Annotated in this window: 84 protein-coding genes (1 of these 84 running past the window's edge); 47 read left to right on the top strand and 37 right to left on the bottom strand. The window is 45.3% G+C overall.

Features of this window, described 5'->3' with window-relative positions:
• From VPNCDNU1_RS09240 to VPNCDNU1_RS09260, 5 genes are all read right to left on the bottom strand, one after another.
• Nucleotides 1-902 (bottom strand): IS4 family transposase (locus tag VPNCDNU1_RS09240; protein ID WP_104400164.1); only part of this gene is annotated, 902 nt, incomplete at its 3' end.
• Between the two features lie 135 nt (nucleotides 903-1,037).
• Complete coding sequence (locus tag VPNCDNU1_RS09245; protein ID WP_104400078.1) at nucleotides 1,038-2,192, bottom strand: murein hydrolase activator EnvC family protein; 1,155 nt, start codon at nucleotides 2,190-2,192, stop codon at nucleotides 1,038-1,040.
• A gap of 65 nt (nucleotides 2,193-2,257) precedes the next feature.
• Entirely contained in the window at nucleotides 2,258-3,796 is a 1,539-nt protein-coding gene (gene gpmM, locus VPNCDNU1_RS09250; RefSeq protein WP_104400079.1) for a 2,3-bisphosphoglycerate-independent phosphoglycerate mutase, read from the bottom strand.
• Between the two features lie 290 nt (nucleotides 3,797-4,086).
• A complete protein-coding gene (pbpC, locus tag VPNCDNU1_RS09255) occupies nucleotides 4,087-6,282 on the bottom strand; it encodes a penicillin-binding protein 1C (protein ID WP_104400080.1) in 2,196 nt (731 codons plus the stop codon).
• An 11-nt stretch (nucleotides 6,283-6,293) separates the two neighbouring features.
• Nucleotides 6,294-11,099: an alpha-2-macroglobulin family protein gene (locus VPNCDNU1_RS09260; protein ID WP_104400081.1), complete on the bottom strand. Its 4,806-nt coding sequence runs from the start codon at nucleotides 11,097-11,099 to the stop codon at nucleotides 6,294-6,296.
• 361 nt (nucleotides 11,100-11,460) lie between these two features.
• On the opposite strand from VPNCDNU1_RS09260, the gene VPNCDNU1_RS09265 reads away from it, so the two are divergent.
• The 5 genes from VPNCDNU1_RS09265 to VPNCDNU1_RS09285 all read left to right on the top strand — a co-directional run bounded on the left by VPNCDNU1_RS09265 (nucleotide 11,461) and on the right by VPNCDNU1_RS09285 (nucleotide 15,462).
• Entirely contained in the window at nucleotides 11,461-11,895 is a 435-nt protein-coding gene (locus VPNCDNU1_RS09265; protein WP_101113999.1) for a rhodanese-like domain-containing protein, read from the top strand.
• A gap of 75 nt (nucleotides 11,896-11,970) precedes the next feature.
• Complete coding sequence (gene secB, locus VPNCDNU1_RS09270; protein WP_104400082.1) at nucleotides 11,971-12,441, top strand: protein-export chaperone SecB; 471 nt, start codon at nucleotides 11,971-11,973, stop codon at nucleotides 12,439-12,441.
• A 311-nt stretch (nucleotides 12,442-12,752) separates the two neighbouring features.
• Nucleotides 12,753-13,802, top strand: a complete 1,050-nt coding sequence (gpsA, locus tag VPNCDNU1_RS09275) for an NAD(P)H-dependent glycerol-3-phosphate dehydrogenase (protein ID WP_104400083.1) — start codon at nucleotides 12,753-12,755, stop codon at nucleotides 13,800-13,802.
• A gap of 123 nt (nucleotides 13,803-13,925) precedes the next feature.
• Nucleotides 13,926-14,747, top strand: coding sequence for a serine O-acetyltransferase (gene cysE, locus VPNCDNU1_RS09280; protein ID WP_101114002.1), 822 nt, complete (start codon nucleotides 13,926-13,928; stop codon nucleotides 14,745-14,747).
• 121 nt (nucleotides 14,748-14,868) lie between these two features.
• Nucleotides 14,869-15,462 (top strand): DUF2913 family protein, encoded by a 594-nt coding sequence (locus tag VPNCDNU1_RS09285; RefSeq protein ID WP_104400084.1) that lies wholly within the window; start codon nucleotides 14,869-14,871, stop codon nucleotides 15,460-15,462.
• Nucleotides 15,463-15,488: 26 nt separating this feature from the next.
• Here the strand turns inward: VPNCDNU1_RS09285 and VPNCDNU1_RS09290 are convergent, their stop codons facing one another.
• Nucleotides 15,489-17,096 (bottom strand): GMC family oxidoreductase, encoded by a 1,608-nt coding sequence (locus VPNCDNU1_RS09290; protein ID WP_104400085.1) that lies wholly within the window; start codon nucleotides 17,094-17,096, stop codon nucleotides 15,489-15,491.
• A 345-nt stretch (nucleotides 17,097-17,441) separates the two neighbouring features.
• Here VPNCDNU1_RS09290 and VPNCDNU1_RS09295 point away from each other — a divergent pair, with 345 nt between their 5' ends.
• From VPNCDNU1_RS09295 to VPNCDNU1_RS09310, 4 genes are all read left to right on the top strand, one after another.
• On the top strand, nucleotides 17,442-18,662 hold the full coding sequence (locus VPNCDNU1_RS09295) for a TRAP transporter substrate-binding protein (RefSeq protein WP_174715134.1): 1,221 nt from the start codon (nucleotides 17,442-17,444) through the stop codon (nucleotides 18,660-18,662).
• A 102-nt stretch (nucleotides 18,663-18,764) separates the two neighbouring features.
• Nucleotides 18,765-19,292 (top strand): TRAP transporter small permease, encoded by a 528-nt coding sequence (locus VPNCDNU1_RS09300; protein WP_101114005.1) that lies wholly within the window; start codon nucleotides 18,765-18,767, stop codon nucleotides 19,290-19,292.
• A 10-nt stretch (nucleotides 19,293-19,302) separates the two neighbouring features.
• The gene (locus tag VPNCDNU1_RS09305; protein ID WP_101114006.1) at nucleotides 19,303-20,592 is read left to right on the top strand and encodes a TRAP transporter large permease; all 1,290 of its coding nucleotides are present in this window, start codon (nucleotides 19,303-19,305) and stop codon (nucleotides 20,590-20,592) included.
• Nucleotides 20,593-20,637: 45 nt separating this feature from the next.
• Entirely contained in the window at nucleotides 20,638-21,402 is a 765-nt protein-coding gene (locus VPNCDNU1_RS09310) for an IclR family transcriptional regulator (RefSeq protein WP_104400086.1), read from the top strand.
• Between the two features lie 79 nt (nucleotides 21,403-21,481).
• Here the strand turns inward: VPNCDNU1_RS09310 and tpiA are convergent, their stop codons facing one another.
• Entirely contained in the window at nucleotides 21,482-22,252 is a 771-nt protein-coding gene (gene tpiA / locus VPNCDNU1_RS09315; protein ID WP_104400087.1) for a triose-phosphate isomerase, read from the bottom strand.
• A gap of 246 nt (nucleotides 22,253-22,498) precedes the next feature.
• Here tpiA and VPNCDNU1_RS09320 point away from each other — a divergent pair, with 246 nt between their 5' ends.
• Complete coding sequence (locus VPNCDNU1_RS09320; RefSeq protein ID WP_104400088.1) at nucleotides 22,499-22,846, top strand: 5-carboxymethyl-2-hydroxymuconate Delta-isomerase; 348 nt, start codon at nucleotides 22,499-22,501, stop codon at nucleotides 22,844-22,846.
• Between the two features lie 17 nt (nucleotides 22,847-22,863).
• Entirely contained in the window at nucleotides 22,864-23,292 is a 429-nt protein-coding gene (locus tag VPNCDNU1_RS09325) for a DUF805 domain-containing protein (RefSeq protein ID WP_104400089.1), read from the top strand.
• Between the two features lie 144 nt (nucleotides 23,293-23,436).
• Here VPNCDNU1_RS09325 and VPNCDNU1_RS09330 read toward each other — a convergent pair whose 3' ends face one another.
• From VPNCDNU1_RS09330 to glpX, 3 genes are all read right to left on the bottom strand, one after another.
• Nucleotides 23,437-23,766 (bottom strand): DUF3135 domain-containing protein, encoded by a 330-nt coding sequence (locus VPNCDNU1_RS09330; protein WP_101114012.1) that lies wholly within the window; start codon nucleotides 23,764-23,766, stop codon nucleotides 23,437-23,439.
• A gap of 179 nt (nucleotides 23,767-23,945) precedes the next feature.
• Complete coding sequence (locus VPNCDNU1_RS09335) at nucleotides 23,946-24,563, bottom strand: helix-turn-helix transcriptional regulator (protein ID WP_104400090.1); 618 nt, start codon at nucleotides 24,561-24,563, stop codon at nucleotides 23,946-23,948.
• 147 nt (nucleotides 24,564-24,710) lie between these two features.
• A complete protein-coding gene (gene glpX, locus VPNCDNU1_RS09340) occupies nucleotides 24,711-25,718 on the bottom strand; it encodes a class II fructose-bisphosphatase (RefSeq protein WP_104400091.1) in 1,008 nt (335 codons plus the stop codon).
• A 305-nt stretch (nucleotides 25,719-26,023) separates the two neighbouring features.
• Here glpX and zapB point away from each other — a divergent pair, with 305 nt between their 5' ends.
• On the top strand, nucleotides 26,024-26,266 hold the full coding sequence (zapB, locus tag VPNCDNU1_RS09345; protein ID WP_101114015.1) for a cell division protein ZapB: 243 nt from the start codon (nucleotides 26,024-26,026) through the stop codon (nucleotides 26,264-26,266).
• Between the two features lie 245 nt (nucleotides 26,267-26,511).
• On the opposite strand, the gene rraA is transcribed toward zapB, so the two are convergent.
• The 8 genes from rraA to VPNCDNU1_RS28800 form a co-directional block, all read right to left on the bottom strand.
• Nucleotides 26,512-27,042, bottom strand: a complete 531-nt coding sequence (rraA, locus tag VPNCDNU1_RS09350; protein WP_104400092.1) for a ribonuclease E activity regulator RraA — start codon at nucleotides 27,040-27,042, stop codon at nucleotides 26,512-26,514.
• A gap of 77 nt (nucleotides 27,043-27,119) precedes the next feature.
• Nucleotides 27,120-28,037 carry a 1,4-dihydroxy-2-naphthoate polyprenyltransferase gene (locus VPNCDNU1_RS09355; protein ID WP_104400093.1) on the bottom strand — a complete coding sequence of 306 codons (918 nt, stop codon included), beginning with the start codon at nucleotides 28,035-28,037 and terminating at the stop codon, nucleotides 27,120-27,122.
• Nucleotides 28,038-28,149: 112 nt separating this feature from the next.
• A complete protein-coding gene (gene hslU, locus VPNCDNU1_RS09360) occupies nucleotides 28,150-29,481 on the bottom strand; it encodes an HslU--HslV peptidase ATPase subunit (RefSeq protein ID WP_104400094.1) in 1,332 nt (443 codons plus the stop codon).
• Between the two features lie 13 nt (nucleotides 29,482-29,494).
• On the bottom strand, nucleotides 29,495-30,031 hold the full coding sequence (gene hslV, locus VPNCDNU1_RS09365) for an ATP-dependent protease subunit HslV (protein ID WP_101114019.1): 537 nt from the start codon (nucleotides 30,029-30,031) through the stop codon (nucleotides 29,495-29,497).
• 110 nt (nucleotides 30,032-30,141) lie between these two features.
• Nucleotides 30,142-30,678 carry an SPOR domain-containing protein gene (locus VPNCDNU1_RS09370; RefSeq protein ID WP_101114020.1) on the bottom strand — a complete coding sequence of 179 codons (537 nt, stop codon included), beginning with the start codon at nucleotides 30,676-30,678 and terminating at the stop codon, nucleotides 30,142-30,144.
• Nucleotides 30,679-30,788: 110 nt separating this feature from the next.
• Nucleotides 30,789-31,793: a DNA-binding transcriptional regulator CytR gene (gene cytR, locus VPNCDNU1_RS09375; RefSeq protein ID WP_101114022.1), complete on the bottom strand. Its 1,005-nt coding sequence runs from the start codon at nucleotides 31,791-31,793 to the stop codon at nucleotides 30,789-30,791.
• 250 nt (nucleotides 31,794-32,043) lie between these two features.
• On the bottom strand, nucleotides 32,044-34,245 hold the full coding sequence (priA, locus tag VPNCDNU1_RS09380) for a primosomal protein N' (protein ID WP_104400095.1): 2,202 nt from the start codon (nucleotides 34,243-34,245) through the stop codon (nucleotides 32,044-32,046).
• Nucleotides 34,246-34,292: 47 nt separating this feature from the next.
• Nucleotides 34,293-34,439, bottom strand: coding sequence for a hypothetical protein (locus tag VPNCDNU1_RS28800; RefSeq protein WP_167404757.1), 147 nt, complete (start codon nucleotides 34,437-34,439; stop codon nucleotides 34,293-34,295).
• A 373-nt stretch (nucleotides 34,440-34,812) separates the two neighbouring features.
• Between VPNCDNU1_RS28800 and rpmE the strand changes: the two genes are divergently transcribed.
• Both rpmE and VPNCDNU1_RS09390 read left to right on the top strand, forming a co-directional pair.
• A complete protein-coding gene (gene rpmE, locus VPNCDNU1_RS09385) occupies nucleotides 34,813-35,028 on the top strand; it encodes a 50S ribosomal protein L31 (RefSeq protein ID WP_104400096.1) in 216 nt (71 codons plus the stop codon).
• Nucleotides 35,029-35,296: 268 nt separating this feature from the next.
• Nucleotides 35,297-36,559: a malic enzyme-like NAD(P)-binding protein gene (locus tag VPNCDNU1_RS09390; protein WP_104400097.1), complete on the top strand. Its 1,263-nt coding sequence runs from the start codon at nucleotides 35,297-35,299 to the stop codon at nucleotides 36,557-36,559.
• 101 nt (nucleotides 36,560-36,660) lie between these two features.
• Here the strand turns inward: VPNCDNU1_RS09390 and metJ are convergent, their stop codons facing one another.
• Nucleotides 36,661-36,981 (bottom strand): met regulon transcriptional regulator MetJ, encoded by a 321-nt coding sequence (gene metJ, locus VPNCDNU1_RS09395; protein WP_101114045.1) that lies wholly within the window; start codon nucleotides 36,979-36,981, stop codon nucleotides 36,661-36,663.
• A gap of 297 nt (nucleotides 36,982-37,278) precedes the next feature.
• Here metJ and VPNCDNU1_RS09400 point away from each other — a divergent pair, with 297 nt between their 5' ends.
• The 3 genes from VPNCDNU1_RS09400 to metF all read left to right on the top strand — a co-directional run bounded on the left by VPNCDNU1_RS09400 (nucleotide 37,279) and on the right by metF (nucleotide 42,002).
• The gene (locus VPNCDNU1_RS09400) at nucleotides 37,279-38,445 is read left to right on the top strand and encodes an O-succinylhomoserine (thiol)-lyase (RefSeq protein ID WP_104400098.1); all 1,167 of its coding nucleotides are present in this window, start codon (nucleotides 37,279-37,281) and stop codon (nucleotides 38,443-38,445) included.
• Nucleotides 38,445-40,856, top strand: a complete 2,412-nt coding sequence (locus tag VPNCDNU1_RS09405) for a bifunctional aspartate kinase/homoserine dehydrogenase II (RefSeq protein ID WP_104400099.1) — start codon at nucleotides 38,445-38,447, stop codon at nucleotides 40,854-40,856. The genes VPNCDNU1_RS09400 and VPNCDNU1_RS09405 overlap by 1 nt, the downstream gene beginning before the upstream one ends.
• A 255-nt stretch (nucleotides 40,857-41,111) precedes the next feature.
• A complete protein-coding gene (gene metF / locus VPNCDNU1_RS09410; protein WP_104400100.1) occupies nucleotides 41,112-42,002 on the top strand; it encodes a methylenetetrahydrofolate reductase in 891 nt (296 codons plus the stop codon).
• Between the two features lie 82 nt (nucleotides 42,003-42,084).
• Here metF and VPNCDNU1_RS09415 read toward each other — a convergent pair whose 3' ends face one another.
• The 3 genes from VPNCDNU1_RS09415 to argE form a co-directional block, all read right to left on the bottom strand.
• Nucleotides 42,085-42,624 carry a PadR family transcriptional regulator gene (locus VPNCDNU1_RS09415; RefSeq protein WP_101114053.1) on the bottom strand — a complete coding sequence of 180 codons (540 nt, stop codon included), beginning with the start codon at nucleotides 42,622-42,624 and terminating at the stop codon, nucleotides 42,085-42,087.
• A 392-nt stretch (nucleotides 42,625-43,016) separates the two neighbouring features.
• Nucleotides 43,017-45,650: a phosphoenolpyruvate carboxylase gene (gene ppc / locus VPNCDNU1_RS09420; protein WP_104400101.1), complete on the bottom strand. Its 2,634-nt coding sequence runs from the start codon at nucleotides 45,648-45,650 to the stop codon at nucleotides 43,017-43,019.
• 263 nt (nucleotides 45,651-45,913) lie between these two features.
• The gene (argE, locus tag VPNCDNU1_RS09425) at nucleotides 45,914-47,050 is read right to left on the bottom strand and encodes an acetylornithine deacetylase (protein ID WP_104400102.1); all 1,137 of its coding nucleotides are present in this window, start codon (nucleotides 47,048-47,050) and stop codon (nucleotides 45,914-45,916) included.
• A gap of 157 nt (nucleotides 47,051-47,207) precedes the next feature.
• On the opposite strand from argE, the gene argC reads away from it, so the two are divergent.
• From argC to VPNCDNU1_RS09450, 5 genes are all read left to right on the top strand, one after another.
• Nucleotides 47,208-48,212, top strand: coding sequence for an N-acetyl-gamma-glutamyl-phosphate reductase (argC, locus tag VPNCDNU1_RS09430; protein ID WP_104400103.1), 1,005 nt, complete (start codon nucleotides 47,208-47,210; stop codon nucleotides 48,210-48,212).
• Nucleotides 48,213-48,219: 7 nt separating this feature from the next.
• Nucleotides 48,220-49,008: an acetylglutamate kinase gene (gene argB / locus VPNCDNU1_RS09435; RefSeq protein ID WP_371410783.1), complete on the top strand. Its 789-nt coding sequence runs from the start codon at nucleotides 48,220-48,222 to the stop codon at nucleotides 49,006-49,008.
• Between the two features lie 66 nt (nucleotides 49,009-49,074).
• Nucleotides 49,075-50,289: an argininosuccinate synthase gene (locus VPNCDNU1_RS09440; protein ID WP_104400105.1), complete on the top strand. Its 1,215-nt coding sequence runs from the start codon at nucleotides 49,075-49,077 to the stop codon at nucleotides 50,287-50,289.
• A gap of 99 nt (nucleotides 50,290-50,388) precedes the next feature.
• Nucleotides 50,389-52,263 (top strand): argininosuccinate lyase, encoded by a 1,875-nt coding sequence (gene argH / locus VPNCDNU1_RS09445; RefSeq protein WP_104400106.1) that lies wholly within the window; start codon nucleotides 50,389-50,391, stop codon nucleotides 52,261-52,263.
• A 334-nt stretch (nucleotides 52,264-52,597) separates the two neighbouring features.
• Entirely contained in the window at nucleotides 52,598-54,064 is a 1,467-nt protein-coding gene (locus VPNCDNU1_RS09450) for an alkaline phosphatase (protein WP_104400107.1), read from the top strand.
• Between the two features lie 42 nt (nucleotides 54,065-54,106).
• Here the strand turns inward: VPNCDNU1_RS09450 and VPNCDNU1_RS09455 are convergent, their stop codons facing one another.
• From VPNCDNU1_RS09455 to VPNCDNU1_RS09465, 3 genes are all read right to left on the bottom strand, one after another.
• The gene (locus VPNCDNU1_RS09455; protein WP_104400108.1) at nucleotides 54,107-54,361 is read right to left on the bottom strand and encodes a DUF3624 domain-containing protein; all 255 of its coding nucleotides are present in this window, start codon (nucleotides 54,359-54,361) and stop codon (nucleotides 54,107-54,109) included.
• A 188-nt stretch (nucleotides 54,362-54,549) separates the two neighbouring features.
• Nucleotides 54,550-56,001, bottom strand: a complete 1,452-nt coding sequence (locus tag VPNCDNU1_RS09460; protein WP_104400109.1) for a dihydrolipoyl dehydrogenase — start codon at nucleotides 55,999-56,001, stop codon at nucleotides 54,550-54,552.
• An 82-nt stretch (nucleotides 56,002-56,083) separates the two neighbouring features.
• Nucleotides 56,084-56,815, bottom strand: a complete 732-nt coding sequence (locus VPNCDNU1_RS09465; RefSeq protein WP_104400110.1) for a glutathione peroxidase — start codon at nucleotides 56,813-56,815, stop codon at nucleotides 56,084-56,086.
• A gap of 179 nt (nucleotides 56,816-56,994) precedes the next feature.
• Between VPNCDNU1_RS09465 and oxyR the strand changes: the two genes are divergently transcribed.
• A complete protein-coding gene (gene oxyR, locus VPNCDNU1_RS09470) occupies nucleotides 56,995-57,876 on the top strand; it encodes a DNA-binding transcriptional regulator OxyR (protein WP_101114073.1) in 882 nt (293 codons plus the stop codon).
• A 95-nt stretch (nucleotides 57,877-57,971) separates the two neighbouring features.
• Here oxyR and VPNCDNU1_RS09475 read toward each other — a convergent pair whose 3' ends face one another.
• The gene (locus VPNCDNU1_RS09475) at nucleotides 57,972-60,467 is read right to left on the bottom strand and encodes a penicillin-binding protein 1A (protein WP_104400111.1); all 2,496 of its coding nucleotides are present in this window, start codon (nucleotides 60,465-60,467) and stop codon (nucleotides 57,972-57,974) included.
• Between the two features lie 144 nt (nucleotides 60,468-60,611).
• Here VPNCDNU1_RS09475 and pilM point away from each other — a divergent pair, with 144 nt between their 5' ends.
• From pilM to VPNCDNU1_RS09540, 13 genes are all read left to right on the top strand, one after another.
• The gene (pilM, locus tag VPNCDNU1_RS09480) at nucleotides 60,612-61,628 is read left to right on the top strand and encodes a type IV pilus assembly protein PilM (protein ID WP_104400112.1); all 1,017 of its coding nucleotides are present in this window, start codon (nucleotides 60,612-60,614) and stop codon (nucleotides 61,626-61,628) included.
• Entirely contained in the window at nucleotides 61,621-62,181 is a 561-nt protein-coding gene (locus tag VPNCDNU1_RS09485; protein ID WP_104400113.1) for a PilN domain-containing protein, read from the top strand. Before pilM ends, VPNCDNU1_RS09485 begins: the two co-directional genes overlap by 8 nt.
• Nucleotides 62,178-62,765: a type 4a pilus biogenesis protein PilO gene (locus VPNCDNU1_RS09490; RefSeq protein WP_101114080.1), complete on the top strand. Its 588-nt coding sequence runs from the start codon at nucleotides 62,178-62,180 to the stop codon at nucleotides 62,763-62,765. Before VPNCDNU1_RS09485 ends, VPNCDNU1_RS09490 begins: the two co-directional genes overlap by 4 nt.
• Nucleotides 62,758-63,270 (top strand): pilus assembly protein PilP, encoded by a 513-nt coding sequence (locus VPNCDNU1_RS09495; protein WP_104400114.1) that lies wholly within the window; start codon nucleotides 62,758-62,760, stop codon nucleotides 63,268-63,270. The genes VPNCDNU1_RS09490 and VPNCDNU1_RS09495 overlap by 8 nt, the downstream gene beginning before the upstream one ends.
• 45 nt (nucleotides 63,271-63,315) lie before the next feature.
• Nucleotides 63,316-65,034 (top strand): type IV pilus secretin PilQ, encoded by a 1,719-nt coding sequence (locus VPNCDNU1_RS09500; RefSeq protein WP_371410784.1) that lies wholly within the window; start codon nucleotides 63,316-63,318, stop codon nucleotides 65,032-65,034.
• A 188-nt stretch (nucleotides 65,035-65,222) separates the two neighbouring features.
• On the top strand, nucleotides 65,223-65,741 hold the full coding sequence (gene aroK, locus VPNCDNU1_RS09505) for a shikimate kinase AroK (protein ID WP_101114086.1): 519 nt from the start codon (nucleotides 65,223-65,225) through the stop codon (nucleotides 65,739-65,741).
• A gap of 22 nt (nucleotides 65,742-65,763) precedes the next feature.
• Nucleotides 65,764-66,852 carry a 3-dehydroquinate synthase gene (gene aroB / locus VPNCDNU1_RS09510; protein ID WP_104400116.1) on the top strand — a complete coding sequence of 363 codons (1,089 nt, stop codon included), beginning with the start codon at nucleotides 65,764-65,766 and terminating at the stop codon, nucleotides 66,850-66,852.
• 30 nt (nucleotides 66,853-66,882) lie between these two features.
• Complete coding sequence (locus tag VPNCDNU1_RS09515; RefSeq protein ID WP_104400117.1) at nucleotides 66,883-68,397, top strand: AAA family ATPase; 1,515 nt, start codon at nucleotides 66,883-66,885, stop codon at nucleotides 68,395-68,397.
• Between the two features lie 69 nt (nucleotides 68,398-68,466).
• A complete protein-coding gene (locus VPNCDNU1_RS09520) occupies nucleotides 68,467-69,300 on the top strand; it encodes a Dam family site-specific DNA-(adenine-N6)-methyltransferase (protein WP_104400118.1) in 834 nt (277 codons plus the stop codon).
• A gap of 75 nt (nucleotides 69,301-69,375) precedes the next feature.
• Nucleotides 69,376-70,050, top strand: a complete 675-nt coding sequence (rpe, locus tag VPNCDNU1_RS09525; protein WP_104400119.1) for a ribulose-phosphate 3-epimerase — start codon at nucleotides 69,376-69,378, stop codon at nucleotides 70,048-70,050.
• Between the two features lie 67 nt (nucleotides 70,051-70,117).
• A complete protein-coding gene (locus VPNCDNU1_RS09530; protein WP_104400120.1) occupies nucleotides 70,118-70,810 on the top strand; it encodes a phosphoglycolate phosphatase in 693 nt (230 codons plus the stop codon).
• A 127-nt stretch (nucleotides 70,811-70,937) separates the two neighbouring features.
• Complete coding sequence (gene trpS, locus VPNCDNU1_RS09535; RefSeq protein ID WP_104400121.1) at nucleotides 70,938-71,954, top strand: tryptophan--tRNA ligase; 1,017 nt, start codon at nucleotides 70,938-70,940, stop codon at nucleotides 71,952-71,954.
• A gap of 398 nt (nucleotides 71,955-72,352) precedes the next feature.
• A complete protein-coding gene (locus VPNCDNU1_RS09540) occupies nucleotides 72,353-74,956 on the top strand; it encodes an ExeM/NucH family extracellular endonuclease (RefSeq protein WP_104400122.1) in 2,604 nt (867 codons plus the stop codon).
• 58 nt (nucleotides 74,957-75,014) lie between these two features.
• Here VPNCDNU1_RS09540 and VPNCDNU1_RS09545 read toward each other — a convergent pair whose 3' ends face one another.
• Nucleotides 75,015-75,905 carry a LysR family transcriptional regulator gene (locus tag VPNCDNU1_RS09545; protein ID WP_104400123.1) on the bottom strand — a complete coding sequence of 297 codons (891 nt, stop codon included), beginning with the start codon at nucleotides 75,903-75,905 and terminating at the stop codon, nucleotides 75,015-75,017.
• 338 nt (nucleotides 75,906-76,243) lie between these two features.
• Here VPNCDNU1_RS09545 and VPNCDNU1_RS09550 point away from each other — a divergent pair, with 338 nt between their 5' ends.
• The 5 genes from VPNCDNU1_RS09550 (at nucleotide 76,244) to VPNCDNU1_RS09570 (ending at nucleotide 81,743) form a co-directional block, all read left to right on the top strand.
• The gene (locus tag VPNCDNU1_RS09550; RefSeq protein ID WP_104400124.1) at nucleotides 76,244-77,080 is read left to right on the top strand and encodes a TauD/TfdA dioxygenase family protein; all 837 of its coding nucleotides are present in this window, start codon (nucleotides 76,244-76,246) and stop codon (nucleotides 77,078-77,080) included.
• The gene (locus tag VPNCDNU1_RS09555) at nucleotides 77,077-78,534 is read left to right on the top strand and encodes an FAD-binding protein (RefSeq protein ID WP_104400125.1); all 1,458 of its coding nucleotides are present in this window, start codon (nucleotides 77,077-77,079) and stop codon (nucleotides 78,532-78,534) included. Before VPNCDNU1_RS09550 ends, VPNCDNU1_RS09555 begins: the two co-directional genes overlap by 4 nt.
• A gap of 228 nt (nucleotides 78,535-78,762) precedes the next feature.
• On the top strand, nucleotides 78,763-80,610 hold the full coding sequence (locus VPNCDNU1_RS09560) for an L-tyrosine/L-tryptophan isonitrile synthase family protein (RefSeq protein ID WP_104400126.1): 1,848 nt from the start codon (nucleotides 78,763-78,765) through the stop codon (nucleotides 80,608-80,610).
• 472 nt (nucleotides 80,611-81,082) lie between these two features.
• Nucleotides 81,083-81,421 (top strand): hypothetical protein, encoded by a 339-nt coding sequence (locus VPNCDNU1_RS09565; protein WP_104400127.1) that lies wholly within the window; start codon nucleotides 81,083-81,085, stop codon nucleotides 81,419-81,421.
• A gap of 10 nt (nucleotides 81,422-81,431) precedes the next feature.
• On the top strand, nucleotides 81,432-81,743 hold the full coding sequence (locus VPNCDNU1_RS09570) for a hypothetical protein (protein ID WP_104400128.1): 312 nt from the start codon (nucleotides 81,432-81,434) through the stop codon (nucleotides 81,741-81,743).
• A 1-nt stretch (nucleotide 81,744) separates the two neighbouring features.
• Here the strand turns inward: VPNCDNU1_RS09570 and VPNCDNU1_RS28805 are convergent, their stop codons facing one another.
• A complete protein-coding gene (locus VPNCDNU1_RS28805) occupies nucleotides 81,745-81,915 on the bottom strand; it encodes a hypothetical protein (protein ID WP_167404758.1) in 171 nt (56 codons plus the stop codon).
• On the opposite strand from VPNCDNU1_RS28805, the gene VPNCDNU1_RS09580 reads away from it, so the two are divergent.
• From VPNCDNU1_RS09580 to VPNCDNU1_RS09595, 4 genes are all read left to right on the top strand, one after another.
• Entirely contained in the window at nucleotides 81,890-83,458 is a 1,569-nt protein-coding gene (locus tag VPNCDNU1_RS09580; protein ID WP_145959452.1) for a hypothetical protein, read from the top strand. The genes VPNCDNU1_RS28805 and VPNCDNU1_RS09580 overlap by 26 nt on opposite strands.
• 73 nt (nucleotides 83,459-83,531) lie before the next feature.
• Nucleotides 83,532-84,665 (top strand): hypothetical protein, encoded by a 1,134-nt coding sequence (locus VPNCDNU1_RS09585; protein WP_104400131.1) that lies wholly within the window; start codon nucleotides 83,532-83,534, stop codon nucleotides 84,663-84,665.
• 8 nt (nucleotides 84,666-84,673) lie between these two features.
• A complete protein-coding gene (locus VPNCDNU1_RS09590) occupies nucleotides 84,674-87,058 on the top strand; it encodes a hypothetical protein (RefSeq protein ID WP_145959453.1) in 2,385 nt (794 codons plus the stop codon).
• A 21-nt stretch (nucleotides 87,059-87,079) separates the two neighbouring features.
• Nucleotides 87,080-88,876: a HEAT repeat domain-containing protein gene (locus VPNCDNU1_RS09595; RefSeq protein ID WP_104400133.1), complete on the top strand. Its 1,797-nt coding sequence runs from the start codon at nucleotides 87,080-87,082 to the stop codon at nucleotides 88,874-88,876.
• 86 nt (nucleotides 88,877-88,962) lie between these two features.
• Here the strand turns inward: VPNCDNU1_RS09595 and VPNCDNU1_RS09600 are convergent, their stop codons facing one another.
• From VPNCDNU1_RS09600 to VPNCDNU1_RS09640, 9 genes are all read right to left on the bottom strand, one after another.
• Nucleotides 88,963-92,484 carry a non-ribosomal peptide synthetase gene (locus tag VPNCDNU1_RS09600; RefSeq protein ID WP_167404759.1) on the bottom strand — a complete coding sequence of 1,174 codons (3,522 nt, stop codon included), beginning with the start codon at nucleotides 92,482-92,484 and terminating at the stop codon, nucleotides 88,963-88,965.
• 13 nt (nucleotides 92,485-92,497) lie between these two features.
• Nucleotides 92,498-92,827, bottom strand: a complete 330-nt coding sequence (locus VPNCDNU1_RS09605; RefSeq protein WP_104400135.1) for an isochorismate lyase — start codon at nucleotides 92,825-92,827, stop codon at nucleotides 92,498-92,500.
• 2 nt (nucleotides 92,828-92,829) lie between these two features.
• Nucleotides 92,830-94,455, bottom strand: a complete 1,626-nt coding sequence (locus tag VPNCDNU1_RS09610; protein WP_104400136.1) for a (2,3-dihydroxybenzoyl)adenylate synthase — start codon at nucleotides 94,453-94,455, stop codon at nucleotides 92,830-92,832.
• Nucleotides 94,456-94,554: 99 nt separating this feature from the next.
• A complete protein-coding gene (locus tag VPNCDNU1_RS09615) occupies nucleotides 94,555-97,845 on the bottom strand; it encodes a non-ribosomal peptide synthetase (protein ID WP_104400137.1) in 3,291 nt (1,096 codons plus the stop codon).
• The gene (locus tag VPNCDNU1_RS09620) at nucleotides 97,842-101,837 is read right to left on the bottom strand and encodes a non-ribosomal peptide synthetase (RefSeq protein WP_104400138.1); all 3,996 of its coding nucleotides are present in this window, start codon (nucleotides 101,835-101,837) and stop codon (nucleotides 97,842-97,844) included. The genes VPNCDNU1_RS09615 and VPNCDNU1_RS09620 overlap by 4 nt, the downstream gene beginning before the upstream one ends.
• A gap of 15 nt (nucleotides 101,838-101,852) precedes the next feature.
• Nucleotides 101,853-106,049, bottom strand: a complete 4,197-nt coding sequence (locus VPNCDNU1_RS09625; RefSeq protein ID WP_104400139.1) for a type I polyketide synthase — start codon at nucleotides 106,047-106,049, stop codon at nucleotides 101,853-101,855.
• Between the two features lie 307 nt (nucleotides 106,050-106,356).
• Nucleotides 106,357-108,087 (bottom strand): ABC transporter ATP-binding protein, encoded by a 1,731-nt coding sequence (locus VPNCDNU1_RS09630; protein WP_104400140.1) that lies wholly within the window; start codon nucleotides 108,085-108,087, stop codon nucleotides 106,357-106,359.
• On the bottom strand, nucleotides 108,087-109,865 hold the full coding sequence (locus VPNCDNU1_RS09635) for an ABC transporter ATP-binding protein (protein ID WP_167404760.1): 1,779 nt from the start codon (nucleotides 109,863-109,865) through the stop codon (nucleotides 108,087-108,089). Before VPNCDNU1_RS09635 ends, VPNCDNU1_RS09630 begins: the two co-directional genes overlap by 1 nt.
• A 225-nt stretch (nucleotides 109,866-110,090) precedes the next feature.
• A complete protein-coding gene (locus tag VPNCDNU1_RS09640) occupies nucleotides 110,091-112,226 on the bottom strand; it encodes a TonB-dependent receptor (protein ID WP_104400142.1) in 2,136 nt (711 codons plus the stop codon).
• A 1,127-nt stretch (nucleotides 112,227-113,353) separates the two neighbouring features.
• Between VPNCDNU1_RS09640 and VPNCDNU1_RS09645 the strand changes: the two genes are divergently transcribed.
• Together VPNCDNU1_RS09645 and VPNCDNU1_RS09650 are read left to right on the top strand one after the other, a co-directional pair.
• Nucleotides 113,354-114,292, top strand: coding sequence for a helix-turn-helix domain-containing protein (locus tag VPNCDNU1_RS09645; RefSeq protein WP_167404761.1), 939 nt, complete (start codon nucleotides 113,354-113,356; stop codon nucleotides 114,290-114,292).
• 31 nt (nucleotides 114,293-114,323) lie between these two features.
• Nucleotides 114,324-115,343 carry the 5' portion of a PfaD family polyunsaturated fatty acid/polyketide biosynthesis protein gene (locus VPNCDNU1_RS09650; RefSeq protein WP_104400144.1) on the top strand. 864 nt of this gene lie beyond the right edge of the window, so the window shows 1,020 of its 1,884 coding nt (coding positions 1-1,020); it begins with the start codon at nucleotides 114,324-114,326; its stop codon lies off the right edge, out of view.

Here is a 115,343-nt window from a genome sequence, read left to right on the forward strand (position 1 = left end):
TCTGATGGGAAGCGCATGGCATCGGTCATTGAGGTCAGGATATTGACCTCTTTTCCCTTAATCGTTTTCGTGAGTAATCTCACTTCAACCGTTTCTGATAGGTCCGGGAACTTCCGCCTTGCTTGAGGACTCGCTCTCAAGGCAATCACTCTGTCATTACGACCTAACTTCTTAATTACTGTGTATTGGGTATCTTTCCTCATTGGCATCAACCAATGGCGCTCTTCACCTGTCTGTTGCCAACGATTGAGTAATCCCAGAGAGTAAAACCCTCTGTCAAACAGAGTCAGGCTATTATCGGGAGTCGTTTCGATGAGGCGCTCAGCCAGCACCATCTCATTCGTTTTATAGCTATCGAAAGCGCTCGCTATCATCATGTGGCTGGTTAATTCCATCTGACAAACCATGCGAACTTGTGGGAAAGCACCATGACCATTTTGATTCGAGGCGGATTGATATCGCTCTCTGTTCTCAGGAGTGTCTGGCGTCCGCCAGACGACTCCATCTACACCAAGGAGCTTGAGTCCAGACCAAGTCGGATGCTCGGCTTGCTGATGCCACATTTTCTGACTTTGATGAAAGACTTCTTTTACTGCATCGACACCTAGCCGCTGGCGAGCTTGAACAACAGCACTAGGAGCCACTAAAGGTTTCTTTCCTGGCAACATCAAATTCGCTTTACTCACAATACTCCAAACAGGTTCCTGTCGATAAAGAGACATGGCGATAACGGTCCAAACAGCCATATCTAAAGGGATACGGCGTTTTCTCATGGTAGACACACCCGAAGTTTCAAGACATTGATTGATAAAGTCTGGGCAAAGAATATCAGAGAGTTTCCCGAGTTCTTCAGTGTTTGGTGCATAGCCATTAGCCATGGCGAGAGCGGTTGTGAGTTGCAAAACAAAAGGTCCTAACCATAGAAAGTTAGGACCTTTATAACGCTTCTAGAGGATCGTTCAACCGATCATTTTGACCTTAACTGATCGGCATTAGCACTTAGTGCTCCTTTTTTATTTGTGTTTTATTAAGTGTTTTTATCTGGTTAACCAAGATTTCGGGTTTTGAGCTTTACTGTTCCGACGAATCTCAAAGTATAGGGAGGTTCTGTCTTGACCTCCCGTATCCCCTGCGAGTGCAATGGTTTCACCGGCTTGTACTTTGTCGCCTTCTTTTTTCATCAGAGTCTGATTAAAGCCGTACAACGTCATGTCGCCCTTTCCATGGTCGACTAACACAAGCAAGCCATAGCCTCGTAAGTATTCTGCGAAAACCACGGTTCCCGAATACACGGCTTTTACAGGTTGTTGGTGTTTAGCGCTGATCACCATACCTTTCCAGTTTACCTGCCCAGTCTGTTTTGTGCCGTAATTGTGCAACACTCTACCTCGCAGTGGCCACGGAAGCCGTCCTTTTTGCTTGCTTAAACCGTTCATTGGAATAGCGGCGCGTTTTGCGGCTTTGGCGATTTCGGCTTTCAACCGGTTTTCGTTGCGTTGCAATTCGGACAAATACGTTTTGTCGTTCTTAACGGTGCTTTTAATTTTAGAGACGGTTTTCTTACGGTTTGATTGTGAACTGGTCAGTGCTTTCTTCTTGGATTTTTGAGTTGCCAGCAAATCGGATATTTCTTGTTGTTTTTGCCTCAACGCACGGTGGGTGGTTTCCAATTCGGTTTCAGTTGCCATGAGTTCTTCAATGGCTTTAGTGCGCTCTTTGGCTAAGTGTTGGAAATAGTGCCCAATGCGATCCAATTCGGCTTTGTTATCACTTTGCAGAAGGGATGCTGCATCGTATTTGCGTCGAGTTATGTAATAGGTTTTGACCAGCTCTTTTAAAGTATCACTTTGTGATTTTTGCTGCTTCTCTAATGAGGACTTCTGTTTCTGGTATTGGCTTAGGTTGGTGTTGGCTTTCTTTAGGTTGGCTTCAGTCTGCTTGATCGTCTTCTCTATCGCATTGATTGAAAGCTCTTGTTTTTTGAGTTCGCCTTGCAGTTTGTTGAGCTGCTTCTGTGCTTTATTGAGCTGCTGCTGTTGGCGAGAAATTTCTGTCTTTACCCCTTTAAGTTCAGTTTGAGAAGCCGCAAGTGTACTGCCACTGAATGTCGAGATAACTATAAGAAGACATGAGAAAACGCCAGCGCGAAATGCACTGGCGTTTAAGGAATACTGTAAATTAAACAGGTTCATCCGTATGAATCGTTCCGCCATAAGACGAGGCTGAAGCAGTTCCAGCCTCTTGATTATGAGGATGATTATTTCAGATTAACGATCACCTGACCAGTCATCTCAGCAGGGATTTCCAGATCTGATAGCTGAAGCATTGTCGGAGCAAGGTCAGACAGCTTACCGCCTTCAACAAACTCAAGCTCACGGCTACCCACGTATACCAATGGAACTGGAAGGTTAGTGTGCGCAGTGTGCGTACCGCCTGTTTCAGGGTCGACCATCATTTCCGCGTTACCGTGGTCAGCCGTAATAAGAACCTGGCCGTCTACTTCACGAATGGCTTCAACCACTTTACCTACGCATGCATCTACAGCTTCGATAGCTTGGACTGCTGCTTCGTAAACGCCTGTGTGACCAACCATATCTGGGTTAGGGTAGTTACAAATGATAGAGTCGTATTTGCCTGATTTGATAGCAGCGACGAATTTCTCAGTCAGTTCAGCAGAGCTCATTTCTGGCTGTAGGTCGTACGTTGCCACTTTAGGAGAAGCAACTAAGCTACGCTCTTCACCTTCAAATTCAGCTTCTACGCCACCATTGAAGAAGAAAGTAACGTGTGCGTATTTTTCTGTTTCAGACATACGAAGCTGAGTTTTGCCACACTTAGATAACCACTCACCTAGTGTGTTGTCTAGAGAAGCTGGTGGGAATGCCGTTGCCAGAGGAATATCTGCCGCATATTGCGTCAGCATAACGAACTCTGCTGATGGGAATACGTTGCGCTCGAAACCAGCGAAATCGGTAACGAAAGTACGCGTAATTTGACGAGCACGGTCCGCACGGTAGTTCATGAAGATAACGGCATCGCCATCTTGAATGCTTGCGTCTTCTTGACCTTCTGTTTGAAGTACTGTCGCTTTAACGAATTCATCGTTTTCATCACGAGCGTATGCCGCTTCTAAACCTTCAACAGCGCTGTTGTATGTGAATTCTGCTTTTGCTTCAGTCAGCAATTCGTAAGCGACTTGAACGCGATCCCAGTTGTTATCACGATCCATTGCAAAGTAACGGCCCACCAACGAAGCCACTCGACCTTTACCTAGCTCGGCAAACAAGTCATCAAAACGTTTTAGAGAGTTTTCGGCGCTACGTGGTGGAGTGTCACGTCCGTCAAGGAAGCAGTGAAGGTAAATCTTTTCTGCACCACGTGCTGCTGCCATTTTTACTGCAGCGTAAATGTGGTCTTCGTGGCTGTGAACGCCACCTGGAGACATTAGACCCATCAAGTGAACGGCTTTACCTGCGTTAACGGCTTTGTCGATAGCAGCAACCAATGCTTCATTCTGTTCGAACTCACCATCAGCAATCGACTTAGTAATACGAGTTAAGTCTTGGTATACCACACGGCCTGCCCCAATGTTGGTGTGACCCACTTCTGAGTTACCCATTTGACCGTCAGGCAGACCTACATCAAAACCAGATGCAGAAATAAGTGTGTTTGGCTGGGTTGCTAACAGCTCATCCATAACCGGTGTTTTAGCGTTAGCAATAGAGTTGCTTGCTGAGTCTTCGCGGTGTCCCCACCCATCCAAAATAACTAGAGCCATTGGCTTCTTAGCTGACATAGTTCTAACCTCGTCAAATTCAAAGTAACTGATAAATCAAATTAGCGTAATTTTACTACACTTTATAGGTGAAACTGTAGCCTTAGATCAAATAATGATCGCGACTGACTGTTACAAGTTTTCAAAAGTGCGTTGCAGTTGGAACAGATTATTGCGAATTACAGGAAGGAAAGACAATCATTTTCAGTGGCGGACGGTATTGAGAGTGTCTATTCCTAGGCTAAGTTTGAGGGAAGTTAAATCTCGCTGAACCAAGCATCTTGAGGTCACTTGGGTATATTGAGTGCCAATTACTTAAAAACTTGGATAACGACATTATCGCAATGGATAAGGCAGGCGGTTAATTGATAGCGACCATCGCTTAACTGATCAAATTCAATCTCTGGCTTTGAAAGTGGCTGATCATTCAAATACCAACCAGCATTCTCAACGCTCGCTTTTAGGTTTAAAACTTGCCCAGGGTAGGGGAAAAACTGCATTTCGTTCTGAGGTGTTAAAATCGTGACGCGTTCTTGGCGAATAGGTGTGGATTGATTCAAAGAGACCCCTTTTGATAGCGACCACTGCTGCAACGGCTCTGGCCACTGATGCAAAGTGTTGAAAGGTTCTTGGTATCTCAACGTTGGTGGTGCTTGCTCGTCAATTAGCCATGCTGGTTGAGTGCTCAAACAATCTTCTTGTTTAATCTGCGCCTGTAATAACCCACTTGGCCAACACACAATGCTAGAAGACACATTGATAGGTTTGATGAGTGGCTTAGATTCTGGTGGAAGTAAATCAAACACATCAAACATGATGGGAGCGGCTTGCTTGGCTCCAGTTTGCCCTACGTTGGGCGAGCCATCCGGTCTTCCTACCCAAACCCCAACTGTGTATTTAGGGCTCACGCCAATGGACCAAGCATCGCGGAATCCGTAACTGGTGCCTGTTTTCCACGCGACTTTTCTGCCGTGCGCAGGGGCAAAGCGCTTAGGTGGTGGAATTTGAGACAATATATCAAACAGAATCCAACTCGCTTCTGGGGTCAGTAATTTATTCTGCGCCGTTGTTTCACCTTCAAGGTACCTCGGTTTTATGGCAATCCCTTCTTTTGCTAATGAAGAGTAGAGAGAAACAAGACCTTCTAAGTTAGTACCTACTCCGCCTAAAGCAAAAGATAAGTTTGCTTCATCTGCCTTTAGGGGGATTTGGCTAGTATTTAAAAAACGTAGGAACTCTTCAGGGCCAAGCAAGCTAAGAACTTGTACGACAGTAGAGTTCTTAGAGAGTTGCAGCGCTTTGTCCATGCGGATCGGACCGCTGAAATAACGGTTAAAGTTCTGTGGCTGGTAGTTCCCATGTGCAATAGGAATGTCCATCATTAAACTGCCACTGTGGATAAGCTGTTTTTCCAGTGCCATTCCGTAAATAAAGGGCTTCAAAGTTGAGCCGGGGGAGCGAATTGCCTGCACCATGTCGACATGCCCATAACGACGCAAGTTCGCGAAGTCGGCGGAACCTTTGTAAGCAATCACTTCTCCGGTAGCGTTCTCCATCACAAGCACGGCGCTGGAGAGTGTGGATGACCAATCTGTCGAGCGCTTTGATATCAGTTCTTCGATTGAAGATTGCAATGTGTGATTGATGAAGGTGTCAAACTCTGCAAGGCTTGGCTGGTTTGAGCGCAGCCTTCTCGCAAGTAGTGGGCTCATCACTGGCGAAAGGAACCTTGACGCACCAAGTGGGGAGCTTGCTAATAGACGAGTGGTGGAGTCCGTCAGTGCCAACGCTCCGCTAACCCTGTGCAGAACTTTGTTCCTTGCCGTTAATGCACGTTTAGGATGGCGATCGGGGCGAGTACTGCTCGGGCGCTGAGGCAGTACTACTAAAGTGAGCGATTCGGTTAAATTGAGGTTCTGAGCCGACTTACCGAAGTAACGTTGTGCTCCGGCTTCGACCCCTTCAATGTTTCCCCCCATTGGCGTGTGGGTCAGGTACAAATCTAAGATCTCTTCCTTGTTGTAAGCCAGCTCGATTTGTATCGCTCTAAATATTTGCTCAACTTTACCTGCGTATGAACGCTCATAAGGATAAAACATGCGCGCGACCTGCATCGTTATGGTGGAGCCACCTGAAATCACACGCCCATGTGAGACTTGTTGAATCAATGCTCTAGCAAGGGAAAATGGGTTAAAGCCGGGGTGAACGTAAAAGTACTTATCTTCATATTCCAGCAAAGCCGTTAAGTACACATCCGAGACTGGGCGTACAACCTTTCCATTTTGCACTTGGTGTTTTATTGAGGTTCGAAAAATACCTTTTGAGTTGGAAAATTGGCGTAGCACCTCGCCATTTTTACTGTAGACCGTGGTGCTGTGATCCAATTTCTGTGCAAGGTTAAGAGGTGAGCGGGCATTCGCGATAAAAAAAGCTCCGACGATAAGCAGTATTAGAATCAAAATACTGCTTAACGCCCCAATGCATAGTCGCTTGGATAAAGGCTTCATCGCGCAATCGCTTATGGGCGAATGGTGATGGATTCGATGGAGCGATAGGGTTTGTAAATCAGTTTTTCAGGCTGATACATCTTTTCCATAAAGAGCGCCGGCAGTGTCGAAACCCCCGGTGTTTCAGCACGTAAAACATAATTGATTCGGTAACGCTGCCCTTTTTTCATATTGGTTGAAGCAATCAATCGGTCGTTTCGGTATTCCAACATGTCCCACTTACTGCTCTCAATCACCTTAGAGGACTTTATAATGTCCGCGCTATTGGTAAATTGTGGATTTTCCAATACGAAGCCAGTAGGAAGGTACTCAACAATCAGCGCGTTATTGGCTTTCTCTTTTAGGTTGTAATCGACCGAAACAATTAACTTGTCTCCTACTTTGAGAGGTTGCCCTTTGTAGATACTGCCATCTTCTAAGCGATAAGAGCGAAGTGCTTTATTGAAATTGATAGTGGAGTTCAAATAACTTGAATTGGCGAGCCCTTTTGTTGCCAGTTGAAGGAAGACGGATTGATCACCCGCTAGAGATACCGTGCTTCCTACCGCCAGCAGTTCTTGCCCTGAACCTTGGCTGGATGCTTTTCTTTCGACATCATTTTCGCGAATGAGCAACTCTACCGTTTCGTTGGTGTCGTCTTTTAAGGCGATACCCGCTCTCACGAGTGCAATGCGTTCTTGCGTGCTTAGGTAGGATTTACTCGCCGACAGTTCCATGACTCGAATAGCAAGACGGTTCCTTAATTCAATCATGTCTGGGCTTAGCTTCATGACTTTCTGTACATCTTCGAGAATAGAAATCGTTAATGCTAGATCACGAACATCGCTTCCATACTCGTAATACGATACGCGGCTTCGCATCGCGTCGGATTCCGCCCATGACAGATACTCTTCGCCCTGTTTGGTTTGTCCATTGAGAAGGAATGCCCCACCTAAATGTGCCGCAGACAGTCTTGAAATCCCGTGCCTTGGGCTATCTTTTAACGTGGACTGTGTACTGTAGAGCTGTGCGTTATTCACTAAACCTGCTTTCGCACCTAGCCAAAGTGCGTAGAAATGGCTGGCATCGGTGGATTTACTTGCGCCGATATAACGCGTTAGGTTTTCCAAGGCTTTAGCGAGCATTTGTTCAGGAACAGCATCACTAAAGCGCGCGTTGGCTTCGAGTAAGTATTCAGTCACGTACATGCTCAGCCAAGGATCAGCAGAGCCATGTTTGCTCCAGAGTGAGAAACTGCCGTTGGCTTTTTGCATGGTCGACAATCGATTCATCGAATCTTCAATAATTTGACGAACAGGTTTGCCGTCTGCTGCCTTGGCTTTTACCTGATTGAGATCGCTGTCTTCAAACAACCATGGCATCGCCTTACTAGTAGTTTGCTCAGCGCATCCGTAAGGATAACGGAATAAATCTGATGCATGTTCAGCGACATTCAGTTGTGGCGAGCGAGAGAAGGTCACTACTGCAAATTGCTCGGTGAAATCTTGGTAGTTCTTCCATAAATCCGGCGTTAATTCAAAAGACTCGTTTCCTACGCTTTCTGTATTTTCGGTACTTCCGGCTTTTTCTGCGCTTTCCTTGCTTTTGGGCGTCAACGTAATCAGAGTGCGCTGGCTCACCATTGGCTGACCAATGCGAACAGGAAGGGTCCAGTCTCGCTGTTGGCGATATTGGCTGTTGTCTTCGCCTTTTGCATCAATGGTTAGCTTGAGCGAAATCGTCTCTGAACTTGAGTGAATCTGACCCACCTCAAATGGGATAGGCACGCCTGTACGTTCTCCATCTTTAAGCGTGAACTCAAACTCTGAATCCCCAGGTAACGACAAAATGTCATCTGCTGTAATGGAGGCCTTAATCGTCTGGCTTACACCCGAAGTGTTAAAGAGTTCCATATAGGTTTGGCTAGAGTCGCCCGGTGCTAAAAATCTCGGTACGGCAAGTTCAGCCACAATCGGTGCAGAAATGGTAATGTTCGATTCCGATTGTCCGAATTGATTGTCGGTAAATGCCATCGCAACGACTTGTGCCTGACCGTTGTAATCTGGGATATCTACCGTGACATTGGCTTCACCATTTTGGTCAAACTGAATCAATTCCGACATGATGGTGATGGTTTTGCTTTCGACTAAATCATCTTTACTGACATTTAAATCGATTTCCTGATCACCACCATATCGATGGTGCGTGACAAAGGAGTCCGGTCTTGTCTGATACAAACGTGAGTACAAATCAATCACGTCACCTTGGTAGCGCCTGTGCGAGAAGAACCAATCCGCCATTTTAGGAGGGTGGTACTTGGCAAGGTTTACGATGCCTCTATCCATAAGCGAAAGCGTAACCCAAGCGCGCGTTTCTACCGCTTTATCGAGTTTTACTTTGATGGTGGCAGGCTCTAGAGGCAGTAGTTTCTCTGCATGCTCAATAGAGATGGGGAGTCGACGAGCTTCGCGATCCAGCATCACTGGGGCAACGGCAAAGTAGCGCCTCGGTAATGCATTTCCTGATGGATCTTGATCGGTTGCACTGCTGACCAAGGTCGCGGTTAAGTAAAGATCGTGGCGATTGGTGTTTGGAGCCAGTGCTATTTCAAATTGGTGCTGACCTGCAGCAATGGTGTGGCGTTGCTGCAAAAGAGACTGCCCGCCATCCAAGCTGAGCATTAACTCACCCGCTTGTTTACTAAACAGAGACACTTGAACCGTGTCACCAGCGTTATAGCGTTTCTTGTCTAACGTAAGGGAAAGCTGATCCGGTTTAACTGGTTGTTGAGCATTCCCTTCATTCCAACCTGCCCAAAATGGATAGCGTGTAATGGTGCCATCTTCGGTGCGAAGTGTAAGTCGGTAACGTCCCCAGTCAAGCTTAAGTTGAAGTGGTACAGATTGGTCGGCGATGGTGTCAATTTGGTTCACCTCAACAGGTCGCCATTTGTCGTCGCTGCGAATATCCCAGCCACTGCTTTCACTGTATACCCAGTAATAGCCGCCTGCATTGCGCTCTAAATGGTAATCGACTTTGCCAGCTTCCAATTGTTTCCCATCGCCGCTCAGCAAAGCTACATGAAATTCTACAGAGCTGTACGAATCAATATCGCCTTGAGGGGCTTTAAGACCAGCCAATTTCTTCCCAGACCAAAGCTGACGCTGCTGGCTGCGAGAGACACTCGCGCCTCCGGTTTCGAATAGCTCGAAGGTGAAGCGAGCGTTAACCGGCGATTTCATCAATGAGGATTTATATAATGGGAAGGTGAGTGAGTACTTGCCTTGGTCATCGAGTTTTATGTCGTCAATACTCTCTACATCACGCCAATGTGAAATAGAGAAAGCTTGCCCAACAAAGTAATCGCTAAACTTCGTGTCGAAATGGTTCGATGATTGGTAATCCGTGCGAATAGACACTCTGTTTTGTGCCGCAGGGGAGCCAAATAAGTATCGACCATCAAGGTCAGCGGTGACGCTCCTTGCACCAAGGTCAATGTCTTTGGGTAAATCGACGGTGAGATCCATTCTCTCAGGAACAAACTCGCTGACATTAAAGGTAAAGGTACTGATAGGCGTTTTGGCTTTCTTATGGAGCTTTATCTGAGCGACCCATTTACCTAGTGGCGCGCTGGTTGGAATGGCGTAGTTGTCACTGTAGAAACCACTTGCAGCACTTGGGCTCAACCAACGACCCGCCGCAATACTTTGATCTGGTTTTACGTATTCTACATACAAGCGATGGATATCGGGCGCGATCTCACCGTCTTGGTCTCTGGCAATAATATTCAAAGGAAGGATGTCGCCAGGGCGGAATAAATCGCGGTTTGAATACACAAACGCTTCATGATCTTGGTACTGACGACCAGCAACTTTGTAGTCGGACAAATCCAGTGGCATCTCACGCAGTGGCAGTACGCTAACTTCTGTATCTTTCTTAACGAATAAGATGTCGCCTTGTTTTACTTGATAGTCAAACTGTGCAAAGCCTTCTGTGGATGTACCCAAATCGGTTTTCGAACCATCTGAGTGATAAACCGAAATTTGGGCGTCTGTGACAGGCTCTGAGTTTGATAGTGACGACAGCTGAACCGCCAGATGTTGTGGAAACACTTTGGTCTGAATACCAATGTCGGTCAGTGCTACTTGAATGGCTTTTTCGCTATCGTAACTGAAACTTCCTGTTGGCTTTACGATTAACAAATACCAGCCGCTGTCGAGTTCAGGCGGTAATAAGAGTTCTGAGTATTGGGTTTGGTTGGTTTTTGCTTTCTCAATATCAAAGCTCAATTCGGTAATCGGTTGAGTCGATTTAGTGAGTCTATTCAGTGCCCAGCGATCTGGCGACGCGGAATAATGGGAAGCGTTGAGAAAACGGGACGGATCGCTGACTTTAAGAATTTCGACGGAGACCTGCTCAACGTTGGTTGTCGATATTGGAACACTGCGCTTTCCTTTTGAAGGCACTATTGGACCGCGCCCAATCACTTCTAATGTTGGGTCTTTTTTGTGAATGGTCACATTTTTGGTGGAAGAATCGTTGTATTTCAGGCCGTGGTTGAGCACCACAAGATAACCTTGCCCCACATCGATGTCGGTATAAATCAGTGCATTCTTCGCTTTACTGAGCTGCCAAGTGTCTGGAAGGTGAGCCTCTTCCCCTTTTTTCTGAATGGTGACCGCATCTTGAAACGGTACGACATCATCAAACTGCACTATGATTGCTGGCGCACCATTGTGGTTATAGCCACCAATATAGGAAATTGTTGTACTTCCCCAGCTGAGAAGCGACCAAAAGGTCAATGTCATAGCGAGTGTAAATTGGGCAAATCGTCTCATGGTGGTTCCTTTACCGTGATAGGGCACTAAAGAGAAAAGTCACTGAAAGATTGTTCGGTTATTTTGATCCCAAGAAGTGTTTGGACTCTTGAGGTAATTTTGTGCGCTGACTATACAGTATCACAATCGGCTTGTATAAATTTCAATGCATATGTCTTTGATATATCCATCAATTGTTAGTTTGGTTTATCGTTTTGGAAGCATTGTCAAAGTTGGGTCAGAAGCCCACAAATTGAGACCTGAAAGGTGAGCGCTGCCTCTTATTTCACTTCTTTCGCGCCCCCTTGTCGAATTTCCCCATCTTCAACGGTATACTCAGCCCTTTACAGACATCCGCGTAAGCGTTGCAAGAGCGTAGGACATGCAAGAATATTTAGATTTTATTTCCAATAATCCAATTTTAGCTATGGTGTGGGCAGGTATTGTTGTTGCACTCATCGCGAACATTGTGAAAAGTAAAACAGCCGGTTACCAAGAAGTATCGGCATCTGAAGTCACCAATATGCTGAACCGTGAAGACGGCGTTGTGGTTGATATCCGTTCAAAGGATGAGTTCAAGAAAGGTCATATTACAGGCGCAGTTCACATTTTGCCTTCAGATATCAAAAATGGTTCTACAGCGAGCCTTGAAAAGCATAAATCGAACCCAATCATTGTGGTATGCAAAACAGGTCAAACTGCGCAAGCAAGTGCGAATGAACTGAAAAAAGCAGGCTTTGAAAAGGTATACCTTCTGAAAAGCGGCTTGATTGCGTGGAATGAAGCTAATTTGCCACTGATTCGTGGTAAGAAGTAATTCACAGATACACAAACAGTTTTAATGCTCTGACTGGGTCAGTCGGAGCAGTCAAATAGATTAAAGGATTTAGACATGGCTGAAGCAGCACCTCAAGAAGCTCAACAAAACTTTGCAATTCAACGTATTTTCCTAAAAGACGTTTCTTTCGAAGCGCCTAACTCTCCGGACATGTTCCAAAAAGAGTGGAACCCAGACGTGAACTTGGATCTGGATACTCAAAGCCGTGAATTAGGTGAAGGCGTATACGAAGTGGTTCTTCGCTTAACAGTAACAGTGAAAAACGCAGAAGACACGGCTTTCCTGTGTGAAGTTCAGCAAGGTGGTATTTTTACTGCTGAGCAAATGGAAGCTGGCCAATTGGCGCATTGCCTAGGTGCATTCTGCCCGAACATTCTATTCCCATACGCTCGTGAAACGATTTCAAGCCTAGTAGTTAAGGGTACATTCCCTCAACTGAACCTAGCACCAGTGAACTTCGACGCGTTGTTCATGAACTACCTTCAACAGCAAGCGGCTGAAGGTGAAGGCGAAGCGCAAGCTTAATCGCTTTAAGTTGGCGATCCAGAAAACTAGAGCGCCATCTATAAAATCCAATTCTTATGCACATCTGATCTCACGATACGATGTGCATTTTTATTGTATACCTGCTTTGTTTTTAGCGAATCGGTACTTTGTTTTTTGTAAACCGGATGCTGGAAGCGAAGGTGGGGTTAGCAACATTTTCAGAGCAAGCCTTACATACTTTAGAGATCCACAAACTTTAGATGTCTGCAAACTCTAGTTGTCTGCAAATCAAGAGCGACATGCTAAAGTGACTTAGGTATGGGCATTCACGATACGTAACAGGTGAAACGATGACACACTCTTCAGCCAACCCAAACAGTACAAATAATAGCTACGGCAAAGAAATAGCCATGACTGTCATTGGGGCAGGATCTTACGGAACCTCGCTGGCGATTTCTTTGGCACGTAATGGAGCGAATGTCATTCTTTGGGGGCACGAGCCAGAGCATATGGCGCGCCTTGAATCTGACCGAGCCAATCATGTGTTTTTACCTGATGTGGACTTTCCGCCTTCTCTGATTATTGAAGACAACCTAGAAAAAGCCGTCCAAGCCAGCCGAGATTTGCTGGTGGTTGTGCCTAGCCACGTATTTGGCATCGTTTTACAAAGTATGAAGCCTTTCTTAAGAAAAGATTCACGTATTTGCTGGGCAACCAAAGGGTTGGAGCCAGAAACAGGGCGCTTACTGAAAGATGTTGCCCAAGAGCAGTTAGGTGAAGGGTACGCTTTGGCAGTGTTATCCGGTCCTACGTTTGCCAAAGAATTAGCGAAAGGAATGCCAACCGCTATCTCTGTTGCCTCTCCAGACAATGAATTTGTGAAGGATTTACAGGAGAAAATCCACTGTAGTAAAACATTCCGCGTCTACGCTAACAGCGATTTTACGGGGATGCAGCTTGGTGGAGCCGTCAAGAATGTTATTGCGATAGGGGCTGGTATGTCTGATGGTATTGGGTTTGGTGCTAATGCTCGTACCGCACTTATTACTCGTGGTTTGGCGGAAATGACACGCCTAGGTGCATCGCTAGGTGCGCAGCCGGAAACGTTTATGGGTATGGCTGGGTTAGGCGATTTGGTTCTAACGTGTACCGACAACCAGTCGCGAAATCGTCGATTTGGTCTTGCTTTAGGGCAAGGGAAAGATGTCGACACGGCTCAAGAAGAAATTGGGCAAGTGGTTGAAGGTTATCGCAACACCAAAGAAGTCTGGCTACTGTCAGAGCGAATGGGGGTTGAAATGCCAATAGTTGAACAAATCTATCAAGTATTGTATCAAGGAAAGGACGCTCGCATGGCAGCGCAAGATTTGCTGGCACGTGACAAGAAATCAGAAGCATAAAGCGGCAGAAGTTTAAAACGCTAAAAGCTTAAAACGATAAAAGCACAAAACGGCGCTGTACTTTAAATAATTTGGACTTTGCTTAGATAAAACATCTATTTCAAGGATGATTGGAATACCACAATGAAGCTATGTGAAAAACAAAAGGTTTGGAAGGCGATAGTTCGTGAAGCACGAGAACTGTCAGAGCAAGAGCCGATGCTGGCGAGTTTTTACCACGCCACTATCATTAACCACGACAGTTTGGGAGCAGCGCTGAGCTACATCCTTGCCAACAAACTAAAAACCGCCTCTATGCCTGCCATGGGAGTGCGCGAAGTGGTGGAGCAAGCGTTTAACTCCGATCCAGAACTTACCGCTTCAGCTGCTTGTGATATTTGTGCAACCGTCAACCGTGACCCTGCCGTTGCTATGTATTCCATGCCACTTCTCTATCTAAAAGGTTTTCACGCCCTGCAAGGTTACCGTGTGGCTAACTGGCTTTGGAAACAGGGCAGGGTGGCACTAGCCACTTATTTGCAAAACCAAATTTCCGTTGCATGTCAGGTAGATATCCACCCAGCCGCTCAAATTGGAAGAGGCATCATGCTCGACCATGCAACCGGTATTGTTATCGGTGAAACAGCAGTAGTGGAGAATGATGTTTCCATACTTCAAGACGTTACATTGGGTGGTACTGGTAAGGAAAGCGGCGATCGTCACCCGAAAATCCGTGAAGGCGTTATGATTGGCGCAGGGTCAAAAATTTTGGGCAATATCGAAGTTGGAGAAGGCGCCAAAATTGGTTCAGGCTCGGTGGTTCTTCAACCAGTACCGGAACACACGACTGTGGCAGGTGTGCCAGCAAAAATTGTCGGTAGACCTAAAAGCGACAAACCTTCTCTCGATATGGACCAGCAGTTTAACGGGAAGTCTCAAACATTCATTGGCGGAGATGGCATTTAGCCAACGCAATGAAAAAGACCACTTGAGTATTCTTCGCTCAAGTGGTTTGATACGTTCAAGCGGCTTAGGTTTTGCTCTTAAGCTCCAGAATTCTAATTATAAAATCAATAACGTCGGTTAAATGGAACACTCCCAATTATTTAAAACTCTTGCTCTGCATGCACTGCTGCATCTTCAATTTCAAATCCAGTTAAAGCCGCGTGTTGTCACGGGCACTCTGGCAAAAAACGACGTCCTCATTCGCTGGTTTAAACCCAAGTTAAAACTGAATAAGTACAAATCTATTCGTAAGCAAATCAAGTTGTTTGTTAACTTAAGTAAGCATTCCAACTCTAATTTGGAACGTTTTTTAGAAGGCTTAGTGATCGGTGAAGATGGGAAGCCAGGCTACCCACACCTTGATGGTTACTTATTGCTAATGAATGAGATCGAGAAAAAGCTGGGTACGACAGTCGTGTTATCAACACCCGAAGCGCTGGATTTGGATTTCAATAAAAACGGCAACTTGGTCGCCGTGTTATCTCAGGATCTTAACGCGCATTTTAACGATGCCAATCAATTGCAAACGCCCGTACCGATGCTGTTTCGCGGAAACTTAACCCATCGACATACTTTCCTTGGCAGCATTTACGCCAATAGCCAGTTTGACTACGACGTTGAGTACGAAGACGACAGTTTTATCCGTATTCTTCTCTCTGCCAAAGCGGAAAGCTAAACTTCAATACACCCCAGTTTCTCAGTTTAGTGACCGTTATCCTCTAAAATCATGTCGGCTGCTTTCTCGGCAATCATGATGGTAGGGGCGTTGGTATTGCCCGATACAATGTCGGGCATCACAGACGCATCGGCAACGCGGAGCCCTTCAATCCCAAACACTTTCAAACGATGATCTACGACGGCCATGTCGTCTTTCCCCATCTTACATGTACTGGTTGGGTGGTAAATGGTTTGGCTATATTGACGGGCTGCTTCCAGCAATTCTTCATCCGATTGATATTGGCTTCCCGGAACATATTCTTCAATAATATGCTCAGATAGGGCTGGTTGTGAGGAGATGTGTCTCGCCATCTTAATGGCATCCACCACGACTTGTTGATCGCGCTCGTCCGACAAATAATTAGGCTGAATGATCGGGTGCTGGGCTGGATCGCGAGACTGAATTTCAACGTAGCCTCGGCTGTGTGGGCGAAGCTGACATACGGAAGAGGTAAAAGCGGAAAAGGGGTGTGCTCCTTCTCCGGGCTTATCCGCGCTGAGTGGTTGCATGTGAAATTGGATATCTGGTCGCTCAACTTGCGGATTGGATCGCGTAAATACCGTGACTTGGCTGGCTGCTAATGTAAGAGGCCCTGTGCGATTAAAGGCGTATTGCATCCCTACCCATATTCGCTTCAGAGGGTTATTGACCTCATCATTAAGCGTGCGCTGGCTGGTTTTAAAGACCAAGCGAATTTGTAAGTGATCTTGCAGATTTTGCCCAACACCAGGCAACGGGTGGATCAACGGAATGTCGAAGCGATCCAGTAGATCGCGATCCCCAATGCCTGAAAGCTGGAGTATTTGTGGCGACCCAATAGCACCGGATGACAGTATCACTTCTTTGCCAACCTTAGCGGTTATCTTTGTTTGGTGTTGCTGGTATTCGACCCCAACGGCTTTCTTATCTTCAAATACGATGCGGTGTACTTGCGCATGTAAAGCGACAGTAAGGTTCGGCCGTGAGAGTACAGGTTTCAAGAACCCTTTCGCCGTGCTCCAACGAAACCCTTTGTACGCGGTTTGCTGAAAATACCCAACCCCTTCTTGGTGCTCGCCGTTGTAGTCATTATTTTCAGGAATGCCTGCTTGAATGGCCGCCTGGATAAAGTAGTCGGCAATAGGGCGCCGAAGCCGAAGATCCGACACCTTTAAAGGACCGCCTACACCGTGGTATTGGCTTTCACCGCGTTCTTGATCTTCCGACTTTTTAAAATAGGGGAGCACTTCGTCGTAAGACCATCCAGTATTCCCGAGAGCCGACCACCGATCATAATCCTCAGCCTGCCCTCGTACATACAGCAAACCATTTAATGCACTGGATCCCCCGATAACTTTGCCTCTGGGCCACTGAAGTTGGCGTTGATTGATGCCTTTATCAGGTGAAGTCAAATAGCACCAATCCGTTTTTGGGTTGTGCATCGTTTTAAAGTACCCGACTGGAATATGCAGCCATGGATTGTTGTCGTTACCGCCTGCTTCAATGAGTAAAACCGTGTTTTTCGGATTGGCAGAAAGCCGGTTTGCTAGCACGCACCCTGCCGATCCTGCCCCCACCACGATGTAATCGTATTGTGTTTCCGATGTGCTCATCTCTTCACATTCCCTGTGTCTGTGTGACAGCGATTCCGCGTTTCTACGCAGAATACTCAATATATCTTAAATTTCATTTATTGAGACTAAATGGCTCAATTTTTTAAGTCAAGGGTTGTTTTTTTATTTTTTTGTGTAATAAATGAGCAATATTGAATCGTAAAATTTAACATTTGCATGGAAGAAATATTGGGAATGTAAACAGATTCAATAGCTACAACAGCGTGTTACCCAAACGAATAACCGCACGGTTATCAAATCAAGGTAACCCTTTCTGTTTGTCGAAGAGTGGTAGTCAAAGAGCTGAGGTTTCGCTGTTCATCATTAGTCAATGGAGTGATAACCATGAAAGACGAAAAATTAACGCGACGTGGATTTATGAAAGTCTCTGCCCGTTATGGTGTGACATCAACGTTTATTGCTGCTGGCACATTAGGGGCGGGAGCGACTCTGTCGCAGCTCGCTCAAGCCGCAGAACAAACAACGAAAAAGCGCTATGCCGTTAAACCCAAATTCCAGCTTAAGTTTGGTGCATCTGGATTTAACGAGAAGAATCTGGATATTCAAAAGTCGGGGCAACTGTTCTTTGCCAAGGATCTTGAAGCGCGCACAAATGGCGCGATTCGGGTTGAGTTTATTGGTAGCAATCAAATTTGTGGGCAAACCAACTGTGTGAAAAAAACTCAGCAAGGCATTGTTGATATCTACTCTGCCTCCACGCAAAACTCGGCCGGTGGTGCGCCTTATCTCAACGTTCTCGATTACGCCTACATGTTTCCTTCGCGAGCAGCGCAGTATCACTTCTTCTACAGCAAAAAGAGTGAAGCGTTACTGCGAGAGCCGATGAGGAAAAGGCACAACGTCCAGTTTTTGTTTACGCACTGCGAACTCAGGGGGATTCAACTTGGGCTCAAATGGCAGGACAAACCAACGGTAACCTCTGTCGATCAACTTGCCGGAACCAAGAACCGAGTCACGGGCACGCAACTTGGCCGGATTGCTATGGAGTTGATGAATTTAAACCCTGTTCCTATCGCATGGGAAGAGACCTTGGATGGTCTAAAGCAAGGGTTGATTGATGGTGCAGAAACGTGGATGGGGGCGGTGGCATACGCGGGAATGGCCCCTGTGGTTTCGCAGTGTGTAGACCTTAAATTCTTTTGTGGTACAGAGCATACGGCAATGAATCTTTCCGTGTTCGATAAGTTGGGTTCAGATTTGCAAGATGCGGTGATGGAGTCTGCGTATTTAGCGCAAATATACACACAAGGTATGAATGAAGCGGGCTTGTTCGACATTGTTGGCGCAACCAATCCACAGAAACCCGACACCATTTTTGCGAAAAATAACGTTCGAGTTGCGACGTTGTCCGATGCTGAACTGAGAAAAGCGGAAGAAATGTGCTCCCCTGAGTTTAATCCAAAACCTTGGGAGGCATGGCGCGACCGTTTAAACAAGTGGTCTGGTGGTCATGATACCTATCAAGAAATTTACGATATTGCTCGTGAGATCCCCAAAGACATGGCCGCAGTGAATGTTGAGCCACAGCGTTGGTGGCAGAGCTAATAAGAATAGGGTGGTGCAGCGGTTATTGCGGCACCTTTCCTACCCTAAACCTTGAGGTCACTTGGGTATATCAAGCATAAATTCAGATAACAGGATAGGGATATGACGTATCTTCGAACGCTTTTGGGTTGGCTGGACAAAAACACGGAAAAAGTGATTATTCTGATTACTTACATCTCGATGGCGGGGATTATTTTTGTCGAGGTGATTCGGCGTTTCTTGTTCAATCAGCAGGTTCCGTGGAGTACCACCGTTCCTGTCTTGCTCTTTTTGTGGGTCACGTGGTTTGGCGCCTCTTACAACATCAAGAAACGCACTCACTTGGCGCTGACTGAAGTTCGGTCTCGGTTGCCATATCGAATGCAGTTTTATTGTTTTGTTTTGGATGCCGTCTTATGGATTGCGTTCGCTGTGATAGTCATTTACTACACCTACCAACAGACTTGGCTGGCGTATGACAACTTCGCCATTGTGGGGGGCACCGATAACGTAATGGAATGGTGGTTTTATTTGGCGACGCCATTGGCTTGGGGGCTAATAGTGGTTCGGGTGCTTCAGAATTTGAAGCAAGACATTGTTCGCTATCGCAATAACGAACCGTTTGTGCTGCAAGCATCATTATTGGATTAAGGGAGGAATCATGGATAACGCAACACTTATTACCCTTATTTCAATCGGTGTAACGATTTTGTTTTTGCTGGGTATTCCGATTTTCTTGGTGATTGGTTTCTGGGTCGTTGGATGCAGTCTCGTCATCGATTTCACTCTTGCAAACGTGGGTGTAACCCTATTTGAAGGATTGAGCTTTTTCGGTTTACTGGCGCTGCCTTTGTTTATTCTAACAGGCGACCTGATCAATGCGGCTGGTATCGCCAAGCGCATGTCGGACTTTGCTTATTCAATTCTGGGCTGGGTTCGTGGTGGGCTAGGAATGGCCACCATTGGTGCATGCGGAATGTTCGCCGCCATTTCGGGATCGAATGCGGGGACCACGGCAACAATCGGTTCGATCATGCAGCCTGAAATGGCAAAAAACAAATACGATGAACGCTTTGCGGCAGCCACCGTCGCTGCGGGAGGCACGGTGGGAATCATTATTCCGCCGAGCATTATCTTTATCGTTTATGGTTTTCTGCTTGACTTATCCATCAGTGATTTGTTTATAGGCGGTATGCTACCAGGCATTCTAATGGTGATCGCCATGCAGGTGACCTGTTACTTGGTTAGCCGACGCAATAATTGGGGAGACATGATTCGATTCGAACCAAAGCGAATTGTTCGTGCTGGCCTCAGAGCGTATTTAGGCATACTGGCGATCGGGATTGTGATTTACGGCATATATTCTGGAACGTTTTCACCAACAGAAGCCGCAGGGGTAACAGTTGGGTTTTGTTTGATTGCCGGTGTCTTGGTGACTCGCCAAATAAAGCTTTCTAAGTTGCCGGAAATCTTGCTTCGCTCTGGGCAGATTACAGGCATGTTAGCACCGTTGATCGCGGTTTCGGTTGTCATGCAGCAAATTCTCTCACTATTGGGAGCAGGAGAAGTCGTGAATGGCTGGATGTCGAACATTGGTGACCCAGTCTTTATTCTGTTGGCGTGTATGTTCCTCGTTCTTATGGCGGGCACTGTGCTAGAAAGTTTGCCTAACACCATCATATTGGCACCGATTTTGGCACCAATAGCCTACAGTGCAGGCGTGGATCCCATTCACTTTGCGGTGGTTTTCCTTGTCGGCGATGCAATCGGATTTATTACTCCCCCATATGGGCTTAACTTGTATGTCGCCAGTGGTATGACGGGTATACCGTACTTCACGATTGTGCGTCATGTTCTGCCATATTTATTCGCATTGATGATTGCTTGGCTTATCATTGCTTTCTGGCCACCGCTGTCGACATTCTTATTGCAATTTGGTGGTGCTGGTTAGGTCAATAAATCTAGGCAAACTCAGGCTTTAAAGAGGGGAAAATACATGGATGAGGAACGGCATTCTTACCCTACCATCATGCGCGGATTTGTGGTGTTGGAGAGAGTGGTGCAAGCACACAAGCCAATATCGACAGCAGACTTGATGGATGAACTCGGTTTAGCCAAGCCGACACTGAACCGAATACTTCAGCAGTTAGAGGAAGAAGGTTTAGTGGAGCGTGAGCCCGTGAGTCGGCGTTATATACCCAGCTTACGTGCGCGTGCTTTTTCGAGGAGCATTATGTCGAATCATGCATTAAGCGCGCCTCGACATGCGATCTTAAAAGTATTGTCTCAAGAAGTTGATGAAACGTGTAATTGCACCATGTTAGATGGCGATCACACCGTTTACTTTGATCGCGTTGAAGCTAATTGGCCGTATCGAATTCAGCTTCCTGTTGGGTCTCAGCTTCCCCTTCATTGCACGGCAAGCGGGAAAATGCTGCTTGCTCATATGAAGCCTAAAGTTCGAGATAAGCTAATCAATGCAACACCATTGAAATCTTATACGTCATTCACGCTTACTGATCCCAGTGCTTTGTTGGAAGAGCTGGAGAAGATTCGTCATGAGGGGATTGCATTTGATCGGGAAGAATTTATGGAAGGTATGGTGGCAATTGCTGTACCCGTCCGGGATCAAAGCGGTAGCGTGTGCTTCACGGTCTCTGTTCATGCCCCTAAAATTCGTAAGACGTTGGAAGATTTACGAATGTATCTCCCCTTTCTGAATAAAGCCGCTACTGCTTTGGCGAAAGTTCAGTTTGAATAACTCTTTCGATATAGCAAAAAAATGCAATAAAAAAGACCAGCCGAAGCTGGTCTTTTTAATGTGTTCTGGAAAATCAGAATTACGCTTTTGCTTCTGCCGCTGCTTTAGCGATAGCTGCGAAACCTTTAGGGTCTAGAGATGCACCACCTACTAGCGCACCATCGATGTCTGGTTGTGCGAAGTAAGATGCTGCATTTTCTGGCTTAACAGAACCACCGTATTGGATGATTACTTGCTCTGCTACTGCTGCATCTTTTTCAGCGATAAGTGCACGGATAGAAGCGTGAATACGCTGTGCATCATCAGCTGTTGCTGCTTTACCAGTACCGATAGCCCAGATTGGTTCGTATGCGATGATTGCGCCATTTAGAGCTTCAACGCCGTAAGCGTCGATCACTGCATTGATTTGACGTGCACATACAGCTTCAGTTTCGCCTGCTTCGTTTTGAGCTTCAGACTCACCGATACAGAATACTGGCTTCAGACCGTTTTCTTTAAGGAACGCGAACTTCTTAGCAACAAACTCGTCAGACTCAGCGTGGTATTCACGACGCTCAGAGTGACCGATGATGATGTGTGTTGCACCGAAATCTTTCAGCATTTCAGGAGAAGTATCACCAGTGAATGCACCGCTGTTATTTACATCAGTGTTTTGCGCGCCCAAGATGATTTTGTTGCCACCTTCTTTAATTAGACGCTCAGCTAGGTCGATGTAAAGTGCTGGTGGAGCAACTGCAACGTCTACACCAGTTACGCCTTCAAGTTCAGCATTTAGGCCATTTAATAGTTCAGTGACCATTGATTTGCTGCCATTAAGTTTCCAGTTACCCATCACTACAGGACGACGCATAGGAATATCTCCATTAATTAATGTAAAAAATAAACGTGATTGCGAAAGAATATAACAGATTAATACGGCTAAATCATGACTGGTGTCATGTCTTTCCGTGATCTGACTGTAAGGCCAGATCTGATGGTGTTACCAAAGAGATAAAAACCAGTGATCAAGTGGGCAGTTTCATGCCCAGAGTGCACCAAGGCGCTTAATTTCCTGTATCTTACCCCCAATCACGGAAGAGAATAATAAGGACGAGCAATGCCTAACTTAGTGATGGAGTATTCGAACTCGGTCGATGAACGAGTGAATGTGCAATTGTTGCTGGAAGATTTACATCAAGCAGCGATAAACAGTGGTTTGTTTGAAGTGTCCTCGGTAAAGTCTCGAGCTTTGCGTTGCCATCATTGGTTGGTGGGGGATCAAGAAGACTCGGTGGATTTTATTCACATTACATTTGATTTGTTAGACGGCAGAACCGAAGAACAAAAACGCACGTTGTCGAGTCAGTTGATGGTGATATTGCAACAGCAAGCCAGTGAAGTTCATAGCTTGACCATTAATGTCCGTGATATGGACACCAAATGTTTTCAAAAAGTGCTCAATTGAGCAAAGGTAAGTAAAAGATGTCGATGAAGCAGTACTTGTTTTCTTTTCGCGGACGTATCGGGCGTCAGGTTTTCTGGATCTGGAATGCGTTCTATTATCTGATTGTGATTGGTTTTAGTTTTGGTGCAGGGACATTATTCCCAGACTTAGGAAATATCATTGCCATCGCCTTCCTAGCGTTTATGCTTTTCCCTGATCTTGCTATTACCGCAAAACGTTGGCACGACAGGGGAAAATCGGTGTACTGGCTTGCATTGCATATTCCGGTTATCGCTGGGCGTGTTTTGGTGCCTGTTGCAGCGCCAGGCGTTGAAATTCAAACTTCACCCCTTGAAATGATTGCTTCTATCTTGGCGCTGGCGGCGGGGGTGTGGATTTTTGTAGAATGTGGTCTGCTGAAAGGCGACGACAAAGAAAACCAATATGGCGCTCCTCCGCTTAAATAAGCCAATCCTCGTGCGATATTGAAAGCGGCAAAAGCGCAACGAATGCAATAGCCCAATGAAAAACGGACCGAAGGAGGTCCGTTTTTGTATTTGTACTCAAACTATGTGTAGAGTTCAGCGAGTTTCGTTTGAGTGTACTTCGAGCTATTGTTTTCGTTCTAAGTCGAACGGAACAATGTCGGCGGATTCCTTAATGATATCGCCATGCAAAGCATCTTGGAATTTACCAATTTGAGCGGTGAGCTCGTTCATTAATGCTACGTTGGCATGAGTTGGGTTTTTACATCGGTCAATGACTCGTTCGATGTGAGTTTGCTGCGCCCGCAAGCGGGGCTGCATTTCAGATGATGCGTATGTAATCATCTCATCGCACATCTTCTGGCGAAATTGATTAAATGCTTCTGGGTCATCCTGAGCCAGAGCGACAAGCTCCTCAAATGGAGGTAAAGTTTGATCATATTGAGCGCGTCCCATCTGCACCCTCCTACTTCTTCGTTACAGCACATGATCAGAGCATACGATAAAATTAGCTCAAAAAATGCACTGTAATTGCTCTATTATTGTTCTGTCTCATTATTGATATATGCAACTTTAATCTTAGGGTAATGCGACAAATTGAGCTTTCAACGTAAGCTTATGATGCGATTGGGAAATTAGTGAGGGCTAATTTGATAGCTGCAGCGACGCTTTCCTTGAATGATATGTTCGGTTCGCGTAACGGAATAATCTTTTCCTAAAAGCTTACGAAAGACATTCAGTTCAGATAAGCAGAGATTGGGGCACCGTTTTGCTGCTCGGCAAATAGGGCAATGATTTTCTATGAGTTCAAATCCTTGCTCGTTTTTTAACAGTTCAACCATGTAACCTTCGCTATCACGGAGCTCAGTAAGCACGTTTAGCTTTTCTTCTAGTGTCTTACAATCTTCCATTGCTGCTTGGTATTGTCTAAGAGTGGTTGCTTCACGTTCAGCGGTGACTTTTTCCATGCCTTCTCGACCAAACACAGACTCCACGGCGTCAATCATATTAATCATCAGGTCGCTATGACCATCAAAGAATTGTGCGTGACCTTTATCGGTAAGTGACCAATGGCGGGTCGGGCGTCCGACTTTCGCTTTTATATCATCAAAATCTAAGAACCCTTCGTCTTCTAGGCTCTGAAGGTGTTGGCGTGCGCCCATCGTTGTCATGGATAAATCTTGTGAAAGTTTTTTGGCAGTAATAGCACCTTCACGTTTGATTTTATTCAGAATCCGATCAGTGGTTTTCATGTTGTCCTTACCTCTAGCTTGATAACTATTATGAGGTATGAGGTTAATAAAGCAAACTCTTGATTAACTGTTTGGCGCTTTGTTAATGGAGGAGTCTAAAAACAAAAAGCGCAGCCTAGGCTGCGCTAATGACAATACTATTATCGCTTACAGGATGAAGTCGCGAACTTCGTCATCTTTACGATCAAGGTAGTGAGTAGACTGAATACGGCGAATCGTACGACAACGACCTCGAATTAACAGTGTTTCGGTAGTGGCGATATTCCCTTGGCGAGAAATCCCCTCAAGCAGATCGCCTTTGGTAATACCGGTCGCAGAAAAGACCACATTGTCGCTGCGCGCCATATCTTCCATACGCAAAACAATGCCAGCGGTAACGCCCATTTCTTTACAGCGCTCTAGCTCTTTTTCGCCATGTACTCGGTTTTCTGGCGTATCGCCTTTGACTTCGTGACGTGGTAGTAAGCGACCGTGCATATCACCATCTAATGCGCGAATAACCGCTGCTGATACCACGCCTTCCGGTGCGCCACCAATGCAGTACATAACATCCACTTCGCTATTTGGCATACAAGTTAGAATGGATGCGGCAACATCACCATCCGGCACAGCAAATACACGAATACCCATCTGCTGCATTTCAGCAATCACGGCATCGTGGCGAGGCTTGGCTAGTGTGGTTACGGTTAATGTATCCAGTGTTTTCCCTAGAGCGGTAGCGATGTTCGTTAGGTTTTCGGCCAGTGGCTTACTCAGATCAATCGCCCCTTTAGCACCCGGACCCACAACCAATTTTTCCATGTACATGTCAGGTGCTTTCAAAAAGCTGCCTTTTTCACCAGCAGCTAGTACCGCTAGCGCATTTGATTGCCCCATTGCGGTCATGCGAGTGCCTTCGATTGGGTCAACCGCGATATCCACGGCATCACCGCCAACGCCAACACTTTCACCAATGTAAAGCATAGGAGCATCATCAATCTCGCCTTCTCCGATAACAATCTCACCAGAGATGTCGGTTTTATTGAGAAGGGCACGCATAACTTCAACAGCGGCACCATCAGCGGCGTTTTTGTCGCCTCGACCAAGCCATTTATAGCCAGCCAGTGCTGCGCCTTCCGTTACTCGGGAAAATGCCATCGCCAAATCGCGTTTCATATGGACTCCAGATACCAAACAAAATTAGAGAAATAATTGGCGGCGATTCTATCACAGCCCCATTCAAACGTTTGCGATTTTGCCTTTGAAATCCAGTGTCGATTGCCCAGCATCAATTTTTGACGGTAAATTTGTAGATATTAATAATGAACGTCAAGATTTGGTTAAATATCGACTTTTTTTTAACCAACCGAGCATAGATCACCAATTTTGAACGTGTGTCTATCAAAGATGCTGAGTAGAATGTGAGGTAATTTGTGAACTTTCATTCACGCAGACTGAATCAAAATAAACAGGTGGCTAACATGTCTTTAGAAGTCCTAGAGCAGCTAGAAGTAAAAATCCAAACCGCAGTTGATACTATCGCACTTCTACAAATGGAAGTGGAAGAATTGAAAGAGCAAAACGCTCAACTTAATTCCGAAGCAAACGAGTTGAAAAGCAACCGTGAAGAGTTAGAGTCACAAAACATTAAGATGCGTGAAGAGCACACTGCGTGGCAGGAGCGTATTCGTAATCTTCTTGGGAAGATGGACGACGTAGAATAACTCAAGCCTAAGTTTGCCCTATTATTTTATAGCGTCGTCAGAAGTGCTCATTTACATTCGTAAACTCCGCGCTTCTTCCTAGCTCTAAAAAAATAGGGGCGGCACTTAGACATTGATTTATAATTGCTAGGCTGAAGAATCAACTTGTGTAGATTCCTAAAACCTAACAAAACAAAAAAGCAGCCGATGGCTGCTTTTTTGGTATGGATACTACGGTGAAGATACTTGCTTATTCTTCTTCGTCTTTATTCTTCTTCGTCTGAGAAGTCGTCGTCTTCATCTTCACTTTCTAAGTCGGAGTCGAGAGGCTCTTGGGAGATGATGATACCCGTGTTATCAGCGTAGAGGTAATCTTCTGGTAGGAAGGTTACGCCACCAAAGTTGACGGCTACATCGATTTCACCAACGCTTTGCTGCGCTGCGCCGACTGGAATTGAAGCGAGGGCTTGGATACCGATGTTCATGTCTTCGAGTTCGTCGACTTCACGCACACACCCGTAAACTACAATGCCTTCCCATTCATTTTCTTCTGCTAAAGACGCCAGATCTGCATCGATTAAAGCTCGGCGTAATGAACCGCCTCCGTCGATGAGTAATACTCGACCTACACCATCTTGTTCCAATACCTTTCTGATTAAGCCATTATCTTCAAAGCATTTCACGGTTGTAAGCTGACCCGCGAACGAGGCACTACCACCAAAATTACTGAACATCGGTTCCACTACATCTACTTGATCCAGGTAGATATCGCATAGTGCTGAGGTGTTGTATTCCATAAGCAAGTCGTCTTCTGTTACGCAGTTCTGTATTCGAGTATATATGCCTAGTAAGTCATTGCAATGACAAGGCTCAATTAAGTCATCAGAGTTTGACCCGTGATCACGATTGAGAATAAGAGGTTAGTTATCAAGGCACATTTAACAATGACAGGCATCATGGGTGCCAGCTCGGTTGGGGTAGAGGCAGCGAGTACCGCTCTGCCATGATTGACCACAAATAGTATGGCCAGCAACATGCTCAAACCCCAAGCTAATGCAGTGTTTTGTAAAGCTAAGAAAGCAATGAACGGGACCATTCCACCAGTTAACAGCAACATGTGGTAACGTTTTGCACGTTGAGCACCAAGGCGAACCGCCATCGTTTGTTTGCCACAAGCGGCGTCATTATCGATGTCCCTCATGTTGTTGATGTTAAGGACGGCAACGGCCAAAAGCCCACAACCAATCGAAGGAAGGAAAATGGTGGCATCAATAAAACCAGTATGAAGAAAAAAGGTGCCAGCAACGCCAAGTAGCCCAAAGAAGATGAACACCGAAAGATCCCCTAAACCGATATAACCATAAGGCTTGTTACCAACCGTATAGGCGATGGCGGCCACAATCGCGAGTAACCCAAGTGCCAGAAACGCGGCAATGCTGGTGGGGGATTGCAGAGCATAAAAAATGAGAGCGAGACCAGACAGTATCGTGAGAGCAATATTGATGATAATGGCATTTCTCATGGTTTTTGCAGTGACTGCACCCGATTGGATCGCACGCACAGGACCGATTCTATCTTGGTTGTCGGTGCCTTTTAGAGCGTCACCATAATCATTAGCTAAGTTGGATAGTATCTGTAACAGAATCGCAGTCAGTAAGGCCAACAGCATTACTGGAAGAGAAAAATGACCATTGAATAAAGCTAGGCTACTGCCGGTTGCGATAGAGGCAAAGGCCAAAGGCAGTGTTTTTGGGCGAGCGGCGCCCAGCCATACACTTAAAGATTGTCTCATGCTTCGTACGTCGTTGCTCGATTTGCATCCAGTATAACAACGACTTTGAAGAGGTGAATACAAAAAGCCCGCCTAAGTGCGGCGGGCTTGTTTTATATCAAATATGGGGTGTTTATAGAATAAAACGGCTTAAGTCTTCGTCTTCTACAAATTCACCTAACTTGGATTGCACGTAGTCGGAATCGATCGTCACCGAACTTCCACCTTTTTCAGTGGCTTCAAATGAGATTTCTTCCATCAAGCGCTCCATCACAGTGTGCAAACGTCGGGCACCGATATTTTCCGTGGTTTCGTTGACTTGCCATGCTGCATCTGCGATTTGTGCAATGCCTTCTTCTGTGAAACTAACGTCAACAGATTCTGTCGCCATTAGGGCAGAGTATTGCTCAGTCAGAGAAGCTTTAGGTTCGGTCAGGATACGTTTGAAATCTTCGCTTGTTAGGGCTTCCAGCTCTACACGAATCGGTAGACGACCTTGCAGCTCTGGGATCAGATCGGATGGCTTCGCTACTTGGAATGCGCCGGATGCGACAAACAGAATATGGTCTGTTTTTACCATGCCGTGCTTGGTCGACACCGTACTGCCTTCAATCAAAGGAAGTAGATCGCGCTGGACACCTTCACGAGATACATCTGGACCAGAGCTCTCACCACGCTTACAGATTTTGTCGATTTCATCGATGAATACAATGCCATTATTTTCCACGTTATAGATGGCTTGCTCTTTCAGTTCTTCTTGGTTGACGAGCTTCGCGGCTTCTTCTTCGGCTAGCGCTTTAAACGCGTCTTTGATCTTCATCTTGCGGCTTTTCTTGGTATCGCCTGCAAGGTTTTGGAACATGCCTTGAAGTTGGTTGGTCATCTCTTCCATACCAGGAGGAGCCATGATTTCCACGCCCATTTGAGGCGCAGCCACTTCAATATCGATCTCTTTGTCGTCTAGCTTGCCTTCTCGTAGCTTCTTGCGGAAAACTTGACGGGTGTTGGATTTATCTTCTGTGTTATCACTTGATCCCCAACCTTCACGTGGCGGAGGAAGCAATGCATCCAGAATGCGTTCTTCGGCTTGTTCTTCAGCGCGGAATTTTACTTTTTCCATCGCTTGCTGATGCGTCATTTTGATCGCAACGTCAGTCAAATCTCGAATAATGGTCTCGACTTCTTTGCCGACATAGCCCACTTCGGTGAATTTAGTTGCTTCCACTTTCATGAACGGGGCATTGGCTAACTTAGCTAAGCGGCGAGCGATTTCAGTTTTACCCACACCCGTTGGACCGATCATTAAGATGTTCTTTGGGGTGACTTCAGCTCGCAAGCTTTCTTCGAGTTGCATTCGACGCCAGCGGTTACGAAGCGCAATGGCTACAGCGCGTTTGGCTTTGTCTTGACCGATGATATGACGATTTAATTCGTGAACAATTTCTCTAGGTGTCATTTCAGACATAGGGTAATCCTTATTATTCTTGCGCCGCGGTGTCGAGTTCTTCAACGGTATGATGGTGGTTGGTGAAAACACAAATATCACCAGCAATTTTCAGCGATTTTTCAGCGATTTCACGGGCGTCTAACTCTGTATTTTCGAGCAGAGCAGTGGCTGCGGCTTGCGCAAAGTTACCACCAGAGCCAATGGCGATGAGATCGTTTTCTGGCTGAACCACGTCACCATTACCAGTGATGATAAGCGAGGCTGTTTCATCCGCTACGGCGAGTAGAGCTTCAAGTTTTCTTAATGCGCGGTCACTGCGCCAGTCTTTTGCCAATTCAACGGCCGCTTTTGTTAGGTGACCTTGATGCATTTGCAGTTTGCTTTCAAATCTCTCGAAAAGAGTGAATGCGTCTGCCGTACCGCCGGCAAATCCAGCTAGTACTTTATTATTGTAGAGGCGACGCACTTTCTTTGCGTTGCCTTTCATTACGGTGTTACCCAACGATACTTGACCGTCTCCAGCGATGACGACTTTATTATTTCGGCGTACAGATACGATAGTAGTCACTTTTATTAACCTTTTAATTCGCTCGCGATATAACTCGGATATGAGGGCTGGAGATAAAAAAACAAGGGAGCCAGCGGCTCCCTTGTGAATTTAGTCATGAACGCAGTGCTCTATTGCGACTCTTTCCAGATGGCACAAGGCTCTATCTTGGCGCGCTGAAGTTTGTGACGATCGCGCTCTGCATCGCGTTTTTTAACATACGGTCCAAGCACGACACGATACCAGCTACTGCCTTCCTTTTTACGGATCTTACTGCTGATGCCTTGAAAGGCTATATCTACTTTGCGTGCTTCTGCTTGCGCGAGCGTTTTATACGCTCCACATTGCATTATATATGGAATCTCAGACACCACTTGCTCTTTGGCTTCGACTTGCACTTCTCGCTTTGGAAGTGAATCGACGTATTCCCACTTTTCTTCAGGTGGTGGTGGCAATGGTTTAGGTTTGCTCACCGGTTTCTTCGGTTTCTGAGCAACCTGAGGTTTGGGTGGTTCAGGATCTTGGCTGAGCATATAAAGCCCATAACCAAACCCGCCAGCAAGTAAAATGGCGATAAGACCTGCTTTCCACGGCTTCTTATTGGATGTTTGTTTTCTGGTAGGCTTCTTTTGCCCACGCCCTCTTCTTACGTAATCTTTATTTGCCACGGTTTAACAGCTTGCAGTCAATAAAAAACGGGTAACATGGTAATCCAGAATTGCTCTGGAAAACCAGTGTTACCAGTGAAAAGCTTGCAGGTGAGTCCACTTTCGACGTGTTAAGTTCTTGGTGGAGCCGCGCTTTCTCGGATTTTCAAGTGTGTTTCCAACAGGCGTGAACCTGCGTGAACATCGCGACCTTTCAAGATCTCAAGCAACATTAGCATTGCTTGTCGACCAATTTCATAGCGTGGCTGTGTGATGGTCGTCAGTGGTGGATCGCAGAATTCAGCAAACTGAATATCGTCGAAACCTACTACGGATAAATCCTGAGGTACTTTTAATCCTGCGGCTTTTGCCCCTTTGATTGCTCCAATTGCCATGGCGTCGTTATGACAGAATACGGCGGTTGGCGGCTCTGGTAGTGAAAGCAATTTGGTGACGGCTTTGTGACCAGATTCAAAGGTGAAATCTCCCATCTCTTTATAAGTGGGGTTCATTGTAATGCCAGCTCTTCTCAGCGCTTGCTGATACCCTTGGTTTCTAAATTGGCAAAGCGCTGCATCGTCTGGTCCGGAAATCTGAGCAATCTTGGAATGACCCATTTGTGTCAGATAGTTCACCGCCTCGAAAGACGACGTTAGGTTATCAATATGAACCGTCGGCAATTCCAGTTCCGGCGCAAACTCACAAGCCATCACGAGTGGTGGCAGGTTTTTTTGTTCCGGCTTGCTGACGTCGAATGGCAAGTGCGTACCCAAGAGCAACATGCCATCGGCTTGTTTAGTGAAAACCAAGTTGACCAACGAGCTCTCTCGTTTCTTTTGCTGACCGCTGTCCCCCAATAGTACGAGATACCCATTTTCCACAGCCACATCTTCAATGCCACGAATGATCTCTGTGAAATAGGAGTCACAGATGTCAGGTACAATTGCAACGATGGTTTTGGATTCATTACGTCGTAAGTTTCTTGCTAGTGAATTCGGTGAATAACCAGCTTCCAAAACGGCGCTCTCTACACGTTTACGCGTAGTAGATGAAACCTTCTCAGGGTTCATCAGAGCTCGTGATACGGTTGCAGTAGAAACTCCTGCTAGCTGGGCAACATCCTTCATTGTCGCCATAGTAAGTTGTCCTCTTTATTTTTCATGGCTGTAATAGCATCTATAAGATTTATATCTAGCGCTGACGTGAGCAACTTTTTTATTGGATATTTTATGCTCTAAATTAAGATTAATTTACGGGCAGATTAACAAATTTTGCATAAGTAGCGTGACATCAATCACATAGGATCATATTCATTTTCTCAAACTAGCTACAAAATACCGTTGAGTAACAGAACTGACATCACATCAATTTACAGAGATTTTACTTCTAACTAAGATCTTGGGGCTCAATGTCGGTTGTCCATCGCACTTTTTTTGCCAATGGCAGTGCATCTATGACGACTTTTGAACTGTACAACAATTTTTGCATTAAAGATCGTGACGGTGCTTGCAATATTAGCTGCCAACGCGACTTGCCAGCACGCCGTGCTAGCGGTGCGGGCATTGGTCCTAATACCATACATTCACCATTAAAAATTGGATTTGATTCAATGGTTTGTCTAACTTGTCTTAGGAATTGCTCGCCCGTTTCCTCATGATTTGCTTCGGCGCGAAATAAGGTAAGAAAAGCGTAAGGTGGCAGTAAGGCAAGCTTTCTTTCTTCAAGTGCTGTTTGAGCAAAATGTCCATACCCTTTATGAAGAAGAGCTTGCAGTAGCTGATGTTCAGGATGATGTGTTTGTAAGACGACTTCCCCTGCTTTACTGGCTCGACCTGCACGCCCTGCCACTTGAATAAAGAGCTGTGCTAGCCTTTCGGAAGCTCTAAAGTCACTGCTGTACAGCGAGCTATCAACATCAATCAGTGCAACGAGCGTGACGTCTGGAAAGTGGTGACCTTTCGCCAACATTTGCGTACCAATCAAGATTTGATATTCGTTGTTCCGAATGGACTCCAAGGCACTTTCCAGGCTGCCTTTACGTCGGGTGCTGTCCCTGTCTATACGAATGGCCTTGAATTCGGGAAACAAGCTGGCAAGTTGTTCTTCCAACTGCTCTGTGCCAACACCGACGGATACCAATTGTGTCGAGCCGCAGCCTTGGCACTGATGCAATACAGGGTGTTGAGCCCCGCAGTGGTGGCACCGCATTTCTCGGCTATTTTGGTGAAATGTGTAGTAGGCATCGCAGCGATGACATTCGGCAATCCACCCACATTCATGGCACATGAGGGCAGGTGAGTAGCCTCTGCGATTGAGGAACAGCATGACTTGGTTGCCAGCCGTTAAGTGTTTACGCATCTCTGCAATCAGTGGGGCGGATAAGCCGCTCTCAAGGTATAGCCCTTTTACGTCCAGCACTTTATTGGTTGTTGGCATTGCAGCACCAGCTCGGTTTGCCAACGTTAAGTGATGATATTTACCATTCAATGCATTATGGAGTGTTTCGAGTGCAGGGGTCGCGCTGCCTAATATGACGGGAATCTTCTCTTTAGCCGCTCGCATCACCGCAACATCTCTAGCGTGATAGCGCAAACTGTCTTGTTGTTTGTATGAAGCGTCGTGTTCTTCGTCGACAATGATGATGCCAAGATCGGCAAACGGCGTCAGTAACGCAGAGCGAGTCCCTATGACAATACCTGCGTGTTTATCACGTGCCGCTAACCAAGCATTCAAACGCTCGGTATCGTTTAAACCGGAATGAATGACTTCTACTGGGACACTAAAGCGACGTTTGAAGCGATTGATGGTTTGCGGTGTTAAGCCAATTTCTGGCACCAAAACGAGTGCCTGCTTCCCTTTGTCTAGAACCGGCTTAATCATATTCAAATAGACTTCGGTTTTACCCGAACCAGTAACCCCTTCTAACAGAAAACAACCAAAGTCCTGATGGCTATTTACAGCGGCAATCGCAACAGACTGCTCTTCGTTGAGCTTGGGCTTTTCCTCAGTGCTTTCTACTTGTTTTGTCCAATCTAAGGCAACAGGCTTACTTTCTATTTGTTCTACCCAACCTTTCTCTTGCAAGGTTTTTAATACCTGGCTGGATATTTCGTTGTCGAGCATCATTTGATGGGGGACAGCGCCATTGGCGACCAGATGCATCGCTTTGGCTTGCTGAACGGCTCGACCAAACCCGCTCATGATTTGATCTTTACCAGAGGACGTTATAACCCACTCTTTTAAAGTACTAAAGTCGGCAGGTTTTCCTTTCCTTAGTAAAGCAGGCATAGCATTCGCTAATGTGTCACCTAACGGATAGAGATAAAATTGGCTGCACCACTGCAATAATGCGTACAGAGAACCCTGCCAAACAGGTGACTCATCCAGTACTTCTTTAATTCCCTTTAGTTGATGAGCGGGAAACTCAGACTGACTGACGAGCTCCGTTACAATACCAACCAAAGTTTGCCTTCCAAAAGGTACACTAACGCGACCGCCAATCACTGGAAATTGATGGGGGGCAATAAGGTAATCAAATTGCTTGTCCAATGGTACGGGCAAAGCGACTCTGGCAATAGAAGGGCGCATAAATCTTTTATAAAGAACCTGATAGGAATCGCTTGAGTATACTCAAGTTACCTCAAGATGCTAGGTTCAGCGAGATTTGCTTGGTTTTCAGGCAAGGCACCGATTTGAAGATCTAGTGGTTCTAAATCAAGAATCGGTAACGCAGCATGAGAGACAAGCAATTCTCGCCCTTGGGAGCTTATCTTCTGTCCCATTTCATCGTCAAAGAACTTGGAAAGGACTCGTCATTCCACTGCGTCCTTTTCCTTGAATTGAAACAGAAGATAGAGCTCTGAATCCTGCACCTTGAGGTAAATTGAGTATATAACCGAGTAAGATTCGCTAAGTAACCTATCCATCAAATCTGGCTAAACTCGAATTTTCTTACCCGCAGGGTAAGTGGGTGAAAACTGTCTTTAAATCAAAAATAGTTGGCGAAAAAACTGCCAAATAGGTTGATCCTACCTAAATGTTTCATTACTATACTGCGCCTTGATGATGTGGTCATTCCGCATCGATTTATCTGAAACTACGTGTGGTGTCCGGCATAGAATCGGATGGCGACACGGCCCAATTTGAGGTTATCCCATGAAAGTAGGTATTCACCCAGAATACAAAGCGGTTGCAGCAACATGTTCTTGTGGCAACACTTTTGAGTTCCAAACAACTCTAGACAAAGAGTCTATCCACCTAGACGTATGTGACAAATGTCACCCGTTCTACACTGGTAAGCAGCGTATCGTTGATACTGGCGGCCGTGTTGATCGCTTCAACAAGCGTTTTGGTGCTCTTAGCAGCAAGTAATTACGAAATCGTAATACTGACCAAATTTGAAAAGGACGCCTCGGCGTCCTTTTTTCGTTCATGAAATAAATGTTTTTTGATTCAGCTCTCGGTTAAGTGGTCTTAGCTCTTCCAAAATTACCTCTCTTTGACTTTAGCAATCTATGAAGATTGCAAGCCATACTTTAGTATAAAGATACAGTTGAAGTTATTTTTGCGGTCGGCTTCAGCTCATAATGTAAGAAACACCCTTTACCTAACCAAAAAACAATAATTGGAACGTCCCCACATGTCCGAAGACAACAGCCAACAAGATTTTCGCCAACAAGCTCTGGATTATCACGCTCAACCTACCCCCGGTAAAATTTCCGTCGAACTCACTAAGCCTGCAAATACGGTGGAAGATCTCGCACTTGCGTACAGCCCTGGCGTAGCCGAACCTGTCCGCGAGATCGCACAAAATGCCGACAATGTTTATAAGTACACAGCCAAAGGCAACATGGTGGCTGTGATTTCTAACGGCACAGCCATCCTTGGGCTGGGTAACCTAGGACCATTAGCGTCCAAACCTGTGATGGAAGGTAAGTCGCTTCTTTTTAAACGTTTTGCTGGTCTTGATTCCATCGATATCGAAGTGAAACATCGCACGATTGATGAATTCGTGGATACCGTTGCCAACATTGCGGATACGTTTGGTGGAATCAACTTAGAAGATATTAAAGCGCCAGACTGTTTCGAGATTGAACAACGTCTTATCGAGCGTTGTGACGTTCCCGTTTTTCATGATGATCAACACGGCACAGCCATCGTGACAGCCGCTGGTATGTTGAATGCTATTGAGCTTCAAGGTAAGAAACTCGAAGACGCTACGATTGTTTGTTTAGGGGCTGGGGCAGCAGCCGTCGCTTGTATGGAACTGCTTATCAAATGCGGTGCGCAACGCGAAAAAATCTACATGTTGGATCGCAAAGGTGTGATTCACACTCGTCGCGATGACCTTAATGAATATAAGCAGTTGTTTGCAAACAACACGGATAAACGCACGTTGGAAGATGTCATTGAGGAGGCCGACCTTTTCTTAGGGGTGTCTGGTCCTGATTTATTGCCTGCAGAATCTCTAAAGCTGATGGCGGATAAACCTGTTGTCTTTGCGTGTTCTAACCCTGATCCAGAAATCAAACCGGAACTCGCCCATCAAGTTCGTGATGATCTGATTATGGGTACGGGTCGAAGCGATTACCCGAATCAGGTCAACAATGTTATTTGTTTCCCATTTCTTTTCCGCGGTGCGTTGGATGTTCGTGCCAGTGAAATTAATGATGAAATGAAGCTTGCAGCAGTAGATGCTATTCGACAGTTAGCAAAAGAGCCAGTGCCAGAAGAAGTGAAAAAAGCGGCAGGTGTTTCGGAGTTAGAATTTGGTTCCGGTTATATCATCCCGAAACCGATGGACGCTCGTTTACTACCACGAGTAGCAAAAGCGGTTGCGCAAGCGGCGATTGATTCAGGCGTTGCTCGTATTGAAATGCCTGAAAACTATATGCAATCCTGAACGTGACAGTCTGATTCACTTTTCATGTGTGTCAGATTAAACGTACATTGCTTTTTCAATACACATAAAAAAGGGGATAGTTTAGGCTATCCCCTTTCTTCTTATTCTTCGTCGTAGGCTTCGAATTCAATACCCATTTCCGTCATGATTTTTTTCACTTCACTTGGGATGTCGTCTGGGCGATCTTTTCTCAAATCTTCATCTGTTGGTAACGGCTGACCAGTATAAGCATGTAGAAAAGCTTCACAAAGCAGCTCGCTGTTGGTGGCATGACGCAGATTGTTGATTTGGCGGCGTGTTCTTTCGTCCGTCAGTACCTTAAGTACTTTTAACGGAATCGATACTGTAATTTTTTTTACTTGTTCGCTTTTCTTACCATGCTCAGCATAGGGGCTTATGTACTCGCCATTCCAATCTGCCATTGCGCACCTTCAATTATTATTTATCTAAGTTATATGGCTACTCCGCACAGAAAGCTCTTTTCATGTGTTTTAGCGACTTAGCCGTTCATAAAAAACGATTTTAGCGACTTTTACTGCCACAAGCAAAGACATATGGACGTCTAGAAGTGTTGACGTCCTAAAATGAGAGCGCTAAAGTATTGCATATTAATCGTGACTATCTCTGTTAAAACACGTTACACGCATGTTAACTCGCGTTCGTAATTGGTATAACAGAGGCTCGAAAAGTTTGCACCACAGGAAAGGAAGACCCTATTTATGAGCCAACGAAAGCCAGCCACTATTGCCGTACGCACTGGTATTGAAGCGGATACTCAGTATCACGCAGTTGTCCCACCAATTTACTTGTCTACGAACTATGGCTTTCCTGCGTTTGGTGAAGTGCCCAAATATGACTACACGCGTTCAGGTAACCCAAATCGAGGCTTGCTGGAACAAGCGTTAGCGGAGCTGGAAGAAGGTGCAAACGCCATCATCACCAATACTGGTACAGCAGCCATTAACCTTTGGGTGACGGCATTATTAGGTCCTGATGATCTTATTGTCGCGCCACACGATTGCTATGGTGGTACTTATCGTCTGTTTAATACCCGATCACTAAAGGGTGACTTCAAAGTTGAATTTGTTGATCAATCCGATGAAACCGCTCTTGCTGAAGCACTCAGCAAAAAACCTAAACTGGTCTTGCTTGAAACACCGTCAAACCCTTTGGTACGTGTAGTTGATATTGCAAAAATTTGCGAACAAGCAAAACAAGTCGGTGCGCTTGTTGCAGTCGATAACACATTCTTAACACCAGTTTACCAAAAACCTCTTACACTTGGGGCGGATTTCGTTGTTCATTCCACAACGAAATTTATTAATGGTCACTCTGATGTGATTGGTGGTGTGATCATCTGCAAAGACGAAAAACACGCGGAAGATTTGGCATGGTGGGGTAACTGCATTGGCGCAACAGGTACGCCATTCGACAGTTACATGACCCTGCGAGGTTTACGTACACTTGGTGCACGTATGCGCGCTCATGAAGAGAGTTCGAACACGATTTTGGAGTTTTTGAAAACACATGAGCTGGTTGGCACCATTTACCATCCAAGCTTGCCTGAGCACCCAGGGCATGACATCGCTAAGAAGCAACAATCGGGCTTTGGCTCTATGCTCAGTTTTGAATTAAATGGAAGTTTCGAGCAAATGAAATGTTTTGCTAGCTCGCTTCAGCTATTCTCACTCGCCGAATCTTTGGGCGGTGTAGAAAGCTTGATCTGCCATCCAGGCTCAATGACACACCGTGCTATGAGTGATGAAGCGCAAGAAGAAGCGGGCATTGCTCCAACACTGCTGCGTTTGTCTGTGGGTCTTGAAGATGTGCAAGATCTGATTGCAGACTTGGAGCAAGCCTTTGCAAAAGCCAAGGAGGTGGCGTAATGACTATCGAGCGTCAATTACATAAATTTGGTGGCAGTAGCTTAGCTGACGCCGATTGCTATCAACGTGTCGTGAGCATACTTAAAGAATATTCGGATACGAACGATTTAGTTGTGGTATCCGCGGCAGGTAGTACGACAAACCAACTTATTGCATGGCTAGCCGCGTTAGAAAAAGATGGGCGTCTAGCGCATGAAGCGTTGCAAGAATTAAGACAATACCAAATCAATCTAATTGAAAGTTTGCTGCCAGCAGATCGCGCCGCAGCTTTGCTTGATGTTCTGAATACGGAATTTTCTGGGTTAGGCGAATTGTCTTACCCGTTAAGTAGTGCTCAAAAATCATCGGCAATGGGACACGGTGAAATATGGTCGGCAAGACTATTGGCTGAACTTCTTAACCACAATGGGTTAGAAGCGGTTGCACAAGATTCACGTGATTTCCTTCGCGCGGAACACGGAGCTCAACCGGAAGTAGACCGAGCACGTTCTTACCCATTAATTAAAGAATCACTAGCACAGCATCGACAGTGCCGAGTTGTGATTACTGGCTTCATGGCAAAAAATGAAGAAAGCGAAACGGTTCTTCTCGGGCGTAATGGTTCAGATTACTCAGCGACTGTCATCGGTGCGTTAGCAGAAGCGTCCCGAGTGACCATATGGAGTGATGTGGCTGGGGTGTATAGCTCTGACCCTCGTAAAGTGTCAGATGCCTGCTTACTGCCTTTACTGCGCTTAGATGAAGCCAGTGAATTGGCTCGCTTGGCGGCACCAGTTCTTCATAGTCGTACGTTACAACCTGTCGCTCAAAGTTCAATGGAACTGCATTTGCGTTGCAGCTACCAACCTGAATCAGGCTCAACACGTATTGAGCGTGTTCTTGCGTCGGGTCGTGGTGCCAAAATCATTACTTCTTTAGATGAAGTGTTACTGGTTAAAGTGGACTTCGGGCACGGGCACGATTTTGAACGTTTAGCAAAAGAAGTGCTTACAACGCTTTCGCGTGGGCAACTCAGCCCATTGGCATTTGAAGCGCAAAGCGATCAAGGCTGCTTGCTTTTGGCGTATACCTCAGAAGTGGCTGGCGAGGCGCTTTCCCACCTACAAGATGTCTCCATTGGTGCTGAAATTAAACTGAAAGAAGGCTATTCATTGGTAGCTGCGGTAGGCGCAGGTGTAACTAATAACCCGAATCACTGCTACGGGTTTTACCAGCAACTGAAAAACAGCACAGTAGAGTTCATTAGTGAGGCTGAGTCTGGTCTTAGCTTAGTTGCGATTCTTCGTAAAACCGATACATCTCGTTTAATCACAGGTATTCACAGCCAGTTGTTCCAAGCTCAAAAACGCGTTGCTATCGCTTTGTGCGGCAAAGGTAATATCGGTTCAAGCTGGATAGAGCTGTTTGACGAACAAAAAGACGAGCTTGAAAAGCGTCATGGAAAAACGTTTGATTTGGTTGCGGTAGTCGATAGCCAAACGTATTGGTTGGACTTTGATGGTATTGATGCCAAAGAGGTCTTCAATCGTTTTGATGATGAAGCGATCAGTAATGACGGAATTGAATGGTTGGACAAATTAGCGCATCAACAGAAATTCGATGAAGTGATCGTATTGGATGTAACTGCTAGTGAAGCCTTGTCTAATCAATATGTCAGTATTGCTGAGCATGGCTTCCATTTGATTTCAGCAAATAAAGTCGCAGGTTCGGCACCGGGCGACGTTTATCATCAGGTGCAAGATGCATTTTCAAAGACTGGTCGCCATTGGTTCTATAACGCAACGGTAGGTGCAGGGCTTCCTGTAAACCACACAGTACGCGATTTACGTGAAAGTGGGGACGATATTCTAGCACTTTCAGGAATCTTCTCAGGAACGCTGTCATGGCTCTTCCAACAGTTTGATGGTCAGGTGCCTTTCAGTGACTTAGTTGACCTTGCTTGGCAGCAAGGTTTAACGGAGCCCGATCCTCGTTGTGACTTAGATGGCTCTGATGTGATGCGTAAGTTGGTGATTCTCGCGCGTGAATCCGGATTGGAGCTAGAACCTGAAAACGTGAAAGTTGAATCACTGGTTCCAGAGCAACTACGCGATTTACCGTTGGATGACTTTTTGGACAACGGGCAGATCTTGAGCGAAAACTTAGCCGAGCGCCTTGAAAAAGCCCAACGCGAAGACAAAGTATTGCGCTATGTAGCAAGACTCGAAAAAAGCGGCAGTGCAACAGTAGGTGTTGAAGCGTTACCTCGTGAGCACGCACTAGCCAATTTATTGCCTTGCGATAATATCTTTGCCATTGAGAGTAAGTGGTACAAAGATAACCCATTGGTTATTCGAGGCCCTGGTGCAGGTAAAGCCGTTACGGCAGGGGCCATTCAGTCAGATCTGAATCGACTTTCAAGTTTGTTATAACTCTTTGTTTTAGTGATTTGTTATAGCAATTTATTATATCGAAAGGGCACTCAGTGCTCTTTTTTGTTGCTCCAAACCCATTAAAATGCTGTGGATTTTTATTAATGAAAAATGCGTAACTTCATCATGAATAAAATTCATGATGTTCTGGTTGACATTAAATCGGATAAAAGACATCCTTTGGACATATAGACGTCTAAACGTCGCTGAGAATTTTAAAAGAATTTTTTGTGGTGGTGCCACAGGGAGAGAAGCATGAGTTATACCCACGCAAGTCATATAGATGCTTTGAATCAGAACGTTGCTGAGCTTTCTGATGACATCAATGTTTCATTTGAGTTTTTTCCACCAAGTAGTGAAAAAATGGAAGAAACACTTTGGAACTCAGTGCACCGCCTGAAAACTTTACAACCAAAGTTCGTTTCAGTTACGTACGGAGCAAACTCTGGAGAGCGCGATCGCACGCACTCGATTATCAAAGAAATCAAAGACCAAACGGGTTTGGTTGCAGCACCACACTTAACGTGTATTGATGCGTCACGTGATGAATTGGTGAACATTGCTAATGATTACTGGAGCAACGGCATTGAAAGTATTGTGGCGCTGCGCGGTGATATTCCACCAGGTGGTGGTGCTCCCGATATGTATGCTTCTGATTTGGTCGAATTACTGAAGTCACAGCACGATTTTGATATTTCTGTTGCGGCATTCCCTGAAGTACACCCAGAAGCAAAAAGCGCACAAGCAGATTTGCTGAATTTGAAGCGCAAAGTGGATGCAGGAGCGAACCGTGCGATCACTCAGTTCTTTTTCGACGTAGAGAGTTATCTTCGTTTCCGTGACCGCTGTGTAGCGGCTGGAATTGATGTTGAGATTGTTCCGGGAATCTTACCAGTATCGAACTTTAAGCAGGCTTCTCGCTTTGCGGACATCAATAACGTAAAAGTTCCAGGGTGGATGGCGAAGCAATTTGAAGGATTGGATGACGACCCAACGACACGTCAGCTGGTGGGCGCAAGCCAAGCAATTGATATGGTCAGAATTCTAAGCCGAGAAGGTGTAAAAGATTTCCACTTCTATACGCTAAACCGTGCTGAGATGACATACGCGTTATGCCACACATTGGGTGTTCGCCCTCAAGCGTAGTTTAAATTCGGTTCGAAAGTGAACGGTAAGACACAAAAAAAGGTTGGTGTATGCACCAACCTTTTTTATTAATAGCGAAGATTTACGCCATAGCTTCTAGTTCTGCAAGCGCTTCTTCTGCCCAAGCAACCCATGTATTACGAAGCAACAAGTTGCGACGAAGGGTTAATCGCTCTAAACGAGCTTGCTTGTCTAAAGTGCTTGGTGTCGCGTAGTAAACCGACTCAATTTCTTTGTAGTGGTTCACTAGTTGACGAGACTCTTCAATCAAGCCAGTCAGCTGTTCAATATACGAAGTAGAAGGTTGTACGGAACATGCCATTAACTTGGCAGAGAACTCATCGCGAACGGTTGGGTGTGCAGTTGGTTGGTCAAACCACTCCCCGAGCGCTCGGCGTCCTTCTTCTGTAATTGAATAAACTTTCCTGTCTGGTTTGCCCTCTTGCGGCTCAAGCACGCAAGTCACAAGTTGGTTTTGAGCCATTTTGTTTAGCTCGCGGTATACTTGTTGGTGACTTGCTTTCCAAAAATAGCCAATACTGTATGAGAACTCTTTTGTGATGTCGTATCCAGTTGCATCACGAGTACTTAAAACAGTAAGGATTACGTGCGGTAATGACATGTCTTCAATCCAATGGTCAATCAAACTGTAAAACTTGAACGCGTAAACACCGAGTGTGCTTCTTTGGCACGTTTGTATAGTGTGTTAATGCGTTCATACCAATCTAAAGACAAATTTAGATGGCTCTGTCACCTTCTTAGCCTTACATCACCTAGAAAATGGCAGCTATTGAATTTGCTACCTTAGAAACAAATGCCAATGCCATAGAATTGCTGCGGATAGTTATTAGTAAATTTACAGCGGTTAGTAAGCATATCAATAATAATAAGCATTAAGTAGAATAAAAAATATGAATGGTTTGAAAAACTGACAAAATTCTCAATAGCAAACGCTAGCCATACAAAAAGCCGCATCTAGCGGCTTTTTGTCTCATTTAAAGAATAAATAACTGGTTACCCAGTGTTGCGCATTCCTGCTGCAATACCTGCAATTGTGACCATTAATGCTTCTTTAAGCTCTGTCGATGGCGTTTCTGTCTGCCTTGTACGGTAAAGCAGTTCTGCTTGCAGCATATTCAACGGCTCTACATAGATGTTACGAAGGCGGATAGATTCTAATCCCCACGGATCACTCTGCATTAAATTTTCATTATTCTCAACATTGAGTACAGCTTTAATGTCTTTTTGTAATTGAGCTCTCAGTTTGTCGCCCAGAGCCCACAAAGATTTGTCTGTTAACTTCTGATCGTACAGGCTTGAGATCTCGATATTACATTTCGAATACACCATTTCCAGCATGCCCAATCGTGTAGAGAAGAAAGGCCATTCACGACACATTGATTCCAGTAATGATTGGTGCCCTTGATCGACCGAATACTGAATCGCCTCTCCGGCACCTAACCATGCTGGTAATACCAAGCGGTTTTGGCTCCATGAGAAAATCCATGGAATGGCACGCAAGCTTTCGACACCACCGTTAGGGTTACGCTTTGATGGGCGAGAACCTAATGGCAGCATGCCTAGTTCAAGCTCTGGTGTTGCCGCGCGGAAATACGGTACGAAATCAGGTTCGCCACGAACAACCCCACGATAGGCTTCACAAGATACTTCAGATAGGGTGTCCATCAAGTCACGCCACTCTTGTTTTGGTTCCGGCGGTGGCAGCAGGTTGGCTTCTAATATTGCACTGGCGTACATGTTGAAGCTGTTAACCGCCACTTCAGGTAAACCCAACTTAAAGCGGATCATTTCACCTTGTTCAGTTACGCGCAGACCGCCTTTTAGACTTTTCGGTGGTTGAGAAAGCAATGCGGCATGTGCAGGCGCACCACCACGACCAACCGTACCACCACGACCATGGAACAAGGTCAGCTCGATCCCCGCTTCTTCCGACACTTTCACTAAGGCTTCCATTGCGCGATATTGCGCCCAGCCCGCAGCCATGACACCTGCATCTTTCGCAGAATCTGAGTAACCGATCATGACCATTTGGTGGTTTTGAATGAAACCGCGGTATAGGTCGATCCCCATTAACTGGGTGATAACGGCTTCAGCGTTATTCAAATCTTCCAGTGTTTCGAACAGTGGACAAACGTCCATGCGATATGGACAACCTGACTCTTGAAGTAATAAATGCACAGCAAGTACGTCTGAAGCGGTTCTTGCCATAGAAATTACATAGGCACCAAAAGCTTCACGAGGCTGGCTTGCCACGATGCGGCAGGTATCCAACACCTCTTTTACAGGTTCTGATGGTTCCCAGCCTCGCGGCAATAGTGGGCGCTTAGAGCTAAGTTCCGCAGTGAGGAAAGCGACTTTATCTTGTTCGCTCCATTGATCGTAATCGCCAATACCAAGGTAACGTGTTAGCTCTGACAATACATCCGAGTGACGCGTACTTTCTTGGCGAATGTCGAGGCGTACCAGATGAATGCCAAATGATTTGATTCGACGGAGTGTATCTAGCAGAGAACCGTCGGCAATGACGCCCATGCCACACTCATGCAAAGATTGGTAACACGCATAAAGTGGTTCCCAAAGTTGCTCATTAGATTTCAATGGCGCTTTTACTGCCAGTTGCTCTCCATTGATTTTGGCTTCGAGAATGTCACGAGTTTCGGTGAGCGTTGTACGGATACGCTTTAGGATTGCACGATAAGGTTCATGTTCCCCTTCACCGGCTAACTCACGTAATGCGTCACTGCATTTGGTCATCGATAATTCGCTAACCAGCTCGTTAATGTCATTTAGGTATAGGTCTGCAGCTTTCCAGCGAGACAACAACATCACTTCACGAGTTATGGTATGGGTAACAAATGGGTTACCATCGCGGTCACCTCCCATCCAAGACGAGAAATGGACGGGTCTTGCATCAATAGGTAAACCTTCGCCAAGATAACCTTCCAAACGTTCATCTAACTCGCGTAGGAAATCAGGTACACCTTGCCATAATGAATTTTCGACAACAGCAAAACCCCATTTCGCTTCATCGATTGGCGTTGGGCGTTGCTGGCGGATCACGTCAGAGTGCCATGCCTGTGCGATAAGCTGCTCTAAGCGGCGCTCTGTTTTTTCACGCTCTTTGTACGATAGATCGCTAAGCTCTAGCTTCGAAAGACATTCGTTGATCTTGACCAGTTTGTTGATCATGGTGCGACGCGTAATTTCTGTCGGGTGCGCCGTTAGCACCAGCTCGATATTCAAATCACGAACAGCTTGAGCAGTATCGAGTTTACTGATGTCGCTTTGGCTTAGCTTTGAAAATAGACTGTTAATGGCGTCTGGTTCGCAGACGTGTTCCTCACAATGACGAGAAATAGTGTGGTATTGCTCTGCCATGTTTGTGAGGTTTAGAAATTGATTGAATGCACGAGCAACGGGTGTGAGCTGCTCATCTGGTAGGCTTTCAATTTCTTTTATGAGATTTTCGCGGTCTTCCTGACTGCCCCCTCGTGCTGATTTTGAGAGTTTACGAATGGTTTCGACTTTCTCTAGGATTGCCTCACCATGTGCATCTTGAATGGTATTGCCAAGTAATCGACCTAGCATGCTCACATTGCTTTTTAGCGCGGCATATTTTTCATTCATTGTTTCCCGCCTCGTAAATTTATTACATCCGATGTTTTGTTTAAGCCCACAATCTAGCGAAATTGTTTGGCTTGAGTCAAATAATCCGACACTAAAACAACGGAATTCGGGCAACTATTGATATTGCTCATTTTTGATACGCGCTTTGTAGCGCTATTGTGAAATTTTCTTTCAATATTTGCTGAAGCTTGATGTGGTCTGGTTTAAGAAGCGTTAAAAAAGCGCAGTTGCCTGCGCTTTTAGAGATTATTCTTTTGAAATGTTTAGAAACAGTATTGGTGAATGGCTTTCTTCAAAACATCGATGGTAGGGTCGATAAACTCAAAAGCAAGATATTCATCTGGCTGATGGGCTTGGTCAATCGAACCTGGCCCAAGGACGAGAGTGGGGCAAAGCTGCTGTAAGAAAGGGGCTTCAGTACAATAATTTACGGTTTCACTTGTCTTTTCACAGATGGCTTCCATTCCACCAATGAACGGGTGATCGTGATTACACTCATAGCCAGGGATAGGATCATGTAATGGTTGAATCTCGATTCTTCCTAGCCACTTGGCTTCGACTTCTTTAAGCGCATCGCGCAGAAGGTTGTCCAATCCATCAAGGCTGATACCTGGTAATGGTCTTACATCGTAGTGAAGCTCGCAACAACCACATATTCGGTTAGCACTGTCCCCACCATGAATATGCCCTAGGTTTAGGGTTGGAGTTGGGATCTCAAAGCCCGGATGGTGGTAGGTTTTAATCAACTGGTCTCGAAGCTGCATGAGCGCAAAAAGCACTTCATGCATTATTTCTATGGCGTTGACACCCAAAGCAGGGTTTGACGAATGCCCTGAATGACCTGTCACACGCACAGCATTTGCTACATGGCCTTTGTGTCCTCGAATCGGAACCAAGCTAGTGGGTTCGCCGATAATGCAGTAATCCGGTTTAAACGGGGCGTCTTGAGTGAAGTGGCGCGCGCCGAGCATGGTGGTTTCTTCGTCACACGTAGCCAGTACATAAAGTGGCTTTGTTTGTGTACTCCAGTCGACGCTTTTAACAGCTTCCAATATAAAAGCGAAAAAGCCTTTCATGTCGGCTGTACCCAAACCATAAAAACGATTGTTTGCTTCTGTTAATGCATGAGGATCGAAATTCCAACGTCCTTCGTCGAAAGGAACAGTATCGGAGTGACCCGCTAACAATAAGCCGCCCTCTCCCTGTCCCATTTTGGCAATCAGGTTATGTTTGCCTTTTTCGACTTCAACAACGTCCGTTTCGAATCCCAAGTCATTAAACCATGTGGCAAGTTTCGCAATGACTTCACTGTTTCCTTCATCCCAACTCGCATCACTCGAGCTAATAGAGGAGGTGGAAATTAAGCCACCGTAGATATCGATAAAACCGGGTATTTGCATATTAACTTCACTTCCACTGTTGACAGACTAAGCTTAAAACGATAAAACACATATTAAATCACAATAAGTGAATAAAAACTCAAATAGAGTTAATAATCAAGTATGGATAGTCACTTTTGTAGAAATTAAGTGACAAGCGAAATTGGATGTGTTGCAGATGTTAAAAACCACAATCATTGGTGCCAGCGGATACACAGGTGCAGAACTTGCTCTGATGGTCGCCAAACACCCAAATCTCAAGCTATCAGGTTTGTATGTGTCCGCCAATAGTGTCGACGCAAATAAGCCGGTATCAGAGTTACATAAGAAGTTATCGGGTGTAGTGGACATGCCTGTCACTCCATTAACCGATCTTAAAGCCGTTGCTAAAGAGTCCGACGTGGTATTTTTGGCAACCGCACATGAAGTCAGTCACGATCTAGCCCCGACATTATTAGAGCACGGCTGCACAGTCTTTGACTTATCTGGCGCTTATCGGGTGCAGAAAGAAAACTTTTACCCAGATTACTACGGGTTTGAACACAGCAACCCAGAATGGCTAGATAAAGCTGTATACGGTTTAGCTGAATGGAATGAAGCCGCTATTTCAGAAGCTCAGCTTGTGGCTGTACCAGGATGTTATCCAACGGCATCACAATTGGCGATTAAGCCTCTTTTAGCAGCAGGTCTGATTGAAACGTCGCAATGGCCGGTAATTAACGCGACTTCCGGTGTTTCAGGTGCAGGCAGAAAAGCCACAATGACCAACAGCTTCTGCGAAGTATCGATGCAAGCTTACGGTGTGTTTACTCACCGCCATCAGCCAGAAATAGCTTCACACCTTGGGTGCGATGTTATTTTCACGCCTCATCTTGGTAACTTTAAACGTGGCATCTTAGCGACCATAACCATGAAGCTAAAAGCGGGTGCGACTCTTCAACAAGTAACCGATGCTTTTCACAATGCTTATGGCGACAAGCCAGCTGTACGTTTGTTTGATGATCAACTGCCGACCATCCTACAAGTAGAAAATACGCCATTTAACGACTTGGGTTGGAAAGTTCAGGGTGAACACGTGATCGTTGTATCGGCAATCGACAATCTGCTGAAAGGCGCTTCAAGCCAAGCAATGCAGTGTTTGAACCTTCGTTATGGCTACGAGCCTCTCACAGCATTGATTTAAGGAAGTGATGATGAGCATACAAACCCCACTTGTCGTAAAACTGGGCGGAGCCGCATTAGAATGCAGTGAAACGCTTGGAAAGCTCTTCGGTGCAATTAAAGATTACCAACAGTCAGCGCAGCGCGCGATTGTGATTGTTCATGGTGGTGGCTACCTTGTCGATGACTTGATGAGCAAGCTTCAATTGGCCACCTTTAAAAAAGATGGATTGCGCATCACTCCTTACGACCAAATTCCGTTCATTGCTGGTGCGTTAGCAGGTACAGCAAACAAGCTACTTCAAGGCGAAGCGATTAAGTCTGGCGTTAATGCGGTTGGATTGAGTCTTGCTGATGGCGGATTGTGCCAAGTGACAGAGCTGAACCCAGAGCTGGGTGCAGTAGGCAATGCGACTCCGGGGAATCCTGATGTCCTTCAAGCCGTAATGAATACAGGCGCTATCGCGATCATCAGTTCGATAGGTATGACAGAAGAAGGGCAACTTATGAACGTCAATGCCGACCAAGCAGCAGTAGCTGTAGCGGGCGCATTGGATGCTGAATTGGTCTTGCTGTCTGATGTGAGTGGCGTACTAGATGGCAAAGGGCACCTACTGAACAGCTTAGACAAAGCCGAGGCTCTTCAACTTATTGAAGGCAAAGTGATTACTGACGGCATGATCGTAAAAGTGCACGCTGCATTGAAAGCGGCTAACGATCTTGGACGTCCGATTCAGGTAGCGACATGGCGTTACCCTGAAAAACTGACCGATTTATTTTCTGGTACCAATATCGGTACGCAGTTCTTACCTGAATAAACCAATTTTGTATGACCTTTTGGGCGCTGACCGCCAAGTGCAGACCCAAGGATTAGGAGAAGTAAAATGAGCAAAGTAAACGTAAAAAAAGTAGTCGTTGCCTACTCTGGCGGTCTGGACACATCAGTGATCATTCCATGGCTAAAAGAAAACTACGATTGTGAAGTTGTGGCATTTGTTGCTGATGTTGGTCAAGGTGCGGAAGAGCTTGAAGGCATTGAAGAAAAAGCCAAAGCATCCGGCGCTTCTGAGTGCTACATCGCGGACCTAAAAGAAGAAATGGTGGCAGATTACATCTACCCGACATTAAAAACAGGTGCGCTGTACGAAGGCAAATACCTACTGGGTACGTCTATGGCTCGTCCAATCATTGCTAAAGCACAGGTTGAGGTGGCGCGTAAAGTGGGTGCCGATGCGTTATGCCATGGCTGTACGGGTAAAGGTAATGACCAAGTTCGTTTCGAAGGCGCATTTGCTGCACTTGCACCGGATCTACACGTGATTGCACCATGGCGTGAGTGGGATCTAGTGAGTCGTGAAGAGTGTTTAGATTACTTAGCAGAGCGCAACATTCCATGTACGGCTTCATTAACTAAGATTTATTCACGTGATGCGAATGCATGGCACATTTCAACAGAAGGCGGTGTATTAGAAGATACATGGAATGCACCGAATGATGATTGCTGGGTTTGGACCGTTGATCCAGAGCAAGCGCCAAACGAATCTGAAAGCGTGACACTGAAAGTAGAAAAAGGCGCTGTTGTCGCTGTCGATGATGAAGCGATGACACCATACAACGCATTGGTTTACCTAAACGAGAAAGGCGCAAAACACGGTGTTGGTCGTATTGATATCGTTGAGAACCGTCTTGTGGGAATGAAATCTCGTGGCTGTTACGAAACTCCGGGTGGCGCGATCATGATGGAAGCGCTGCGTGCTGTAGAACAATTGGTGTTAGACAAATCGGCGTTTGAATTCCGTGAAGAGTTGGGCTTAAAAGCTTCTCACCTTGTCTATGACGGTCGTTGGTTTACACCGCTTTGTAAGTCTCTCCTTGCAGCTACAGAGGAGTTGGCGCAAGATGTGAACGGCGAAGTCGTGATCAAACTGTACAAAGGTCAAGCAACCGTAATGCAAAAGCGTTCAGACAACAGCTTGTACTCTGAAGAGTTTGCTACGTTTGGTGAAGACGAAGTGTATGACCAAAGTCATGCTGGTGGTTTCATCCGCCTTTACTCTCTGTCTAGCCGCATTCGCGCTTTGAACGAAAATAAAAAATAAGCGAACGACTCGTACATTTATCACAGCTTTTTAAGCACATTACACAAGCAAGCAAATGAGGCTCTGAAAGATTCAGAGCCGCAACTCAGGAGAGACGCCATGGCATTATGGGGCGGTAGATTTACCCAAGCAGCAGACACCAGATTCAAACAATTCAATGATTCTTTGCGATTCGACTACCGATTGGCAGAGCAGGATATTGTTGGGTCGATTGCGTGGTCTAAAGCCCTGCTGTCGGTAAACGTTTTGAATGAGGATGAACAACAAAAATTAGAGCTAGCGCTGAATGAGCTCAAGCTTGAAGTGATGGAAGATCCCGAGCAGATTTTGCGCTCGGATGCTGAAGATATCCATAGTTGGGTAGAACAGCAGTTGATAGGTAAAGTTGGTGACTTGGGTAAAAAGCTGCACACCGGTCGTTCTCGTAACGATCAGGTCGCCACGGATCTTAAACTCTGGTGCCGCCAGCAAGGTCATCAGTTATTGATGGCGCTCGATCGCCTGCAAGGTCAGATGGTTGAAGTGGCTAAAGCACATCAAGGTACCGTGCTTCCTGGTTATACACATTTACAGCGTGCTCAACCTGTGACGTTTGCCCATTGGTGTTTGGCTTACGTTGAAATGTTCGAGCGTGATTATTCTCGCCTTTCGGATGCCATCAAGCGCCTAGATACTTGTCCACTGGGTTCCGGTGCGCTTGCAGGCACAGCTTACCCAATGGATCGTGAAGCTCTTGCGCATAGCCTTGGCTTCCGCCGTGCAACGCGTAACAGCCTCGATTCGGTATCTGATCGTGACCATGTTATGGAGCTTATGTCAGTAGCCTCTATTTCTATGCTTCATTTGTCTCGTTTGGCAGAAGATATGATTTTCTATAATTCAGGCGAATCTAACTTCATTGAGTTGGCGGATACCGTGACATCCGGTTCTTCACTGATGCCACAGAAGAAAAACCCAGATGCACTTGAATTGATCCGCGGTAAGTGTGGACGTGTTTACGGTGCAATGGCTGGCATGATGATGACCGTGAAAGCACTGCCTCTAGCGTACAACAAAGACATGCAAGAAGACAAAGAAGGTCTGTTTGATGCGCTAGACAGCTGGAATGAATGTATGGAAATGGCTGCGCTTTGCTTTGATGGAATTAAAGTGAATGGCGAGCGTACGTTGGAAGCTGCGAAACAAGGGTATGCCAACTCGACAGAGCTAGCCGATTACCTTGTCGCAAAAGACATTCCATTCCGTGAGGCTCACCATATTGTGGGTGTAGCGGTTGTTGCTGCGATTGCCAAGGGTTGTGCGCTAGAAGAGCTATCGATTGCAGAACTGAAAGAGTTCTCCGATGTTATCGAAGATGACGTGTACAACATTCTAACAATTGAGTCCTGCTTAGAAAAACGCTCTGCACTGGGTGGTGTTTCGCCAAAACAAGTTGCTTATGCCGTAGAACAAGCCGAACAACGCATTGTCCAAAGAGACACATCAGGGGTGAAAGTACGTGCGGCGCGCTTAACCGATATTGATGCGTTAGAAGGCATGGTGGCGTACTGGGCAGGGTTAGGTGAGAACCTTCCACGCACACGTAACGAGCTGGTTCGCGATGTTGGTTCTTTTGCTGTTGCTGAACATCATGGTGAGGTGACGGGCTGTGCATCCCTGTATGTTTATGACTCTGGGTTAGCTGAAATCCGCTCGCTTGGTGTTGAAGCCGGGTGGCAGGGCCAAGGGCAAGGAAGCGCACTTGTTGCACACCTGACTGAAAAAGCACGCCAGATGGCGATTAAGAAAGTGTTTGTGTTGACTCGAGTGCCTGAATTCTTCATGAAGTACAGTTTCATCCCGACATCAAAATCTCTTCTGCCAGAGAAAGTATTGAAGGACTGTGATCAGTGTCCAAGAACGCATGCATGTGATGAAGTCGCGCTGGAGATCAACCTATCAGAACAAGTGATCACTAAGGTTAACGTTGCATAACAGTGTGATTAAAAACAGTTTTTGAATCAGCTCAGATCTTTTTAAAGAAAATTGATCTTTTTTGGGAACTTATTAAGGAAGAGCACGGTCATATTAATACCACTGCTTTTTCTTAGATGAATCTAAGAAGGCCCCTAACCAGATTTGGCTTAGGGGCTTTTTTCTTTTTCCAATCCAGCTCAGTTTTAATTTCCCCCTGCTATTTATTTGATTTGTTATAACATTACATATTCATTAAATTTTCATGAAACATTCACTTCATTGATACCTAAGCATACTTTTTGATCTTTAGAGTGTCCTCCGTTGATTATCAAACTACTTCGGAGATATCCCCATGAAAGGGCTTCAACTTTCTACACTAGCAATTGGTGTCATGGCAGTAGCGACCGTAAACGCCAATGTGCCTCAACAATCAGATACGTGGTACCAAGAAGCAAAAAGCGCGATTGCTGCTGCAAAAGAGCTTAAGCCAATTGATGGACCTGCAAAAAATGTGATCTTGTTTGTGGGCGACGGCATGAGCGTTGGCACCATAACTGCTGCGCGTATTTATGCCGGTCAGCAAAAAGGTCAAAAGGGTGAAGAGTTTGTGTTGGCCATGGAGCGTTTGCCACACACAGCATTATCCAAAACATACAACACTGATATGCAAACCCCAGATTCGGCAGGAACAGCAACCGCAATGGTGTCAGGGGTGAAAACCAAAGCGGGCATCATTAACGTGAATGACAATGTTCAACGTGGTTTTTGCAACACTCAAAAGGGCAATGAAGTCAAAACAGCTTTCCAAATGGCGGGTGAAAAAGGATTGGCGTTAGGTGTTGTTTCTACAGCGCGTTTAACTCATGCCACTCCTGCGACGGCCTACGCGCATAGTGCTGACCGCAATTGGGAAAACGACGGTAAGTTGCCAAACATCGCTAAAAGCACAGGTTGTAAAGACATTGCTTCGCAGTTTGTCGAATTTGATTCCGGTAATGGTTTCCAAGTGGCATTTGGAGGCGGCAGGCGTGAATTCATTCCCAATACGATGACCGATCCAGAAGGTAAGAAAGGCAAGAGAAAAGATGGGCGCAACTTAGTCAAAGAATGGGAAGAACGCTACCCGCAAGGGAGCTATGTTTACGACCGAGCTGGTTTCGATAAGCTGAATGGAAACACCAAACGAGCATTTGGGTTATTTGAAAGTAGCCATATGCAGTATGAAGCTGATCGCGTAAAGGAAAACAACGAGCCATCGCTGGCTGAAATGACATCCAAAGCCATCGAAATCTTGAAAAATAATAAGAAGGGCTATCTGCTTATGGTGGAATCGGGTCGTATCGATCACGCTCACCACGCAGGCAATGCTGCGCGAGCTCTTGAAGATACGGTGGAATATGACCGCGCCATTAAAGCGGCTTTGGAAATGACGGATCCAAAGGAGACGCTGATCGTTGTAACAGCCGACCACGCGCATACTTTGATTTCAAACGGCTATGCAGAACGCGGTAACCCCATTCTTGGTCTATCCAAATCCAAAGGTAAATTCAATAAGGATGAATTTGGAAAAAACTACACTACATTGGCGTATGGTAATGGCCCTGGTGCAGTAGAAGGGAAGCGAAGTGATTTGTCGGAAGAAGAAGTACTCAAGCTAGATTACTTACAGCAAGCATTGGTCAAGTTAGGCTCAGAAACACACTCTGGGGAAGATGTAGCGATTTTTGCTCGTGGTCCGCAAGCTTGGCTATTCCAAGGCGTGGTAGAGCAAAACTACATTTATCATGTGATTGATGAAGCGTTAAGGCTAACTAAGTAAGTATTAAGAAGTAGCCTTCATACAATAGAAGCCGCGCAGAAATCAGCGCGGTTTTTTATTGCGAGCTTGCCAAGGAAAAATTACAAACCTCATCCACAAGTGCATGGCAAGTAAGCCATTGAAAGCAAAGCCAGCAAAAATTAACGTCACAGACTGAATACTATTGGGGGATTCTTTTAAGATGAACCACCAAATAACCCAACAGACAACCGAAAGTACGGTGAGTTGATCCATGCATCGCTGGCAACGGCCTATTTTCTTCCAAAACCAGTTTTCTTGGCATGTTCGACACGGCATAAAGTCGCTTTTCGTTAAATAATTCTTTCAAGAATTATAGCTAAACGAATTGCGTATCATAAGGATGCAAGTTCAAATTTAGATGAAATTAATATGAAAAGACCCTGACTCTGGAGAAAAGTCAGGGTAAAAAAGGACTTAGAAGCAATTTCTTATTTTAAGTAGTGTACTTTGTTGGCTGGGTTGAATTAACAACCCGGACCGCAATCCAAGCAGTGCTCAATCATTTCTGGACCAAGGTGTAACTTGGCATTTAAGTCACGAAGTGCTGTTCGAACCCCTTCTTCAATCACAGGGTGATAGAAAGGCATGTCCAGCATTTCAGATATGGTCATTTTGTTTTGGTGAGCCCAGGCTAGAAGGTGAGCTAAATGTTCTGCATTCGGTCCCATCATTTCTGCACCTAAGAATCGACCTGTACCTTGTTCCCCGTATACGTGCAAGACGCCTTTATTGCGCAGCATAACGCGAGAGCGACCTTGGCTTTCGAACGACACTTCACCCGTTGCAAAACAACCGCAGTTACCTAAACGTTGAGTGATCTGTTGAAAAGTTTCACCCACCATTGCGATTTGAGGATCCGAGAATACTGCGGAGATAGAAGAACGACGCAGCCCTGCTCGGATGTCTGGGAAGCGACCCGCATTATCGCCTGCAATACGACCTTGATCGGCGGCTTCGTGAAGCAGCGGGATCTGGTTGCTTGCATCGCCAGCGATAAAGATATTTTCAACTGACGTTTGCAGTGTGTAGTGATCTGCTTTTGGGACACCTCGATCATCTAAATCTATATCCGTATTTTCCAGATCCAGTTTGTCGACATTCGGGCGGCGACCCGTTGCAGCCAATACGTAATCGGTAACGAAGGTTTCAAGCTCGCCGTCGTGATTAATAAATTGGATCTCAACCTTATCACCGACGCGCTTCATGCTTTCGACTTTGACATCGGCATCTAGGTAAAACTCTTCACTGAAAGCTTTGTTAGCGTAAGCCATGACTTCAGGATCGGTTAGCGGACCGACTTGCCCACCTAAACCAAACAGCTTGACATCAACCCCTAATCGGTGGAGTGACTGCCCTAATTCCAAGCCAATTACCCCTGGTCCAAATACCGCGACAGAGCCAGGAAGATCATCCCAATCAAACACATCATCATTAACGATAAGGCGATCGCCTAACTCATTCCAGACACCTGGGTATGCAGGGCGAGAACCTGTGGCAATCACAATTTGTTGCGCCTTTACTTCAGTATGTTCATCGATGATCAGGGTGTTGTTATCGACGAATTTTGCATAGCCCGATATTTTGTCTTCTGCTGGAATGTCATCCACACCTTCTAACACAAACCCGACGAAGCGATCACGTTCGCGCTTTACTCTATCCATTACTTCACGACCATTGATGACGATCTCACCTTGTGGGTGAATACCGAAGCCTGGTGCTTTTTCAATTTGGTGAACACTTTCAGCAGCTGCAATGAGCAATTTAGACGGCATACAACCTACGCGAGCACATGTTGTACCGTAAGGGCCGCCTTCAATCATCACGACATTTGATGTATGCGCTTTTGCGGTTCGATATGCGCCTAGACCAGCGGTGCCGCCACCAATAATCGCTACATCAACATTCAGTTGTTTCATAATGGATTCTCTTTAATGTCGGTTTGGAATGAAAAGCCCGAGTTTCCTCGGGCTTAGTTCAGGAATACGTCGTTACTTTGGATTACTTAAGAAGAAAGCTTTCGAGTTCTTCACTGCCACCAATGTGTTTACCACCAATGAATACTTGTGGAACTGTTGCGCGACCGGTGATAGCTCGTAAGCTAACGGTTGTTGCATCTTTACCCAGAATCACTTCTTCATATTGAAGACCGTTATCAATCAGATTTTGTTTCGCCTTCGCACAGAAAGGGCAACCTGGCTTTGAAAATACAGTGATGGATTCCTGAGTTTTGTAATCCGGAGCGATATAACCAAGCATAGTATCTGCATCCGAAACCTTGAACGGGTCACCCGGCTCGTTTGGTTCAACGAACATCTTCTCAACAACGCCATTCTTCACCAGCATGCTGTAGCGCCATGAACGCTTACCGAAGCCGATGTCATTTTTATCGACTAACATGCCCATGCCATCAGTAAATTCGCCATTTCCGTCTGGGATGAAAGAAATGTGCCCTGCTTCTTGGTCTTCTTTCCAAGCATTCATAACAAAAGTGTCATTCACAGACATACAGACGATTTCATCGACGCCGTGTTCTTTGAATACAGAGAACAGTTCGTTGTAGCGTGGTAGGTGGCTTGATGAACATGTTGGCGTAAATGCACCGGGTAAGCTGAATACGATGACCGTCTTATCTTTGAAAAGGTCATCTGATGTCACGTTTACCCAAGCATCGCCTTTGCGAGTCGGAAAAGTGACCTGTGGTACAGTTTGACCTTCTTTTGATGCGAACATGTTGGTTTCCTCTTTGGATTTTTGAATTCTTACGTGTAGCCGACCTTAATCAGCGTAGCTGGCTTTTGTTTATTCAGCCTGTTTCGTTTTGTTGAGTCCATTATTCAACGATCGGGTTGATAGCTCCAATCGTTTATTGTTATGGTATTGATAGATAATTTCTATTTTAGGGTGGAAAGATGAACATTCGTGATTTCGAATACCTAGTGTCTCTCGCTGAGCACAAACACTTTCGCAAAGCTGCAGAAGCGTGTTTTGTTAGCCAGCCCACGTTGAGTGGTCAGATTCGCAAGTTGGAAGATGAGTTAGGGACAGCGCTTTTAGAGCGCAGTAGCCGCAGAGTATTGTTTACCGAGTCGGGTTTGCAGCTTGTGGATCAAGCGAAGAGAATTCTGGGTGAAGTGAAGTTATTTACCGATATGGCAACCTTGCAAGGCAAAGAGATGAGTGGTCCTTTGCACATCGGCTTTATTCCTACGGTTGGTCCTTACTTGCTCCCTAAAATCATTCCACAGCTTAAAGAACAGTTCCCAGACTTAGAGTTGTTTTTACATGAAGCGCAAACCCATCAGCTTGTTAGGCAACTTGAAGAAGGGCGGTTAGATTGTTTAGTGTTGGCTTCGGTTGCCGAGACGGAGCCCTTTAAAGAGTTGGATCTTTACAACGAACCCATGAGCGTTGCTGTACCTTGTGATCACGAATGGGCAGAACGAGATGAAATAGACATGCTTGAACTGAATGGTAAGACCGTTCTTGCATTAGGTGATGGGCATTGTTTACGGGATCAGGCGCTAGGGTTTTGTTTTGCTGCGGGGGCGCGTGATGATGAACGCTTTAAAGCTACTAGCCTTGAAACACTGCGAAACATGGTTGCCGCAGGTGGTGGCATTACCTTGTTGCCTGCATTGTCGGTTCCCGCTGAGAAAAAGCGTGATGGCGTATGCTACGTACGCGCCAGTAACCCCCAACCAAGCCGTCGCATAGTGTTGGTTTATCGACCGGGCTCTCCGCTTCGAAACCGTTTTGAACAGCTGGCTGAGAGTATTTCAGAGCTTGTATAAAAAAAGGGCTGGTGATTATTGGGAATTAAAAAAGGCGCTGATGCGCCTTTTTTGTTTTATACGAGTGTAGGGGTTACTGGAGTTAACTCGCTCGTTTAAAACAGCTCTTCACCATCCTCGCTGTATATGGCTTCGCTTATCGGATCGTGAGCGTACTCTCTTGGCTCCGTTCCACGTCTGAAATATTCAAACATGGTTGAGTCGTCAGATTTGTTGGTAAGCAACCCTGATTCCGCATCAATTCGGGTACGAATGATACCCGCAGGTAATTTTTTACGGACGGCGGGGACATCTTCCAGTGCAACTTTCATAAAATTCACCCAAGCTGGTTGGGCTGTTTTCGCCCCCGCTTCTGCTCCGGTAATTTGGTCTTTACCTAAGTTCGGGTTTACCACACTGCGACCGAGCTCTCTTTGGTGATTATCAAAACCGACCCATGCAATGGCCACCATTCCTGGTGCGTAACCGTTGTACCATGCGTCTTTAGAGTCGTTGGTGGTTCCTGTCTTTCCGCCCACATCGCGACGCCCTAATTTCTTAGCCCGCCAGCCAGTGCCATTCCAGCCAGTGCCTTTACGCCAGTTACCGCCACCCCAAACGTTGCTGTACATCATCTCGCGCATTAAGAAGGCGGTTTGCTCTGAAATAACTTGAGGTGCGTAAGGGGAGTCGACATCCTGCTCCTCAAATTCGTTACTTTTTTGGACTTGGCAATCTTTGCGGCACACCACCTTTGGATTCGCTTCCAATATTGGTCTACCAAATGCGTCTTCCACACGGCTTATGTAGTAGGGCTCGACAAAATAGCCGCCATTCGCGAAGACAGAATAGCCTTGAGCCATTTTCACTGGAGTTAAACTACCCGCCCCTAACGCGATGGTTTCAGAGCGAGGAAGTTGTTCTTTTTCGAAACCAAATCGAGTTAGGTAGTCAATCGACTCGTCCAATCCAACTCGACGTAATATTCGTACAGCCATGACATTCTTTGACTGAGCAAGTCCAACGCGCATACGAGTAGGACCTGTGTATGTCGGTGGCGAGTTTTTCGGACGCCAAGCAGTGCCTTGGCTTTTATCCCATTTATTGACTGGTGCATCGTTAATTAAGCTTGCCAGCGTCATGCCTTTATCGATGGCGGCGGAGTAAATGAATGGCTTTATGCTAGACCCTACCTGACGAACAGATTGAGTGGCGCGATTAAACTTACTGTGAACAAAGTTGAAACCGCCAACCAATGACACAATGGCACCATCATTTGGATTCATTGCGACAAATGCAGTATTGGCGTCTGGTACTTGAGCAAGCTTCCAAGCCCATTGCTGCTCTAGTTTGTCATCACTTGCCGGAAGCGAAAGCTTGCGCACCCAAATTTGATCTCCGACGGATAAAATTTCCGACGCTTTTTTCGGTGCACTACCTTGGCGTTTGTCGCTTCTAAATTTACGAGCCCATTTCATCGCATCCCAATTGAGAGACGAGAAGTTTTGGTTTTTAATGTAAATCTTAGCGGATTTGTCTCCGACTTCAGTAACGATGGCTGGTATGAGTTTTCCATAAGTCGGAACTGTGCGTAGGTGTTTACGCATTTTGTCCTCAGTCCAAGGCACCTCACCTGTAGCCCAAAGCTCTTCTTCTGCGCCGCGATAACCGTGTCTTTCATCGTAGCCTAACAAATTATTGATAGTGGCTTCATTTGCAGCTTGTTGCAGCTTGGAGTTCACAGTTGTGTAGATTTTCATCCCTGATGTATAAGCATCTTCACCATAGTTTTCTAATGCCCAAGAGCGTGCAATTTCAGCAGCATAAGGTGCACTGAGTTCGATTTCTGCGCCGTGGTATTTTGCCACAATGGCTTCAGAACGAGCTGAATCGTATTGCTCTTGAGTGATGTACTTTTCATCAAGCATGCGCATCAGGACGACATTTCGACGTTTAGTCGCACGTTCTACGGAGCGAATTGGGTTAATGCTAGAGGGGGCTTTTGGCATTCCAGCCAAAGTCGCAAGTTCACTTAAAGATAAGTCGTTTAATTCTTTACCGAAATAGACTTGAGCAGCCGCCCCAAATCCATAAGAACGATAGCCAAGAAAAATTTTGTTGATGTACAGCTCTAGAATTTCTTCTTTAGTTAGAAGCTGCTCAATGTGGATTGCGATGAAAATCTCTTTGATTTTCCGCATGATCTTTTTTTCGTTAGTAAGAAAGAAGTTTCTCGCCAACTGTTGGGTAATCGTACTTGCCCCTTGTTTCGCTGAACCTGTTGTTGCAACAACAATAGCGGCACGAACTATACCAATCGGGTCAATACCGGGGTGATCGAAAAAACGGCTATCTTCGGTCGCAATAAGCGCATCAATGAGCTCTTGAGGGATGTCGTCGTGTGCAACAGGCACTCGACGCTTTTCACCAAATTGTGAGATCAGCTTTCCATCTTGACTGTATACCTGCATAGGAGTTTGCAGTTCTACGTCTTTTAGTGTTGCAACATCAGGGAGCTCAGGTTTTACATAAAAGTAAAACCCAATAATTGTGGTCACTCCCAAAATGGTGCAAACCAATGAAAATATTAACAAATGCTTTATGAACTTCACCGGAGAATCCCTGTTTAATTTGGCTATCTGGTTACATATCTTCTGTTACTGCGTTAAAACGTCAGGATTATTTTTTGGATATGTCTTAAACAACTCGTTTTTCCAACTTGCCGAGTGTAACACTCTTTTAGGAGCCAAATCGCCATGGGTAGATCTTTAGTAATTGGCATCGATTTCGGTCATCACAGTATTAAAGCTGTTGCAATGAAGCCTATCGGCGAACTAATGCAACTGGTTGGTTATAATGAGCTTAATGTACCCGAAGATATTTTCTCTGAAAACCATACCCTCGATTATCAGAAGATTGTAAAGAAACTCAAAGAACTTAAAAAGGGTTTACCTCTTTTTAGTCATCAAGTCGCAGTTTCCGTACCTGATAAAGCCGTCATCAGCAAAGTGCTTCAAATTGAACAGGATATGGATGGGAGAGAGCAGGAGTTCGCTGTCCATCAAGCGTTTGGTCAGCAGTCGCCAATCCCACTCGAAGAATTAAGCCTCGACTTTATTGAAGTAGACCAAAAGGTCACCACTCGCAGTTCGACATCTACTTTCCAAGTTTATGCAACACGTAAAGAAGTGGTCGACTCTCGCGTTACTGCATTAACGAAAGCGGGTTTTAAGCCTTTGACGATTGATGTACATGCCAATAGCTTGTTGAAAGTATGGCGCTTAGCTAGCCAAGTTCATCCTGATAGAAGGCAGTGGATGCTGGTGGATATCGGCTTGAATCAAACATCTTTGTGTACTGTCGCAGCAGGCAGAACGCCTTTCTATAAAGAAATCCCATTCGGCACTCAAAACGTTGCGCAGTCGCAAGCCATGTCTGATGCCATGACACTGAGTAGCGACTCAGTTACTCAGAGCTTTGTAAAAGATCTTGGTGAAAAGCTACAAAGACACATCAGCTTATACAATTCCGTAAACCCTCAACAAAACATAGATGGTATTTGGTTGAGCGGTGGAGGAGCTAATTTGGTGGGTATTGCTGACATGCTCAGTAAAGAACTTCGACTCGAAGCCGCTCCCTTAAATCCGTTTGGGTTGGTTGAAAATGGCACTAAACAGTCGGTTAAGCAATTGTCGGATTCTGCTGCCTACGGCGTGGCAATGGGATTGGCAATTAGTGGTGTTGAGTGGCTAAAAGGAAATCACCATGCATAACATCAACTTATTGCCTTGGCGCGACGAGCTGCGTGCCAAATATCGCCGTCAGTTCTTTTCTTATCTTGCTGCTGCGATTTTGGTTGCCTTTGGTATGCAATGGGGCATTGGGTTGTATTTCTCTCAGCAAAAAAGTATGCAAGAAGAGCGCAATGCCGAACTGACTCGGCACATCTCTTATCTTGACCAGCAACTGAGTGGGCTAAGCCAAGTCCGCGATCAGCATGAATCTATCCTAACTCGGTTGCGCTCGGTCGAAGCGCTCCAAATAAAACGAAATAAAACAACCGATTTTATGTCTCTGTTACCTGATGCCATTCCACCTGGCGTCTTTGTCGATAAAATTGAAATGAACGATTTTGAAGTAGAAATTAACGGCATCAGTGACAGCACGGCCAATATCACAACCATGCTCGATCTATTGGAGCGTTCAGCCAAACTCGCTGACGTGGAAATGCACTCAATTGTGTCGGGGAAGAAGTTATTTGGCAAAGTGTTTAAGACGTTCAAAGTGTCGTTTGTATTTGCCCCTCAAAAGGATGAAGAATCATGATTGATTGGCAAGACCTTGATTTTGAAGACTTGCCAGAATGGCCACTTCCCGCACAACTTTTGGTGTTTGGGCTTCTTTTTCTTTTGATACAGGCGCTAGGCAGCTGGTTTTATCTTGCGCCAATGAATGAAGAATTAGAGCAACTGCGCCAAAAAGAACAAACCCTGAAGAGCACGCTGATCATCAAAACCAATAAAGTGGCAGCACTGCCTAAATTGGAAGAGCAATTAGATGAACTTAACAGCCGCTATGACTACTTGTTAAAGCAATTACCGGAACAGAAAGAGTTGGCAAGTATGCTTGCATCTGTCAATGAGTTAGGTATTCAGCATGGGCTAACGTTTACTCGTATTGATTGGGGTGAGAAGCAAAATCAAGAATTCTTGTATCGATTACCTCTAAACATTGAATTGACAGGGACTTACCAAAATATTGGCGAGTTTTCTGCGGCGATCGCCAACTTACCTCGCATCATAAATTTTGATGATGTTGATTGGCAGAGAGTGAGCCAGGAAAGCAGCACACTGCACTTTAGGGTAAGGGCATATACATATCAGTTTAAACCGGAGGTGAGTGATGAATAAGCCGCTGATGGGGCTGGTCGTAATTGCAGCTTTAAGTGGATGTCGTGCCAACCACGAACCGCTTCAGGACTTCATATTAAAGACACAAGCCAACGCTTCTACGCAAGTATCTAAGCTACAAGCAGAGCAGTCGTTTAAGGCCAGTGAATATGAGCCAGTAACGGCCCGCGTTCCTTTTGCCTTACCTAAAATTGCGGTTGTTGAAACTCAGCCATCTTTGGTTAAGGACTGTTGGCAACCAACCTCTCGAAGGAAGAATGGGAAATTAGAAAGGTTTGCCCTTACTCAACTCAAGTTAAAAGGAGTTATGGGGAGCGGCAAAAAAGTATCGGGCATTATTCAGGTGCCTGATGGTCATGTCGTCAAGGTAAAACAGGGACATTACCTTGGTTTAAACAATGGCAAGGTGATTAACATTACTCCAAAGCACCTGACGATTCAGGAGACATTACCTGATGGGTTGGGGTGTTGGCAGCAGCGTAACGTGAAACTCGCATTGAAATAAATTTTAGGATTTAAGATTAAAAGGGAAAAAGTCAATATGACGCAGATGTATCGTCGTGCTTTGCTTATCTTTATAGGGTTATTTGTTGCGACTGGAGCGTCTGCTCAATCCAATGAATTTGTAGGAATTGATTTTAGACTCAATAAAGACAAGCATGCACTGTTGGTGATTGAATTGGCGTCTAACGCAGCGGCTGTTGATATTCAGCCAATGCCCGATGGCTTGAATATCTCCTTACATGAAACCAGCGTAGAAGATGAAAAGCTATTTGTTGTAGATGTAGCCGACTTTTCTACCCATGTCGAAAGTGTCGAGGTGTTTAGAGAAGGTTCAAATACTCGCTTATTTGCCACTACGAATGCGGCTTACAATTATGATTATCGATTGCGTGATCGCTTTCTCGAGGTCACGGTTTCCGCTAAACCGAAAGATGAGCCAGAGCAAGCCAGTATTCTTGAAAAAGACGGCAAGCTTATTTCGATCAACTTTCAAGACATCCCAGTTCGAAGCGTGTTGCAGCTCATAGCGGACTACAACGGGTTCAACCTTGTTGTCTCTGACTCCGTATCGGGTAACCTCACATTAAAAGTAGATGATGTCCCATGGCAGCAAGTGCTCGACATCATTTTGAAAGTGAAAGGGTTGGACAAACGCGTTGAAGGTAATGTGATTTTGGTCGCCCCGAAGGAAGAGTTTGATAGCCGAGAGCAACAAGATCTCGAACAGGAGCGTCTGGCACAAGAACTTGGCTCGTTGGAGTCAAAAATTATTGAAGTAAAGTTCGCCAAGGCGTCTGATATTGCCGATATGATTGGCGGCCACGGTGAAGTATCGATGCTTTCTGAGCGCGGAAGTATTTCGATAGATGAACGGACAAATGCTTTGTTAGTGCGCGATTTGCCTGAAAATATCGCCGTTGTTGAAGACATTGTCGAATCTCTAGATATTCCTGTTAAGCAAGTTCAAATTGAAGCGCGTATTGTCACTATTACGGAAGGGGAAATTGAGGAACTAGGGGTTCGTTGGGGCTTCAGTTCGACTAGTGGAACCAATACTGTTGGCGGGAGTATAGAGAACAATCTTGCAACCGTTGGGCTTTACCAAGCGGGCGGTGGTTCTGGTGGTGATTCAGGTGGAGAAGGTGAAGGTGGAGGTGGCAGTTCAACCATTGATGACTTCCTTGCCGTCAATTTAGGCGCAACAAATAAAAATGCGGCAAGTATTGCGTTTCAGGTTGCAAAACTTGGGACGGATACATTATTGGACCTAGAACTATCTGCACTCCAAACGGAAAACAAAGCGGAAATCATTTCCAGCCCAAGGCTGATTACGACCAATAAAAAACCGGCTTATATTGAGCAGGGTACCGAAATTCCATATCTTGAAGCTTCTTCTAGTGGTGCGACGACAGTGTCATTCCGAAAAGCGGTATTGAGCTTGAAAGTAACGCCTCAGATTACGCCAGACAACAAATTAGTGCTGGATCTGAGTGTAACGCAGGATAGACCCGGTAAAGTCGTAAAAACAGGGAACGGCGAAGCCCTTGCTATTGAAACTCAGAGAATTGGTACTCAAGTTTTAGTAGATAACGGTGAAACAGTTGTTCTGGGAGGAATCTATCAGCAAAGTGTGACAAATACCGTCGATAAGGTGCCACTTTTGGGTGATTTACCCCTATTAGGCGCACTTTTCCGTCGAAGTTACGAAAATTTAGGGAAAAGCGAATTGCTGATTTTCATTACGCCGAAAGTGGTTCTACAGTAGTGTTTGGTCAGATTCTCAATCATCGACAAAAAATAAGGTTGCATTCAAGGCATCATAATTGAGATAATTTTGGGTCTGATCACGAATTTATCTGTGAGGAAAAGGTGCCTTGAAGGCTTTCATATAGTGCCAATCTGGCTTACTTCAAGGCGATGTCATTGAATTAACGTTGTAAATTACTGCTTAACATGGCTGAAAAACGTAACATTTTTCTTGTTGGCCCAATGGGCGCCGGCAAAAGTACAATTGGTAGACACCTAGCTCAGCAACTTCATATGGAGTTTGTTGATTCTGACACGGTTATCGAAGAGCGCACAGGCGCTGATATAGCTTGGGTGTTTGATGTGGAAGGTGAAGATGGCTTCCGCCAACGCGAAGAAGCGGTCATCAATGATCTAACGGAGCAACAAGGTATTGTTCTGGCGACAGGTGGCGGCTCAGTCAAAAGTAAAGAAAACCGCAACCGTCTATCGGCTCGCGGTGTGGTTGTGTATCTAGAAACCACAATCGAAAAACAGTTAGCACGCACGAATCGCGATAAAAAGCGTCCTCTGCTGCAAACTGATAATCCTCGAAATGTACTTGAGTCTCTGGCTGGAGAGCGTAACGGCTTATATGAAGAAGTTGCCGATTACGTAGTACGTACCGATGATCAAAGTGCAAAAGTAGTAGCCAACCAAATCGTAAAAATGCTAGAAGAACGTTAAGTTCAATTTCGGAGAGCAAACCATGGAACGGATTACGGTCGATCTTGGTGAGCGTAGCTACCCAATATCTATTGGTGCCGAGTTATTCAAAGACTCGGCGTACTTTTCTAACATATCTTCAAAGAAAGTTGTTGTTATCAGTAACGTAACAGTGGCTCCTCTTTATGCGGATACCATCGTTAGTAAGCTTGAGTCTCTTGGCCATGAAGCCAAGTTGCTTGAGCTACCTGATGGAGAGCAATACAAAAATCTAGACACGTTCAATACCATCATGACGTTTTTGCTTGAGGGCAATTACGGACGTGATGTGACGGTCGTTGCTCTAGGTGGTGGTGTAATTGGTGATTTGGTCGGATTCGCGGCAGCGAGCTACCAGCGCGGTGTCGACTTCATCCAAATTCCGACTACATTGCTGTCTCAGGTGGATTCTTCTGTCGGCGGAAAGACAGGAGTAAACCACTCGCTTGGCAAAAACATGATTGGTGCATTTTATCAGCCCCAATCTGTAGTGATTGATACCGATTGCTTGAAATCTTTGCCTGAGCGCGAGTTTGCAGCAGGCATCGCTGAAGTTATTAAATACGGCATCATATACGATGGCGAGTTTTTTGCGTGGCTTGAAGATAACTTGGAGCGATTGTACGCGCTGGATGAAGAAGCGCTGACGTATGCCATTGCCCGTTGTTGTCAGATAAAAGCCGACGTTGTTGCTCAGGACGAGAAAGAGTCCGGTATTCGTGCACTGTTGAACCTAGGACATACATTCGGACACGCTATTGAAGCGGAAATGGGGTATGGCAACTGGCTTCACGGAGAAGCGGTTTCATCAGGTACTGTAATGGCTGCAAAAACGGCGTTATTGCAGGGAATGATTGATCAGCAACAGTTTGAACGAATCCTATCTATACTTAAGAAATCCCGTTTGCCAGTGCATACGCCTAACAGTATGAGTTTCGAAGACTTTATCAAACACATGATGCGTGATAAAAAAGTACTTTCGGGCAAGCTCCGTTTGGTGCTGCCTACGGGTATCGGAACGTCTAAGGTTGTATCAGATGTTCCAAATCATGTTATTGAGCAGGCGATCGACGCATGTCGAGTAAGTGAGTAATACGCCTGCCGATTACCAAAGGTGGCGTCAATGAGTCTTGCTCATGAAATGCGAGTACTGGAAATAGAAACACAGACGGAGCTGCTGGACAGAGTGCAGCTCCTGACTCGTTTTGGCTCCAACTTAATCAATATCACTGGTAATTCAGGTTCAGGAAAAACCTGGCTTGCTCAGCGCTACCTTGAGGCTTGGGCATCTGAAAAGAACCAATCCCTCCTTCTCTGTTTTCCCACACAATCGGATGAGCAGCAACGCGCAATGATGCTCAATCAGATAGTGTCCGACCCCCTATTTAATGAACACGATACAATCATCGACAGCTTTTCTCGCTTAGTCGGTGATGAAGCATGCGATGTCGTGTTTGTCGTAGACGACGCTGAACTATTAAGTGAAGACTTGCTCGCCGAGTTGTGGATGCTGGTCATTGAAGCTCAAAATCACCCTAAATGGTCAGTGAATGTAGTGCTTTTTTCGAAAGGGGATAGCTTAGAGCACATTTTGACTCGCATTAGCTATGGTCAAGAAACCAAACCTATCGATTTCGAAATAGAGCCACTCAGTTCAGAAGAAGCCATCGCATTCACTGAAGCATTAGTTATTCGCTATACCGTTGGCGAAGACGCAAAGAAGAAAGTTCGTAAATCTATCGCAAAAACACAGCGACTACCGGGGCAGCTAATGGAATTAGGAAATAAGAAAGTGGAAAGAAGAGTCATCATCCGCTCAGTGATTGAATCACCTATTCGAATTGCTATCGTCGTATTACTGCTGCTTTTGCTGATAGGTGGTGGATACTGGTGGTACTTAAGTCAGCCCAATTTGCTAGATGGCATTGATTCTGAAAACGGAAATGAGGCATCACAAAGCTTGGCAGTAGAAGGCGACAGCGTTTCAAATGGTTCCGGTGACGAACTTGTATCTGGGGTCAACCTAGATGACGTTACTGCCGATAACGGTTCAAATACTGGCAGCGACAGCAACGATGATTTTGCAGCTTTGCCACCGCAAGTGACCGACCAAACTGCGGAAGTTGGGCAAAGTGATGCCGGAAAACGCGTTGTGGTTCCGTCTGACGTTGTAGATGCGTTGTTACTAGATGAAAGACCACCGCAAACCGTGACTATTATCGATGATGCAATTGAAGACGCTAAAACTGATGCGATTGCCAATGAAGAAGTCAGCCAACAACCGCCAGTCGAAACTGAGACTGTGACTGAAGAATCAGCCCCTAAAGCGCTTACTTTTTCTTATGCGAGAGATGAATTGTCTGCGGTGTCTTCTAGAAACTACACACTTCAACTTGCCGCGCTGACCTCCAAAGAGGAAGTGCAAGAATTTATCGACTTACACCAAATTCAAGAAAGTGTTCGAATTTATCCAACGGTTCGAAATGGCACCGAGTGGTTTATCGTTACCTACAAAGATTTTCCAACCATTCAGCAAGCACGTGATGCCGTTTCTGAATTGTCTGTTGACGTTCAAGCTTTGGGACCTTGGGCAAAATCCATGGTTCAAGTTCAGAGAGAGATTGAACGTGGGAAATAACGCTGAGCTTTGCTGCAAAATATGTTACATTCCGCAGCCTTATTTTGAGTAGTTGGAATTGAACGGTCGATGAAGAAACAACGTGCCTTTCTAAAGTGGGCTGGTGGTAAGTATGGCTTGGTGGAAGACATCCAGCGCCATCTTCCTCCTGCTCGAAAACTGATAGAGCCTTTCGTTGGTGCGGGCTCCGTGTTTCTCAATTCCGATTACGATCACTACCTGTTGGCAGACATCAATCCTGATCTCATCAACTTGTATAATCTTCTCAAAGAAGAGCCTGAAAAGTACATCGAAGAAGCCAAGCGTATGTTTACGCCTGAGCACAATCGAAAAGAAGTCTACCTTGACACACGAGCGCAATTTAACCAAACAGACGATGTTCTGTTTCGCTCGGTTGCTTTCCTATACATGAACCGTTTCGGGTTCAATGGTCTGTGCCGCTACAATAAAAAAGGTGGATTTAACGTTCCTTTTGGGTCTTACAAAAAGCCTTACTTTCCAGAAGATGAATTAATTTTCTTTTCTGAAAAAGCGAAGAAAGCCACGTTTGTGTGTGAAGGGTATGCTGAAACCTTTAGTCGAGCTCGCAAGGGCAGCGTGGTGTATTGCGATCCCCCTTATGCCCCTTTGTCTACCACTGCCAACTTCACCTCTTACGCAGGAAATGGTTTTTCTTTGGACGACCAAGGAGAGCTGGGTGAGATTGCCGAAAAAACAGCAAAACAACGAGGCATTCCCGTTCTTATTTCGAACCACGATACCGCATTGACTCGCCGTCTTTACAAAGGGGCAAAATTGAATGTGGTGAAAGTGAAACGCACGATCAGTCGTAATGGTGCGGGTAGAAATAAGGTCGATGAATTACTTGCATTGTTTGAACCAGTAGCCCCTGAAAAAGAATAAATTCTGGGATCTCTTCTCACTGTTGGGTAGAATTACGAGCAATAGTTACTCGAATTTCCAATATTGAGGTCAGGTATGACAGACTTTCTCATCGCCCCATCTATCCTTTCTGCTGATTTTGCGCGCTTAGGCGAAGACGTAGAAAAAGTGCTTGCCGCTGGTGCGGATGTGGTGCATTTCGACGTAATGGATAACCATTACGTGCCTAACCTCACGTTTGGTGCGCCAATTTGTAAAGCGCTTCGCGATTACGGCATTACCGCGCCTATCGACGTACATTTGATGTGTGAGCCAGTCGACCGACTCATTCCAGATTTCGCAAAAGCGGGCGCATCGATGATTACTTTCCATGTCGAAGCAACCAATCACGTTGATCGCTCTCTGCAGTTGATCAAAGAGCACGGCTGTAAAGCGGGTGTGGTATTTAACCCTGCCACGCCGCTGCATCATCTGGATTACATCATGGATAAAATTGACATGATTTTGTTGATGTCTGTGAACCCAGGTTTTGGTGGTCAATCTTTCATTCCTAATACACTGGATAAGCTTCGCGAAGTACGTAAACGTATTGATGCTTCTGGTCGCGATATTCGCCTTGAAGTTGATGGTGGTGTGAAAGTGGAAAATATCCGAGAAATCGCAGAAGCCGGTGCGGATATGTTTGTTGCTGGAAGCGCCATTTTTGATAAGCCGGATTACCGAGCTGTGATTGATGAAATGCGCGGCGAGCTTTCCAAAGTGAACCGTTAAGTGGTCAGATAACGTAGATTGAATGCAGTGCTCAGGCGCTGCATCACTTTTTAGGAATAGAGAAAATATGTCTTTAAATGGAATCAAGCTCATTGCTTTTGATTTAGATGGAACCTTGCTAGATAGCGTCCCAGATTTAGCCGTTGCTGCTGATCAAGCAGTACAAGATCTAGGCTTTGCCTCAGTGAGTGAAGAACAAGTGAGGGATTGGGTCGGCAACGGTGCGGATGTATTGATTTCACGAGCACTTTCCCAAAGCATTCAAATCGATTCAAATTTGTCGCCGGAAATCATTCAAGAAGCACGCAGTAAGTTCGATGATTACTACGAGAAGGGAGGGCATAAGCTCAGCCACTTGTACGCAAACGTGCGTGATACTCTGGTGAAGTTGAAAGCAGCGGGATACACGTTGGCGCTAGTGACAAACAAGCCATCTAAATTTGTCCCAGAAGTGCTAGAGCAGCATCAATTGTCTGAGTTGCTTTCCGATGTGCTAGGTGGCGATGCCTTCCCAGAGAAAAAACCCGATCCGGTTGCACTCAATTGGTTAATGCAGAAACACGATGTTAAAGCCGATGAAATGCTGATGGTCGGTGACTCAAAAAATGACATCTTAGCCGCTCAAAATGCAGGCTGCCATTCGTTTGCACTGACATACGGTTATAACCATGGCGAACCTATTTCAGATGCGAATCCAGATTTCGTTGCAGACAATATTGCTGAAATTTTGAATATTGTGCCAGTCGCCGAGTATTCGTAACGAAATACCCAGTTTGCACTAGTAAAATACTTGCCAATGAGTACACTGCTTAGACGCACGCCTTTTCGCATAAGGGCGTGCGTTTCTTAATTTAGACCTATTTGAAATGAGCAAGGAAACCATCCCCATGAGCAAACCCATCGTATTGAGTGGTGTTCAACCGTCAGGTGAACTAAGTATCGGTAACTATTTGGGTGCTCTACGTCAATGGCAACAAATGCAAGACGATTACGATTGTCAGTACTGTGTAGTAGATCTTCATGCAATTACGGTTCGTCAGGACCCGAAAGCACTCCATGAAGCGACACTTGACGCGTTAGCAATCTGTCTGGCTGTTGGTGTTGATCCGAAGAAGAGCACGCTATTCGTTCAGTCACATGTACCCGAGCATGCTCAATTAGGTTGGCTTCTTAATTGTTATACGCAAATGGGTGAGCTGAGCCGTATGACTCAGTTCAAAGACAAATCTCAGCGTTACGCCAACGACGTGAATGCAGGTTTGTTTGGGTACCCTGTATTGATGGCAGCAGATATCCTTTTGTATGGTGCTCACCAAGTACCAGTGGGTAACGACCAAAAGCAGCATCTTGAATTAGCACGTGATATTGCAACGCGCTTTAACAATATCTACAGCCCTGAACAGCCAATATTCCAAGTGCCTGAACCGTACATTCCTACCGTGAATGCACGTGTAATGAGCCTTCAAGATGCGACGAAGAAAATGTCTAAGTCGGACGATAACCGTAAGAACGTTATTACTCTGCTGGAAGAGCCTAAATCCATCTTGAAGAAGATCAACAAGGCGCAAACCGATGCGGAAACACCACCGCGTATCGCACATGATTGGGATACGAAAGCTGGTATTTCTAATTTAATGGGGCTTTATTCGGCGGCAACGGGTATGAGCTTTGCAGACATTGAAGCTAAGTACCAAGGCGTTGAAATGTACGGGCCATTTAAGAAAGATGTGGGTGAAGCTTTAGTTGCAATGCTTGAGCCAATTCAGTCTGAATACAAGCGCATTCGAGAAGACCGTGCTTACATGGATAGCGTAATGAAGCAAGGTGCGGAAAAAGCCTCTGCTCGCGCTGCCGTCACACTGAAGAAAGTGTATGACGCTGTAGGCTTCGTTTCGCGCGCCTAGATTTTTCTAGCACGTATCCTTTTTCTAGCGGTATTGGGTCACTTAAGTTCATCCAATAATTCAGTTAAAATTATTCAAAGCCCTTGGTGAAAACCAAGGGCTTTTTTGTATTTGTCCCCCTTCGATTTCCTCATTTTTATTGCTCAATATAACCTTCATCAATCATTCCATTTCTTGTCATATTCTCTAGTTACTGTTTCTGTTGAAACTTGGGTTTTGATTCAAGTATTTACTCTAATAGTGCGATTGATCTCTCGAATGAGTGAGTGAATGCTTTTGTCAGTTACATAAAAAGTAAACACTTCGCACGTTACCGGATCCGGTGACATTCCAAATTTGTGATATAGAACTGCTACGGATGAAAGCGGTCGACACATCCTTAGTACAAGAGGTGGACAATGGAAACCAAATTAACACGGACATTACTCGCGCTTGCTATCAGCGGGGCATTTGCTGCGCCTGCGGCTGCGGATATTGTGCTCTCCCAGTATGTTGAAGGTGGTAGCTTTAATAAGGCTATCGAAATTGCGAACACCAGTGATGTCGCAGTCAGCCTCGATGGCTTTCAGCTTGCGAAATCGACAAACGGCGGCGGTACATGGGGAAGCAGGCTTTCCCTAAGTGGAAAAGTGATTGCTGCAAAAGATGTACTTGTGATTTCTCACGCTAGTGCAAGCGCCGCTATTCAAGCCGTAACTGATGAAAACAGCTCGGTCGCGAATTTCAATGGCGATGACCCGATTGCCTTACTTAATTCAGATGACTCAATTCATGACATTATTGGTGTGATGGGGGATGTGGACTTTGCAAAAGACAAAACGCTGGTTCGCAACTCCGATAGCATGACACCGTCATCAACCTATCAAGCCAATCAATGGACAGTACTTGGAAAAGACAACATTGATGGATTGGGTGAATTAGATGGTGGCACACCACCAGTCGCATTCAACTGTACGGTTGATGGACAAGCGCCAAGCTTTACGTCTATTCAAGACATTCAAGGTGAAGGCGAAACTTCTCCTTTCATTAGTGGCTACCCCTACATTACAGAGGACGAATACTTCGTTCGGGGTGTTGTGAGTGCAGTAACGACGGGACTGACGAAAGGCTTCTATCTACAGGCAGAATCAGACGATAACAATCCGAACACATCAGAAGGTTTGTTCGTTCATACGGGTGAGAGCAGTATTGCGCTTCAACCTGGTGACGTTGTCTGTGCCCGAGGTAAGGTCCAAGAATTTTACAATCACACTCAGCTAAAAGTTGAAGGTGGGAAGTACGTTAAACAAGACGAATCTTCCGTACCGAGTGCCACTGAGATCCAGATTGCAGATAGCGACGCCAATTTTGATGAAACTCTTGAGCGCTATGAAGGCATGTTGGTGAAAACTTCACAAGATCTCGATATGCGTGTGACGCGTACATTCGGGTTTGACTATGCGGCTCGTCGAAACAACATGGTTCTGGCACAGGGGCGTCCAAATACGCAGCCAAACCAAAATAATGCAGCGGGTTCTGATGGCGCTAAAGCACAATCGGAAGAGAATGCGCAACGCCGCTTGTACGTTGAATCCGATGCCAAAGCACCTAATGGCGTGATTCCATACTACCTAGACTTTGGTCGCACTGATGCAGACCAAGACGGTTCAACCGAAGATTACATTCGTATTGATGATACCGTTATCGGTCTTGAAGGCGTGATTGCCTACAGTTTTGGTGATTATCGCCTAATCGCGACCAATTCGTTAACCAACGACAACTTTGTTCACAACGACCCGCGCACAGAGAAACCAACTCTTGAACGCGGTGGTGATTTACGTATCGCAACATTCAACGTTTTGAACTATTTCAATTCACCATTTGGTGGCGACTCGAATCAGCATGGTAATAACCGTGGTGCGAGCAACCAAGGCGAATTTGATATTCAAGAAGCGAAAATCGTCGATGCTATATTGCGATTGGATGCCGATATTATCGGATTGATGGAAATCGAAAATAACGGTTTTGGTCAAGGTGCAGCGATTCGCCAGCTTGTTGAAAAGCTGAATGAAAACATCGACAAAAAACGCAAGCGTTACAAGTTTGTATCTGTTGATTCGAATGCTGATGGCATGACTGACGAAATGGACTCAGTCGGTACAGATGCCATTACAACCGGTGTGATTTACCGCAGTTCGAAAGTGAAACTGAAGAAAACCCGTGTTATTCCAATGCCTCGCCAGGTGGCTCCAGAAGTATTGGATGACGATGGAAAAGTGATTGAAGACGGTAAGAATTACCAACGTGATAGCTTAGCGCCAACGTTCAAAGTGAAAGGCACCAAGCACAAGATCACTGTTGCGGTTAACCACTTCAAATCGAAAGGGTCAAAATGTTGGGAAGATGCCGCTCCTGTAGACCAAGGTGGTCAAGGTGGTGCGGATCCTGACAAACAGGGCTCTTGTGAAGCGTTCCGAGTCGCGGCTGCGGTTGCACTTGGTGATGCGTTGGACGAGATCAAAGGTCACAAAGTGATTCTTGGCGATCTCAATGCCTACGGCAAAGAAGATCCATTGCTGGTGTTAACGGATTACTCTCAAGAGAAATACGGCAAAGAGATCAAAGGCGCGCGTAACACCTTTATTGGTGACAGTGAGCAGTTTGGTGACAACGGTGCAGTGATCAACCATAACTACGGTTACGTCAACGCGGTTGAAATGAAGCATCCAAACAGCTGGAGCTATTCATTTAATGACGAGGTGGGCGCGCTGGATCATCTACTGATCAGTAAGAGCCTGAAGAAGAAAGTGGTCGACGCAACAGATTGGCACATCAATGGTGGTGAATCGACATTGTTTGACTACAACGATGAGTTCAAAGGTGATTTTCCTAAGTATCAAGATCACTTCCGCTCTTCGGATCACGACCCTGCGGTTCTTGATCTGAATATGCGTGGCGCATCGGCTGGGTTTGCAGGCTTACTTGCTTTATTCGGCTTGGGTATGTGGCGTCGTCGTCGATAGAACCTAAAACACCATAAGCATGATATTCAAAAGCCAGCGTTTGCTGGCTTTTTGTCATCTATGTCTGAACAGTTTCTATAAGGTAATCAATGAACAACCTTAAGCGCGGCGCCAAATTCTTACGGCTGGGATAGAGGATGTTCATGGTTGGTCCTTTTTGGAAGTAGCTTGGAAACAGCCGAGTGAGGTTAGGATCATCAATCTGCTCTGCCAAAAAGTTTGCGATAAGCCCTATCCCCATTCCCTGTTGAATCAACGACATTGAGCCCAGTGGGGCATTACAAATGTGCTTTGGATAGGTTTTGATTGCCTGATGCTCGCCTTCTAGGTTAGTGAGAGTGAGGACATCGTTTGGTAAGTTGGATCGTGTTAACGAAACCCAATGATGCTTCTCTATATCTCTAATACAGTTAATATTGGGTGAGGCTTCAAGGTAGGTTTTACTGGCGTATAGTCCTAGTTCAAAGGGGGCGAGTACTCTTCCAACAAGAGAGGATGCAGTGAGTTCTCCAATCCTAATAACCAAATCCAGCTTTGATGCCACAGGGTCTTGCACGCCATCATCCAGTTGAATGTCGAAGGTAACGTTTGGGTAACGTTCTGAAAACTGAGCAATCAGTGGGCTCAGCAAAAAAGCGCCCACATCAATGGTCGTGCCAATGCGAATTGTGCCACATACCTCTGACGCAAGGTGGTTTACCGAGCTAAATGCTTCTTCTGCGACTTTGAGTAAGCCGCTACTGTATTGATAGAACGTTGTCCCTTCGGTGGTGAGGTTGATTTTTCTCGTTGTGCGATGAAGCAGTCGCACATTTAGTGTAGATTCCAACGACGTAATTTGTTCGCTTACTTTCGATTTTGCCAACCCCAGTGATTCACCAGCCATTGTAAAAGAGCCGCATTCTACGACTTTGTTGAATATTGCGATTCGTTTTAATTCATTCAACATGATTGTTCCCTTATTGGTAACTTTGGGTTCTTATTTTGTTATCTAGTCAAAATCTGAATTTGCGCAAATAATGAGTTTGGTATTTAGATTCAAATAAATATATTTGGTTTATACAAATACAAAAATATAACAACAAACTTCATACTTAATTTAAATATTGAGATCTTACTTCCTGAATCTCGGGAGTATTAAAATGAATTCAGCAATGTCAATGCTCTTAATTTTAGAGTTTTGTAAATATTCATATATCACTAATTTATTTAATTTAATTATCTGATGGTATTTTTCGTCGTTTAAATATACCGAGAATCAGAACCTACCGAAAAAGGTAATATGTTATGAATTATAAGATAAGCCACCTTGAGCCATTTGGCGTACTTGTTGAACCTTTAAATAATCAGACCAGTGTAAAAGAGTTAGATATTGAAAAGCTGCGAGATTTGTTCCGTCAGAAGCAACTGGTTTTGCTTCGAGGCTTTGATAATTTCGAGGCGTCTGACGATTTTGCCGACTATTGTGAAAACTGGGGTGAAATCAGCATTTGGCCATTCGGAAAAGTACTCGATCTGATTCAAAAAGAAGATCCTGGCGACCACATATTTGATAGCAGCTATATGCCGATGCATTGGGATGGCATGTACCGACCACAGGTACCTGAATATCAAATCTTTCAATGCGTACAAGCACCGAAGCCAGGGCAAGGGGGAAGGACAACGTTCACCAATACCATCATGGTATTGGAAAATGCTCCAGACGAACACGTTGAATTTTGGAAGAAAGTCGTCGGTAACTATGAAAGGAAAATGGAGTTTTACAATAGCAAAACCGTTTCCCCCATTATTACCAAGCATCCCCTACATAATCACGATGTCATTCGCTATAACGAGCCTCATTTTGAAGAGCGAGGCGACTTGCTTAACCCGCCAAATACTCAATTTACCGGTATCGCCCCAGAAGAAGTGGAATACTTCCATCAAACGCTGCGACAAGCGCTATACAGCCCAGATAATTTTTACGCGCACGAATGGCAAACTGGCGACATTGTCATTACCGATAACTTTAACCTTTTGCATGGCCGTGAAGGCTTTATTTCTCAATCGCCTCGCCACATTCGACGTGTGCAAGTGTTGAGTAACCCTCCGTATGACAATCCAAGCTTGGAGTCTTATCAATGACGAAACATACAACAGCAGATCAAACCACTGATATCTTAGTTATTGGAGCGGGTCCCGTGGGGCTTATGTGTAGCTACCTCGGGCAACGTTGTGGGTTGAGCACCATTGTGCTTGATAAATCACAAGGTCCTTTAGAAGTTGGGCGAGCTGATGCGCTGAATGCGCGAACTCTGCAGTTACTTGAAACTGTAGATTTGTTTGATGACTTGTACCCACTCGGAAAACCGTGCAATACCAGTTCGGTTTGGGCGAATGGCGAGTTTGTTTCCCGTCAGTCTTCATGGTGGGAGGAACTGGAAGGGTGTTTCCACAAACACTTTCTGATGCTTGGTCAGTCCTTTGTGGAGCAATTATTGGATGGCAAACTCAAGGCTTCTAGCAACGACGTATTGCGTTCAACGTCGGTAGAAAATATCGAGCTTAACGAGCAAGGGTGCCTAACCACGCTCACAAACGGTGACACTATTCAGTCTCGATACATCATTGGCGCTGATGGTTCACAATCTTACGTACGTCGTTTTTTTGATGTGCCTTTCGAAATCATCAGACCACAAATTGTGTGGGCTGTGATCGATGGGGTTTTGGATACCGATTTCCCGAAGGTGCCTGAAATTATTGTCTTTCAAGCCGAAACGTCCGACGTTGCTTGGATCCCAAGGGAAGGTGAGATTGACCGATTCTACATCCGTATGGATACCCAAGATTTCACCATGGAAGAAGCCATCGAAAAAATCAATCGGGCAATGCACCCACATACGTTGAGCTTTAAAGAAGTGGAGTGGTTCTCGCAGTTCTCCGTTAAAGAATCGGTAGCGGAAAATTTCTTTGTACAAGACAGAGTTTTCCTTGCTGGTGACGCAAGCCATATTCATTCTGTAAACGGGGGACAGGGGCTTAATACCGGTCTTGCGGATGCATTTAACTTAATGTGGAAGCTTAATATGGTGGTCAACCATGGTGCTGACGAAAGCTTACTGAAAGCCTATGAAGACGAGCGAAAACCTGTGGCGAGAAGTGTGATAGACAGTTCTGGGGAACTGGTGCGATCTACTAAGTATTCTGAAACGGGCACACACGCACAAGACTACGTAAAGATTGTCGAGAAGCGAGCAGGCAACATCACTGGTATGGGAATTCGATATAGTAAAGAAGGACTTGTGGGTTCGCGCGTATTCGATTTCGGGATTCATCATGCTGGTGCTGATACACGCCTGTACAGCCTTTTGGACTACACCAAGTTTACGCTACTGATTGTCGGTGAGTGTGAGCCTCCAAAAGCGTTGCCTGATTTTGTACAACTGCTTCACTTACACAAAAATGGCTCGCAAGGTATGCCTTGTGAAGATGACTCTCCCTATGAGAATCGAGTGGTACTCATTCGCCCAGATGCGTACATCGAGGAAATAGCGCCACTAGAAAACATTCATTCTGTGTTGGGTAAATTTAAACACTAGAGAGTGAATTCTTCATTCTGTTCTTATTATACAGTCAATATTCAAGATGAACCTTTTTGTTTGAACTTATTTATTATTACAAAATTGAGATATTGGTGCATGTTCACTATTTGAAATTGTAATAATTGATTCGATATTTTTAATGATTTAAACATAGTCGGTTTTATCTTTATTAATTCAATTAAATTCTCTTTTAAGAGTATCTAATAAATAATTGAAGGGATAATCATGCTCGATATTCAACGTGAACAATGTGTAGAGAATATTTCTTTTATATTGCTCAACCAACTTCTTGCTCAAACGAACGCCAGTTTTGATGGTTTAGTAAAGCTAAAAAATCAGATACGCAATTTTGTTTCCAATGAAAGCCAAATTCAGCTCTTACTGCCTGCTTTCCCATGCAAAACCAATAATCTGGATAAAGTCTTGGGTCATAAGCCTGATATGGGGGAGTACTTAGTATTAAGAAAATTCGTGAAAGCCATTCGGGATATCCAAGCGGTCTATGAGCCTGGCGTGACCTTCTATGTCTTTTCGGATTATCACACATTCTCCGATTACATTTCTGTCGATTTAGAGCACCACTACGACTACTCCGATGATTTGAGGAAAATGGTTGAGAATATGAACTGTAGTGAGAGCTTGAAAGTCGTGAACTTTGAGCACTTTCCAGCGTTCGATGACTTGAATGATGAGCAATATTTCCAAGGGCTGAAACACAAGTTCGGAGACAGCCACTACGAAGAAAACTTCTCAGAACTGAAAAAACGCAATAACAAGATGAACAGTACCTATCTAGGCTTAAAGAAGTTCATGAATCAGGATCAGAAGCATATTTTGTCTTCGTTTTCTTACAAAGATAGGCGCAAACGTCTAGCGGACATCGCTAAGGGAATGATGGTTCAAGGAAAAGCGCTGGATAATTTTTTGCAGCAGAATTTTGGTGAATGTATTCGTCTGAGTATTCACGAGCACCCTATGGTCGGGAAGAAATATTCTCTGTTCCTCTTTGATGAGCGCCAGTTCAAAACGCCTTGGCACAGTACTCTCATGTTTGATGCACTTAGCGGAAAATACGTTATCGACTCGCGAGAAAATCATCTCAACGGTAAAGGTGCGGTTTTGTCGGTAACTTACGAGGGCACTCCATGGTGCTACATTAAGCTAACGGCTCGCACTGACACGACAGAGCACACACTGAGACAGATGAAGGCAATATTAAGTCGAGAAAAGTCAGGGCTCATTTTAGAGTGCATCAATGGCAGCTGCTCAGTGTCAGATCTTTCAAATAAAGAACTGAATAACTTGGTGAAGGAGTTTGGTACTGTCACGCTTAAAGGCTTTACACAGTTTAATGAGCCTGCGGAAATGGAAAATTGGTATTGCGAACGAGGTGCCGTTATTCCATGGCAATTTGGTAACGTACAGATTATGACGTCGCTCCAAAAAGCGCAAACCACCTTGCCTTTGCACTGGAATCTAATGTGTCCTCCTGCCTATATGGAAGTGAGCCAAACCAAATACAATTATGAAGACTATACACCGAATGAATTTGCTCTGTATTGCCATCAGAACACGGAAACTAAAGATTCAATGATTGCCGTTGATGCAGCACTTGCCACACTCACTATCGATGGAAAGGAGCGTGAGATACTGCGAAATACTCATCTTGGCTATACCTCTCAGGCTCATTATTCAAACGGTGAAAAGATGGTTCATCCAGTTGTTTTCCGGTGCCCGACAAGCCAGCAGGACATTGTTCGTTGGGCGCAAAATGGCGAGCATACGATGTCGGAAGTGCTTGCTCCTATCAATGCAAATATCGAATCGTCCAAGTCTTATGATTGCGTTGATGAACTCAGCGAAAGGTTGAGCCAGATCTGTTTTGACTCGCGAGTCCTTACCGAGATTGAAATGGACAAAGGCGATATCGTGCTGGTCAATAACCACTCTACGTTGCTTAGTATGCCAGCGACAAATGGGAAACGAGAACTGTGGAGAATGCAGCAGCAGCCCAGATCGGTCAATTCACCGTGGCAACCACACAACATGCCGCCGCTCAATCAGGCGAGTTAGTAGCTTATTGTATGAAAGTCAGCGTAATACTGGCTTTCTGCTTTATACCTAAGCATCTTGAGGTGACTTGGGGATATACCTGTTTTCACTCTTACTTATCTATTTACAGTAAACACATTTAAAAACAAAGAAGTAGGGTCTTAATTCGCTAAAGCTGAAGTCAAATTTGTTCTATTTCAGAGTATTTTGTTTATAGGATTTCTAATACATATACAAAAGAGTGATATGCCTCAGAATCTTATGAATTACCATTCTCTCCTAATACATCCACTCAGAATTATAAGATAGCATAAGCACATTAATTGGTATGCATTCTGACTTATATATCAATATTACTGCCGTTCCCGTCTTTATATTTATAAACAATGTTTGAGACTTGTCTCATTAATTTTCAGTGGATAGCTCCTGATTGAACCGAAAGAAGGCACCTGCCATTCATCGGAGTTTGTTAACAGCGTACATAGGTTTAGAAATGAAACATAAGTTATTACTAGCACTGACATTATCTGTATTTGGAAATGCTTCATATGCGCAAAGTCTTCCTCCGGTACTCATTCAAAGCTTAGGATGCGATCAAGCAACAGATAGCTGTTCCTTAACGATTGCCAATGAGCAATTTGGTTCTTCAGAGTGTGCATCCAACAAAATTGCCTGGGATTCAAGCAGTGACCAAGGAAAGCTGGCATTAGCACTGCTTTCATCTGCAATGATGACGGAGCATCAGGTTGAACTGACCGTTACCGAAGGCTGCTATAACTCTTTGCCTGAACTTGCTTCGTTTAACGTGCTGTCGCGTTCAGCTAAGAAATAGGAGCCCCACAATGACATTCAAAACTTTGTTTGGATTAGCCTTTGTTTCACTAGGAGCAAGCGCAGGTGGCACACATGTCAGTGAAATCCACAATATTCAATGTTCGATGGACAGCGATTTTTGTCAGGTCGTCCTACCAAGTACGATTAATGCCGAAAGCGACTGCACTGGGAATCAAGTCTTAGTTGATGTATCTCAGCAGCAAACACTGTCTGTACTTGCGTCGGCAATGTTTACTAAAACCAAAGTGAAATTCCATGTCTCTGAGAAGTGCGAACAAGGAAGTCCTGTCGTTCAGAGTTATCAAATGCTTAAGGGGTAAGCTAGGAAATGAAACTATCTAACATATACCTTGCCGTCGGTGCGGTACTTTCAGCAGTGTCTTTCACTAGCGCTGCCAATACCTGTTCGCTCACGTCTAATGAATATCCTGCCCACGCCCAGTGGTCTTGTAGTTTGGAAGATTGGGTGAGTGGGCGTATTACACCAACCATAAATAAAACTTTATCCTCTGCTAAGTCTTCAGTGGAGTTATTTCCAGAAAACTTAGAGTTGTTGGGAAGCATAAGTGTAAGGCAAAGTTTTCCAACCTTCTTGGTTGAGAAAAAAACTCAGAACTGTGCGGAAATTTACCAATCGTTTAATCGCCAAGAAGGGAAAACAGCAAATGTAACTCATTGCGGAAGTGGCGCTTATCAGTTTGAACAGTCTTCGCATTACAGTGGAAGCCCTCATTGTCGAGTAGCTGGAAATATAGAGACCTGTATAAGCAAAGAGCTGAGCGTAGAGGCAAAAAGTGTCGATCTAAGGTTTAAAGTTCCTCAAGCCAATTTTGGAGGGGAGCTAAGAGAAATAGAAAGAAAGAACCGTATTTCAAAAAACCTTGGTTTAGTACCGATCCGAGTTGGAGACATTACAACGTTTATACCAGCTGAAGTCACAAACTTATCCCCTCTTCCTACGCGAGTGACATCTCGATGGGGGGCGAGTGGAGAGGAATTTACCTCAGAGGTTATTCCATCAGCTTACTATGAGTTGAGTTGCCCAAATAATTCAAGAGTAGCGTCCCTGAAAATACCTTTGGTGTACAAAAATGATAGGTTATCAGAGATTGGTGTTCACTCAGACTCTGGATTAAGTGGTTTCAGTTCTCAAGCGATTAGTAATTTTGCTACCGCATGTGGTACTAACCCTGCAATGTTTACGGTTGTAAACAGTCAAGACATCAGCGAAGCGAACTGGAGGGTGCACCTAGGAATTACAGACAACGCAGGGTACATACCTGAATTAGAAAGATTGGCCAGTATATTGGTGACAGAAGCAGAATCACTAATAGTTGAGCGGCAATCTCTTGAGACGATATTTCGTGGAAATATGAGTATAAGAGATGAAATAAAGTATGAAATAGCGACTCGTTGGGAGGAATTGTCTTGGATTGAGACTAGGCACTTTTTCAACCCTAAATTCTTGCCAATTGAACTACGCGCCACTAATCAATCTGGGGAGTATATCAAGTTTCCTGTAGATTCGTCAGGTAATCGCGTCCCAGAAGGAAGTGAAGAGGTTTCTGCGTATCACTTTGTGGTTAGAAATGGGCTTGAATATGAATATATTCAGGATAGGACAAACCTCACACGGGAAGAGAACTATCTATTTTTACCTAACTTTGAGGCGTTTGAACAATTTATAAGTCAAATGGAACAATTGGGTGAAGAACCATCACTTGACCTTCTATTTAACCCTAAGGTTCACACCATAAAAGCACCAGATGATGCAGTTCAATATCCTGATGTGTATCCAGCTAATTGGGGGAATTTGATAAGGCTTTCTGAAATTAATCAGGATATTAATAACAATCCAGGCACAGTAACCGATGAAATAATTAGAGCTAATATACAAAGTTTGCTCAATAGGAATACGGATAAAGTTTTGGGTCTGTCTAGCGTTATTACGCATACTTTGTCTGTCGCAAAAAAGGCATCAGATGTAGAAAGCGAGAAGATTCGTGAGCTTCGGGCGAAGCTCTTAGAGCTTTAAATAAATTGGCCACTTACAGCCAAAACTGTAAGTGGCTTTCTTATATATTATTTTTACTTCTACTGGGTATAACATGAAAGTTAGGCTAGTTGGAGCGGCTTTGCTATTGACGCTATTTCAGGGAAATGTAATTGCGGCAAACATAACTTCTGAACAGTTGGATAGTCAGCAAAAGTCTCTCAATCAAATCAATTATCGAATTGATCAAATTTTACAATCATTAAGTCAATACAAACTCGCAAGAGATGAACACTATTTAGGACAAAATGGTGTGTCAGACCAAGTATCAAAATGGTATGCCGATCATAACGCTTGGATGAATAAGATGAACGACCTAAGGCGTCGTTTAAGCGACCACCAGAGCTTAGCTAAGTCTGATGCTGGAGCGTTTAAAAGCGAAATTTCTCTATTGCTAAATGAGCTTTATAAAGTAATAGATGAGTCTGATGAAATTAGAAGCAAAGCTAATCGAGGGATGGCACTGTTAAATGATATTCCTCAGTACCCAGCAGACTATGTCGCTGAGTTTAAAGCGTCAATTCCGGCACTAAATAATAATGTAACTGTTACCTATGGAGCGTTTGAAGATCTTAGCAACAGCTTCACTGTAGAGAAGATGGCTCGACTTGAACAAACTCTTTTACTTACTAATGATGTATTGCAGTCTATTGTTAATCTCTCAAGGTTACAGTTTCCGGAGTTGGAGCAATCTTTATCTAAGCTGAAGCAACTGTTTTCCGTACAAGCTTTAGTGGCTAAATCAGAGAAAACTGCATCAGAATCAGCTTCTTATATTAGATCTCAAGTCAGGAGAAATTGGTTCCTTGCTGACGCAAAATTTTTGATATTTGAGAAGAAGTACCTTAAAGATCGTGAACGAATTTTGAATAGTCCTTTAGATGCTTCTTTGAAACAGCCAAGCATTAGCTTTATTGATGGTCATTATAACAACGCAAAACGCAGCTTAGCTTCTGGTAAACGTCGAGCATATATTTCGCTGTATAACAATTATCGAGCCACCGTGTCTCGGTATGCACCTCAATGTAAGATATCTACAAATCATCAAAAATATAACTGTGCATTACTAAAAAGTTTGGTTGGATTGAACCGCACCGCTATTCAAAAAATGACGCTTGATCAGCAGCGTTATCTGCATGCGCAGCTTTCTCGTGTACCACAAGCACCTTTCTCGGAGGTGACGCAATGATTCCCTTAATGAAGAAATTATTCGGCGCACTGATTCTATTCTCCCTGTTTAGCTCAGTGAATGTGTACGCCCAAAATGCAGGTGAGTCGCCGGGGCAAGAAATCATTAAGTTGATTCTTGGTGATAGAACACCAAAAGAGTTTATCCCGTTTACCGAAAGCGAAATTAGGGAGTTAGCTGAAAAAGATCCGAACGATGCATTAGAGCTCGATGTTCAAAGTGGTAAAACGTATCTGCTGCTGGATATTGTTTCTCAAGCTGAGCCAGAACGTATCGAAATTAACGAATATATTGGCATGGCGAATGAGCTAGAAGCACAGATTACTCCTTATGGTTATAGCATGAGGGATGATTCTTTTGAGCAACTGCCCGTTGATATCTATGAGCTGTTTAACGATCCAGAAATGATGCAAAAAAGGCTTCTGGATGCGCTAGAAGTTTACGCTCAACGCGAGTTAATGCGTCGTCTCGATGCCATCGACCCTGGCATGTGTCCGCAAATCAATGTCGACAGAATAGTTGAAAAGGTAAATGGACACATTGCTGATAAGGTCGACGACAAAGTCAGTGAGTTCACCGATAAGCCCCTTCGCCTAAAATCCGGTGATTTGGCTAAATTTGATGAATACATTCGTGCCGCAAACAACACCAACAAGATATTGTGTGCGCTAGGCTACAGCATCTATGAAGCCATGGGTTTACCAATGAAAACGGTGAACGGTGTTACGGAAGTCGACATAGATAAACTGATTGCCTCTGTTGGAGGCGGTACTGGGAATGGCACTGCTCAGGCTGTGATTTCATACATTGAAGACAGAATCAATCAAGCGTTGGTGAGCATTGGTTTTGATATGCCTGCCATCGATAGCATTCTAACTTGGTCGCCTTTAGTTAAAGCCATGGAATGGGGCTCTGAGTTTTTAGAGCTGGATGGGTTGAACATAAAACTGACCATGCCATCGCCTGAATTCATCAAACAAACAATTGAAGACTTAGGGCTGGCAGTACCTGCGAATTGGGATATCCCGGATATTCCAACCATCAGCTTCAATGAATCCTTTAAGCCGCCGACAAGAGAAGATCTCGTACTCAAAAAGCGTAAAGATTGGGTTGGGTTCGATCTTGGAAAGCGGAGTGTGGCAGGCACGAAAGCTTCTGCCTATTACGAAATTAGGGGTTCTGAAGAAGTTCAATGGGCGATAGCGGTTGGGCGAGCCGACGTGTATATTTTCAATAAAGAAAACAACGCGATCGGAGCATATGCTCAAGCCGAAGTGGGACCACAAAAACTCGAAGGCAATGTGGACATCCAAGTTCTCGGTATGCAGCTGTATAAAAAACACTGGCTAAAAAATGATGGCATCATCAAAGACAGTATCGAGCTACTTGGCAATGGGGATGGTTACAGTTACTCCTACGATTACACACAACAATTTGCAATAGGTCCTATTCCTGTTTACGTCTCTGTTGGTGTGTATGCCAGTGCGAATGCGAAGTTGAATTGGGGTCTTTACCTCACACAGGTGTATGCAGAGCTACAACCTATGGCGAAAGCCGGCGCGTTTGGTGAAGGTGCTGTTGGCATTAAGAAAGTGTTGTCAGCCGGTGTTCGTGGAACCATTGACGTGCTTAATTTCTCCGTGCCTCTTCGAGGGAAGGCTGGTGTCTTCTTTGCGCAATCTGGCGAGCCGTACCTCAAATTGGGGCTGACATCGGATGCGATAGTCAGAGCCATGAGTGGTGGCATCAGTGCGTATGTGGAATACCCTTGGATTAAGATCTGTAAAAAGAAAATTGGTTTCATTAAAATCCCTTACCCTTGTATTCGATCTAAGCGTAAATCGAAGAACTTATACAGTTACAGCGGCTATTCATGGTCTAAATCCATCATGAACTGGCAATTGGTCTACGGCTATCATGGCGTGCATATGACGGGTTCTTTGATTGACCAAACCGACAGACGTGAAGCGGCGGCTTTGAAAGGGCAAGTGAACCTTTACCAAAGACATGTTGCTCTGAATGACTACAGTGCGAAAACACAAGTTAGGGTTCAAAATACGTTTGCCAAACTGAAAGAAGAACTGGAAAGCGCTTCCGTTGCATTGGTTCCACAAAAACGAACCGCCTTGCAATTGAACGCCAATACCGCGGATAAAAACCTGACGCAATACGAATCTTGGTTAGCGGCAACGATAGATCACAATTTGGCGCAATCGCGCAGTCAAAATGTGATGCTGAGAAACTCTGCCGACTGGCGATTGGATGCGGTGAGTTCACCAGCATATGTTTCAAGCCCGTTAGTCTCAGAGGTTGTGGCTGGAACAGATGCTGAGTATTCAGAAGAAGTAGATAACTCAAATGTGCTGCGAAGCCTACACGGGTTCTTGCACTAAAAACGGCTAGGTTGGTAGAAAATGACTAAAAAGGTAACGCTGTATTTTGTCGTATTTTCGGCATTGGTTGCTTTAATTTTACTGGGGTATGTAAAAGGTACCGAAGAGGAATATCGAGTTCGCTATGAACCAGGTGAAACCTATACTTACCAGTTAGAGTACGTCAGTGAGGCATCTGGGCACGCATCAGGCTATGCCGAAGCTGCCAACCTTATCGCCGCACAAGTGAATGTTCATTATGAATTCAAAGGCAAAATGAACATTCACGTGCTGGAGGAGACGATTTCAGGGTACAAGCTTGAATTCACGTTTGACGCTGAATCGTTCAAAGCCAGCCTGAATGAGGAGACCAATTGGGTTTGGCCAAGTGATATTGTGGTGAAAGGCCATCTGAATCGAGCGGGTCAGTTGTCTGAATTGCAGTTTCAAGAGCAATATTTTTTGGAATATGCACAAGTTCTGAAAGAGTGGATGAGCCAGTTTCAGGTGTCGCTGTCTAATCGCGGTAAAGTACGTTGGCAAACCAAAGAAGAAGACTTTACGTCACCTTACGACGTCTCTTATTCGATTGCCGCGCACTCTATCCCTTCGGTTGATTTAATGCTGACGAAGCAATTCATTCCAACAAACCCTCAAGTTCGTATGGATCAAACAACAGACATCACCATCAATCGGTTGTTTGAGCGTATTGAAACAATAGAAACTCACCGAGATAGAAGCACATTCTCTGCTAATCGTTTAATGGCGAAAGAAAATATGCATCTGACTTTGCATTTTCTCTCAACGTCTAAAACAGGGCTTTCTAAGCCTGAACTTTTAGGTGCGGTGATTGAGGATACGCTGTCTGGGGAATATCAAAAACAGGCGTTGAAACAGCAAATGTATGCGAATACGTTGGCAAACACCGACCCAGATGGCTTTAGTGGTCGGCTGCGTTCAACCCCTTCTATGGGGAACCAAGCTCTTTCGAAACTATTCTTTGAGCTTCGGGCTTGGGTGTCGCTTAACCCTAGCGAGCTAAACCAAATAGAAAGTTGGCTCCGTTTATACAATGCTAATCACCCTTCATTTCAGATGTTGAGTGCATTGTTGGTGAACATTGGCACACCGGAAGCGCAAAACATCTTACTGAGAGTGCTCGATACTTCTTCGATCTCTAAGCAGCAAGCCATCATGCTTAAACTGGCTTTCTTAGCCAATCCAACCAAAGAGAGCGTTGCTGCTGTTTCAGCAATGGCGAACTCGCTATATAAAAGGGAAGATCAAGTTCAGGCAAAATTGGTACTAGGCAGTATGGCTAACCATCTTCTGGACTCAGACCAAGTCAGAGGGGATGAAATTTACCAAAAGCTAAGCCAAGAACTGGATGGAGCAAGTGATGCAAGCCAGATTGCCGAAAGCCTAAGTGTAATAGGTAACATTGGTTCTCCAAAACAAACAGAGAAGGTTAAATCTTATCTAAATCACGAAGAAAAGTCGGTCAGGCATGCTGCCGTAAACGCGCTTCGATTCGTCAATACACCGGAGGCTCAATCGGTATTGCTGGATTCTTTAAAAGCAGAAGATGAGAGAGTACGAGAGCTGGCATCCTCTGGTTTGGGGTATACAACACCTCAGAAAGAATTCATTAGTGTCTACAGGAAAAGGCTATTTGAAGAAACGAACCAGCAAGTGATCAAGCAGCTTATGGACCTCCTCGGTAACATGTCCACTCAGTACCCTAGTGCGATTGCGGTACTTGAAGAATATGTGCCTACCATTGGTATCACTAGCTTAAAGAATTATGGGGAAAGCGTTTTAGAGCAAGTTAAAAGCTGACGTTAACTCTGAATTTAATACTCTTCATAAAAAAACAGAAGCGACTTAGCTTCTGTTTTTTTTACTCATCGTATGCTCTGGGTATATCAATTACTTTTTCTCAGACGCCTCAACTTTTGTTGTCTTTCTCGTCGACTCGACGCATTGTTTTTTGCCGCACGAGCTGGCGTATCAGTATCGTTTCCGAGCAATAAACGGCTTTGCTGGGATACGGTAGGGCACTCAAAAACTTTGATTGTTGAAACTGGATTAGGGCTTACCTCTGACAACATGGTAGACAGTCGAGTTGCGAGTAAAGAATTCCCGCCCACACTGAAAAAGTTGCTTTCAGGATCATCAATATCGTGACCAAGCAATTCGCTCCAGATAGCCATGACTTTCTGTTCCTCTTCACCTGCCGCACGATGGTTTTGCGACCTTTTCCCCAAATCCTTTTGGACATGGATAAGCAATGATTTACGATCGATCTTGCCGTTAGGGTTTAAAGGAAACTCATCCAAAAAGAGGATCACACCAGGTACAAACGAAGGCAGTAAATGGCTGGACAGCCAGCTTTGCAGGTCGGCTTCGGTCAATGATGGTGTTTGTCGTCGGGCAAATCCCACTAATCGGTCGCCTTTGCTTCCATCGCTTACCACAAGCGCACACGCCATATCGACCTCTGAGTGACGTGTCATCAGTGTTTCAACTTCCCCTAACTCCAAGCGCAGTCCATTGAGTTTAACCTGACCATCAGAGCGTCCAAGAAATTCGATCCAGCCTTTTTCCTTATCCCACCGTCCCCAGTCTCCACTTCGATATAAGCGTTCACCAGAGATGGGATGAGTAATGAAAGTCGCATCCGTCTTTTCTTTATCATTACAATAACCACGTCCTACCCCAAGACCGCTGATATACATTTCACCCGGTACCCCATCAGGACGAGGATTCAGAGCGTGGTCTAGGATGTGGATTTGGTGATTTGACAGAGGAACTCCATAAGGAATCGATGTCCAAGCAGGATCAATGTCTTTGACCACGTGCTCGACACACCAAATAGAGGTTTCGGTCGGTCCACCCATAGAGACGAGATTGCATTGAGGCGCGTGTGTTTTGACACTTCGACACAGTTCCAGTGGAATGCGATCCCCAGAAAGGAACACATGGTTTAAGCTCGTTAAGTTATTTAACGTATTCTTTCCTTTCAAAAAGTCGACGTAAAGCTGCAATAACGCGGGCACGGAGTTCCACACGGTCACTTCTTTTTGAACAATCAGTTCATGCCAGTGTTCTGGGTCCGTGGCGCGTTCATTGGTAGGAATCACCACGGCGCCGCCGACACCTAAAATGCCAAACACATCGTACACAGAAAGGTCAAAAGATAGCGACGAAACCATCAAGCAACGATCGAGTGAGCGCAATTGATTTCGTTCACATACATCTGTAACGGTATTTAGCGCCGAACGATGCTCAATCATGACGCCTTTCGGGGTTCCCGTAGAACCGGAAGTGAACAACACATAAGCCAGATCTTCAGAGGTAGCCGAGTTGACTGGCTTGGCGCTGGGTTTTAATTCCAGCGTCGATTTGGTAACGGTGATGGATTCCAGTCCGTGTGTATCAATGTTTGCGTCAGCGACCAGCATTGTTTGGGCAGTGGTCTGCTTGAGAATGTCTGATACGCGCTGCGGTGGCAGTTTGGGATCCACGGGTACGTAAGTCGCGCCTGTTTTTAGTATCGCCAATACAGCGACTATCTGCTGCCAGCCTTTTGGCATATAGACAACGATAAAATCACCCGATTTCGCTCCCATTTCCTGCAGCTGTAAACCCAATGCATCACTGGCTCGATCGAGAGCCTTATAACTGATCGACACATCTTCATTAATCACCGCAATGGCATCTGGTGTTCGGGCTGCGCTTTCAATGAATGGTCCGTGTAGATGCTGGTGCTGAACGGTGGGTTGCCAGTCGGTCGAGTTCTGCTCAACTCGCTGCCAGTTGCTTGCGGTAGACGTAAAGAGTTCGGAAGTCTCCCAAGCATCGCTTTCCGCGAGCGCTGTTAACCAACTCAGTTGAACTTGTGTCATGCTCGCAACTTGATCCTCAGAAAAAGCCTGAGAAACATAATCCCAGTTCAATACTAGGTCGCCGTTTTCTTCTAACGCTTGGTGATCGACAAGTAATTGAGGTGTTTGCACGGCAGCATCGACCACCTTGCCAAATTGGCCAAAAGCATCCAAATAACTTCGTCCAGTACCGAGGGCACTAGTGAACACAAACGGCGATTCAAGTGCTCGTCCTGGGGTATTTTCTCGTGCTGCTAGCTTGGCTAGTACTTCCACACCGCTTAAGGCTCGATGATCTAAATCACGCCAAAGTTGCGACTGCACACCCTTGGCTAATTCACTCATGTTTGATGCCGCTGCGCAGTCGATTTCTAGGAGCATCAGGGAAGTAAAATCACCAATTACGCTTAACATGTCTTCACTTGCATGGTCGCGCGAAAACAGAGTTGTTACCAAACAAAAATGAGGCTGTGTTGCCCATACTGCCAGCAACCTACCATACACGGCCATGAGTAGTGCGGAAGCGGTCAAGCCACGTTTGTTTGCCTGTTCCTGCACCTTTAACCACGTTTCTTTTTGTAATCGAATTTGCTTGCGTTCAAATTGAGGAATACCGAATTCTGCTGGGCTTGCCAGTAACGGAAGTTCGGGACCCACTGGAAAGTTTTTTAACCGCTCTTCCCAGTATGCTTCGGCAGCCTGATATTTTGGACTTTCTCGCAATGCGATTAAGTGCTCGACATGATCGCTGAATTGGGATTGTGTGGTTGGAATGGGTGCCGTTGGATCCTTGTACGCATTCCACCATTGGTCGACCCATATTTCTAGCGACCAAAGGTCGAACACGAGAATGTCGAAACTAATGTGTATCACCCAGCGGTTTTGGGGCATACGGTTGAGCTGGATTTCAAATAGTGGCCAGCGATCAGCGGGCAGCACTTGTTGCCAAAGCTCTGCGCGAATATCTTCCCGCTTTTCATGTGCTGTCGCATCATCTAAGTGAGTATGGTCATGTAAAGGAATCTGGTAGGCATCTACCTGCTCAAGCACTTTTTGTTCACCATCTTCAGTAATGATGGCACGAAGCATCGGGTTCGCTGTAATGACTCTATTTAGCGCATCCTGCAGTGGTTCTGGTGAAATCGACTCAGCCTCAATCTCCAAATAGCCGTGAGCGGCGACACCACCTAATTCAAAGTGAGGGTTTCTACCCAACCAGTAAGCACGCTGCACATGGGTGAGTGGGAAGGTATCGTTGGTCGTCTTTGTTGGTGGAACGACAGTGGGTGCTTGTTCGGTTTCGTGGGCTTTTTCCAATGATGCTTCGATGACTTTTTGCCAACCTTCAATGGAACCGGCTTCTGCCATTGCACTAAAACTGACGTGAATACCATCTTGCTCTAATTGGCTGCATAGGCACATTAGGGTAAGGGAGCTCAACCCTAATTCGATAAGATTTTCTGTCGTACTGAACTCGTCGGGCTGGGCTTCCAACACTTCTGCCGCAAAGCCAATCAAGCGATTCTGGCTCCAACTGTGTAATTCCGTTTGGTTAGTCATTTTATTCCTCATGCTATTTGTGCCAGAAATGGGTTTGTTGTTGGATAAACCACTGAATGATTTGTGCGTATAAGGGCACGATGAAATCTTCGGACAACTCGGCCTCTTTACTCCAGCATTGGCGAGCCTTCAACATCGCCGCTACTCGCTCTGGAGCGGGTATTGCTTCGGCTGTTTCTTTGAATTGCGCGGCACTTAAAACATAACCTTTACGCATACCTAGCAACTGGATGATTTGTTTGTCTATCGTGTCGATAGCTTGGCGAACATCGCCCAAGGAGTTGCAGTCATCAGGAGTCTCGGCGTCAATTCCGATGTCACGTGATGTGAGTTTGATGGTCATGCTCATACCTCTTCGCTTAGCTTTTTACGCAGAACCACTTTGTTTACCTTGCCGACCCCTGTTTCAGGGAATCGTTCGATAAAGCGAAACTCATCAGGCATTTTGAAGGCTGCGACACCTTGCTCCTTGAGGTGGCGTTTTAGCTTTAAGGTGCTCAACGCCTCTACTTTTGGAATCACAAAAGCGCAAATCCGCTCACCCAGTAGTGTGTCTGGCAAGCCGACGACAACGGCATCAAGCACACCGTCATGACCGAGCAGGACATTTTCTAACTCTTCACCAGACAACTTTTCTCCACCTCGGTTAATTTGTTCTTTCTGGCGACCCACAACCGTAATAGCGCCATCCTCGCCTTGTTCAACTAAATCGCCAGAAACGTAAAAACCGTCTGCCGTGAAGGACTCGGCATTTTTGTCCGGCATGCCAAAATAACCTCGCATGGTATAAGGTCCCCGAACTTGTATGAGCCCCTTCTCACCAGGTGCAACGAGGTTTCCTTCGTTATCGACGACTCTTACTTCATCGCCCGGACTCATCGGGTAGCCTTGTGTTTTACAGATATGATCCGCGCTGCCATCCAGTTGAGTGAAGCACACCAAGCCTTCTGCCATGCCAAACACTTGCTGCAAGGTGCATCCAAGCGCAGGCGAAATCCGACGGGCAGCCTCTTCTGCCAATTTAGCGCCACCCACTTGCAATACCTGCAAGCTTTGCAGCTTTTGTGGTTGCGCATTGGCTACCCAGACTTGAGCGAGAGGGGGAACAAGTGAGGTCACAGTAACGTTATGGCGCTGAATCAAATCAAAGCAATGTTCGGGCTCTGGGCTGTTTGTAATGATGATGTGACCACCTTCAAGCAGAGTTGCCATGATGCCCGGACAAGCAAAGGTAAAGTTGTGCGCAATAGGGAGAACGCAAAGGTACACACTGCCTGAGTGGATATTGCTCGCCTTAGCCGCACAGCGCATGTTATGCAGATATTCTTGGTGTCGGCGAGGTATCAGCTTTGGAATACCCGTCGTGCCACCGGAAATTTGAAAGACAGCCACTTGATGGGGCGTTGGCGCTTCAGGTAAATCAGTGGGGGTAACATTGAGCTGATTGAACCCTATTTGATGGCTATCTGGAATCCCGTCAACCACGACATGTGCTAGCTCGGGAAGCTCTGCCTGCAATTCGGCGGCGAGCTTACGAAAGTCAAATCCCCCGAATTGATCAGCAATAATGTAAGCTTTTGCACCAGTAAATCGACAGAATTGCTCAATTTCCAGCTTGCGGTATGCCGTCAGTGCAAGAACCGGTACAACGCCGATTCGAGTAAGCGCGAAAAGGCTTTCCACGAAACGAATACTATTGGGAAGTTGTACGACGACAACATCACCGGGTTGCAAGCCTAGTTGGAGATAACCGTGGGTCAAGCTCTCTACTCGAGCCGACAATTCTGCGTACGATATCGTTACATCGCCTTCAGTGAGCGCTGGCCTGTCACCGTATTTTTTCGCCATCTCTTTGAGAGAAACGTCAAACGTATCGTTTAACCAATATCCTTCAGAGCGATAATGCTCAATTAACTCAGGAGGAAAGTCTGGGCATTTTTGTTCCAGCAATTGACGCTTTTTAGAATACATGATGGTCTACGTCCTCAAATTCAGAGATCTTGATTGGAAAGGCGAGAGTGGATTGGGCTGTCTTTAACACTCCCAGCGGCGGCAAAAATGTGTGTTTATTCATGCAGGCTGACCTAATGAGTGCTGTTCAACTAAGGTTGCGATGTGCGCGTCTAAGGCACTGACCGTCGTATGGGTGAAAAGGTCCGTGACCGGTACATCGAACGGCAGCTCCGCATTTAATTGACCATGAGCCTCGACCAAATCGACAGAAGATAAGCCAAGCTCAAAGAAATTCATTTGGGGATCGAGATTTTTAATGCCCAATTTTCTTTTAAGAATGTTTGCAACCAAGCTATCTTTTCGAGAGCGGCTTTTGGCGGATTTTATCGATTTGGCTGATAGAGCGGGGAGCGCTTTTGTATCCACTTTGCCATTTGCGGAGAGTGGCAGTTTGGTGAGCGTACCGATGCGTTTAGGCAGCATGTAGTTTGGTAATAAACGGGCACAATGTTGCTGGAGTGACGTTTCATTCACGCTGGTCACCGCATAGGCCAATAACGTGCCATCTCGAACAATTGCAATGGCTCGCGAAACGTCAGGGTGACTTTCTAGGGCGTGGATGATTTCACCCAGCTCAATTCGATGCCCTCCAATCTTCACTTGCTGATCGCGGCGTCCAAGGAATTCTAAGGTCACATCTTGCCAGAATCGTCCGTAGTCCCCAGTCTTGTATAGCCGTTCTAATGGATACTCACTGGATGGATTGAGTATGAAGGAAGACGATGTCTTTTCTTCATCTTGCCAATACTCGCGAGCCAACCCTAGACCGCCGATATACAGCGCTCCCGGCACAAGGTTTGGTCTGTCTGCGCCATAGGTATCCAGTACACGATAATATTGCCCAGATAATGGTTGTCCGTAGGGCACCGTTAGCCAGTCTTCTGTTTGCTCAGCCACGTCCTGCCAGTTCGACCAGATGGCGGCTTCAGTGGCACCGCCCAACGCGATTAACTTTGCTTCTGACAGCGCTTTCAGCTCTGCTCCCTGAGTCATTGGAACCCAGTCACCACTAACAAGCGCCAACCTGAGGCTCGGCGGCATTTTGCGGTTAGCATTACGCAACCAAACGATCAGCATTTGCAACAGCGCGGGAACCGAATTCCAAATGCTAACGTCATACTGACTCATCATGTCTGCCCAGTGTTCCGGATTCCGCTCTTGGTCAGGAGCAGGCAGCACCAATGCTGCGCCAAAGTTTAAGGTACCGAAGATGTCGTAAACTGAAAGATCAAAGCTAAGGTTGGATAACGCAAACACTCGATCTGAGGGCTGTAGACCAAAGCGTTGCCGCATATCATGGAGTGTATTCAACACTGCGCCATGCTGCATACAAACGCCTTTGGGTGTGCCTGTCGAGCCTGATGTGAAAATGATATAGGCGGGTTGTTCTGCCTGTAATGGGCAGCGTTGCCTTACCAGATTTTCTAGTGGCTGAGAGGTGTCATCGCTAGGGGGCGACACAACAATTTCTGGGACGGTGTCGAGTTCTAAAGAGGCGCTGCAAAGCACCGCTTTCGGGGCGGATTGTTCGCATATGGCGTGCATACGTGCTCGAGGTTGGTCTGGAGATACAGGCACGTAGACTCCGCCAAGGTAAAGGACGGACAACACGGCGGCGATTTGCTTCGGGCTTTTCTCCATAGCAATGAGTACACGGTCACCTTGTGACACCCCGCTAGCTTTCAATTTCTCGCTGATGGATACCGCCCAGCAAGCCAATTGCTCGTAACTCAACGTACCCTCTGGGCTAAAAATGGCAGGCTGTGTGGCTGTTTTGGGTAAATTCAACCAAAAATCATCAGTGAGTCCACCCGTGGGGAGATCGCCATTTTTAGCGTGGATACGATTTCGCGGCTTTGACTGAGATACTGGCAGTGCTCTGGATAACGGTTGTCGCCAAGATTCTGGTTGATTGGCTAAAGCATCAATCTGTAAACGATAGTGATTGAACGCTTCTTCTGCGGCATCTAAATCAATCGCTGATTCAGCCACATCCCAATTCAGGTTTATCCCACCATGCTCTTCGTATATCTGGTGATCGAGTGTGACTTGTGGTGTCTGGCTGATACCATAAACCTGTTCCCAGCCTAGGGATTTTTGTGGTGCGCCATCTTCTCCGATAAGTAAGCTTGTAAAAACAACAGGCATCAGGGATTTACTGTAGTCCGCTCGTTGTCTTGCCAGCTCACGAACAATCTCCACTCCAGATAAATCACTGTGTTCAAGACGTTCAAGTAGCTGGTTTTGCGTCCTGCCTACCTGTGCTTCGAAACTAAGGTTCATTTTGTCGAAGCTGAGCAATGTCGTGTTGGTAAACTCACCCAATACGCGATTAATGTCTTCGTCTCCGGGCGGTCGGTTAAACAAGGTGACATTAAGTGTCAGATCTTCATTGGCACTCCAACAAGACAAGCTGTTCGCAAATACCGTAGCCAGTGCGCTGGTGGGGGTTAATTTGTGCTCGCGGCAGGTTGCTTGAAATGCTGCCCACTCCTTTTCAGGTAGGTGATAATGGAAGCGTTTGAACTGCCCTGTGTTGCTCCTTCCCTTAAAGGGTGCAGGTAGGTTAGGGGCATCTGGCAGGGTAGTCAGTGCATTTTTCCAATAATGAATTGCGTCACTTTTGTCACTCGCATATTGGCTGACCATCAGATCGCGAAAACGCAGTTGCGGTGCTGGGCTAGGCTCTTGCCCTTCAATACGTTGAAACCATTCTTGGAAGAACAGTTGGCAACTCCACGCATCAAGTACGATTAAGTCAACGCAAGAGTGCAATCGAATGCCTTGCTCAGTGCGGCTAATATGCAGATCGAATAGAGGCCACTGCTCAGGATCTCGAACTTTCTCTGACAAATCTTTGCGTATGCGTTGGAGCTCCGCTTCCTGCTCTTCAGGGCTGCGGCCAATCAGATCGGTCACTGGAATACCATAACTCGGTACTTCTTGGAGCACTTTTTGTTGGCGATCGTGAAGGAGTACAGTTCTTAACATGTCATGAGATGCGATGACTTGGTTCAGTGCCGCTTCCGCGAATTCAATATTTAAGTCTGTGCGTTCAAATTCAATGTAGCTGTTTGCTGCAATTCCGCCATGGCTTAACGCATCGGTCCGACCAATCATATAAGCTTGCTGAATCGGTGTTTGAGGAAACGGTTCGAATCGCTCGGCGTCACTGCCTTTGTTATTGTCGCTGAGTCGCTGCAATAATACGGGTTTCATTTCTATCAACCGAGCGCGAAGGTGCTCATTCAGTGCCCCCGGGGGCGCTCGGAATTTTAGTTGTCCTTCTTCTGCCCAAATCTGTATTGCAGCAGCATCCAAATCATCGAGGAGTTGTTCCAGGCTCATAGCGTTTCCTCAGTTAATTCAATATTGAAAGTGGCATTGTTGACATCACGTTGCGTCAGCATTTCGTCCGTTAAAGTGCCACCTACTAAGCCGTGAACGTAAATTTGCTCTTTTTCCAGACCGCATAATTTATTGATTTGCGAAGGAGATAAATCGCCGATATGACAAGTTCCAATCCCTGCGTTTGCCGCATAGTTGTCGACCAACTGCGCCATTGAACCCGCTTCAATGAGCCCAAACGGTAGGCTTGAACCTTCATAAAGCGGTACGATATCTGGCAGATTGAGGGCAAAAGCCAAAACAAAATGCGCTTCTCCAATCCATTCCTTATTGCCTGCGCTGAGGTTTTCTATCTGAGGCAAGGGGGTATTTCCCCGAGGCAGCAATTTATGTGAATGGGGATCGTATAAATACGTGCCTTTCTCTAGCCCCTCGACTTGGTAAGCAAGAAGGTATGTTTGAATTGGATACATTCCGCCTGCAGAAGCATAAGGGCGGTATTGGTTGTTGTTACACCAGTAAACTCGAAGCGCATCGAGCATTTGGGAAAGTGCGAGTTGAGTGACAGGCGTCGAACTAAATGCACGTGCACTGCGTCTTGAAGCGTTGGGTACGTTGCCAGTATCGGGTAGATTGATGGCATGTTTGTCATCGAGAGCGCGATGACGGGTTTTGAACAAGCGACGCTCAAGAGCATCCAAAATGACTGGGGTTTCCTCCAAGTAATCTTGGACCTGCTCTTCACCCGGCCAAATAGATTTCCCTTTTGTATTACCACTGGAAGAAGGCAGCAGCTCAGCAACCAGTTCAATTAGATCCGGTATGGCAACAGTACGAGCTAGTGTGGTTAATTGTGGGCGCGTGCCTGAAAATTTTTGTATTCGGCTGGCCAATGCAATCAGCTCTAGTGATGTCACACCAAGGGCGACAAGGTTGTCGTCTGGCAGAACCTGCTCGCGCTTGAGAACTTCCGCCACCATATTGCAGACCTGTTCACTTAGGCCATTGTCTGGTTTGAATGAGCGGTGCGTTGGGGCTTTTTCTGTGAGTGCCAGTAGCGCTTTGTTGTCAATTTTTCCGTTGGAGGTAAGTGGGAAACTTTCGACTTGGTGCCATATACTCGGCACCATGTAATGGGGCAGGTGCTCTGCTAACATTTCCTTTAATGACTCTAAACAAAGCGTCTTACTTTCTGGTTTCACAAATGCCGCTAAGCTCTTTCGAGTCCCTTCCCCTTTGGGTAACACGCGGCAATCTTGAATGCCATCTAATCCGTTGATCGCCTGACTTACTTCACCTATTTCCAGACGGAACCCGTTGATTTTCAACTGTCCATCGGCTCGACCATGAAACTGAATCACGGCATCTTTATCATAGGCACCAAGATCACCAGTACAGTAAAGAGGAAGCCCACTGCGAGGGTGGTTGAAAAAGGCGGCGGCGGTTTTTTCTGAGTCTTTGAAATACCCATTCGCTAGCCCTTTTCCTGCAATGTATATCCCGCCTATACATCCTGGCTGCGCGATTTCAAGATCTTGTGTCAGTACGAAAACTTGCTGCCCACCCAGCCCATTTCCGTATGGGATACTTTGCCATTCACTATCGACTTCATTAACTTCAAAATAGATAGACCAAATGGACGCTTCGGTGGCACCACCAAGTGAGTAAAAGCGGGCTTCAGGCCAGAAGTTTTTAGCGCGTTGTGGTGACGTAAGACCTATCCAATCACCACTGAGCATAATGTTTTTCAACTCATGCTGTGGCGGCACTTGGTTGGTTTCCAAGTAATCGAGATAAATCTCAAATAAACCGGGTACGGTATTCCAGACTGTGACTTGATGGCGGTGGCATAATTGCGCCCAATGTGACGGGTCGTGCTTACCTGATATTTCAGGTAATACTATCGCGCCACCACACCCTAACGTACCGAAAATGTCTTGAATGGAGAGATCAAAATGAAGTTCTGACAGGGCAAGGACTCGATCAGTCGATGTGATGTTAAAGCGTTGATTGATATCGAGTACGGTGTTCAGTGCCGCATCGTGCTGAATCATGACCCCTTTTGGCATACCTGTGGAGCCAGACGTATAGAGTATGTAGGCAAGAGAATCAGGCTTCGCCCCAGAACAGTGATGAAGAATATCGCTACTGGCGATTTCATGCTGACTGATATCCCAAGATGGATGTTCTGAAAGTACGGCTGGATCGACGCCGCTATGCAAGATCAGAGTTGGCTCCAAATCCTGCAAAATTTGTATCTGACGAGAATTGGGCTGATTACCGTCGATGGGTATAAACGTTACCCCAAACGTGCTGCATGCTAAGGTCGCTGCAATTTGATTGATTGATTTATTAAAAATCAGAGCGACCTTACTGCCTTCATCGACATCGCGAGCCTTCAACCCTTCGATTAATCCAGCTACTTTCTCCGCAAGATCGTGATGGGTAATGCTCTCATTGCCTTGAATAACGGCGGGGTTGGATGCCGCGGAACTTAGTTTCTCCAGCCATAAGTCACTCAAACGTTGTGCTTGGCTTGCCTTTGGCAAATTGGGCACCAGATCTGCATCACTTGGGTCATTAAATGAAAATGGTTTTTTGAGAACTTCCGGATCATCGATGATGGCATCAATCTGAGTGCAATAATCTTGCATCAGTGCATTGACCACTGAAAGAGACATCACATTGACGGAGATATCCCAATGAATTGCCAATTGCCCGTTTTCTTCAATAAGAAGGTTATCCAATATCACCTGAGGTGTTTGAGCCGTACTTAAAACGGGTCTGCCGGGAAGGTCATCCATTACCGTCATTAGTGAACTGGCGTCTTGTGACAGCGTAGACGTTACTACAACTGGCATCAGAGGAATATCAAGGTGCCCTTGTGCTTGCGCCATCATCGACATGACTTCAACGCCACTCACGGCGTTAAACTCTAGATCACGCCATAATGACTTCTGGATGTCGGTTATTCGGCTCTCTCGAGTTTGGTTATCTGCTGTCATATCCATATCAAACATCATGGTAGTGGTGAAATCGCCCACGACTCGAGGTACATCATTGTGTATCGCTTCACGATTGAAAAGCGTCATATTTAGCGTGAAATGAGAAGATTCACTCCAACGTGCCAAAGATTGACCAAAGCACTCTAGCAACAGGCAGGATATGGTGATCCCACTCTCTTGCGCGATGTTTTTCAGGATGGACCAGCGTTCGTTTGGTATGTATTTAGAGATACGTTCGTATTGCGGTACTCCCGCTTCCTCTACACTGTTAATCAGAGGTAATACAGGGGCCGGCGGTAGGTCTTTGGCGCGTGAACGCCAGTGATTTTTCGACGCTTCAAGCTTTTCTGAAGAAGGTGCCGACATCGCCAGGTATTGAGGAAAAGTAAGCTCAGGAGCAGCAATATGTGTATCCGGATCTTCATAGAGCGCGGCGATGTCTTTAAGTACTAAAAGTATGCTTTGTTGGTCAGTATTGATGAGATCAAAACGAAAATGAATGTGGGTTTCCCCAGACGGCATGTATGTGAACTCTAAGTCGAATAGCGGCCATTTATCCAGTTCTGGCAGATCTCGAGACAGCCTCTGGCGCGTAACTGAAAGGTGTTCCTGCGCAACCTCTTCAGAGGCACTTTTCAGATCGTGCTCGGGTGCGAACAATGCTTCCGTCAGGGGGCGAATCACTTGGCTCTCACTAGAGAGTATTTCAACCCGCATCATGGGATGACGATGAGCAGTGTCTTGCACGGCTTTTACAAATCGCGGTACATCCAATTCGTCGCAAACTCGCTCATAGTAGAACTGACAAGCCGCACCACCGAGGGTGAGTTGTGAGCTACGGCCCATGAAGTAAGCGCGTTGAATATCGGTCAACGGAAAGCTTGTTCCTTCAGGTATGTCTGGAAGCTCAACAAGTTCGTTATCTTCATCCAAAGCCATTAATTCGGCCATTAGATCTGTATCAAAATCATCGTCTAGTGTGTTCATTCGTTTTACTCAGGGTTACAGGCGTTTTTGCAAAGCGTTTCGCTTTTCGGATGACATCGTTTGCACTTTTATATAGGTCCGAGCAATGCGTTCCATGTTTGGATAGCTCGTCAGTAAATCTGCGAGTTCTTTTGGCGTTCTTGCGCTCATGAAGTCGGCCTGACCAATATCCGCCTTGGTGATCTTTCTCAGGCGAGACAGCAAGCGCACTGCGGTGATGGAATCTCCGCCCAATAAGATAAAATCATCTGCGGGGTCGACCTCGGTTTGGCCAAGGATCTCGGTAAACAACAGTTGAGAAAACTGCACCAGTACAGGTTGGTCGCTGGCTATTTTGATGCTTTCTTTTGAAGCGCTGGGTTCGGCATCCGCATTGGTTAAACGCTCAGTTGAACTATCAGACGCTTCTTGCAGCAGCAAATCTAATGAGTTTGGAGTCACAATGGCGTGTGAGATCCCTGAAGAAAGGACATCCCATAAACTGGACAAGCCTTTTTGAACAGAAATGGCTTTCTTGCGATTTGATGTGAAAAGATCGTCGTTGTCATTCAATCCTCCCACTTGATCCCAGAAGTCCCATGCAATTACGTGCATCGGTATCTGAGAGCGTTGCTGTGCCAACATTTCGCAGTACAAATTGGAGGCGATGTAATCTGAGCCACCGTATCCCGAAACTTCGGTGATGATAGAGCCGAAAATCGCCAAGAATTCTGGTTGATGTTTTTCAAATGCAGAGGCGAGTGCATCAGTACCTTGAACTTTCGCGTGGTGGTTCGGGCCCAAGTCGGTATCTGTTGTATCCGCAACCGTCTGCGACACATACCGACCCGCTAAGTTAAAGATACCGCCTACTTTATTGCCTTCTTGATCGAGCTGGCTGGCAAGTGCTGTCATGGCATTGACGTCATCGACATTGGCAGCGTGCAAACGTATCGTTGAGCCTGCAGCGATAATGCCTGCGAGATCGGCGTCTTGCTCAGGTGAATCGACCAGTTCTGCTGAAATGTTTCTGCTGACCAAAACAAGGTGGACACCAAGCGGAGCGATGGTACGTGCAAGGCTGCGCCCCAGAGCACCAAGCCCGCCAACGATGATGTAAGTTTTGCCCGCCGTGATTACGTCACCCGCGTCAGCGTTGGGTAGCGATAATGATGTGACTTGTCTGCGCCATAAAACCCCATCTCGTAAGCCGAGTGAATCGGCTTGTAGTCTCTCGTGGCGAGTGCTGGCAGAGATTGCTCTTATTAGCTCTTGTTCATTTGGCGCATCATTACAATCCAACCAAATGGCTTTAACCTTCGTGATTTCGAACGGCAAGCTACGAAGAATGCCGAGCGCTATTGATTGCTCTGCACATTGGGCTTCTTCTGAATGGATACTCGCCAGATTACGGGTAACCAAGGTGATGCTTTGGATGTTGTCGTTTGGCAGTAATTCTTGCGCAAGTTGGCGCAAGGTGTTTTCAGTATTTGGGTTCCAAGACAGCACCAAATGGCTTTTGCCAAGTGTGTTCAATTGACCCGATAGATTTTTGATATCAAGTGGTTTCTCGTCATCATCTATCCAAATAAGTGAGGTATCCCTCGCTTCATCACACTTGAATTCGTGAACTCGATACCACTGGGGAACGTGCGTCCAACAGTTTGATTCGGTGCTTGCTGGTCCTTTTGAAACCGGTAAACAGTGCTCGACTTTAGAGAATGGGTAGCCAGGAAGAGGCACCTTGTTCCATACCTCAGAGCCAGTATTAAAGAGCGTTTCTATTGGAGCGCCGTTTACCCAAAGTTGAGTAATCGCAGTGAGGCAATCATTGGTTTGTGATTGCGCTGTAAGCATTAATGGCAGAGCACCCGGAATATTACCGGGTCCAACCGCAAGGCGCTGCGCGTTTGGATAATCACGTTCGATAGCCTCAAGGTTATCCGCAAAAAGCACGGTGTGGCGAAGATGTTCTCGCCAGTATTGAGGCGTTGAAATCTTGGCTGGGTCGGCAAGATCGCCAGTCAAATTGCTGTATACAGGAATCGTCGGTTCGTTCAATGAGATGTGATTGAACAAGGATTCAAAGTCGCCAAGAATGGGCTCAAGAAGATGTGAATGAAAACCATGAGACACCGACAGGCGGCGGAAGCGCCATCCTTGCTGATGTGCTGTTTCCTCAAAATGTTCAAGAGCGGTTTCTGTTCCTGAGACAACCACCTGATTGGCTCCGTTGACTACTGCTAAGGAGAGATCGGGTGTGAGCTGTGCTTTGACATCTTCCTTTGAGGCATTGATTGCCAACATGCCAGCATTCGGCAGTGACGCGACTAACCGGCCGCGAGCGGCAACCAAAGTCAGTGCATCTTTCAATGAGAAAATGCCAGCGACGGTAGCCGCGACGTACTCTCCAATGCTGTGTCCAAGCAATGCAACTGGATTTAGTCCACCCTCAATCAGCCATTGTGCGCTGGCATATTCGACAGCAAACAGAGCGACTTGTGTATTTTCGGTTGAGGAAAGCGTATTCAGATCAGAATCAAAAATGAGGGGGCGAATGTCTTCATGCCCTTGGGAAATCAATAGTTCAGCCGCTTCATCCAGAGTGGCTTTGAAGGTAGGGGCGTTTTGATACAGGTTTAACCCCATCCCAACAAATTGCGTTCCCTGACCAGGAAAGACAAATACGGCTTCGCTGCTTTTTCCGGTTCTGTTTACCGTGATCTGGTTTTTTAGCTTATTTGCTGCTTCTTCTGAATCCGAAGCGATGATTGCACAGCGTTCTGAGAAAGCGGTACGCCCCCACAATAAGCTCTTCGAAACATCTGATAAATTGTACTCTGTCGATGCCAGCTTTTCTGCCAACTCGTTTCTCATCGTGTCTAATGCGACGTCTGTTTTGGCTGAAAGAGGGATGATTGTGGCGTCTTGGTTTTGCTGGTTTTCGGCTTTTTGAGCAGGGCTTCGCGCCAAAATTTGATGCACATTGGTGCCACCAAACCCGAAAGAGCTCAGTGCCGCGAAGTCGTGGGTTTCTCCTGATACCGCAGTCGGTGTGAGCGATAAATGTGTACCACTCATGCCTAATTCTGGGTTTTCCCCATATTCTTTCAACCGGAGTGTTGGCGGGATAACCTGACGTTCTAATACGCCAATCACTTTGGTTAAGCCAGCAAGTCCGGCGGCGGCATTTAAGTGCCCCACGTTCCCTTTAACAGAGCCAACATAGCAGTGGGTATTACGGTTGCCGTAGACGCGTCGTATTGATTCGGTCTCAATGGGGTCACCAAGTGGTGTGCCTGTGCCATGAGCTTCAATATAGGTAACGTCGTCAGAACTTATGCCACTTAAATCTAACGCTTCTTGAAGAGCATCGGATTGTCCTGACACACTTGGCGCTGTAAAAGCAGCGCGGGCTGCACCATCATTGTTAGCGGTGCTGCCAGCAATAGTGGCGTAGATATAGTCATTGTCGGTTAGTGCATCTTCCAAACGTTTTAGTACGAATACGGCTGCGCCATTGCCGCCGACAATTCCATTAGCGGATTGGCTGAAGGGCGACATGGTTGCATTAGGCGACATCACGCCGCCGGAGTCTGGGAAGTAGCCGTCTTCTAAGCTCACGGATATCGAGGCTGCACCAGCCAAGGCCATATTAACTTCGCCTTGTAAGAGAGCTTGAGTGACCTGGTGCACGCAAAGCAACCCGCTGGAACAGGCGCTTTGAGTCACAACGGCTGGACCGGTCAAGTTCAGCAAGTGGGCGACTCGAGTGGCGAGATAATCTTTGTCGTTGCCAATCATCATGGCGAACATCTCGGCGGCGCTGTCGCTGAAGTCTCGCATGCCGACGTGTCTTAATACGTAATCGTTAAAACCACACGCAGCGTATACCCCCGTGCGATCATCGGAAGAGCGATCACCATACCCTGCGTTTTCTAAAGCATGCCATGCGCATTCTAGAAAAACCCTATGCTGAGGATCCATCAGTGCCGCTTCGTTAGGAGAAAATCCAAAGAACTCAGCATCGAAAGCAAAACGTTCAGGCATAGAAAAACACGCTTTTAATACGTCATTCTCAGAGGTTTTTCTAACCAAGCCGTCGTTTGCCGATTCCAACATATTCCAGAAGACATCTACGTCTTTCGCTCCGGGGAAACGGGCGGATAACCCAATAATCGCTATTTGATCTAGGTTATCGGACAGATTGTCGTTGGGGACGGTGTTTGTCATATCGGTTCTGCTCCGAGTAAGGATAAGGATTTCTGTTAAGTAACGTTCGATTCTAATTCAGCTGTTTTATGTGGTGCTGCTCGTGAAGGGAGACTCTACTGCCTAAGCCGGAGAAATGAGTAAAGTTGGGGAGAGAACAGGAAAATAAGAAAAAGGCATGGAATAAACAGGCTGGAAATAGATAGGCTGAAAATAGATAGGTTAGCGCCAGCCGTGTAGCGTTATCGTCGCTTAGAAAAGTTTTCGCCTGATTCTGAAAACAGAATCAGGCGAAATATTTACCCTTGAGTTGAATACTTAAGCGCTTTTAGCTGATTAACCACGTGGCATTTTCTTGCTGTAAGGTCCACATCTGAGCGTAAATACCTTGATTCTGCATTAACTCTGAATGGGTCCCTTGCTCGTGGATGCCCGATTTGTCCAAAACAATAATATTGTCGACGGATTGAATCGTTTTTAGCTTATGTGCCACAACAATAACCGTTTTGTTTTGGCTGAGAGTATGTATGGCTTTCTGAATAGACAATTCGTTTTCAGGATCTAGAGACGCTGTTGCTTCGTCTAGTAACAAGATAGGTGCATTTTTAAGTAACGCACGAGCAATGGCGATACGCTGTTTTTCACCACCGCTGAGCCTTGCTCCCCCTTCGCCGACTCGACTAAAAATACCGTTGCTGAGACGGTCTATAAATTCCATACACTGTGCTTGCTCACACGCCTTAATCACCTCTGCATCTGTGGCGTCAGGTTTGCCAATTCGAACATTGTTGGCAATGGTGTCGTCGTACAAATAGACATCCTGAAATACCTCACTCATACACGTATAAAGCGTGTGTAGGTTGAGTTCTCTGATGTCGGTACCACCGATAGAGACTTTGCCTTGTTTCACATCGTAAAAGCGGGCAATCAGGCTAAGTATTGTCGACTTGCCTGTTCCACTGTAACCCACCAGAGCGGTAATCGAATTTTGTGGGAAATTCAGCTGGATGTTATTCAGAACATTGTCGTTTTGATAGCCAAACGTCACATTGTCAAACCTAACGTCGAAGGTGCTAGGAGGCGTGGAAATGGTGCCAGTGTCGATGGAATCAATGCTGAGTACTTGCTGAATACGCTTCAAAGATTCATTGAGGTAACGTAGGTGTAGAATATCAATCAGTAACGCCTTGAGTGGGCTAAATGCTAAATAGCCAATAACGAGGAAAACCAGCACTGTCAGGGAAGATAACCCCGATTCCGCGAAACGCTCCAGTGAGCCCCATACCATGGCGAGATAAGCGAGATCGCAGAAAACAAAAGATATCAGCACCATAGGAGCACTTAGCATTTCTGTTCGGTAACACGCTTTGCGGTATTCATTCAAGCTATTCTCCAGACTCTTGAAACGTAATCCGGTTAGGTTGAATGCTTTTAGGTGCTTCATTCCCATGTAAAATTCTAAGAATTTGCTCGCCATCTCTCCGCGTAGCTTTATTTGTTTATGACCCAGCCATCCCACTAGACGGTCCGAAGCAAAGACAAAAGGAAACAGTAGGAAGATACCCAGCAGCAGTATAGAAGCTAGGTAGAAATCGAGCCAAAACAGAAAGCCCATCAATATGATGGCTGAGAATACGCTGGTAACGACATTGGTGATGGCCTGAGAAAACAAAGATTCTACGACTCGGACATCCTGAGATATTACGGAAGAAAGAGTGCTGGGTTCATGCTTTACAAACACCCCCAAACTGATTCGGTATAAATGGGTGCCAATATCCATTCGCAACTTTTCTGACAACTTAAAGCTGAGACGATGGTTACTTAAATTGGCATACCACGACACAAACAGTTGAACCACGAAAGATGCCGCCATGACTGCAACCAATAGCCATACGGTGGAAGTGTCGGTGGAGGGGGCGAGTAACTCTCGAAGAATAGCGACTAGCAATACTACCGGAATAGACAGCAGTAATGCGTGGCAAAAGTGAAGGACGAGCGAAGAAGCAAAGTGCTTTTCGTGACCTTTAATTGCAAAAGTAATATTTTTTAGCAATTTCATTAGTTTTGTCCTCCACCGAGGCTGAACTCTCGAGCGCTTTGATGCGCTTCCCACATTGAAGCATACAGATTTGACGACTCTAACAATGAGGTATGAGTACCTGCAGCGGCAGTTTTACCCTGATCAAACACGACGATTTGAGCAGCGTTAACAATGGTTGAAAGACGATGCGCGATGACGATAACGGTCTTACCCGGAATGATCTGACTTAGCGCTTTTTGGATGGCAGATTCATTGAGCGCATCGGCAAACGCAGTGGCTTCATCTAGGATAAAAATTGGGGCGTCTTTTAAAATGATTCGAGCAAGTTGGATGCGCTGAGCCTGACCGCCACTAAGTCGTAATCCATCCTGACCGTACTGAGTATCATAGCCAGATGGAAGGCTTTGAATAAACTCGTGTGCTTGAGCTAACTTTGCCGCGCGCTCTATCTCTTCTCGTGAATGCCCTGCGCCCATATCAATGTTCGCCGCGATGGTATCAGCAAACAAGAAGTTGTCTTGAAATACAAACGATACGATATCCATAAGATCGTCGTATTGGATGTTCTGTATGTTGACGCCACCAATTTCAATTGCCCCTTGAGAAGCATCGTGAAAGCGGGCCAATAATTCAGCGCATGTACTTTTACCCGCACCACTAGGTCCAACTAAAGCTGTTACTTTTCCAGCAGGAATGGATAGGTTTATTCCTTTCAATGCGGAGTTCACTTCTTCATCCGAATCGCCTTTGTAGTCAAAATGCACATCTTTGTATGTGATGCTGTAGTCCTGAGGTACTTGGGTAGGTGCAAGAGCGTGGTGCATATCTTTCTGGTTGATAAGATTGCTAATCCGCTTAGTGCATTCAAGTGTGTCTGAAAGTGAGGATGCGAAACCCGAAAGACCCAAGACGGGTTTCAAGTAAGCCATCCCGACGATGAAGAATAATAATAGGACTGGCAGCTCAACGGAGTTTTCGAAGTACAACAACAAGCCAACTGTGACAATAGGCAATAAGCTGTTTGAAATGAAAGAGGTTAGAGCCGAGTACATGGGAGCGACGCGTCGGTAACTCACTGATGAAAAGAGAGTAAGATCTTCAACGGTATCTCGATAATTCGCAAATGACTTTGCCTCTTGCCCAAAGAGCTTCATGACGTTCAGTGCTCTTACGTATTCAACAATGACACTGTCCATCTTTTCAACTTTTTGGTGAAACTCACGAGTCATTTCAGCCGTACCTTTTGTCATTACGGCTAACATCATCCACAACAAAAACAGAACAAATGGTGCAAGACTTGCCAATGCTAATCGGTAATCCACCGTAAACATAAAGACCAAAACGACGATAGGTAAAACGATGGCTTTAACGAGGTCGGGGATATTGTGAGCGATAAACACTTCAAGCTTTTCAACGTCATCCACAAGAAGTTTTTTCAATGCACCCGACGTACGTTTTTGTAGGTTTCCAAGTGACATAGAACTCATTTTGTTGGCGATTAAAACGCGAAAGCGGAACAAAATTTCGTAAGCCGCCATATGAGCGGTGACTGCTGATAAGTAAAACGAGAAATAGGCAATGACCATTACCCATGCGGTAGAAGCGACCTGATTTCGCAGTTCATCCATAACTGGGCGTGTACTGCCAGTCATGGGTTTGATGATTTCCAGCATTAGTAAATATGGTGCAATGCTGAGAATGCCGTAGATTGCGGCTAATACTGCGGCAGCAATCAGTAAAAATCGTTTTTGTAAGACGACTTGCTTAAAATGATTCATACCTGTTTCACGTTCCATTTCTTTCCTACAAATATGTCGTGGTATTGATATGGGTTGGGATTCCATACACTTTCAAAATGCGCTTGCATAGACACCAACCCACACGAGTAATCGATTCATTTGGGTGCCAAAATCGCTTATCTCTCAGTCAAAATGTTGCGATTAGAGCAACTCAATTTTTAACATCGAGCTAAGCGATTTTTGCCCATACAAATGTGGAACAATTACTGGTCCGGATTGGTATCAGAAGCGGTATCTTGCGCCGATGCCCACTTCACGTGGTTTGCCGAATGTGATGATAGGACCGCCGTGAGGATAAACGGTGCCTGATGTTTTATAGCTGGTGTCAGCTAAGTTATTCACGTAGGCATACAATTCGCCTGCGTACATTTCATAACCGACTTTCAGGTTTACAACGCTATAGCCATCTTCTTTTAGCTTATTGACGGAATCGAAATACATATCACCGTAATTAACTAAATCAGCACGTCCATAAACACCGGACGAATGGTTATATTGACCGCCGATATTGAGTGAATAAGAAGGCGTTCTCTCAATACGATTACCGACTTCGATCGTCTGACCAAACATGTTGGTAAACTCACTGCCATATTCGGCTCTTGTTACACCTAGTGCCGCATTGAGCTGCCAACTTTCATTAATAATAAAATCAGCTTCCGCTTCCAGGCCGTAAGATTGTGCTTTTTCCACATTGAAGGTTCTAAAGCTATTGTCTATGACCGAGTATGAAAATGCGTGAATGTCTTTGATATCCATATAGAATACGGCTGCAGACATCAGTAGGCGCTCATCTAACAAAAGACCTTTTGTTCCTATTTCATAGCTCAATGATTGTTGCGGCTCGAACTTGTTTTTTTCCTCGTCGGTATTACTTGCCATCATGTTAAAGCCACCTGGCATATAGCCAGCGCTGATACTGGTGTAGGCAGACCAGTCTCTATTGAAGCGGTAATTAAGTGCGGCTTTAGGAAGAAACGCTGTCCAAGTTTCTTCAGAGTTCAGCTCAGAGAAAGGCTTTCCGAGAGTGACGTTGCCATTAACAACGGGCGTGAAATAGTAATCGAGATTGGTACTTTTCTTGATTTGCTGATAGCGGCTGCCTAAAAGTAGTTCGAGGCTGTCTGTTAACGGAATGGTTGCCTGACCGAAGATAGCTTGGGTTTGGCTGCTATTATTCGATAAATAGCTATGATCAAAACCGACGTATTGAGAGCCAATAGCGTCGTAATTTGTTTTCTCTTTTTCAAAGTACAGCCCTGTCACCCAACGTAATCCAGATTCAAGTTGGTTTGACCAACGTAATTCTTGGGAGGTGGATTCAAGAGTCAAGTTTTCAAAAGAAAAACCACCGTCTAGGCTAGCTGGAGTTCCACCGAATATCGTCGTATTGCCTATGCCGTAATCAATATCCGTGCGGTATGCAATCTTCGTTTTACGGTGGGTGGTGATAGATTCAATTTCGCCATAATCACTCTGATATTTTAAGTTGATCCCCTGCGAATTGGTGTCGGTTCTAAAATAGGAATCTTGATCGTAATTCGTATTTTCAAAATCTGAACGCTTGGCGTTGTTAAAACCATCTACCGTACCAGCGGTGCCGCCATCCAAGATGCCTTCACGGTCTTTTTCATTCACCAGTAAGAGTCTGGCACTGAAGTTTTCTGTTGGTGTTAGTAGTAGGTTCGCACCGAGTCGATGGTTCTTTTTATGGTTGGCTTTATCATCCAAATTGGCATTGGTGTTCTTCATCCAGCCATCGTTATTGGTGAGTTCGCCCCATAAGCCAACAGAAAATAAGTCGGGGCTAACAGCTCCCGCTGTACTGAATGCAAGTCGGTGTGAATTATAGCTTCCAATCTCCGCGTCGGCTTGGCTCTCCCAATCTTGCCCTGGTTGTTTTGTCACGACGTTGATAACGCCACCAATGCTGTCTTTTCCATACAAAGTACCTTGAGGGCCGCGCAACACTTCAATGCGTTCAATATTGACGAATGGGAAGTTGTACGCATAGCGGCTGCTAGTAGGAATACCGTCTACGTATATCACCACTGGGTTGTTGCGAGTAAACATGGAAGCGTTAATACCTCTAACATTCACTTCTGCGCCAGTGATCCCCTGCACGCTATGCATGTTTGGAATTTGTCGGATAAGCTCGCTGACATCTGTAATGCCTCGCTCTTCCAACATCACCTCGTCGATTACCGTAATGCTCTGCGCAACGTCATTAATATCTTCATTAAACTTATTGGCGGTAACAATGATCTTTTCTTGCGTTGGTGCTTCTTGAGCTTGGAGCTGCAAAGAGAGGACGCAAGCCGCAGTAAGTAACGGGACTCTATATATAGAATGAATCTGCATTTTTTATTTCCTTAAAAGATTAGCGACTAGCAGAGTAATTTAGATGAAAAGCTCTAATCCGATTGATATGTTGAATCTGGCTTATAAGCTGCTTAATAATGTCTTGAATCTGTCTTTCATTTTTCAAAGTTAATTCGAAGTCAGGCTCTAGCTTCCAATTGACTTTATTGTTCTTCGTTATTTAGCGCATGGTGCACCAGTAAAATCATTGTAAATAATACAATCATCCTTTAGCAGACCACTTTATGAGGTGAGCCTGTCTTATAAGGATATTTTGATTTAATTGGTTTTCTTATTTCTTGGGACGTAATCTGATATATCAAAAATTAAAATATATCGATGTTTTGCAGTGTCTTTATTGTTACGCGAATGTATATTTCTTTAATTCCTCATTAACATATTTTTAGTGATGATAAAGTTTCATTGTTAGATTAGGTTTCACATTAAACATTCTTTGTGTGTCGTTGATCGCAATACATCACGTGAAATCGGGAAACATAGTAATGGGAATGAGAATGACTATCAACTAAATTATAACCAATTATTATTAGTCATGATTCTTGTGTTGACATCAACTTTGGCTCCGTTTATAAATCTAAATGATTATCATTATACTGTCTGTTGGTTAAGCTAGAGAAATGGGTCATCGTCGTAACTTACGGTGTGGCTATGCGTTTTCCTCTAGTGGCTATCAGTATAGGATTGAAAATTTTGATGTATTCGAGCTAAAGGAATACCTCCAAGTTAAATAATATTTAGGACTCAAGATTTAAGCATCTCCGTTTGAAAGAATGGTAGAAATCAGTGTGATATCGATCCGATTTTTTTGAGTATTCGAATTTGCATATATTATTATTTAGAGAATGCAAATATAAGAAAATCATCTTGATTGAGTTTTTGTGATTTAGACTTTTTTCAAACTATTTATTTTAAATAACGTCAATATTATTTAGTCGATTGAATTTATTATTAAGGTAAGTTAAGAGGTCTGTAAGGACCAATATATATCCTCATCAGAGAATGCTGGGCGCTACTGTGACCATTTTTTGTGATCATGTGGGTGCCAACCTAAGGGTAAGTAAATGTTATTTAATACGTATTTTTGTGATTGGCGCAAAGGTGACGTCATGCCTGTTAGTATTGAAGAAAATAAATCGACGAAAAGGCAAAAAACAAGCTGCCTAAGAATAGATCAGCACATACTCATGATAAAAACGGAGGGTGCGCCAAATTATTTGGACTTTTTAGATATAGAACAAGGCGATAGAGTTATCCTTGTTTATGTTGCCTCTGAACGAAGTGAATCAAATAATTATACCCCTAAGCACCCGCTGAAAGTTTTTATTGATAAAAGTGAAAATAAAGAGATTGAACGACAACTTTCCTACATTGAAGACGATGATGTCGTCATAAGCCTTATCGTTGCCAAAGAGTATATTGAGCAATTAGTTTGTGTAAATTGCCTCAAAACTTTTTTTGGTGGGCTTGCTAGTTCAACTGAAAGTATCGCGTCATCAAGTTTTAACTTCCTTCCTCACGGTCATGTTTCGGCAATCCTTCACCAACTCGTAGAGACGAATTCCTATAATGAATTGCAGACCTTATTTGCACAGGCAAAAGTGTATGAGCTGCTTAGCCTAACACTCGACAATATCGGTGCAGATCTGAATACGTGCAGTCTGTCTAAGAGCGATATTGCTCGCTTACATCAGGCACGTGATTTACTGGAACAAAACCTAATCTCGCCTCCCTCTCTGATTGATTTGGCTCATGAAGTTGGAATCAATGATTTTAAGCTCAAAAAGGGGTTTCGAGAGTTATTCCAAATTACTCCTTACGCTTACCTACGCCATTACCGAATGACCGTCGCACAAAATATGCTCGCGCGTCATGACATGTCCGTTTCTGCTGTTGCCAATGCCGTTGGCTATAACAACCTAGGGCATTTTGCCAAAGCCTTTCGCAAACAGTTTGGTCTGAAGCCAAAAGATTTTAAGCAACAACAACGCATGTTGAAGTCGCCTAGTCGAGAGATGATTCAGATGAATTCTGCCTGTGAGAATTAAACATAATATGCAATTTTAAAGGATCTAATTAATGAAAATTACTGCCGAAACACTTGGTAATCCGGCATTCCAAGAATATTTTTCTACACAATATGCATATTATTGTGGCTCCATGTACAAAGGTATTGCCAGTAAAGAGATGGTCGTAGCACTGGCAAATTCTGGTTTTCTAGGTTTTCTGGGTACTGGGGGGATGCGCTTAGAGGAAATCGAGAGTTCTTTAAACTACATATCCAATTCTCTTTCTATGTTTGAACCCTACGGTGCAAATATCTTGCCCTCATATAACAACCCTGAGCTTGAAAATAAAACGATTGATTTATTGCTTCAGTACGATGTTCGTGTTGTTGAAGCTTCTTCCTACGTAGAGCTTTCTCCTGCACTCGTTCGATACGCGTTCAATGGGCTAAGACGCGGTACTGATGGTCGAGTAATACGTAAAAACAGGGTCATCGCTAAATTATCAAGATCCGAAGTGGCTCGAAGCTTTATTGAGCCTGTTCCTGAATCGGTACTTTCAAGCCTAGTCGAAACTAAGCTAATCAGCCGTGAAGAAGCTGAGTTAGCCGCAACGCTTCCTCTCGCTAGTGCAATATGCGTTGAATCTGACTCTGCTGGTCACACAGACAGCGGTATATCCTTTGCGCAATTCCCTGCGATTAAATCTTTGGCAACATCACTCACAAAAAGGAATGCCTCAGAAAAAATATTAGTTGGTTCCGCCGGAGGTCTTGGTTCACCAGATGCAATCGCGGGTGCCTTTGCCATGGGAGCGGACTTTGTTGTAACGGGCTCGATTAACCAATGCTCTGCTGAAGCAAATATCAGCTACGAAGTGAAGGACATCTTGCAAGCGCTCAGTGTTCAAGACACAACTTATGCCCCTTCTGGTGATCTTTTTGAAATGGGCGCTAAGGTACAAGTGGTTAAGAAAGGCAGCATGTTTGCACTACGAGCGAATAGGCTTTATGAGCTTTATACCCAATACGACAGTCTTGATGCCTTAACTCCTAGCATTATCGATGAGCTTGAAACGCAATATTTCGGCAAG

The organism is Vibrio penaeicida (assembly GCF_002933855.1).
GTDB lineage: Bacteria > Pseudomonadota > Gammaproteobacteria > Enterobacterales > Vibrionaceae > Vibrio > Vibrio penaeicida_A.

What these genes read in the sequence shown, in the direction of transcription:
- VPNCDNU1_RS09610 (WP_104400136.1), bottom strand. Translation starts at nt 94,455, where the DNA reads ATGTATTCTAAAAAGCGTCAATTGCTGGAACAAAAATGCCCAGACTTT.
- aroK (WP_101114086.1), top strand. Translation starts at nt 65,223, where the DNA reads ATGGCTGAAAAACGTAACATTTTTCTTGTTGGCCCAATGGGCGCCGGC.
- VPNCDNU1_RS09565 (WP_104400127.1), top strand. Translation starts at nt 81,083, where the DNA reads ATGAAACATAAGTTATTACTAGCACTGACATTATCTGTATTTGGAAAT.
- metJ (WP_101114045.1), bottom strand. Translation starts at nt 36,981, where the DNA reads ATGGCAGATTGGAATGGCGAGTACATAAGCCCCTATGCTGAGCATGGT.
- VPNCDNU1_RS09320 (WP_104400088.1), top strand. Translation starts at nt 22,499, where the DNA reads ATGCCTAACTTAGTGATGGAGTATTCGAACTCGGTCGATGAACGAGTG.
- VPNCDNU1_RS09595 (WP_104400133.1), top strand. Translation starts at nt 87,080, where the DNA reads ATGACTAAAAAGGTAACGCTGTATTTTGTCGTATTTTCGGCATTGGTT.
- argE (WP_104400102.1), bottom strand. Translation starts at nt 47,050, where the DNA reads ATGCAAATACCCGGTTTTATCGATATCTACGGTGGCTTAATTTCCACC.
- aroB (WP_104400116.1), top strand. Translation starts at nt 65,764, where the DNA reads ATGGAACGGATTACGGTCGATCTTGGTGAGCGTAGCTACCCAATATCT.
- VPNCDNU1_RS09325 (WP_104400089.1), top strand. Translation starts at nt 22,864, where the DNA reads ATGTCGATGAAGCAGTACTTGTTTTCTTTTCGCGGACGTATCGGGCGT.
- VPNCDNU1_RS09585 (WP_104400131.1), top strand. Translation starts at nt 83,532, where the DNA reads ATGAAAGTTAGGCTAGTTGGAGCGGCTTTGCTATTGACGCTATTTCAG.
- ppc (WP_104400101.1), bottom strand. Translation starts at nt 45,650, where the DNA reads ATGAATGAAAAATATGCCGCGCTAAAAAGCAATGTGAGCATGCTAGGT.
- VPNCDNU1_RS09265 (WP_101113999.1), top strand. Translation starts at nt 11,461, where the DNA reads ATGCAAGAATATTTAGATTTTATTTCCAATAATCCAATTTTAGCTATG.
- VPNCDNU1_RS09290 (WP_104400085.1), bottom strand. Translation starts at nt 17,096, where the DNA reads ATGAGCACATCGGAAACACAATACGATTACATCGTGGTGGGGGCAGGA.
- VPNCDNU1_RS09455 (WP_104400108.1), bottom strand. Translation starts at nt 54,361, where the DNA reads ATGCCGTGTCGAACATGCCAAGAAAACTGGTTTTGGAAGAAAATAGGC.
- priA (WP_104400095.1), bottom strand. Translation starts at nt 34,245, where the DNA reads ATGCGCCCTTCTATTGCCAGAGTCGCTTTGCCCGTACCATTGGACAAG.
- VPNCDNU1_RS09260 (WP_104400081.1), bottom strand. Translation starts at nt 11,099, where the DNA reads ATGAGACGATTTGCCCAATTTACACTCGCTATGACATTGACCTTTTGG.
- VPNCDNU1_RS09295 (WP_174715134.1), top strand. Translation starts at nt 17,442, where the DNA reads ATGAAAGACGAAAAATTAACGCGACGTGGATTTATGAAAGTCTCTGCC.
- hslU (WP_104400094.1), bottom strand. Translation starts at nt 29,481, where the DNA reads ATGTCTGAAATGACACCTAGAGAAATTGTTCACGAATTAAATCGTCAT.
- VPNCDNU1_RS09400 (WP_104400098.1), top strand. Translation starts at nt 37,279, where the DNA reads ATGAGCCAACGAAAGCCAGCCACTATTGCCGTACGCACTGGTATTGAA.
- VPNCDNU1_RS09335 (WP_104400090.1), bottom strand. Translation starts at nt 24,563, where the DNA reads ATGAAAACCACTGATCGGATTCTGAATAAAATCAAACGTGAAGGTGCT.
- VPNCDNU1_RS09300 (WP_101114005.1), top strand. Translation starts at nt 18,765, where the DNA reads ATGACGTATCTTCGAACGCTTTTGGGTTGGCTGGACAAAAACACGGAA.
- argC (WP_104400103.1), top strand. Translation starts at nt 47,208, where the DNA reads ATGTTAAAAACCACAATCATTGGTGCCAGCGGATACACAGGTGCAGAA.
- cysE (WP_101114002.1), top strand. Translation starts at nt 13,926, where the DNA reads ATGAAGCTATGTGAAAAACAAAAGGTTTGGAAGGCGATAGTTCGTGAA.
- VPNCDNU1_RS28800 (WP_167404757.1), bottom strand. Translation starts at nt 34,439, where the DNA reads ATGGGACAGAAGATAAGCTCCCAAGGGCGAGAATTGCTTGTCTCTCAT.
- VPNCDNU1_RS09620 (WP_104400138.1), bottom strand. Translation starts at nt 101,837, where the DNA reads ATGAACACACTAGACGATGATTTTGATACAGATCTAATGGCCGAATTA.
- pbpC (WP_104400080.1), bottom strand. Translation starts at nt 6,282, where the DNA reads ATGAAGCCTTTATCCAAGCGACTATGCATTGGGGCGTTAAGCAGTATT.
- secB (WP_104400082.1), top strand. Translation starts at nt 11,971, where the DNA reads ATGGCTGAAGCAGCACCTCAAGAAGCTCAACAAAACTTTGCAATTCAA.
- VPNCDNU1_RS09550 (WP_104400124.1), top strand. Translation starts at nt 76,244, where the DNA reads ATGAATTATAAGATAAGCCACCTTGAGCCATTTGGCGTACTTGTTGAA.
- cytR (WP_101114022.1), bottom strand. Translation starts at nt 31,793, where the DNA reads ATGGCGACAATGAAGGATGTTGCCCAGCTAGCAGGAGTTTCTACTGCA.
- VPNCDNU1_RS09305 (WP_101114006.1), top strand. Translation starts at nt 19,303, where the DNA reads ATGGATAACGCAACACTTATTACCCTTATTTCAATCGGTGTAACGATT.
- VPNCDNU1_RS09485 (WP_104400113.1), top strand. Translation starts at nt 61,621, where the DNA reads ATGCATAACATCAACTTATTGCCTTGGCGCGACGAGCTGCGTGCCAAA.
- tpiA (WP_104400087.1), bottom strand. Translation starts at nt 22,252, where the DNA reads ATGCGTCGTCCTGTAGTGATGGGTAACTGGAAACTTAATGGCAGCAAA.
- VPNCDNU1_RS09560 (WP_104400126.1), top strand. Translation starts at nt 78,763, where the DNA reads ATGCTCGATATTCAACGTGAACAATGTGTAGAGAATATTTCTTTTATA.
- VPNCDNU1_RS09520 (WP_104400118.1), top strand. Translation starts at nt 68,467, where the DNA reads ATGAAGAAACAACGTGCCTTTCTAAAGTGGGCTGGTGGTAAGTATGGC.
- VPNCDNU1_RS09310 (WP_104400086.1), top strand. Translation starts at nt 20,638, where the DNA reads ATGGATGAGGAACGGCATTCTTACCCTACCATCATGCGCGGATTTGTG.
- VPNCDNU1_RS09540 (WP_104400122.1), top strand. Translation starts at nt 72,353, where the DNA reads ATGGAAACCAAATTAACACGGACATTACTCGCGCTTGCTATCAGCGGG.
- VPNCDNU1_RS09460 (WP_104400109.1), bottom strand. Translation starts at nt 56,001, where the DNA reads ATGAAACAACTGAATGTTGATGTAGCGATTATTGGTGGCGGCACCGCT.
- VPNCDNU1_RS09330 (WP_101114012.1), bottom strand. Translation starts at nt 23,766, where the DNA reads ATGGGACGCGCTCAATATGATCAAACTTTACCTCCATTTGAGGAGCTT.
- VPNCDNU1_RS09570 (WP_104400128.1), top strand. Translation starts at nt 81,432, where the DNA reads ATGACATTCAAAACTTTGTTTGGATTAGCCTTTGTTTCACTAGGAGCA.
- VPNCDNU1_RS09415 (WP_101114053.1), bottom strand. Translation starts at nt 42,624, where the DNA reads ATGTCATTACCGCACGTAATCCTTACTGTTTTAAGTACTCGTGATGCA.
- VPNCDNU1_RS09635 (WP_167404760.1), bottom strand. Translation starts at nt 109,865, where the DNA reads ATGGAACGTGAAACAGGTATGAATCATTTTAAGCAAGTCGTCTTACAA.
- glpX (WP_104400091.1), bottom strand. Translation starts at nt 25,718, where the DNA reads ATGAAACGCGATTTGGCGATGGCATTTTCCCGAGTAACGGAAGGCGCA.
- VPNCDNU1_RS09555 (WP_104400125.1), top strand. Translation starts at nt 77,077, where the DNA reads ATGACGAAACATACAACAGCAGATCAAACCACTGATATCTTAGTTATT.
- VPNCDNU1_RS28805 (WP_167404758.1), bottom strand. Translation starts at nt 81,915, where the DNA reads ATGGTTGGTGTAATACGCCCACTCACCCAATCTTCCAAACTACAAGAC.
- VPNCDNU1_RS09645 (WP_167404761.1), top strand. Translation starts at nt 113,354, where the DNA reads ATGCCTGTTAGTATTGAAGAAAATAAATCGACGAAAAGGCAAAAAACA.
- VPNCDNU1_RS09625 (WP_104400139.1), bottom strand. Translation starts at nt 106,049, where the DNA reads ATGACAAACACCGTCCCCAACGACAATCTGTCCGATAACCTAGATCAA.
- rraA (WP_104400092.1), bottom strand. Translation starts at nt 27,042, where the DNA reads ATGGAATACAACACCTCAGCACTATGCGATATCTACCTGGATCAAGTA.
- VPNCDNU1_RS09450 (WP_104400107.1), top strand. Translation starts at nt 52,598, where the DNA reads ATGAAAGGGCTTCAACTTTCTACACTAGCAATTGGTGTCATGGCAGTA.
- VPNCDNU1_RS09515 (WP_104400117.1), top strand. Translation starts at nt 66,883, where the DNA reads ATGAGTCTTGCTCATGAAATGCGAGTACTGGAAATAGAAACACAGACG.
- trpS (WP_104400121.1), top strand. Translation starts at nt 70,938, where the DNA reads ATGAGCAAACCCATCGTATTGAGTGGTGTTCAACCGTCAGGTGAACTA.
- VPNCDNU1_RS09390 (WP_104400097.1), top strand. Translation starts at nt 35,297, where the DNA reads ATGTCCGAAGACAACAGCCAACAAGATTTTCGCCAACAAGCTCTGGAT.
- VPNCDNU1_RS09465 (WP_104400110.1), bottom strand. Translation starts at nt 56,815, where the DNA reads ATGTTCGCATCAAAAGAAGGTCAAACTGTACCACAGGTCACTTTTCCG.
- VPNCDNU1_RS09500 (WP_371410784.1), top strand. Translation starts at nt 63,316, where the DNA reads ATGTATCGTCGTGCTTTGCTTATCTTTATAGGGTTATTTGTTGCGACT.
- gpmM (WP_104400079.1), bottom strand. Translation starts at nt 3,796, where the DNA reads ATGTCAGCTAAGAAGCCAATGGCTCTAGTTATTTTGGATGGGTGGGGA.
- VPNCDNU1_RS09440 (WP_104400105.1), top strand. Translation starts at nt 49,075, where the DNA reads ATGAGCAAAGTAAACGTAAAAAAAGTAGTCGTTGCCTACTCTGGCGGT.
- VPNCDNU1_RS09495 (WP_104400114.1), top strand. Translation starts at nt 62,758, where the DNA reads ATGAATAAGCCGCTGATGGGGCTGGTCGTAATTGCAGCTTTAAGTGGA.
- VPNCDNU1_RS09545 (WP_104400123.1), bottom strand. Translation starts at nt 75,905, where the DNA reads ATGTTGAATGAATTAAAACGAATCGCAATATTCAACAAAGTCGTAGAA.
- VPNCDNU1_RS09405 (WP_104400099.1), top strand. Translation starts at nt 38,445, where the DNA reads ATGACTATCGAGCGTCAATTACATAAATTTGGTGGCAGTAGCTTAGCT.
- VPNCDNU1_RS09285 (WP_104400084.1), top strand. Translation starts at nt 14,869, where the DNA reads ATGGAACACTCCCAATTATTTAAAACTCTTGCTCTGCATGCACTGCTG.
- VPNCDNU1_RS09590 (WP_145959453.1), top strand. Translation starts at nt 84,674, where the DNA reads ATGAAGAAATTATTCGGCGCACTGATTCTATTCTCCCTGTTTAGCTCA.
- VPNCDNU1_RS09615 (WP_104400137.1), bottom strand. Translation starts at nt 97,845, where the DNA reads ATGAGCCTGGAACAACTCCTCGATGATTTGGATGCTGCTGCAATACAG.
- VPNCDNU1_RS09600 (WP_167404759.1), bottom strand. Translation starts at nt 92,484, where the DNA reads ATGACTAACCAAACGGAATTACACAGTTGGAGCCAGAATCGCTTGATT.
- argH (WP_104400106.1), top strand. Translation starts at nt 50,389, where the DNA reads ATGGCATTATGGGGCGGTAGATTTACCCAAGCAGCAGACACCAGATTC.
- rpe (WP_104400119.1), top strand. Translation starts at nt 69,376, where the DNA reads ATGACAGACTTTCTCATCGCCCCATCTATCCTTTCTGCTGATTTTGCG.
- VPNCDNU1_RS09605 (WP_104400135.1), bottom strand. Translation starts at nt 92,827, where the DNA reads ATGACCATCAAACTCACATCACGTGACATCGGAATTGACGCCGAGACT.
- VPNCDNU1_RS09245 (WP_104400078.1), bottom strand. Translation starts at nt 2,192, where the DNA reads ATGAACCTGTTTAATTTACAGTATTCCTTAAACGCCAGTGCATTTCGC.
- VPNCDNU1_RS09530 (WP_104400120.1), top strand. Translation starts at nt 70,118, where the DNA reads ATGTCTTTAAATGGAATCAAGCTCATTGCTTTTGATTTAGATGGAACC.
- rpmE (WP_104400096.1), top strand. Translation starts at nt 34,813, where the DNA reads ATGAAAGTAGGTATTCACCCAGAATACAAAGCGGTTGCAGCAACATGT.
- gpsA (WP_104400083.1), top strand. Translation starts at nt 12,753, where the DNA reads ATGACACACTCTTCAGCCAACCCAAACAGTACAAATAATAGCTACGGC.
- metF (WP_104400100.1), top strand. Translation starts at nt 41,112, where the DNA reads ATGAGTTATACCCACGCAAGTCATATAGATGCTTTGAATCAGAACGTT.
- argB (WP_371410783.1), top strand. Translation starts at nt 48,220, where the DNA reads ATGATGAGCATACAAACCCCACTTGTCGTAAAACTGGGCGGAGCCGCA.
- VPNCDNU1_RS09640 (WP_104400142.1), bottom strand. Translation starts at nt 112,226, where the DNA reads ATGCAGATTCATTCTATATATAGAGTCCCGTTACTTACTGCGGCTTGC.
- zapB (WP_101114015.1), top strand. Translation starts at nt 26,024, where the DNA reads ATGTCTTTAGAAGTCCTAGAGCAGCTAGAAGTAAAAATCCAAACCGCA.
- pilM (WP_104400112.1), top strand. Translation starts at nt 60,612, where the DNA reads ATGGGTAGATCTTTAGTAATTGGCATCGATTTCGGTCATCACAGTATT.
- VPNCDNU1_RS09490 (WP_101114080.1), top strand. Translation starts at nt 62,178, where the DNA reads ATGATTGATTGGCAAGACCTTGATTTTGAAGACTTGCCAGAATGGCCA.
- VPNCDNU1_RS09355 (WP_104400093.1), bottom strand. Translation starts at nt 28,037, where the DNA reads ATGAGACAATCTTTAAGTGTATGGCTGGGCGCCGCTCGCCCAAAAACA.
- VPNCDNU1_RS09630 (WP_104400140.1), bottom strand. Translation starts at nt 108,087, where the DNA reads ATGAAATTGCTAAAAAATATTACTTTTGCAATTAAAGGTCACGAAAAG.
- oxyR (WP_101114073.1), top strand. Translation starts at nt 56,995, where the DNA reads ATGAACATTCGTGATTTCGAATACCTAGTGTCTCTCGCTGAGCACAAA.